Source organism: Sphingobium sp. LSP13-1-1.1 (assembly GCF_040676415.1).
Classification (GTDB): domain Bacteria; phylum Pseudomonadota; class Alphaproteobacteria; order Sphingomonadales; family Sphingomonadaceae; genus Sphingobium.
Window position 1 is genome coordinate 1 of sequence record NZ_JBEGHU010000023.1, and the last position, 112973, is coordinate 112973.

Sequence of the window (112973 nt, forward strand, 5' to 3'; positions counted from 1 at the left end):
AAGGGCTGGAAACCAGAAAGGTCGAATATATCCATTGGTTTAAGGGTTGTTTTCGGTGAACCGACCAAAAGTATAACCGAAAACAAGACGAAAAAGCCCGTCGATCACCCGGCGGGCTTCCCCATGAACAGCTGAACGCAACAGCCTTGCCGAATCGTTCCCCATTTGTTCTAATGCCCACATGACCCAGCCTGATTCTCTTTGGCTCGCCCAGAACCTCCTCAATGCGCCCGGATGGGCGAGAGTAGCCCTTACAGCGCCTAACGAACGCCTACGCGAGCAAGCAGCCGTAGAACTGGCGCAGAGCCTTATCACAGCCATGGAACGCCCACCGACGATCCACGACTCCCGGCAAATGGCCCTGCCCTTGTGACGTGGGACATAACCTCAGATGGGACACGTTAGACGACTTCACGAAGCGTGACGCGAACCTCTACGCGCATTGCTTCATGTGCAATCACACTGCTGTTTTCTCCAGCCACAACCTAGCTGCGTTTTTCAGGGAGCGAGGCTGGAACACAGGAGTGTCGGGGCTTTACGGGAAGCTGGTCTGTCGTAAGTGCGGAACACCAGCGGGCAAGATCGGCCCATCACGCAGATTGCCTACCGTGCAGCCGAGTAGCCGCAAAAAGAGCCCGCTTCGCTATGGGGCAAAGCGGGCTTAGTTCAGGGCCGCTAAAAGAAGGGCTTCCGGGTCGCACGGACTTGTTATGTTCTCCTGAATCCTGCCTATTGTATAAATCCGACATCGCGCGGATTTTTGTTTCGGAAGCGCAAGAAATGACGAACGCGATCAAGGGCCGGGGCGCTACGCTCAACGCAGCAAGCAAACGCTTTAAGCTGCCTGAGCGCGTTGCTGATGGGGATTGGTTGGACGCTGTTGAGCAGATCGACGGGGACATTCCGCGCCCAAAAACAACGGTTCAGATCATCCATCCCAAGACAATTATTTCCAAAAATCAAAGCCCTGACCTTGGATTCACGCAGTCCATCAATACCGTGCAGGGATGCGAACATGGTTGCATCTACTGCTTTGCCCGTCCGACCCATGCCTATCACGACCTGTCCCCGGGCCTCGATTTCGAAACCCGCCTGTTTGCCAAACCCGATGCTGCGGCACTTCTCCGCAAGGAGCTTTCCAGAAAGTCTCATCTGGTCAGCCCGATCGCGATGGGCACCAACACAGATCCTTATCAGCCGATCGAACGAGATTGGAAGATTACCAGGCAATGCCTTGAAATATTATGGGAATGTCGACACCCAGTCTATATCACTACCAAATCCGACCGCATAGTGCGCGATCTGGATCTGTTGACCCGGTTGGCGCAGGAGCGGCTGGTCGCGGTGATGATTTCGGTGACCTCGCTGAACCCGCTCACGGCCCGAACATTGGAGCCGCGAGCGCCGCATCCGCTCCGGCGCGTGGAGGCTATCCGGACGCTGGCGCAGTCGGGCGTTCCGGTCGTGGCCAGCATATCCCCGATCATCCCTGCGATCACCGATCATGAAATAGAGGATATTATCGAGCGCGTCGCCTCAGCCGGTGCACTGGACGCCACCTATATTCCCGTCCGTCTGCCGCATGAAGTCGCACCTCTATTCCGCGCCTGGCTGGAGGAACATTATCCCGATCGCGCCGCCAAGGTGATGGCGATCATTCGCGACATAAGGGGCGGCCGGGACAATGACCCGAACTTTGGCAGCCGAATGCGCGGACGCGGTGTGTGGGCCGACCTGATCCGCGCCCGTTTCCAGAAAGCGCGCCGAAGAGCGGGCTTTACCGGCGAGCGGGTGACGTTGCGTACCGACCTGTTCCGACGACCGGAGGGCGATCAGATGAGCCTCTTTTGACAACCGCCAGATTTCACTGCGGGACGCCGCGGCGGACGGGCACCTATCCAGCGACCAGTCGCAAACCCGAACGGCGGTTGCGGGCGCGATAACCATCGGCCTTGGGCTCCATGCGTTCGAACGATCCGATGCGCAAACCTGCTATTGTCGCGATGCTGTCGACCTGATCGGCGCCGATCAGATAATCGTCGCCCAGGAACAGTCGCACCGCTCTGCCCCCGCCCACGGGCGCTCGCAGAAAGACTTCGCTCCGCCCTCCCTTGGTCCGTCCGAGCAGCTGGGCGAGCGTGTCGATCGCCGCTGCATCGCTCACGTCGACCACCAGTTCCATCCGCGAACTGTTGGCCAGTTGGCGGAAGGGCTCGACCCCCCGGATCGTAACGCGCGGCGTTTCTTCGCCCGGCATACGGTCCAATTCCACCATCAACAGCGCGCAATCGCCTTCGCGCGCCATATCCTCGATCGCCCTGCACGCATCTTCATCGAAGCAGCTTGCCTGAAACTGACCGCTGCTGTCGGAAAATGTGGCGGAAGCATAGCGTGCGCCCCGCTTGGTTTCGCGCCAGCGGACATCCTCGACCATCGCCGCCATCACGCCATTGGCGCGCCCGCCCTCCGCCACAGGTTCGGTGCATATGGCGCCATAGCTTTTCGCGCCACGGGCTTCCGCCAGATGCCGGTAGCGGTCGACCGGATGCGCGGAGAAATAAAAGCCGAATGCCTCCTTTTCCTGCGCCATGCGATCCGCCGTTGACCAGGTCTGATGCGGCGGAATGCGGACGTCGGCATGCGGCGTTTCGACATCTCCAAACAGGCCGCCCTGCCCGCTTTCCCTCGCCTCTGCAGCGCTGGAGGCAACACTGAGGATAGTCTCCGCCGCTGCATGGACACCCGCCCTGTCGGCATGCACGCCATCAAATGCGCCCGCGGCCGCCAGACTTTCCAACTGTCGTCGATTGAGCAGCCGCGGTTCGATCCGATCGGCAAAATCGTCCAGGGACTTGAACGGTCCGCCAGCGTCCCGCTCCGCCACGAGTTGCTCCATCGCCTTCTCACCTACGCCTTTCAGGCCGCCGAGCGCATAACGCACGGCAAAGCCCAGGCGCGGATCGTCGCCGTCATATTCCACCGCTTCGACCGAGAAATCCGCAAGGCTGCGGTTGATGTCCGGCGCAAGACAGTTCAGCCTCATGCGCCGCATGTCATCGACGAAAACGGTCAGCTTATCCGTCAGATGGATGTCGAAGGCCATGGAGGCGGCGTAGAATTCCGCCGGAAAATGCGCCTTCAGCCAGGCCGTCTGATAGGCGAGCAGCGCATAGGCGGCCGCATGCGACTTGTTGAAACCATAGCCCGCAAACTTGTCGATCAGGTCGAAAAGCTCATTTGCCTTCGCGGCCGCGATGTCGCTCTGTGCGCATCCTTCGACGAAGCGCGCGCGCTGCGCGTCCATCTCCGCCTTGATCTTCTTGCCCATGGCGCGGCGGAGAAGGTCGGCGTCGCCCAGCGAATAGCCTGCCAGGATCTGCGCGGCCTGCATCACCTGCTCCTGATAGACGAAGATGCCATAGGTTTCTTCGAGAATCGGTTTCAGCAGGATGTGGGGATATTCAATCTGTTCCTGCCCGTTCTTGCGACGGCCGAACATAGGGATATTGTCCATCGGCCCAGGGCGGTAGAGCGAAACAAGCGCGATGATGTCACCGAAATTGGTCGGGCGCACAGCGGCCAGCGTCTTGCGCATGCCCTCTGATTCCAACTGGAACACGCCGACCGTGTCGCCCCGCTGAAGCAGTTCATAGACGGCGGGATCATCCCAGCCGAGCGCATCAAGGTCGATCGCCACACCTCGGCCCGCGAGCAGTTGTACCGCCTTCTGCAGTACGGACAGCGTCTTGAGGCCCAGAAAGTCGAATTTCACCAGCCCCGCGCCCTCGACATATTTCATGTCGAACTGCGTCACCGGCATGTCCGATCGGGGATCTCGGTAAAGCGGCACAAGCTGGGACAATGGCCTGTCGCCGATCACCACACCGGCCGCATGGGTCGAACTGTGGCGGGGGAACCCCTCCAGCTTCATTGCGTAATCGATCAGCCGTTTGACCTGTGCGTCATTGTCATATTCCGCCCTGAACTCCGCAACGCCGTTCAGGGAGCGCTCCAGCGTCCAGGGGTCGGTCGGATGGTTGGGCACCAGCTTGGCCAGACGGTCGACCTGGCCGTAGCTCATCTGCAGGACGCGCCCGGTATCCTTCAGAACGGCGCGCGCCTTCAGCTTTCCGAAGGTGATGATCTGTGCGACATGGTCCGCGCCATATTTCTGCTGGACGTAGCGGATTACCTCGCCCCGCCGCGTTTCGCAGAAGTCGATGTCGAAGTCCGGCATGGAAACGCGTTCGGGGTTCAGGAAGCGTTCGAACAGCAACCCCAGTTGCAGCGGATCGAGATCCGTGATCGTCAGCGCCCAGGCGACGACCGATCCCGCACCCGAACCACGTCCCGGCCCCACCGGAATGTCATGATCTTTCGCCCATTTGATGAAGTCGGCCACGATCAGGAAATAGCCGGGGAAGCCCATCTGGATGATGATGTCGGTTTCGAACTGAAGCCGGTCGAAATAGGGCTTTCGCGCTTCCTCCCCGATGATGCCGGCCTTGGCAAGCCGCGCCTCCAGCCCCGCCGTCGCCTGCTCGCGCAGCATCTTCGCTTCGCCTTCTATGTCTCCGGCCAGGCTGGGCAATATGGGCTTGCGCTTGGGTGCCGCGACGGCGCAGCGCTGTGCGACCACCAGGGTGTTGGCGAGTGCTTCGGGCAGGTCCTCGAACAGCCGCTTCATTTCCGCCGCCGGCTTCATCCAGGCGTCGGGCGAACTGGTCCGTCGGTCGGACGTCTCGACATAGGCGCTGTCGGCGATGCAAAGCATCACATCATGCGCTTCATGGAAGTGCGGCTCGGCAAAGCAGGTCGGGTTGGTCGCGACCAGCGGCAGGTTGCGGGCATAGGCAAGGTCGAGCAGTTCATGTTCCGCCTTTCCCTCGACCGGGTCGAAGCGGCGACATATCTCGATATAGAGCCGGTCCGGGAACAGCGCTTCCAACCGCTTGGCATAGGCGAGCGCCGCAACCGGTTGATCCTCGGCAAAGAGCTGCGCCAGCGCGCCTTCCGCTCCAGCCGTCAGGGCGATCAGGCCGTCGGTACGCCCCGCCAGCATGTCGAGGCTGATATGCGGCACTTCCTCAACCGGACGGTCAAGATGCGCCATCGACACAAGCGCGCAGAGATTGTCATAGCCGGCCGTATCCTGCGCATAAAGCGCGATCCAGTCGTGAACCGGCGCCGCATTGGCCGGTCGATCGGGCCGCGAAATGCCGACCATGGCGCCGATGATCGGTTGCACCCCTTCGTCCTTGCAGGCGTCGGAAAAGGCCATGGAGCCATAAAGGCCGTTGCGGTCCGTGATCGCGGCGGCCGGAAAGCCCAGTGCCTTTGCCTGTTTGGCGATCTTCTTGGGATCGATCGCCCCTTCCAGCATGGTGAAAGATGAAAAGACGCGAAGGGGAACGAAACCGGCATGAGGCATGCGCTCATTTAGGCATTGCCGTCGATTCGGCACCAGCCCCCAGATGCAGAAAGTCGTGGGTAAATCACGCCGCCCTGGCCCGATGGTTAACATATCTCCAACTTTTGAGTCGCAAGATCGTCCGAGCCGGCCGGTGATCTCATCCGCCCGGCAAACGCTATCGCTCGGGATGATCATGCGCCTGTCTACCATCACCAATTATGCTTATGGCGCCACCGTGGCCCTCACCCTGGCTTCGGGTGCGGTCATGCTGATGGCGTCCAGCGCGGAGGAGAAGGAACGGGCTGCCGTCGAACAGCGCGCTATTTTCGACCAGTTGACCGCCACGCTGGCGGAAGACGCCTACAGGCAAACCGAACAGGCCCGTGCCTATGTGATTACGGGCGATCCGTCGCATATCATCGCCTATCAACGGGAGAAGGCGATGCTCCGTTCTGTCGAGCAACGAATCGCCCATCTGCGCGATCGCGGGGCCAGCGTCAGCGAACTCGCAGCATTGCAGCAGGGACTGCATTGGGCCGATGCGCTGACGGCTGAGCAGGAAGCGGCGATCAGCGCTGCCCAGAGGGGCGACGGGGAAACCGCGCGCACCATCCTCTTCGGTGACGAATATGGCCGCGAGCTGGATCGGATTGCCGCCCAGATTGGCAAGTTCCAGTATATGCTGGACCAGCGGACAGAGAATATCGTCAGTCAGGCTACCGAAGCGGCCCGCCGATGGCGGTTCGTGTCGGAAATCATGATGGGTGCAACAGCCCTGCTGTTCCTGTGCGTGCTCTACTTCATCCTGAAACAGCGCATATTGCGGCCGGTGGTGCGGTTGAGCGATGTCGTCACGCGCCTCGCCGCGCAGGATTATGCCGCCGTTCCGCCGGACTTTCCTCAGGTGGACGAGATCGGCGACATGGCCCAGGCCATCCGCATCTTTCGCGAAAACGGCCTGGAAAGGCAAAGACTGGAGCAGGAACGGGATGCCGACCGGATCACGCGCGACCAGCTCTCACGCATGACCCAACGCCTCCAGGGCTGTGACTGCACCGGCGACCTGGTCGAGGTTGTCCGGCGTTTCGCCCCGGAGATCGCCCCCGGTTTCGCCGGACGGCTCTACATTCACGACGCGCGACGCAACATGATGGTGCAGGCGTGCGACTGGTTGACGCCCCGTGAGTCGGGCCAGGAATTCGCGCCGACGACCTGCTGGGCGCTGCGGCGCGGGCAGATACACAAACCGACCGGCGAGCTGATCGACATTCCCTGCGAACATTTCGACGCGGCTCCGCAGATACGCACAATCTGCATCCCGCTGTCGGCGCAGGGTGAAAGCATCGGGCTACTCTATGTCGAGGAACCCGAGGATCGGACAGCCGAACAGATCGGGCGCACCGAAAAATATCTGGAAATGCTGGCGGAAAATATCGGCCTGGCACTCGCCAATCTGCGGCTTCGCGATGCATTGCGGCAGATGGCGATGGCGGATCCGTTGACCGGCCTTGCGAACCGCCGCCGGTTCGATGCGGTGTTCAAGGAGCAGGTGGCCCACGCCGAAAATTCCCTGTCACCGCTGGCCTGCCTGATGGTGGACATAGACCATTTCAAGCGGTTCAACGATGCGCATGGCCATGATGCGGGCGACGCTGTACTTCGCGCCGTGGGCGGCGTGCTGAACGACGCCTTGCGGGAGAAGGATTGCGCCTTCCGCCTGGGTGGAGAGGAGTTTGTGCTGCTGATGCCCGGCTTCGCGCAGGATCAGGCCATCGACCGCGCCCTGCAGGTGCAGCAGAAATTGCAGGCGCTGCGCGTCCATCATGAGGGCGAAGAACTGGGGCCGGTCACCGCCTCCTTCGGCCTTGCGGTCTTCCCCGAACATGGCCGTGCGGAAACGCTGGTCCGGACGGCGGATGCAGCATTGCTTCGCGCCAAGAACCAGGGACGCGATCAGATCGTCATCGCGACGATCCGCGATGCGGCGTCACATCACGCCTGAGCTTTCCTCCAGCTGCCCTTCGTGAAGACGCACGACCCGGTCCATTTTCTCCGCCAGTCTTTCATTATGCGTTGCCACCAGCGCTGCGGAGCCTTCCTCGCGCACCAGCCGCAGGAATTCGGCAAGCACGACATCGGCGGTCCGCTCGTCCAGGTTGCCGGTGGGCTCATCCGCCAGGACCAGTGCCGGCCGATTTGCCAGCGCCCGCGCCACGGCCACTCGCTGCTGCTCCCCGCCCGAAAGTTGGCTCGGGCGATGCTCCAGCCGATGGCCCAGCCCCAATGAGCCGAGCAGCGATTCTGCGCGGACGCGGGCTACCGCCATCTCCGCATCGCGGATCACCTGCGGCAATATGACATTCTCCACTGCGTTGAAGTCCGGCAGCAGATGGTGGAACTGGTAAACGAAACCAAGCGCATCCCTCCGCAGCCGCGTCCGCCCGTCATTGTCCAGCTTCGCCGCTTCCTCACCCGCAATGCGGATCGACCCGTCAAATCCGCCCTCCAACAGTCCGACCGCCTGGAGCAGCGTCGACTTTCCCGATCCCGACGGGCCGAGCAGCGCGACGATCTCACCCTGCCCTACAGACAGGTTGACGCCCCGCAGCACTTCAATCGTAACGCCGCCCTGGGTGAAGCTGCGCTTCAGGCCGGCGACCTGCAATATTTCATTCATAACGCAGTACCTGCACAGGATCGGTGTTGGCCGCCTTGAACGCTGGATAAAGCGTTGCCAGGAAGCTGAAGATCAGCGCCATTAGACAGATGGTGGCAATCTCCACAGGATCGGGCTTGGCAGGCAATTCGGTGAGAAAGCGGATCGAGGGATCCCAGAGATTCTGTCCCGTAAGGAACTGGATGGCGTTCACCACGCTCTGACGGAAGAACAGGAAAGTGAATCCCAGCACCATCCCGGCCGCCATGCCCAGCGCGCCGATCGTCACGCCGACGGTCATGAAGATCTTCACCAGGCCTCCGCGGCTGGCACCCATCGTACGCAGGATCGCGATATCGCGCGTCTTGGCGCGCACCAGCATGATCAAGGAGGAGAGGATGTTGAACACGGCCACCAGCACGATGATGGAAAGCACGACGAACATCGCGACGCGCTCCACCGCAAGCGCTTCGAACAGGGACGCATTCATCTGCCGCCAGTCGGTGATGATTGCGCGACCGGCGACCTTTCCTGCCAGCGGCTCCAATATGGCGGCCACCTGATCGGCGTTCACCGTCTCGACCTCGATCATGCTGACAACGTCACCCAGCAGCAGCAATGTCTGCGCATCCTCCACCGGCATGACGACGAAGGCCTTGTCATAATCGTAGATGCCGACCTCGAAAATGGCGGCCACCTGATAGGAAACCTGTCGCGGTACGGTGCCGAAGGGCGTCGAACGGCCAGCCGGATTGATGATGGTGATATTGTCGCCCAACTGGATGCCAAGATTTTCGGCTAGGCGCGATCCAATCGCCACCTTGCCGCTATTGGGCGTGAGCGCGCTCAGGCTGCCCGCGACGACCTTTGCCTTGAGTGTTGCATTATTGCGGATGTCGTTCACGGTCATGCCCCGCACCAGCACCGCTTCGACCCGCCCCTGAAAGCTGCCGAGCAGCGGCTGCTCGATCAGGGGCGTGGCGCTGGTGACGCCGGGCGTCGCCTTCGCTTCCTTCAATATGGCCTTCCAGTCAGGCAACCGCCCGCCATAGCCCTGGACGACGGCATGGCCGTTGAGGCCGACAATCTTGTCGAAAAGTTCCGCGCGAAAACCGTTCATCACGCTCATCACAATGATCAGCGCCGCAACGCCCAGCATCACCGCGACCAGGCTGATGCCGGCGACGAGGAAGATGAAACCCTCCCCCTTTCCGGGCAGCAGATATCGCTTTGCAATCATGCGTTCGTATCGGGTCAGAATCATGATGGCGCGAATGGCCTCTCGATAGGGACAGGCAGCCCGTCTAGCATGCTCTCGACCGACGGCAAGCATTGCCGAATTGTTGCAATGGGGCCACAGCCTCTCAGGGAAAATATCGGCGCCCGGAAATAGCCCGTGACAGCGGCCTGCTCTATCCATAGCACATGCTGCGAAGCACAGGTAAATGGCCGTGGTTCAGGGATACTGCATCCCGCTTCAAGCTTAGGGGGCTGAGAAGTGGTTGAGGCAGGCCAAGGGGGAGACGAGAAATCGTCCATCAGTACCCGGGTCGTGGCAGCGCGGCCCGGGTACTTTTATTTTCAAACCTGAACAGCCCGCCATCCGGACGCTTTCTGACGCAGGCATAACGAGTATTGCGTCCTGACATGACCTTCGTCCTGCCATCGAAAATCCCGTTATCCGACCACTTGAAACCCTTTTCTCCCAAACCATATCCCATCCGTCCGGCCGCCACATGGGGTTGGACATGGTACCGCCGGATGCCTTGTTCTGGGTCCGGCATGTTCATTTTGCTCTTTGGGAGATTATGACAATGCGTGGTTTTGACCTTACCCCCTATCGTCGCTCGACCGTCGGCTTCGACCGTCTTTTCGACCTTATCGAAAACAACGCCAGGTTGAGCCAGGGCGACAATTATCCCCCGTTCAACATCGAACGGATTTCCGAAGATCGCTATCGCGTTACGCTGGCCGTCGCAGGCTTCCGTACGGACGAGATCGACATCACTGCCCAGCAGAACCTGCTTCAGGTCACCGGGCGCAAGGAAGATTCGCAGGGCGGCGACCGCTCGCGTTTCCTACATGTCGGCATCGCCAATCGCAGCTTCGAGCGCCGCTTTGAACTCGCTGATTTCGTGCGGGTCGAAAAGGCCGATCTGGCTGATGGTCTGCTGACGATCGAACTCGTCCGCGAAGTGCCAGAGGCCATGAAGCCGAAGAAGATTGCGATCAACGGCGGTCAGCTAGTTGAAATCAATGCCGACCGCGACGCGGCCTGATACGCCGCTTTGAACGATGGGGCGCGGCAGCTCTTGCCGCGCCTTTTCTCAGATTTCGACCTGACTACCCAATTCGACCACGCGATTGGTCGGCAGGCGGAAAAATTCCATCGCACTTTCCGCATTGCGCAGCATCCACGCGAAAATCTTCTCACGCCATAGCGGCATGCCGGGCTTGGCGGACGGCAGCAGAGTCTGGCGGGCCAGGAAGAAGCTGGTGTCCATCATCCTGAACGCCTGACCGCAGCCCGTGACATTCTTGAGCGCGGCGGGAACGTCGGGTTCCTGCATGAAGCCATATTGCAGGACCAGCCGGAAGAATCCGCGACCCAGATCCTCCAGCTTGCAGCGTCCGTCATCCTCGACGGCCGGCACGTCCCTGATCTTGACGGTCAGAAGGATGACGCGCTCATGCAGCACCTTGTTGTGCTTGAGATTATGCAACAGGGCGTGGGGCACGCCATCGGGCGTGGAGGTCATGAACACCGCCGTCCCGGGCACGCGAACCGCGCTGTTCGCAGCGGAAGCGACGAAGACCGGGATAGGCATGGCGGCTTCGCGCAAACGATCCTGCACCAGCCGGCGCCCGCGCGACCAGGTGGTGAGCAGGGTGAAGATCACGAAACCAATTAACAACGGGAACCAGCCGCCGGCCGGCACCTTCGTGAAATTGGCCGCAAGATAGGCGCCGTCCACCAGGAACAGCACGGTCAACAGCGGCGCAGAATAATACCACGGCCATTTCCACAGGCGATAGAGCAGCACCGTCAGCAGAACATTGTCGATGAACATCGCACCCGTCACCGCGATGCCATAGGCTGCGGTGAGATTGGACGAGGTCTGGAACACCAGTACCAGCAGGATCACCATGACCATCAGCCCCCAATTGATCAGGGGTATGTAGATCTGCCCGGCGGTCGAGGCATTGGTGTGCGCGATCCGCAGACGCGGCATGAAACCAAGCTGGATCGCCTGCTGCGTGACTGAAAAAGCGCCGGAGATCACCGCCTGGCTGGCGATGATCGCCGCAAGCGTCGCCAGACCGACCAGCGGCAATTGCGCCCATTGCGGCGCCAGATAATAGAAGGGGCTATGAAGAGCTGCCGTACCCTCGCGGAACAACAGCGCGCCCTGCCCCATATAGTTCATCATCAGCGCCGGGAGCACGAAGGCCAGCCACGACACGCGGATCGGGCTGCGCCCGAAATGGCCCATATCTGCGTAAAGTGCTTCGGCGCCCGTAACCGCCAGCACGACAGCACCCAATGCCAGGAATGCGGGCAGCGGGTCGGTGACGAAGAACATGACCGCCCAATAGGGATTGAAGGCATAAAGAATGCCCGGTGTCCTGACGATGCTGATGATGCCCAAGACCGCGATGGTGACGAAATAGAACATCATGATCGGCCCGAACAGCGATGCCACGCGGTTGGTCCCCAATCCCTGTATCCAGAACAGGCCGAGAAGGATGATGATCGCGGCCGGCAGAATGAGGGGTGCAAGGTTGCTGTTGTAAACCGCCAGCCCTTCGACCGCGGACAGCACCGACACCGCCGGTGTTATCATCGAATCGCCGTAGAACAGTGACGTCGCAAAGACGCCCAGCAGGACGATACCGCGGGACCATCGCTGAGTCCTGGTTTGACCGTTGATGAGGGCAAGCAGGGCCAGACTGCCCCCTTCCCCCTTGTTGTCGGCACGCATGATGACGGTCACATATTTGAGCGTCACAACCAGCATCATCGACCAGAACATGAGGCTGATGACGCCCAATATATGGTCTGGATCGAGATCCAGATGATGATGCCCGGCAAAGGTTTCCCGGAATGCGTAGAGCGGACTGGTGCCGATGTCGCCGAACACGATGCCGATCGCGCCGACGACCAGCTTCATTGTCGCTTTTTGCCCGGCATGGCCGTGATCCTGGGCGCTTTCGTCATCGGCGCGCGCGGCGCCCGCGATCTCGTCAGCCATGAAGAAAATGCCGAATTGTCATGATCTTTGGATACCCGAACGGGGAAGCGGCCCGTCTTGTCATTCCATAAGCCCCCGCAAACCGCCGCGCCCTATCACGGCTGCGGGATGGTGGCAATGATGCCGCAGACGCCGCAACCGGCTACTGGCTTCCAGACGCCAGCATGGCATCGATACGCGCAATATTGGCTTCGAGTTCCTTCTTGACCTCGCTGTCTTCAGGCGCGCTGGCGGCAAGTGGCGCCCAAAGCGCCCGGGCTTCCTTGAGCTGGCCCGCGCGGGCCAGCGCCAATCCGTAGAAATAACGCGGCGCTGGCCCTTCAGGATCAATCGCCATCGACCGGCGATAGGCAAAATCGGCAGCGGGAGAGAGCACGCCGCCCGCATGCGCGACCAGCGCATTACCAAATCCCAGCCAAAGATTGGGGTCGTCTGGCGCCTCGCGCAGGCCGGACAGCAACACATTGGCCGCTTCCTTCGTTTTCCCCTGCCGCCCGAGACCGTCCGAGACCATGAGCCACGGGCCTGCCTTGCCATAGCGCTCGGCAAGGCCGCGGCGCTGCTCGGCGAGTCTTTCGTCGAAGGCGACAGCGCCCTCTGCTGCCGGCTGCCGGGGCGAACCCGCCAGCCCCGGACGCCCCTGCCAGGCATAGCCGGCCAGTCCCAACAACAGCGCAGCGGCCGTAATTTCCCAAGCTGTCCGCGGTATGCGGCCGATTGCGACCAGCGCGATGCTGACCAGGGCCAACAACCCAATGGCGATGATCCAGCCGATCATGACCGGCGTCTCCGCCTGATCCGCCCGCGCAGCAGCAGCAGCCCCAATCCCAGGAGAATCAGCGGCGCGGCCCAGAGCGGCCAGAGGATCGGATCGGCCGTCGGCTCATAGCTCACCCAGTCGCCATAGCGTTCGATCAGCCAGGCGCGGATATGTTCCGGCGCCTCGCCGGCCATGATGCGTTCGCGAATCTGGGAACGCATGTCACCGGCCATGCTGGCGTTACTGTCGGCTATGGACTGGCTCTGACAGGTAAGGCAGCGAATCGTTTCCATCAGCGTCCGCGCCTTTCTTTCCAGCGCCGGATCCTCGATCTGCCGGTCGGCATAGGGCGCGGGCGGCAGCGCCGACTGCGCAAGCGCAGGCGCATTCAGCAGCAGCGCCAGGAGGACGATCAGCATCCTCATTGGGCATTCCTCAGTCGGTCGAGGATCATCGGAACGTCATCCTCGCGAATGTCGCCGACATGCTGATATGCGATGCGCCCTTTGCCATCGATGATGAAGCTTTCGGGAACGCCGGACGATCCCATGGCGATCTGCACCTCGCTGCGTGCATCCAGCCCAATGCGGGAATAGGGATTGCCGTAACGGTTGAGGAAGGCATCGACATCAGGCCGGGCGTCGCGGATGGCGATGGCGTCTATTTCCACACCAGCCCGCTTGAGCGCCAGCAACTGCGGCGCTTCGGCGGCGCAAGGCACGCACCAGCTCGCGAAGATGTTGAGCAGGCGCGGTTTACCGGTCGCAAATTCCCCGCTTTGCAGCGGTGGGCGGTCGCTCGCGGCGGCAGGCAGGACGAAGGCCGGCAATGGCTTGCCCACCAGTTTCGAGCTGATGATCCGATCGTCCGGGCGCAGCAGCCCGCTTGCAAACAGCCCGAAAAATCCAAGAAACAGCGCCAGCGGCAGCCAGATCAGCAGCTTTTTCATGCGGCATTCTCCGCAGCCTTGCGCGCGCGCCATTTGAGCAGCCATCCGCGTCGTTCGCGTCCGACCAGCGCCAGCGCTCCGCCAAGGGCGATCAGGAAGCCACCGAACCAGATCAGCGTCACGAACGGCTTCCACCAGACGCGAAGCTGCCAGCGGCCTTCGTCCGCCTCCTGCCCCAATACGACATAAAGCTGCCCGTCCCAGCGCGTGAGCAGAGCCGCCTCCGTCGTGGTGGTCGGTGGCGAAGCAAAGAAGCGCGACTGCGGATGGATAAGGACCGGCTCCCCACCGCCTCGACTGGCTTCCATATCCGCCTGGAGCGCGGTCCAGTTATCGCCCGCGATCGGCAGGATCTGCCTGAAGCGAAGCGTCCAGCCCGCGATCTCCACCCGATCGCCCGGCCGGGCAGCGACCAGCTTTTCCAAGGTGAACGCCGAATCGCAAGCCATGCCGGCAAGGCTGACCGCGCAGCCCAGATGCGCGATCACCATGCCCCAGGTGAAAAGTGGCGTCCGCCACAGATTGCGCTTCCAAAGCGGTGCGACGCTGCCCACCGCGACGGCCAGAGCGATCACCAGACCAAGAAAGGGCAATATGCCGATCCGGCCCCAGGCAAATACCGCCAGGGCGAGGAACACCAGCCCGGCCGCCACCATTGGAACGGTAATGCGGCGGGTCACCTCCCGCATCCGGTCACGCCGCCAGCGAGTCAGCGGCCCCAGCACCATGGCGATCATCAGCACCAACGCCACGGGTCCGGCGATACGGTCGAAATAGGGTGCGCCCACCGACACCTTGTGCCCAAAGGCCTCAGTCAGCAGCGGATAGAGCGTGCCGACCAGCACCAGCCCTAAAATCACGGACAGCAGCAGGTTGTTGACGACCAGCATGGTTTCCCGGCTGACCAGTTCGAACGGCGCACCCTCGCGGACTGCGCCCACGCGCCAGCCGAACAGCGCCAGCGCACCACCAATGTAGATGCCCAAAAGCGCCAGGATGAAGGTTCCGCGCTCCGGATCGACGGCAAAGGCATGAACGCTGGTCAAAATGCCCGACCGGACGAGGAACGTGCCCACCATCGACATGGAGAAGGCGATCACCGCCAGCATCACTGTCCAGGCCCGTAGCGCGTCCCGAGTTGCCAGCACCGTTACGCTATGCAGTAGCGCTGTCGCCGCCAGCCACGGCATGAGCGAGGCGTTTTCCACGGGATCCCAGAACCACCAGCCACCCCAACCCAGCTCATAATAGGCCCAATAGCTGCCTGCCGTGATACCAAGCGTCAGCAATATCCATGCGCCCAGCACCCAAGGCCGCATTGCGCGCGCAAAGGCCGCGTCGACCTGCCGGGTCAACAAGGCGCCGACCGCAAAGGAGAAGGCGACGGACAAGCCGACATAGCCGAGATAAAGCGTCGGTGGGTGAAACGCCAGGCCGGGGTCCTGCAACAGCGGGTTCAACCCCTGCCCATCCGGGGCAGGCGGATCGATCCGCGCAAAGGGATTGGAGGCGAAAAGCAGAAATGCATAGAAGCCGAGGCTGATCGCAGCCTGCCCGCCCAACGTCGCCATATGCGTGTCGCGTCGCAAGGCGCGCTCAAACAGGGCGACGGCCGAACCAGCGACGCCCATCACCGTGACCCACAGCAGCATCGACCCTTCATGATTGCCCCAGGTCCCGGCGAATTTGTACAGCCATGGTTTCATGGAATGACTGTTGCTGGCGACCAGCAGGACCGACATGTCGGACCGCAGGAACAGGGTTATCAGCAGGGCGAACGCCAGTGCCGTCAGCACGCCCTGCGCCACCGCCACGGGACGGACCGCGCCGAGCAGATCGCTCTTGCCCCCTGCCAGGCCGATCGCCGCGAGAGCCAGTTGCAGCAGCGCCAACGATGCGGCCAACCATAATGCGGCCAGGCCGGATTCAGCGATCATGTGCGCCTCGCTTCACCGATCCACCTTCATCTTGTGGGTCTTCTCATCATAGCTCATGCCTTCCAGCTCACGAGGCATGTAACGTTCGTCATGCTTGGCCAGCAGGTTTGTCGCCTGGAAAGTGCCGGCGGCATCGAACGCTCCTTCAGCGACGACGCCGGATCCTTCGCGGAAAAGGTCGGGGGTGATTCCCTTGAAGCTCGCGGGAACGGTGGACTTGCCATCGGTGACGTTGAAACGGATGGTGACGCCGTCGCTGGCGCGCTTCAGGCTCCCCTTCACCACCATTCCGCCCAGCCTGATCGCCTTGCCCGGCTCGACACCCTTCGTCTTCACGTCGTAGGGCGCGTAGAAATAGGCCGCCTCATCCTTCAGCGCGGAAGCGGCGAGCAGACCCGCACCAATGAGCGCGACGAGCGCCACCACGGCAAGGACCAGCCTTTGATGCTTTGCCTTCATGGCCTGTCCGCCGATGCCCTGCTTTCAGCGCCCTGCATCGCCCGCCAGCTGAGCAGGCTGATTAAGCCCGTACCCAGAAAGGTGAGCGCATAGGCGCCGATCACGAAAGCCCACTGGTTCATATCCTCACCCCCGCGCCAGCCTTTGCATGCGCGCTTCGATCTTGTTCTGCGCCAATATGGCGCGCATGCGCATCAACACGATCGCGGCGAAAAGCAAGGTGAATCCGATCAAGGTAAAGCCGAGCGGCCAGAGAAGCGCTCCATCGATGCTTGATCCCCGCAACGTGATGCTGGGCCCCTGATGCAGGCTGTTCCACCACACGACCGAGCGGTTGATGATCGGGATATTGATCGCGCCGACGAGCCCGAAAATGGCGGTCACCGGGCTCACTCCGCCGTTGCCCTGTCGCGCGCTGGCGTTGGCGAGCGCGATATAGCCCAGATAAAGGAACAACAGCACGAGCATGGATGTCATCCGCCCGTCCCATTCCCACCAGGTTCCCCAGGTCGGCCGCCCCCAGATCGATCCGGTGATGAGACAGATCGCCGTGAAGAATGCGCCGGGCATGGCGATGGCGCGGCCCGCGATCGACGCCAGAGGATGACGCCAGACGAGTTGCATGAGGGCCGCGATGGCGATCCCGGTCCATCCACCCATCCCCAGCCATGCTGCAGGCACATGAATATAGAGAATGCGCACCGTATCGCCCTGCAGATAGTCCGCGGGCGTCACGAACAGGCCGCATGCCGCGCCTGTCAGCAACAGGATAAGCCCCGGCCAGAACAGCCAGGCGGTCAACGGCCGGGCAATTTTGAGGAAGCGTGCAGGATTGGCGAAACGATGCATGAGACGAGGCTATTAGCTTCCCCGTGGGCTCAAGGCCAGTAGGCCTTTTTCCCAATTTCATCGCCCGAAAACGGCGGCCGGCCGGAACCACCTCCCCCCTTTTTTGTGACAGGCAGGCGACAAACTGTCCCTGACGCACTATATGCGCGCGAAAGCCGCCCGACAGGTGCGGACAGGATCGGCAGTGGACCATCAAGAACCCATGTTTACGACCAACCCGTTCGACGACGACAAACTGCGTGAGGAATGCGGCATTTTCGGCGTCTTCAACGCTGAAACCGCTTCTGCCATGGTCGCCCTTGGCCTTCATGCCCTCCAGCATCGTGGTCAGGAAGCCGCAGGCATAACCAGCTGGGACGGCCATGATTTCCATACCCATCGGGCAATGGGACATGTGGCCGGCAATTTCGATCGGGACGAAGTGATTCGGGCCCTTCCCGGTACCGCCGCCTGCGGCCATGTCCGCTATTCCACTACAGGCGAGACATCGCTCCGCAATGTCCAGCCGCTTTACGCGGAATTGAGTTCAGGGGGTTTCGCCGTCGCGCACAACGGCAATATCTCCAATGCCATGAAACTGCGTCGCGAATTGATCCGCCGAGGTTCCATCTTTCAGTCCACCTCCGATACGGAGGTCATCATCCATCTGGTGGCGACGTCCACTTACCGGACGCTGCTCGACAAGTTCATCGACGCGCTGAAGCAGGTCGAGGGCGCCTATTCGCTGATCGTGATGACGCCCGAAGGCATGGTCGCCTGCCGTGACCCGCTGGGCATCCGTCCGCTGGTCATGGGCAAGCTGGGCGAGTCGATCATCTTCGCTTCGGAAACCGTGGCGTTCGACGTCGTGGGCGCGGAACATGTCCGTTCGATCGACCCAGGCGAACTCGTCATCGTCACCCATGACGGCGAAGTACGCAGTCATCGTCCCTTTGGCGACACGCATGCACGCCCCTGCATATTCGAACATGTCTATTTCAGCCGCCCCGATTCCGTCGTCGACGGGTCCAGCGTCTATTCAGTCCGCAAGGCCATCGGCGCGCAGCTCGCCATCGAAAACCCGGTCGAGGCGGACTTCGTCATTCCCGTGCCCGACAGCGGTGTGCCGGCGGCGATCGGCTATGCCCAGCAATCGAGCATTCCTTTCGAGCTGGGCATCATCCGTTCACATTATATCGGCCGCACCTTCATCCAGCCGGGCGACAAGGTCCGGCACCTTGGCGTAAAGCTGAAGCATAATGCCAATCGCGCGCTGATCGAGGGCAAGCGCATCGTCCTGATCGATGATTCCATCGTGCGCGGAACTACCTCGCTGAAAATCGTTCAAATGATGCGTGAAGCAGGCGCCAAGGAAGTGCACATGCGCATCGCCAGCCCGCCGACGAAGCATAGCTGCTTCTATGGCGTCGATACGCCAGAGCGCACCAAGTTGCTGGCGCATCGCCTGGATATCGGCGGGATGCAGGACTTCATCCATGCCGACAGCCTGTCGTTCATATCCATCGATGGTTTGTACAAGGCGCTGGGTGAAGCGAAGCGCGCCGACATCCGGCCGCAATATTGCGATGCCTGCTTCACCGGCGACTATCCCACGACGCTGACCGACCAGGATGAAGCTGTGGTGCAGAACCAGCTCGAACTGCTGGCCGAGCGCGTGGTCTGATCGTCTTTCCCACCTCGATACCGATGACCCGGCGCTTTACCACTCCGGGGCTCGCTTCTTCCTGATTCCAAGAGGGATATTCATGTCCTCCCAGTCCCTTTCCGGTAAGCTCGCCCTCATCACGGGCGCAAGCCGCGGCATCGGCGCCGCCACTGCGGAGGCGCTTGCCGCCGCGGGCGCCCATGTCATCCTGACCGCGCGCACCACGGGCGGACTGGAAGAGGTGGAGGAGCGCATTCATCGGGCGGGGGGCAGCGCGACGATCGCGCCCCTCGACCTGATCGACGGCGAAAGCATCGGGCGGCTGGCGCAAGCGATTTCCGGCCGGTGGCAGGCGCTCGACATATTGGTGCTGAATGCCGCGACGCTGGGCAGCCTGGCTTCGGTCCCGGCCATCGACGCCAAGGAATTTGCCCGGTTGCTCACCCTCAACGTCGCGGCGCCTCAGGCCTTGATCGCTGCTTTCGACGGCATGCTGAGGGCGAGCGGCGATGCACGCGTGGTGGCGATCACCTCTTCGGTAGGGGCACAACCGCGGGCTTATTGGGGCGCCTATGGTGCTTCGAAGGCGGCGCTCGAAACGCTGGTGGGAGCCTATGGCGAGGAGGTGAAGAACATCTCTGCCATTCGCACCCATATCGTGGATCCTGGCGCCACCCGCACCGCCATGCGGGCACGTGCGTTCCCCGGCGAAGATCCGTCGGCGCTCAAGGCGCCTGAACTGGTGGGACAGGCTATCGTCGATCTGGTGATTGCCGATACACCGGGCGGTTTTCGGACCCGCATGGATTGAGGGCGGGCCGGCAGGATTGGGCCATGGTTCTGCCGTAACGCGCCATGTCCGGCGGACAGCACCGGCTATCCGCCAATCCTCACCTCATCCGGTTTCACCATCCGGTTTCACCAGCGTAACCTGCGCCACGTCGATAGTTCCACCGCGAAAGCCGCCCTCGCAATACATCAGATAATAGCGCCAGAGGTCGACGAAATGCTGGTCGAAACCGGGCGGCAACCAGCCTTTGTCCACAGCTCGATCAAAGCGTTCGCGCCAGCGCCGCAGCGTTTCAGCATAATGCAGGCCAAAACGGCGTACATCGCGCCACACCAGGCCTTTCGCTTCGGCCAGCGCCCGAAACCGGCTTTCCGACATGAGCATGCCGCCGGGGAAAATATAGGTCTGGATGAAATCCGCGCCTCTGGCATAGCCTTCGAATATCGCATCATCGATCAATATATACTGGATCGCCGCCCGGCCGCCCGGTTTGAGCAGCCGCTCGATCGCCTCAACATAGGCAGGCCAGTAGCGTTGCCCTACCGCCTCCACCATTTCCACGCTGGCGATGGCGTCATATTGGCCCTGGGCATCGCGATAGTCGCGCAATATGATATTCGCGCCCGACCCCAGGCGGTCACGCGCGAAATCGGCCTGCTCAACCGAAAGGGTGAGGCCATCATAGCGGATCGGACAACGCGCCATCACCTGTTCGGCCAAGCCACCCCAGCCACAGCCGATTTCCAGCAGCGCATCACCTTCACGAAGGTCGAGCCTGTCGAGAATGGCATCAACCTTTCGATGTTGCGCACGTTCCAGGCTTTCGATCCGATCATCAGGGTCGCGAAAAAGGGCGCTGGAATAATGCATGCCCTTGTCCAGCCATAGCTGGTAAAAGTCATTCCCCAGATCATAATGATAGGCGATGTTGCGCCGCGATCCCTTGCGGCTGTTGCGCCTTGCCCAATGGAGCGATCGGCCGATCCAGCGCGCTGGTCCATGCGGCCGGGCGACATTGCCCAGACTGGCGGCGTTGGCCATGAACAGGGCGAACAGCGGAACCGGGTCGGGGCTGGTCCACTCCCCTCGCGCCCAGGCACGGTACCAGCCCGCCGATCCTCCCGCGGCCAGACGAAGCAACGCACGCCAGAGCCGAAGATGGACCTCGCATTCCGGTCCCGGCGCACGACCACCCAGCAGGCGCTGGCTGCCGTCGGGCAGAATGGCATGCAGAGCCCCCTGCTCCAGCCCCAAATCAATGCGGTCGAGCAGTTTGTGAAACTGCCGCGCGACGAGATGATCCGGCCAGCCGTGAGCACGGCGCTCCAGCGGCCGCTTGATCGGCACTGCCGCCCGGCCGCGGCGGGGTTCCATGACGTTCATGCCTTCACTCTGCCCAATGGTCTACTGCGTCGCAATCATGGCTTGATCCCGCGCCAGGCGGCGAGCGCCCTTTCGCGCCCCTCCCGATGACCGATGCACTTGGCCGGATAATCGGGCGGTCTGGCATCATGGGCGTCGGGATCGTGAATGATGTCATCTTCCAGATGCGCCAGTTCCGGCACCCAGGTCCTGATATAGGCCGCGGCATCGAACTTCTCCGACTGGGTCAAGGGCGCCATGATCCGGGAAAATATATTGGCATCCACGCCGCTGCCTGCAACCCACTGCCAATTGACGCTGTTGTTGGCGTAGCTCGCATCGACCAGCGTGTCCCAGAACCAGCGCGCGCCATGCCGCCAGTCGATCAACAGATGCTTGATCAGAAAGCTGGCCGTGATCATGCGGACGCGATTATGCATCCAGCCGGTGGCCCAAAGCTGCCGCATGCCCGCATCGACGATGGGATAGCCGGTGCGCCCGGTCTTCCAGGCGCTGAAGTCGCCTCCCGCCTCGCGGAGATCGCGCCAGGGCAGGTGATTGAAAGCTGGCCTCGCATTTTCCGAACCATAGGTGGGCATGGCCCAGATCTGGTTATGGGCATAGTCGCGCCAGATCAGTTCCTTGAGGAAAGTCGTCGCATCGCCGGGCGCTTCGGCAACCCGGTGCCAGACATGGGCGGGTGAGACTTCCCCGAAATGAAGATGAGGCGACAGGCGCGAGCTTCCCTCCCGCGACGGCAGGTTTCTGGCATGGTCATATTGGGCCACCTCATCAAGGAATGCGGCGACATTGGCCCGCGCGCCAGCCTCCCCCGGCGTCCAATCCTGCGAAAAGGCGGCAGCCCAGTCAGGCTTCGTGGGTAGAAGCGCCCACTGCTCCAGCGACTCACCCTGGGGCCAATGTCGTGGCCCATCAATCCGCGAAGGTGCCCGAACCGGCCCGGCCGGCGGCATATGCTCCATCACGGCGCGGGCAAACGGCGTGTAGATGCGGTAACTGGTCCCCGTGCCGGTCCGCACAGCGCCGGGCGGAAGCAGCAATGCGCCGTCATGCAGGCAGAGGTCCAGCTTTTTGGCGATCGCCTTCTCCGCATTGCGCCACCAAGGCTCATAATGATGCAGTGCGTGGACACGGCGGGCGCCCGTTTCTTCTGCGATCTGGATAATCTGATCGATGCTTCTGCCCTGCCTCAGGATCAGGCGCGATCCCTTTTCCCGAAGATCATTGTCCAGGCTTTCCAGGCTGTGATGCAGCCACCAGCGCGATGCGCCGCCCATCTTCCAATGGTGCGGCGCGTGATCGTCCAGCACATAGACGGGAATCACCGGCCCATCGCGCACGGCGGCCGCCAGTGCGGCCTGATCGGCAAGACGCAGGTCCTGGCGAAACCAGAGGATGACGGGATCCGACATGCACGCGGCCATGCCATGACCCGCCTGCTGTTCCAAGCCCCCGCCCATTTGAAGCGAAGCAAAGCACAAATCGCCGCGTCGGGTTTTTTCCGGCATGGACGTGCGGCCGCTTGCCGCCTATTCTTGCACTGCACAATCAACGAGCCGGATCCGGCTTTTCGGGATTAACGACCAGGGACTATGATGGCGTCGATGCCAAATGAATCAGAACTCGCCTATCGGCCATGTGTGGGTATCATGCTCGTCAACATGGAGGGCAAGGTGTTCGTCGGCCAGCGAATCGACAATGCGGTGGAGGCCTGGCAGATGCCGCAGGGTGGCATCGATGACGGTGAAGACATGAAGACCGCTGCCCTTCGCGAACTGAACGAAGAAACCGGCATCGTCCGCGATCATGTCGAGATCATAGCCAAGGCGCGCGAAGAGCATTTTTATGACCTTCCGCCCGAATTGGTCGGCAAGCTGTGGGGCGGCAAATATCGTGGCCAGCGGCAATATTGGTTTCTCGCCCGCTTCCTGGGTTCGGACGAGGATATCGATATCCAGACGGCGCATCCGGAATTTCGCGAATGGAAATGGACCGAGCCGGACAGCCTGCCGGACCTGATCGTGCCCTTCAAGCGCAAGCTGTATCGGGATATTCTTCAGGAATTCAGGGATCTGATCTGAAAACAGGGATTAAAATCCTCTGCCGTCTCGGTATGAAGGGGCGCATGCGTTATTGGCTGGCCCCTCTCCCTCTCCTTCTCTCCACCCCGGCGCTGGCCGATTATCCCGTGCTGCTGCCTCCGTCGGTCCGGGAAATGATGGAAGCGGCGATTGCCAATGGCAATGAGACCGAAATCGCAACCGTCGCCAAGATCGCCAAGCAAACCAATCCCGGCTCCGCCGACGAAATCCAGCGAATGGTCAACAGTTGGAAGGCGCGGACCAAGGCCACGCACGAAGCCGTGATCCGAGAAGCGCGCTTTACCGATTTGTGGACCGGCAAGTTCGAAGCGGGCGGATTCCGTTCCACCGGCTCCACAAGAGAGATCGGCATCAGCGCCAGTGCCGCAGTCAAACGCAACGGAATCCAGTGGTCGCACAAGCTGGCCGCCAGCGTCGATTACCGTCGCGCCAACGGGATTACGTCGCGCGAACGCTACACCGCCAGCTATGAGCCGCGTTATGAGTTCGATCCCAGAGGCTTTGCCTATGGCTTGACTCAATTCGAACGGGACACGTCGATCGGCTATGACGCGCGATACACCGCGTCGGCGGGTATCGGTTACAAGCTGATTGTCAGCGATCCGGTCGATCTGGCGCTGGATGCCGGCCCGTCGATTCGGCATGCGCGATATGTGGCAGGTGAACAGGAAACCAAGTTGGGCGCCCGTGCATCGATGGATGTCGCCTGGCGACTGACGCCGGTGCTGACATTCAAGCAGACAGCGTCCGGCTATGCGGAAAGTGACGTCTACACGCTCAATTCGCTGACTTCGCTGGTGACGAAGGTCGGAACACGCTGGTCGGCCGCCTTTTCCTACAATGTGCAATATGAATCGGAAACGCTGCTGTCGGCTCGGGATTCCGACACGATGAGCCGCCTGACCCTTACCTACGACTTTTAGAAGCGGGGTGGAGGGGCGCCCTCCGCTCTGATAGGGTTCGCAGGATGAGAGGTCTTTCGTCGTTCGAACAGAGCGTCATGGAAAGCGCGGCAGATGCGCCCATGCTCGCCCAGACTGAAAAATGGGCGGCGGTAAACAGCGGGTCGCGCAATCTTCCCGGGCTTGCCGCCATGGCAACCATGCTCGCCGACGCCTTTGCCAGCCTTCCTGGCTCCATTTCCCTTGTCGATCCAGCGCCGGTGGAGACAGTCCGGCCCGACGGCGCTCTGGCCATGGTCGCGCATGGCAGCCACCTGCGCCTGGCGGTGAGGCCTGAAGCCCCGGTGCAGATCCTGCTCACCGGCCATATGGATACGGTGTTTCCCGCCGACCACAGCTTTCAGGCGTTGCGATGGATCGATCCGGTCACGCTGAATGGACCGGGCGTGGCGGATATGAAGGGCGGGCTGGCCGTCATGCTGGCAGCCTTGCGTGCCGTGGAAACCGCACCGGATGCAATGCAGTTGGGCTATGACGTCATCATCAACAGCGATGAGGAGGTCGGCAGCCCTTCATCGGCGGCGTTGTTGCAGCAGGTTGCAACGGGCAAGCTCGCCGCCCTCACCTATGAACCGGCATTGCCTGACGGCACGCTGGCGGGGGCACGCGCCGGTAGCGGCAATTTTGCCATTGTCATCACCGGGCGCAGCGCGCACGCTGGCCGCAATCCACAGGAGGGCCGCAACGCCATCGTCGCCGCGGCCGACCTGGCGCTGCGGCTGAAGGCGGCGAGCGGTGCCGGCTTTTCCTGCAATCCCGCACGGATCGAGGGTGGCAGTCCCAATAATGTCGTGCCCGATCATGCGGTTCTGCACGTCAATTTCCGGCCAAAGACCTTCGCGGACCAACAGGCTGCCGACCTGCTGCTGAAAGACGTCATGGCGATGATCGCGCGGGAGCACGAAGTCATGCTCCACCTGCATGGCGGCTTCGGCCGGCCGCCCAAGCCGATGGATGCGCAGGCGGAAGCCCTTTTCGGACTGGTCCGGCAATGCGGTGCCGATCTGGGTATTTCCATTGCCTGGCGCGATACCGGCGGGGTGTGCGATGGGAATAATATTGCGGCCTGCGGCGTGCCCGTGGTCGACACCATGGGTGTACGCGGCGGCGATATTCACAGCGATAAGGAATATCTGATCGTCGACAGCCTGGCCGAACGGGCGCAATTATCGGCGCTGACGTTGCTGCGTATTGCACAAGGGCATTTCAGGACGGGGGTGAAGGCGTGAGTTTTTTCATGCGTACGGCGCGCGCCGACGATCTGCAGACCCTCTATGAAATGGCGAAGCTGACCGGCGGCGGCTTCACCAATCTGCCGCCCGACCGAAAGTCGCTGGTCGCGAAGCTGGAGCGTACGGAACAGGCGCTGGCCCGGCAAAGCGAGGGGGTTGAGGACGAACTGATCGTCATGGTGCTGGAAAACGGCCAGACGGGGCAGGTCCGCGGCACTTGCCAGATTTTCAGCAAGGTAGGGCAAAGCTGGCCCTTCTATTCCTATCGGCTGGGCGTTTTGACCCAACATAGCCGGGAACTGTCGCGCACCTTCAGGGCGGAAATGCTCTCGCTCGTCACCGATCTGGAAGGGTCGACGGAGGTTGGCGGCCTCTTCCTGCACCCCCGCGAGCGCGCCGAGGGCCTTGGCCTGCTGCTGGCGCGCAGCCGCTATCTCTACATCCGCAACCATCGGGCGCGCTTTGGGGAACGGATCATCGCGGAACTGCGGGGGGTCATCGACGAGGCGGGCGGTTCCCCCTTCTGGGATGGTCTCGCGGGTCGCTTTTTCGGCATGAGCTTTCAGGAAGCGGACGAGTTCAATGCAGTGAACGGTAACCAGTTCATTGCCGACCTGATGCCCAAGACGCCGATCTACACCGCCATGCTGACCGACAGTGCCCGCGGCGTCATCGGTATGCCCCATCCCAATGGCCGCGCGGCCATGCGCATGCTGGAGACGGAAGGTTTCACCAATCCCGGTTATGTCGACATATTCGATGGCGGCCCGACGATGGTGGGGCAGATCAACGCGCTGCGCACCATAGCCCACGCCTCTGATGCGCGATTGGGGGCCGTGCATGAGAAGGGCGGAGAAAAGATGCTAGTGACCACCGGACGGCTCGCGGATTTCCGCTGCACCTACGCCTTCGTGATGGAGTGCGACGATGGCGGCATCTCGCTCGACCGGGCGTCTGCGGAACTGCTGGGGCTGGAGCCGGGCCAGTCATTCACCATGGCGGAACGGGCATGAGGGCAAGAGAGATCAATTTCGACGGCATGGTCGGTCCCAGCCACAATTATGCCGGCCTCAGCCCAGGCAATCTGGCGTCGGCGCGCAATGCGGGAGCGATCTCCTATCCCAGGGCGGCGGCGTTGCAGGGCATAGAAAAGATGCGGTCCAACCTGCAGCTTGGACTGACGCAGGGCCTATTCCTGCCCCAATGGCGCCCGGATGGCGCCTGGCTGTCGGCGCTGGGAACTGATGTCGGCAATGCGGAGGCGCATATCCGGGCGGCCGCGATGTCGGCATCCTCCATGTGGGCGGCCAATGCCGCGACCGTCTCACCCGCTCCCGATACGGCGGATGGGCGCACGCATCTGACCGTCGCCAATCTCGTCACCATGCCACATCGCAGCCATGAATGGCCGCAAACGCTCGCTCAGTTGCGACTCGTCTTTTCCGACCGCCGGGCCTTTGCCGTCCATGGCCCCGTCCCCGCCCCCTTTGGCGACGAGGGCGCGGCCAATCATATGCGCCTGTGTAACAGCCATGGCGAAGCGGGAGTGGAAATATTCGTCTATGGCCAATCGGGCGGCCCCTTTCCCGCTCGCCAGCATATAGAGGCAAGCAAGGCTGTCGCCCGGCTGCATCGGCTGGATCCGGATCGCACCCTGTTCGTCATGCAGTCGGAAGAAGCGATCGCGGCGGGCGCGTTCCACAATGATGTCGTCGCAGTCGCCAACGAGCGCGTGCTTTTCACCCATGAGCACGCCTTTACCGACAAGGAGCGTTTCTATGCAGATCTCCGCACCCGGCTGCCCTCGGTCGAAATAGTCGAGGTTCCAGCCAGTGCCATAAGCCTCTCCGACGCAATCCGCAGCTATATCTTCAATGCGCAGCTCGTGACCCTGCCCGATGACGGCGGCTCGTCTTCGCCCGGGGCAGGCATGGCGCTGATCCTGCCGACCGAGGCGCGAGACATGCCGGCCATCTGGGCATGGCTGGAACAGATGGTGGCGGGCAACGGTCCGATCCGCAGGCTCGTACCCGTCGACGTGCGGCAGTCCATGGCCAATGGCGGCGGTCCCGCCTGCCTTCGCCTGCGCGTGGTGGCCGATCCGGCGAATATCGATCCCCGCTTCCTGGTCGATGAGGCAAAGCTGGACGGCATTGCCGACATCGTCCGAAATTACTGGCCCGAAGCCATTGCGCCCGACGATCTGGTCGATACCCGTTTGATCGCCCGCATCGAACAATCATGGTTAACCCTTGTTGACCATTTGCAACTTTCGGGCGATCTAGTTCCCTGACGGCAAGCAGGCCGGGTGGGACCAAATGGAACGGATCAAGCGCCTCTTCACGATCAAGACGAAGTTCGAGGCGTTTCTGGTGATCTACGCCCTGGCTCTGGGCGCGACCGAACGCGGATTCGTCTATATGCAGCAATATCCGGGCACGGGTGGACATCTGCTTGCCCTGGCCTGCACCGGCAGCGTGTTCATGGCCGGCGGCATGATATTGGATGCGGTAGAACTGCGACGCAGCGCCCTTTAACTCTCTGCAGACTTGTATCTGCTGCCTGCTCCATGCAGGAGCGGCTCCATGGCTGCAATCATGCTTCAGGGAACAGGCTCGGACGTCGGCAAATCCTTGCTGGTGGCCGGCCTTTGCCGGGCACTGGTTCGGCGTGGATATAGCGTCCGGCCTTTCAAGCCGCAAAACATGTCCAACAATGCTGCCGTCACCAGTGATGGCGGAGAGATCGGGCGCGCGCAGGCGCTTCAGGCCATGGCCGCGGGCGTCGAGCCGCATACGGACATGAACCCGGTACTGTTGAAGCCTCAGGCCGACCGGACGTCGCAGCTTGTCGTCCACGGCCAGGTTCGCGGCAAGCTCGGCAGCAGGAATTTCCGGTCGGCGCGCGGAGAATTGCTGGAGGCCGTGCTCGCCAGCTATCATCGGTTGCAGGCGCAATGCGACGTCGTCGTCGTGGAGGGCGCCGGATCACCGGCTGAAGTGAACCTGCGGGCGGGCGACATCGCCAATATGGGCTTCGCCCGGGCAGCCGATGTGCCGGTGATCCTGGTCGGGGACATCGACCGCGGCGGCGTGATCGCCGCCATCGCCGGAACCAAGGCCGTGATCGATCCCGCCGATGCGGCTATGATCCGAGGTTTTCTGATAAACAAGTTCCGGGGCGATCCGGCGCTGTTCGAGGATGGCTATCGCCATATCGAGCATTTGACCGGCTGGCAGGGCTTTGGCGTCATTCCCTGGCTTGGCGAGGCCAGCCGCCTGCCCAGCGAGGATGCGGTGGTGCTCGAACGCCGGCGGGGGGGACTGGACGAAAAGCTGCTGATCGCTTGCCCCATCCTGCCGCGGATCGCCAACTTCGACGATCTGGATCCCCTGAAACTGGAGCCGGGGGTGGAGGTCATGATGGTGCCGCCGGGACAGCCCATTCCGGCTGAGGCCACGCTCATCATCCTGCCGGGTTCCAAGGCGACGATCGCCGATCTGCAGGCGGTTCGCGATCAGGGATGGGACATCGACATTCGCGCCCATCATCGGCGCGGGCGACCGATATTGGGGATTTGCGGGGGTTACCAGATGCTGGGCCGCAGGATTGAAGACCCGGACGGGATCGAGGGATCGCCCGGCAGCGTCGAAGGGCTTGGCCTGCTGAACGTGGAAACCCGGCTCACAGCGATCAAGATATTGGAAAGAACGAACGGAGTTGCGCTGGGGCAGGCCTTTTCTGGCTATGAGATGCATGTCGGACGCACCGACGGCCCCGATTGCTTGCGCCCGTTCGCGCTGCTGGAGGGCGATCGTCCGGACGGCGCATCAAACGACGATGGCACGGTGATGGGGAGCTATATCCACGGCCTGTTCGCCAGCACCGCGCTGCGCTCCGCCTTTCTCGCGCGATTGGGTCACAAGGCTGCGTCCGGCGATTATCAGGCATCTGTAAATGATGCCCTGGACCAGATTGCAATGCAGCTGGAAGATCATGCCGACTTGGAAGGCATGATCCGGATCGCAAACACCTGACGGGAATGCGCCTGCTTTAACGTTTCAAGGGAAATGGCGCACCCGGAACGATTCGAACGTCCGACCCTCAGATTCGTAGTCTGATGCTCTATCCAGCTGAGCTACGGGTGCGTTGTGGATGGGCAGATAGAAGGGGCCGGACAGTCTGGCAACCCCAAAACGCGCCCGTCCCCAATTAAAAAAATGATGCCGCAACAGAGCACGCATAGCGCCGGCGAACTCATGCCGGACGCTGGCGATAATGATGATTTCAAGGGAAATGGCGCACCCGGAACGATTCGAACGTCCGACCCTCAGATTCGTAGTCTGATGCTCTATCCAGCTGAGCTACGGGTGCGTTGGAGTGGCGCAGATAGAAGCGACCAGACATTTGGGCAAGCTCTTTTTGCACTTTTTTGACAGGCTGCCCGATTGGAGATGTCCAACCGCAACCTTGTTCGGCGCCGGTCGTTCGACGGGCAGGAAAGGATGCTGAAATGACCTTTACCCCCAACGAAATCGCGCTGCTGGCGATTGCGCTGCTGATCGGCCTCCTGCTGGGCCTTATCATGAGCGGGCGTGGCAAGTACAAGCGCTGGTGGCGCGATGAACAGCTTGCCCATGCCCAGACGACCAAGGACCGGGATGTACGGCTGACCGCTGCGCAGGAGAGGATTGCGGAACTGGAACGGCAATCCGTTCCCGTTCTTGGCAGCGCTGCCGTCGGTACCATTGAGCGCGCACATGACCGGGACGATTTCAGCCGCATAAGCGGCATTACGCCACAGGACGAAATCGCGCTCAATAAAGCCGGCTACCACCGCTATGACCAGATCGCGGCAATCAGCGCAGAGCAAGAAGCCGCGCTGGAAACACGCCTCGGCCTCAAACCCGGCGTTATTTCCCGTGAGGAATGGCGGGAACAGGCCCGATTATTAGATGGACGCACCGAACATAGCCGTGCACGGGACCATGATCATCGCGCCACGCCAGTTTAAAAGGAAAGGGGGCGGAAAATCGCCCCCTTTCCTGTCACTTCCGATTCGCCAGCGCTGCCTGAGCGGCAGCAAGGCGGGCAATCGGCACACGATAAGGCGAGGCCGATACGTAATCGAGACCCGTCTTTTCGCAAAAGGCGATAGACGCCGGATCGCCGCCATGTTCGCCGCAGATGCCGAGCTTGATGCCGTCGCGGGTGGCGCGGCCGCGCTCGGCGGCAAGCTCGATCAATTCGCCCACGCCCTCCACGTCGATGCTGACGAAGGGGTCGCGGGCGAATATGCCCTTGTCGACATATTGCGTCAGGAAACGCCCGGCGTCATCGCGGCTGATGCCGATCGTGGTCTGCGTCAGGTCGTTGGTGCCGAAGGAGAAGAATTCGCCGACTTCAGCGATCTCGCCGGCCTTGAGTGCAGCGCGGGGCAGCTCGATCATGGTGCCGACCAGATATTCGACGCTGGCGCCCTGTTCCTCGAAAACCTGCTTGGCGACGCTGTCGACGATCGCCTTCATCAATTCCAGTTCCTTCTTCGTGGCCACGAGCGGGATCATGATCTCCGGGATCGGGGCGTCGCCGCTACGCTGCTTGATGATCAGCGCGGCTTCGAAGATGGCGCGGGCCTGCATCTCATAAATTTCGGGATAAGTGACGCCCAGACGGCAACCACGATGGCCCAGCATCGGGTTGAATTCATGCAATTCTGCGGCACGGCGTTTCAGCGCTTCCACACCCACGCCAGCCGCCTTCGCCACTTCCTCGAACTCAGCTTCGCCATGCGGCAGGAATTCATGCAACGGCGGGTCGAGCAGGCGGATGGTAACGGGCAGACCGGCCATCACCATGAAAATCTGCGCGAAATCGTCGCGCTGTTCCGGCAACAGCTTTTCCAGCGCAATCCGGCGTCCCTTTTCCGTGTCGGCGAGGATCATCTCGCGGACCGCGGTGATGCGGGCGGCGTCGAAGAACATATGCTCGGTGCGGCAGAGACCGACGCCTTCCGCGCCAAAATCCCGGGCTGTCTGACAATCCAGCGGAGTTTCGGCATTGGCGCGGACCTTGAGGCGACGAACCTTGTCGGCCCAGCCCATCAGCGTGCCGAAATCACCTGCCAGTTCGGGCTGCACGGTCGGGACCTCACCGGCCATCACTTCGCCTGTCGAACCATCGATGGTGAGGATGTCGCCTTCCTTCAGCGTCCGGCCATCGATGCGCAAAGTCCTGGCGGCATTGTCGATCGACAGGCTGCCCGCCCCGGAGACGCAGGGACGGCCCATGCCGCGCGCGACCACGGCGGCGTGGCTGGTCATGCCGCCTCGCGCGGTCAGGATGCCCTTGGCCGCATGCATGCCATGAATGTCCTCAGGGCTGGTTTCGACGCGGACGAGGATGACGGAATCACCCAGTTCATTCCGGCGCTCGGCGGTATCGGCGTCAAACACGATCGCGCCCGAAGCCGCGCCCGGAGAAGCAGGCAGGCCCTTGGTCAGCACATCGCGAGGCGCCTTGGGGTCGAGCGTCGGGTGCAGGAGCTGGTCGAGCGCGGCGGGATCAACGCGGGCCACGGCTTCTTCCTCCGTGATCAAGCCCTCACTCGCCATGTCCACCGCGATCTTGAGCGCAGCCTTGGCAGTGCGCTTGCCCGACCGGGTCTGGAGCATCCAGAGCTTGCCCTGCTGCACCGTGAATTCGATGTCCTGCATGTCGCGATAATGGGTTTCGAGGATATGGAACACCCGCGCCAGCTCGACATAGGTTTCCGGCATCGCCTCTTCCATCGACAGCGGCTTGGCCCCTGCCCGTTCGCGCGCCTGCTTGGTGAGATATTGCGGCGTGCGGATGCCCGCCACCACGTCCTCGCCCTGGGCGTTGATCAGATATTCGCCATAATAGGCATTCTCACCAGTGGCCGGGTCGCGGGTGAAGGCCACGCCGGTGGCCGAGCTATCGCCCATATTGCCGAACACCATCGCCTGCACATTGACGGCGGTGCCCCAATCATGCGGGATCGAGTTCAGGCGGCGATAGACCTTGGCGCGATCAGCCTGCCACGATCCGAACACGGCGCTGATCGCGCCCCATAGCTGGTCATTGACATCCTGCGGGAAAGGCTTGTTCCAAAGCTTTGAAACAAGCCCCTTATATTCCGCAACGAGCGCCTTCCAATCGACGGCGGTCATTTCGGTGTCGAGCGTGTATCCCTGGTCTTCCTTGGCGATCTCCAGCGCCTCTTCGAAGGCGCCATGGTCGAGTTCCAGGACCACGTCGGAATACATCTGGATGAACCGTCGGTAGCTGTCCCAGGCGAACCGCTCGTCGCCCGAGGTAGCAGCCAGACCAAGCACAGTTTCATCATTGAGACCAAGGTTCAGCACCGTGTCCATCATGCCGGGCATCGAAATGCGCGCGCCGGAGCGGACGGACACGAGCAGCGGGTCGGCCTTGTCGCCAAATTTCTTGCCGGTGATGCCCTCGATATGCACAATTCCGTTGGCGACTTCGGCCTTCAGGCTTTCAGGATAGACGCCGCCGTCCTGATAATAGCGGGTGCACATTTCGGTCGTGATGGTGAAGCCTGGAGGCACCGGCAGGCCAATGGCGGCCATGCCGTCCAGATTTGCGCCCTTGCCACCAAGAAGGTTCTTGTCACCTTTGCCGCCGTCATCGACGCCACCGCCGAAACGATAAACATAACGGGTAGCGGTCGTGCTCATGCTGGCCTCTTCCATTGTCAACATAATCGCGGCTCTCCTGCACTGATTGCCGTGTATTTGTGCGATGCAACAAAATTTAAACAACAAGCAGGCGACAAACGCACCTGCTTTTACGATAATTGCTCTCTTACTTCACTGATTTTCCCGGTTGTCCGGGTATCTTTCGGTTTCAGCCCGTAATTTTCGAAAAGTCCGCGACCGCATGAACCGCCTCGCGCACTCTTGCAAGCAGCGCCAGGCGCGCAGAGCGCTTGGCCGGATCGGCGTCATTGACCGTAACGGCCTCGAAAAATGCGTCGATTGGCGCTCGCAATGTTGCAAGTGCGGCCATGGCCCCTTCGAAATCCTCAGCCCTGACCGCGGCCGTGGCACGCGGTTCGGCGATATCAAGCGCGGCGATCAGGCCCGCCTCCGCCTGCTCGGGGACATAGGTGAGTTCGACCTTAGCGGCGGTTTTGACGCCTTCCTTTTTCAGGATATTCGCGGCGCGCTTATATCCCGCGAGCAAATTGATGCCGTCATCAGTGGCAACCAACGATTGGAGAGCGGTAACGCGGGCCAGCAGGCGGACAAGATCATCCTCGCCGCCCAAGGCAAACACCGCATCGATCAGATCATGACGGACGCCGGCCTCGCGCTGCTGCACCTTGAGCCGATCGGCGAAAAAGTCGAGCAGTTCGCCGACAAGTGCCGTCGCCGCGTCACGTTCCATATCCGTCCAGGCCCGATCTGGATTGAAGCCGGCCATGATGCTGACCATCAGGCGGTCCAGATGCTCCTGATTCCCCGCAATATCCTTGCCCCGAAGCTTGGAAAGTTCGGTCATCAACTGCGTGTTCAGAAAGGAGCGGCGAATGAGATCGAAGCTGTAGGAGATGGCCGACGCCAGCGGCATGCGCAGGCCGTTTTCCGTCAGCAGGCTGAGGATCGCGAGCGCCGAGCGGCGCAGGGCGAAAGGATCCTTCGACCCTGTCGGGAACATGCCGGCCGCGAAGAAGGCGACCAGCGTATCCAGCTTGTCGGCAAGGGAAACCGCGACCGTCGTAGCCGCACAGGGGATTTCATCGCCCTGCCCGATCGGCTTGTAATGATCGCGGATGGCATCCGCCACCGCATCAGGCAACCCTTCGGCCCGCGCGTAATAGCCGCCCATCACGCCCTGCAGTTCAGGGAATTCGCCCACCATCTCGGTGACAAGGTCTGCTTTTGCAAGGCGCGCCGCCTGCTCGGCCAGATCGGCGTCCGCGCCCTTGACGATCCCCTCTTCCACCAGCCAGCGGGCAAGCTTTGCGACCCGTTCCACCTTGTCGGCCACAGTGCCGAGCTTTTCGTGAAAGGTGATGCGTTCCAGCTTCCTGGCGTGATCCTCCAGCTTCGTCTTGCGATCCTGGTCCCAGAAGAAGCGGGCGTCTGACAGACGCGCGGCAAGGACCTTGCGATTACCCGCGATGATCGCCGCGCCGCCATCCTTCGCCTCGATATTGGCGGTGCAGATGAAGGCAGGTGCGAGCTGACCCGACGCATCACGCAGGACAAAATATTTCTGGTTGATACGAAGGGTTAGCTGAATGACTTCAGGTGGAACCTCAAGGAAAGCCGGGTCGAAATCGCCCAGCAGCGGCACCGGCCATTCGGTGAGCCCTGCATTTTCGGCAACGAGGCCTTTGTCCTCGATCACGCTATAGCCATGGGCGGCAGCGGCGTCGGCGGCCTTCGCCTCGATGATCAACTGGCGTTCCTGGTGGCTGACGATCACATGGCAGGCGCGCAGCTTTTCGACATAGTCATGCGCGCTGCCTATGGTGATCTCACCAGGATGATGGAAGCGATGGCCGAGCGTGGCGTAGCCGCTGCGGACGCCTTCTATCTCCATATTCACAAGATCCTCGCCAAGGATCGCGACGATGCCTTGCAGCGGGCGGACCCAGCGCAGGCTTTCGGTGGTCTGCGAGGCGGTGCCCCAGCGCATGGACTTGGGCCAGGGAAAGGCGCGGATGATGGTGGGAATCGCTTCGGCCAGCACCTCTGCTGTTGCGCGGCCGGCTTTGTTGACGGTTGCGAACCACACGCCGTCGCGGTCCTCAAGCTGGTCCTGGGTCAGGCCGGTCTTGCGGAGGAAACCTTCCAGCGCCTGTGCCGGAGCAGCGGTGCGCGGCCCTTTGAACTCCTCGCTGACAGCCGCCGTTTCCAGCGGCAGGTTGCGAGCGATCAGTGCAAGGCGGCGCGGCGTGACGAAGCTGTCGATACTTTCGGGCTTCAACCCGGCCTTCGCCAGTTCCTCGGTGAAGAGGCGGGCGAGGTCGTCCGACGCCTTCAACTGCATCCGCGCCGGAATTTCCTCGCAACGCAGTTCGAGCAGGAAATCGGTCATCACGCGGCCCACCCGTTCACTTCCATCCACTTTTCGCAGGCGCCCTTCGCAAGATCGCGCACGCGGCCGATATAGCTGGCGCGTTCCTGCACCGAGATGACGCCGCGCGCCTGAAGCAGGTTGAAGACGTGGCTCGCCTTGATCGCCTGGTCATAGGCGGCGAGCGGAACGCCAGCCTCCAGCGACGCCTTGCACTCGGCCTCTGCATCCTTGAACCAGCGGAACAGCTTTTCCGTATCGGCGATCTCGAAATTCCATTTCGACATCTGCTGCTCATTGGCGAGGAACACGTCGCCATAGGTGACGCCCGCGTCGTTGAAGCGCAGGTCGTACACACTGTCGACGCCCTGAATGTACATGGCCAGACGTTCAAGACCATAGGTCAGCTCGCCCGCCACCGGCTTGCAGTCGAAACCGCCCATCTGCTGGAAATAGGTAAACTGGGTGACTTCCATGCCGTCGCACCACACCTCCCAGCCAAGACCCCAGGCGCCCAAGGTGGGGCTTTCCCAATCATCCTCGACAAAGCGGATGTCGTGGACCAGCGGATCGATGCCGATTTCCGCCAGCGATCCCAGATAGAGTTCCTGAAGGTTGGCCGGGCTCGGCTTCATGATCACCTGATACTGGTAATAATGCTGGAGCCGGTTGGGGTTCTCGCCATAGCGGCCGTCGGTCGGGCGCCGACTGGGCTGGACATAGGCGGCGTTCCATGCATCGGGGCCAAGGCTGCGCAGCGTGGTCGCCGGGTGAAAAGTCCCCGCGCCTACTTCCATGTCATAGGGTTGCAGGATCACGCAGCCCTGCCGTCCCCAATAGGCGTGCAGGGTCAGGATCAGGTCCTGAAAGGAAAGCGCTTTGCTTGTCGCCACCGGCGGTCCCCAGAAATCATGGCTATAAAAATGACGGTTTGATGCGGCGCGCCTTGGCGCAGCAAGGACGCAGGGTCAAGGAAAAGAGGGCGGCCTTAACCGTAAATCCGCTTGCCCTGGCGGGCGGCGGCACGCATGGAAGTAAAAACCCTTCAGGAAACGGACCCGCAACTCCGATGAAATGGCTCTCTTTCCGTTGGCTGGCGCCCGCCATGATGCTGCTTGGCGGATGCGCGCTCGAACAGCCCGTCTCGGCCCGCGATGCCACGGCGCGCTCCACTTATGTGACGCCGGCCTTGTGGGAGGTGAAGGATGCCGACACAACCATCTATCTGTTCGGTACCGTTCATGTAATGAAGCCGGGCATCGACTGGTTCAAAGGCGGCGTCAAATCCGCCTTCGATCGATCGGACGAACTGGTCCTGGAGATCGTCGAGCCGGAAGATCCCAATGGGCTGGCGTCCACCATGGCCGGTGCTGCGCTGGCGCGGGATGGCGTGAAGCTGTCGGATCGACTGGGCACCGCGGATCGCGCCAGCTATCAGGCCGCAATGAGCACGAACGGGCTTCCCTGGCAGGCGTTCGAGATGTTCAATCCCTGGATGGCCGGCATGGCCCTTTCGGTCAAACCGCTGGAAACGCTGGGCTATAAATCTGATCTCGGCGCGGAAAAGGTGCTGACGGCGGCGGCCAATGCGTCCGGCAAGAAGGTCGGCGCGCTGGAAACGGTGGAGCAGCAACTGGGCTATTTCGCCGGCCTGCCGATGGAACAACAGGTCAAGTTCCTGACAGCCACCGTCGAGGGCCTGCCGGACATGGACCGGGAATTCGCCAGCCTTGTCACGCACTGGCAGGGCGGGGAGCCGGACAAGCTGGCGGCAGAAATGAACGAATCGCTGGAGGCGACGCCGGAACTGGCCCGCGTGCTGTTGATCCAGCGCAATGCCAATTGGGTCAGGTGGATCAGGCAGCGGCTCGATCAGCCCGGCACGGTCTTCATTGCCGTGGGCGCCGGACATCTAGCGGGCAAGGGCAGCGTGCAGGAGCAGTTGAAAGCGCTGGGAGTCGCTTCGGCGCGGGTGACGCAATAGGATGATCCGCGTTCTGGCGTGCTGGCTGGGGCTGGCCGCCCTGTGCCTGTTGTCGGCATGTGGGGAAAATCCCCCTGCCCCGCCGCCGGGCGGAGGGCCTGCGCTTTGGCGGGTGGAGGGCAAAGGCATCGACGGCTGGCTGTTCGGCACCATCCATGTGCTCCCCGCGGGTGTCGAATGGCAGACGCAGCGGATCCGGGACGCCATCGGACAGGCCGACAGGCTGGTGCTGGAATCAGCCGAGATACGCGATCGGGCGCGAACCCTGGCGCAGTTCGAGAAGATGGGACGGAGCCAGGGACTGCCACTGTTGGAGAGCCGCGTTCCAGAACAGGACCGGGCCACGCTGGAGACAATCGTCAAAGATGGCGGCACCAGCACCCAGACCCTCTCGGCCTATGAAAATTGGGCGGCGGCTATGCTCCTGTCGGCAGCGGCGCAGCAGTCCCTGCATGTCAGCCAGGATCATGGCGTGGAACCGGTGCTGATTGCGGCGTTCGAAGGAGCGGGCAAGCCGATAAGCGGGCTGGAGACGGTCGAGCGGCAATTCCGGGCCTTCGACACGCTCCCTGCTGACGCGCAGCAGCGACTGCTGGTCGACACGGTTCGGGAGGCGAAGGAGATGCGGCCGCTCTTCGACCGCATCCTCCATGCCTGGATCATGGGTGATGTGCCGGCGCTGGCGAAGGTCGACAGGCTGAGCGAGGAAGCCGATCCGGTGGTCGAACAAGCCGTGCTCGTCGATCGCAACCGCAGCTGGGTGAAGTCGGTAGCCACATTAAAGGGCTGCCCCTTCATCGCCGTGGGTGCGGGGCATCTAGCAGGCAAGGACAATCTGGTCGACCTGTTGCAGGCCGATGGCTACAGGGTGACGCGGGTGCAGTAGCGCTGGCCCTTGCTTTCCCGCATGTTTCTGCTATTGGGCCGCGGTCCCGGCATGGTCATCCCTGGAGGCGTGGCGGGCACCTACATCAATTTGCTTTTGGAGACACGCAATGAGCGAGCAGCTTACGCTGTCGGCAGAGGCACGCGATCGGGCAGGCAAGGGAGCCTCCCGCGCTCTCCGCCGTGAGGGCCGCGTACCCGCCGTCATCTATGGTAACAATGAAGAACCGCAGTCGATTCATGTCGAGGAAAAACTCCTCAACAAGCTGCTGGGCACCGGCCACTTCTTCAATTCGGTCGTCATGGTCGAGGTCGGCGGCAAGTCCGTCCGCACCCTGCCGAAGGACGTTGCGTTCCATCCCGTGACCGACCGTCCGCTGCACGCCGACTTCCTGCGCGTTTCGGAACATGCCACCGTTCACGTCAATGTGCCGGTCATCTTCAAGAATGAAGAGGCTTCGCCGGGCCTGAAGCGGGGCGGCGTGCTCAACATCGTCGCGCATGAGATCGAACTGATCGTCGATGCGGCCGAAATTCCCGATGATGTCGTTGTCGACCTGACCGGTCTCGACGTGGGCGAATCGATCCACATCAGCGCCGTGAAGCTGCCCAAGGGCGCCAAGGCCGCGCATGACGAAACCGACTTCACCGTCGCGACCATCGTTGCGCCATCGGCTCTCAAGAGCGCCGAAGGCGACAACGAAACCCCCGCCGAAGGCGCCTGATCGCTTTACGGTCAAGCCTTTCCGGGCTGGAAATCACGGTCCCGCTCGCCTAACCGGCGGGCGGGATTTTTCTTGGGAGAAGACAGGCGATGCAGATCTGGGTGGGCCTCGGCAATCCTGGCACCCAATATGCGATGAACCGGCACAATGTCGGTTTCATGGCGATCGACCTGATCGCGGACATGCATCGGTTTTCGCCGCCGAAGAAGCAGTTCCAGGGCTGGGTGCAGGAAGGACGCATCGGATCGGAGAAGATCATCCTGCTGAAACCCGCGACCTTCATGAACGAGAGCGGGCGATCGGTGGGCGAGGCGATGCGCTTCTACAAGCTGGCGCCGCAGGATGTGACCGTCTTTCACGACGAACTCGATCTGGCGCCGATGAAGGTCAAGGTGAAGCGCGGCGGCGGCAATGCGGGACACAATGGCCTGCGCTCGACCGACGCGCATATCGGGGCGGAGTTTCGGCGCGTGCGGATCGGCATTGGCCATCCGGGTCACAAGGACCGGGTGCACGGCTATGTGCTGGGCAACTATCACAAGAGCGAAATGGATGCGCTGGCCGACATGCTCGGCGCGATCGGGGCCGAGGCGGCGTGGCTGGCGCAGGGAGACGATGCGCGGTTCATGAATGAAGTCGCGCTGCGATTGGCGGATTAGGCGCCGCCCTGCCCTTCCGCAGTCCCAAACCAGAGCGGCGAATGGCAGCGATGCGCGCCCGCCCGCCCCGCCCTCGCGGTAAAATGGCCGGAGTGGATTGCGGAATGTCGCACTCCCGCGCCATAGAGTAAGCCTGACTTTCCACTCTCCAAGGGGATCCGGGTGATACAGACCATCGCGACGAAGCCTTTCAGCGATCAGAAGCCGGGCACATCCGGCCTGCGCAAGAAAGTGCGGATTTTCCAGCAGCCTCATTATGCGGAAAATTTCGTCCAGTCGGTGTTCGATAGCCTGGAAGGTTTCGAAGGCCACGCCCTGATCGTCGGCGGCGATGGCCGCTACCTCAATCGGGAAGTCATCCAGATCGTCCTGAAGATGGCTGCGGCCAACGGGTTCGGCCGGGTGCTGGTGGGACGCGGCGGCATCCTTTCGACCCCGGCGGCGTCGCATCTGATCCGCTCGTCGGGCGCTTTTGGCGGATTGGTGCTGTCGGCCAGCCATAATCCCGGCGGGCCGGACGAGGATTTCGGGATCAAATATAATGTCTCGAACGGCGGCCCGGCACCCGAAAAGGTGACCGACGCCGTTCATGCCCGAACGCTTGCCATAGACAGCTATCGGATATGGGAGGCGGACGATGTCGACATCGATACGTTGGGCATCGCCACCCTGGGCGGCATGACGGTCGAGGTGGTCGATCCGGTCGCCAGCTATGCCGATCTGATGGAAAAGCTGTTCGACTTTGGCGCGATCCGGGCAATGATTGCGGAAGGCTTCACCCTCTCTTTCGACTCGATGAGCGCGGTGACGGGCCCCTATGCGGTGGAGATTTTCGAGAAGCGGCTCGGCGCGCCAGCGGGCACGGTGCGCAACGCAACCCCCCTTCCCGACTTCGGCCATCATCATCCCGATCCCAATCTGGTTCACGCCAGGGAATTGTACGACCGGATGATGGCGCCGGACGCACCGGATTTCGGCGCAGCTTCGGATGGCGACGGCGACCGCAACCTGATCATCGGGCGACATTGTTACGTCACGCCTTCGGATTCGCTCGCCGTGCTGGCGGCCAATGCGCATCTGGCACCCGGCTATGCGACGGGCCTCAAGGGCATTGCACGGTCCATGCCGACCAGTGGCGCGGCCGATCGCGTCGCGGAAAAGCTGGGTATCCCGCTCTATGAGACGCCGACGGGGTGGAAATTTTTCGGCAATCTGCTGGATGCCGGCATGGCCACCATCTGCGGCGAGGAAAGCGCCGGCACCGGCTCCGACCATGTGCGCGAAAAGGATGGCATCTGGGCGGTGCTGCTGTGGCTCAACATCCTGGCCGTCCGGCGACAGAGCGTCGCCCAGATCATGGCAGAGCATTGGGCCGCCTTTGGCCGCAACTATTATGCGCGGCATGATTATGAAGCGATCGCGAAGGACAATGCCGACGCCCTGATGGTGGCGCTGCGGGACGGGCTGGGAACGCTGCCGGGTACGACGAACAGCGGCGGCACGGTGATGAGCGCCGACGACTTTGCCTATAGTGATCCTACCGACCAGTCCGTCAGCCGCAACCAGGGCGTGCGCGTCCTGTTCGAGGATGGCTCGCGGGTGGTGTTCCGGCTGTCCGGAACGGGGACCGAGGGCGCCACCCTGCGCGTCTATATCGAACGCTTTGTGGGCAAGGACGGCGATCTGGCGCTGGAGACGGGCGAAGCGCTCGCGCCGCTGGTGAAGGCAGCACAGGAGGTTGCCGATATATCGGGCTTCACCGGCATGGAGCGGCCGAGCGTCATTACCTGAGGCCAGCCGCCAAAGCTTACCTTCTGGAAATCACGGAGAAATAATGGGCCATTAGAGCGCGGGCAATGACCGGCGCTCTTCGTGTCCCTGCCTTTGCGGGAATATCCACCAGGAGCGGCATGTTTCCTTTTTTCGAGGATTTGATGCGGCGCCTGCTCCCTTCTCTCTTCTCGGCCCTGTTCGCCACCGCCATGCCCGCCAACGCCCGGACCGTTCAGGATGAGCAGTTCTGGCTGAACCTCACCGCCATGGGGCCGATATCCGGGAAACTCGTCTATTTTGCGGAGATTCAGCCGCGCATCGGGGACGGCATATCGCGGGCCGATCAGACCCTCCTGCGCGGCGCCCTGGGCTGGAAGCTCTCGTCCAGCGTCACCGTTTATCAGGGCTATGCCCATGTCGTGCTGCCGGTAAGGGACGGTCGTGACGTGAATGAGGAGCGCAGCTTCCAGCAGGCCAATTGGGCGATCGGCAAGCCCTGGGGCGGGGAACTTTCATCACGCACGCGGCTGGAACAGCGCTGGCGCTCCGACGGCGGAGACATGGGGTGGCGCCTGCGGGAGATGCTGCGTTACGAAAAGCCGCTGGGCAGGACGGCTGTCAACGCGCTCATCTATGGCGAGGGCTTTGTGGCGCTCAACAGCACGGACTGGGGCGCTAAGGGCGGGTTCGACCAGTTGCGCAGCTTTGCCGGGGCCGAGATTGGACTGGGCGGCGCATCGACGGCGGAGATCGGCTATCTCAACCAGTTGATCGACCAGCGAGGCGGCAACCGGCGCATCAATCACGTCGCGTCCGTCACGCTGTTCTTCCGCCGCTGACATCGTCACAGGCTCTGCACGCGCTCTGGCCAAGCCGCGGCGAAAGCGCTATCGGCGCCGCCATAGGTTTTGACGTGAAGGCATTATCATGGGTTTTCGTTGCGGTATCGTCGGGCTTCCCAATGTGGGCAAGTCCACCCTCTTCAATGCGCTGACGGAGACGCAGGCTGCGCAGGCCGCGAACTATCCCTTCTGCACGATCGAGCCCAATGTCGGTCAGGTCGCGGTACCCGACCAGCGCCTGCAGACCATCGCGAAGATTGGCGGTTCGGCCAAGATCATCGAGACGCAGCTCGCCTTCGTCGATATTGCCGGGCTGGTGCGCGGCGCGTCCAAGGGCGAAGGGCTGGGCAACCAGTTCCTGGCCAATATCCGCGAGGTGGACGCCATCGTCCATGTGCTGCGCTGCTTCGAGGATGACGACATCACCCATGTCGAGGGGAAGGTCGATCCCATCGCCGATGCCGATACGGTCGAGACCGAGTTGATGCTGTCTGATCTGGAGAGCCTGGAGAAGCGCGTCCCCAATTTCGCCAAGAAGGCTGCGCAGGGCGACAAGGAGGCAAAGGCGGCGGCTTCCGTGCTGGGCAAGGCGCTGGACCTGCTGCGGGACGGCAAGCCGGCGCGGCTGACCCAGCCGGCCGACGATGAGGAGGAGCGCATCTTTCGCCAGGCGCAACTGCTGACCGCCAAGCCCGTCCTCTATGTCTGCAATGTCGAGGAGGAGAGCGCGGCCGCAGGCAATGCCCATTCGGCGCGGGTGTTCGAGAAGGCTGCCGCCGAAGGCGCGAAGGCGGTGATCGTATCGGCCGCGATCGAAGCGGAACTCATCACCATGCCGGTGGAGGAGCGCGCTGAATATCTGGAGGCCCTGGGGCTGGAGGAAGCGGGCCTGGCGCGCATCATCCGCGCGGGTTACGAACTGCTGGGCCTCATCACCTTCTTCACCGTGGGCCCCAAGGAGGCACGCGCCTGGACTGTGGCCAAGGGATCGAAAGCGCCCCAGGCGGCCGGCGCGATCCATACCGATTTCGAAAAGGGATTCATCCGCGCCGAAACCATGGCCTATGCGGACTATGTCCAGTTCAACGGGGAGGCCGGGGCAAAGGAAGCGGGCAAGTGGCGCTCCGAAGGCAAGGAATATGTGACGCAGGATGGCGACATCATGCTGTTCCGCTTCAATGTCTGACGACTGATGCTGCGGCCGGGACAAATGCCCGCCAGGCGCAAGGCGGCCTTTCCGCCCAGCGTCGATGAAAGCACGCGGCTGCTGATACTGGGAAGCCTGCCGGGCGATGCGTCGATCAGGCAGGGCGAATATTATGCTCATCGTGGCAATGCCTTCTGGGCGCTGATGGGCGACGTATTGGGCGAGGATCTGCGCGGCCAGCCCTACGCCATGCGGCTGAAACGATTGAAGGCCCGGCGCGTGGGCCTGTGGGACGTGATCGAGAGCGCCGACCGGGAGGGAAGCCTGGACAGCGCGATCCGGGGCGCGGAACTGCGTGACCTGGCGGCTTTCATCGACAGGCTTCCAGCGCTGGAGGTGGTGGCGTTCAACGGCAGGACGGCGGCGCTGCACGGGCGACGGCAGATCGGGCTGCGGCCGGGGCTGGTGCTGATCGACCTTCCCTCCTCCAGCGGCGCCTTTGCCAGCATGTCGCGGGAAGCGAAGCGGAGCGCATGGATGGCGATGGTGCCGCATATTGGGGACGCATAGGGCGCTCGTCACTTTACCGTCATGGTCCGTCTGGTAAGGCGGGACATGTTTTCACGCCGTTCTTCGCTCGCCAGCCTCCTCATCCTCTCAACGCTGGCCGGCTGCACGCCGGCTCGCGAACGGCCGGTATCCGCCGCCGCGCAGGTCGAGCAACGGGAGCCAGTGACGATATTGGTGTCCATTGACGGCTTCAGGCCCGATTATCTGAAGCGGAGCGTGACGCCGCATCTGTCGGCTCTCGCAGCCGCCGGGGTCTCGGCAGCCATGCGGCCTTCCTTTCCGACCAAGACCTTTCCGAACCATTGGGCCATCGTGACCGGGGACCGGCCCGACCGCAGCGGCATCGTCGCCAACAAGATGGAGGATGCCTCGCGTCCCGGTGAAACCTTCACGATGGCTACGGACGATCCCTTCTGGTGGAACGAAGCCGAACCGATCTGGGTCACGGCCGAAAAGGCCGGCGTTCGGACAGGGACACTGTTCTGGCCTGGTTCCAATGTAGCGTGGGGCGGGACCGAAGCGACGGAATGGCCGCACAAGATCAGCGGCGGCACACGGCCCAGCGATTGGGCACAATTCAACCAGGCCATTTCCGGGACGCAGCGGGTGAATGGCGTTCTGGACCTGTTGCGGCGTCCCGCTGCGATCCGGCCACGCTTCCTCACGCTCTATTTCGACGCGGTAGATACTGCCGGGCATGCGGCTGGGCCAGATGCGGCGGAGACGACGCAGGCGGTGGCAGAGGTCGATGGCGAGATCGGCCAATTGGTGAACGGGTTGAGGACGCTGGGACAATCAGCCAATCTTCTCATCCTTTCCGATCATGGCATGGCGCAGAAATCGAGCGAAAGGGTCGTCGCGTTGGACAAGATTGCGAACCCGGCGGACTATCGCATCGTGGAAAGCGGACCTTATGCCAGCCTCAGCGCGCAACCGGGTCATGAAGCAGCGCTGGAAGCTGCACTGCTGAAGCCACAGCCGCATATGCAATGCTGGCGCAAGGGCGCGATGCCGACGCGCTTCCACTATGGAACGCATCGGCGCATTCCGCCCTATTTCTGCCTCGCCGAAACCGGTTGGACCATACAGCAAACTGCGCCGGCCAAGCCTTTCACCGGCGGGGATCATGGTTGGGACGACCGGGCGCCGGAGATGCAAGCGCTGTTCATCGCCAGCGGGCCCGCCTTCGACACGGCGTTCAGGATGCCCGCCGACTTCACCAATGTCGATGTCTATCCGGTTCTGGCGCGCCTGCTGGACATCTCAGTGCGTCCGAGTGACGGGGATCCGGCGGTTCTGGCCGGGCTCGTCAAGAATTGACGTTTTCGTAAACGGAAACTATCTGTACACCCGTTGCGGAAGGAAACGGGTATGAGTGAGATCGTCTATTTCGAAGATGTGAAGCTGGGCGACCGAAACGAGTTCGGGCCGGTCACCATCAGCCGGGAGGAGATCATTGCCTTCGCGCGCGAATTCGATCCCCAGCCCTTTCACCTGTCCGATGAAGCTGCGGCAGCAACCCACTTCGGCAGCCTCGCCTCCAGCGGCTGGCATACGACGGCCCTGTCGATGAAGATGATGGTGGCGATGTGGCAGCGCAATCCCGGCGTTCAGGCGGCCAGTCTGGGCGCGCTGGGCGTGGACGAGTTGCGCTGGTTACAGCCGGTTCGGCCAGGCGATACGCTGCGCGGCGTTTCGGAGGTGATCGATCTCAAGGCTTCGCGCAGCAGGCCGGAAATGGGAATAGTGAAGACCCACATCACCCTGTTCAACCAGCGCGACGAACCGGTTCTGTCGATGAAGCCCATTGCCATGTTCCGGACGCGATCGGGCTGATTCCGAATGATTGCCGCCGGGTCTGGATTGCCCGGCTCTCCCCACTCGCAGGTTTCGGATCGGCAGGAAACATCTTTTACCTAGCGCGGTTGGTTGGCGCGGGAGTCGGCGGCCATGATGCGGATAGAGGATGCCATCGCGCCGCTTAGCTGGATGATATGCAGGCCAGGCGGAAGGTCGAACCATACGATCTTGCGGATACCGGAACAGTCCGGACCATGGCCGTGGCCGACGGATGCGCGCACGGTCGTTCCGGTTGCGACATCCACCCATCCGGCGGCAGACAGGGCCACACCGATACGCGCGGCGTCCTTGACCGCCAGTGTAAACAGGCCGCCATAGCTTTTCGCAGCGGACTTGCCGGATCGAACGGCGAACTGAACCTGCGCGCCGGGGCGGAGCGTTGCAGTCACCGGCTTGCCGAGGATGATGCGCGGCGCTGTGGAAACCGTGGCTCCGGCCATGACGTCGCCGCTTTGCGGCCAGCTTGTCCATGGCTCGGCCAGGGGCAGCGGGTTGGCGCAGGTGTCTGGGGCAGCCTGCGCACTCAGAGGCAGGACCGTCAGGAGTAGGAGGAGTCGCTTCATTTCCGTTGTCCCTGGCCAAGCAATGCTTGAAACTTGCCTCAACCGGCGGCGGGCGCAAGGGGCGAGTGCCAGGGCAAGTCCTTCTGGAAGAATATCGGCACTATTTCCTGCCGAAGAGCTTTTCTATGTCGCCATGGCCGAGTTTCACCCAGGTCGGGCGGCCGTGATTGCATTGGCCGCTGCGTGGGGTGATCTCCATCTCGCGCAGCAGAGCGTTCATTTCGGTCACGCTCAGCATGCGGCCGGCGCGCACGGAGCCGTGACAGGCCATGGTCGCAGCGACCAGATCCAGCCTTTCCTTCAGGGCAAGGGCGCTGTCATACGCAGCCAGATCATCAGCGAGGTCGGACACCAGACCCTGCACATCCCCCTGCCCCAACATGGCAGGCGTGGCGCGGACCAGAATGGCCGCGGGACCGAACCGCTCCAACTCCAGCCCGAATTCCTTGAGCTCCTCGATCCGCGCCTCCAGCCGGTCGCATGCCGGCTCGTCCAGTTCGACCACTTCGGGCAGCAGCAGCGCCTGCGCGGCGACGCCCTGCCCCTCCATGGCGCGGCGCATCCGCTCCAGCGTGAGCCTTTCGTGCGCGGCATGCTGGTCAACGATGACGAGGCCATCTTCCGCCTCCGCGACGATATAGGTGCGGGCAACCTGTCCACGAGCGACGCCGAGAGGGAAACTCGCGCTTTCCGGCGCTGGCGCGGCGGCGGGTTCCGCACGTGCCTGGGGCGGCGGCGTCAGGAAAGTGGGGCGACGTTCCGCCACCGAATAGGTCGGCGTGGTCGTGCCGACCGCCTCGAAGATCGGCATCGCGCCGATGGGTGTGGGCGAGATCGGCTCCGGCTTCCACGCGGAGAGGGCGGCGGGGTCGGCATGCTGGACGGCGCGAAAGCCCTCCGCATCCAGTGCCCTGCGCAATCCGGACACGATCATACCCCGGATCAGCGCCGGGTCGCGAAAGCGCACTTCGGTTTTGGCGGGATGAACGTTGACGTCCACTTCCAGCGGCGGGACATCCAGGAAAAGCGCGACGACAGGATGCCGGTCCCGCGCCAGCATGTCGGCATAGGCACCCCTGACCGCCCCGACGAGCAGCCGGTCGCGCACCGGACGGCCATTCACGAACAGGAACTGATGATCGCCCACCCCGCGATTATAGGTCGGCAGCGAGGCCACGCCGGACAGGCGCACCCCCTCCCTTTCCAGCGAGACGATGACATGATTGTCGGCCAGCGCCCGGTCGGTGAGTGCGGCAACGCGATCCTCCCGCGCCTCGCCCCCCTGCACGCCCAGCACGCGCCGTCCGTCATGCTCCATGCTGAAGGCGACGGACGGATGCGCCATGGCAAGGCGGCGAACGACGTCGAGGCATGCGGCATATTCCGCCTTGGCCGAACGCAGGAACTTGCGGCGGGCGGGAACGCGGGCGAAAAGCTGCTCGACCGTGACGCGCGTGCCTGGAGGCAGCGCGGCAGGCCCTTCGTTCACAACAGCGCCATTGTCGACGGTGCGGTTCCAACCGTCCTGCCCCTGCGGACGGCTGTCGATGGAGAGACGGGCGACACTGGCGATGGAAGGCAAGGCTTCGCCCCGGAAACCGAGCGTCGCGACATTCTCGATCGCGTCGTCGGGCAATTTCGACGTCGCATGGCGCTCCAGCGCCAGCGCGATTTCGTCGGGAGCCATGCCGCAGCCGTCATCGCTTACCTCTATCCGGTCGAGCCCGCCGCTGGAGATGCGAATGGCGATCCGGCGCGATCCCGCATCCAACGCATTTTCCACGATTTCCTTGAGCGCGCTGGCAGGCCTTTCGACCACTTCGCCCGCGGCGATGCGATTGACCAGATGTTCGGGCAGACGGCGTATTGACATTGATTAGTGACTAGCCCAAGCGAGCGCTTTCCGCGAGACGCAAGCCCCATAAATTTTGGTCAACCAAAATCGACTGCGGGGCATGTGAATTGCGGGGCGAACTTTCCGACTGTCCCGGTTCGCTTCGCCGGGGCATGCGGGCTGCACAGGAACAGGCATGTCGATCTTCTCGCGTCTCTTCAAACTTTCCTCTCAGGACATGGCCATCGATCTCGGCACGGCGAACACCGTGGTCTATGTGCGGGGGCGCGGCATCGTGCTCAATGAACCCTCCGTCGTGGCGGTAGAGACGCTGAACGGCGTGAAGCGGGTCAAGGCCGTCGGTGACGACGCCAAGCTGATGATGGGCAAGACACCCGATTCGATCGAGGCGATCCGCCCCCTGCGCGACGGCGTGATTGCGGACATTGACGTGGCCGAGCAGATGATCAAGCATTTCATCACCAAGGTGCATGGCGGCAAGTCGCGGCCGTGGCGCTTCCCCGAGATCGTGATCTGCGTGCCGTCGGGATCGACCAGCGTCGAGCGCCGCGCGATTCGCGACGCGGCGAGCAATGCCGGCGCCAGCCAGGTGTTCCTGATCGAGGAACCTATGGCCGCCGCCATCGGTGCCGACATGCCCGTGACGGAACCCATTGGTTCGATGGTGGTCGACATTGGCGGCGGCACGACGGAAGTCGCCGTACTTTCTCTGCGCGGCCTGGCCTATACCACCTCCGTTCGCGTGGGCGGCGACAAGATGGACGAAGCGATCGTTTCCTTCGTTCGCCGCCACCATAATCTGCTCATCGGCGAGGCGACAGCCGAGCGGATCAAGAAGCAGTTCGGCGTCGCGCAACCACCCGAAGACGGTGTTGGCGAGACGATCCATATCAAGGGCCGTGACCTGGTGAACGGCGTGCCCAAGGAAATCTCGATCAATCAGGGACAGATCGCGGACGCGCTGGCCGAACCGATCAGCACCATCGTCGAAGGCGTCCGCATTGCGCTGGAAAATACCGCGCCGGAACTGGCTGCGGATATCGTCGACCAGGGCATCGTCCTGACCGGCGGGGGCGCGCTGCTCAAGGGGCTCGACGATGAACTGCGTGACGAAACCGGCCTGCCGGTCACTATCGCTGAAGATCCGCTGACCTGCGTCGCCATCGGCACTGGCCGGGCGATGGAGGACCCGATCTTCCGGGGCGTTCTCCAGACCGCTTGAAGGGGGCAGCATGGCGCGGCCACCCAGCCGACGCCCCGGGCATAACCGGAAGGCGCAATATAGCCTCTTCGCCTCCTATGTCGTGGCGATGACGGGCGCCGCCGTCGGCCTGCTTCTGGTGGTTGTCGCCATTTTCGATCCGACGGGCTTCGCCGCGATCCGCATCGCGACGGCGGAGGTCACTCGTCCGGCGTCGGTCACGCTCAAGAATATGGTGAGCGGCGTTTCATCAGTCGACGAGGTGCTGGCCAGCTACTGGCACGCGGGTTCCCAGAATGTGGCGCTGCGCCGGCAGGTCGAGAACGATCGCAACCGCATCATAGAAGCAAAGGCGGTGGCGCAGGAAAATCTGCGCCTGAAAAAGCTGCTGAAGCTGGTCGAGGATGATGGCAGCGAATTGCTGACGGCGCGGCTGATCGCCTCTTCCTCCACCAGCACGCGGCGGCTGGCGCGGCTCAACGCCGGACGCTGGCAGGGCGTTCGACCGGGAATGCCGGTGCGCGCGCCGGAGGGGCTGATCGGACGCATCCACACCACCACGCCCAATACGGCCGAAGTGCTGCTGCTGACGGATACAAGCAACATCGTGCCGGTGCGGCGGGCCAATGACAGCGTGCCCGCCATCTCGACGGGACTGGGCGACGGCACTTTGGAGATTCGCGCGCTGGCTGCGGGGCGTAACCCATTCAAGCCAGGTGACCTGCTCGTGACATCCGGGGTGGGCGGAGTTTATCAGCCCAACATTCCCGTGGCGGTAATCGTCCGCATCGCGGGGGAGATCGCTTATGGCGTGCCGCTCGCCAACCCGTCCAAGGTCGACGCGGTGGTGGTGGAGCGCTCCTTCGAGGAAGCCGTCACCCGGCCGGAGGGCGGGGAGCCATCTGCTCCGGTCGTGCCGGAGGCCACGCAGAACGCAGCCGCCCCATGATCGATCCCCATTTGCAGCATGTGCCGCGCCTTGGCCGTCATCCTTCGCGTTTTCGGCTGGCGGGTACCCCGGTGATCACGGTCATGCTGGGATCGCTGGCGACGGCTTTGCCGGTGATCGCGCAATCGCCCGTCATGCCTCCTTTCGGTCTGCTGCTGCTGCTTTCCTGGCGGTTGTTGCGCCCCGAATTGTGGCGCACCTGGATCGGCGTCCCGCTCGGCCTGTTCGACGATATCGCCAGCGGCCAACCCATCGGTTCGGCCATGTGCCTGTGGACCATAATGCTGATCGGCATCGACGCCATCGAACATCGCATGGTCTGGCGCAGCTATCGGCAGGACTGGTTAATCGCGGCCATCGCCATTATCTTCTGCATCGCCGGCGGCGTCTTCTTCGCGCGGATCACCGGCGGAGGAGACATCAAACTGCTGCTGGTCGCACCGCAAATGGTCTGGACTGTCCTGCTCTTTCCCTTCGTCGTTCGGCAATGCGCCCGGATCGACCGCTGGCGCGTGATGGCATGAAGCTGCCTTTTCTCAAGAAGAAGACCGTTACCGAAGCCTCCCTGTCCTTCACCTTCACGCGCCGGGCGATGGTGGTGGGCGGTTTGCAGGGGGCGATCGGCGCGCTGCTTGTGGGACGGATGGGCTGGATAAGCGTTGCGGAGAATGAGAAATACAACCTCCTGTCGGAAAGCAATCGCGTCAACCTGACGCTGATCCCTCCCCGGCGCGGGTGGATCATCGATCGCAATGGACGCCCCCTCGCCAATAACCGCACCGACTTTCGCGTCGACCTGATCCCGGAACGGGTGACAGATGCGGAGAATACGATCCGCAGCCTGGCCCATCTGCTGGCGCTGGGCGATGATGAGGTTGAGCGGATCAAGGAGGAACTCGACAAATCGGCGGGGTTTCGCCCGGTCCAGGTGGCGGAAAAGCTGAGCTACGACCAATTCGCGGCGGTCAGCGTTCGGCTGCCCGACCTGCCCGGCGTGTCGCCAAGCCAGGGCTTTTCCCGCAATTATCCGGCGGGCGCGACCGTGGGGCATCTGCTCGGCTATGTCGGCGCGGCGTCGGCCAAGGAATATGAAGAGCGCAAGAACCCGCTGTTGATCACGCCGGGTTTCAAGGTCGGCAAGGACGGGCTAGAGCGCGCATTCGACAGCGAATTGACGGGCAAGCCGGGCGCCAAGCGCGTGGAGGTAACGGCGCGGGGCAAGATCGTGCGGGAACTGACCACCCGGCCCGACACGCCCGGCAATGCGATCAAGCTCACCATCGATGCGGGCCTTCAGGAATATGCCGGGCGCCGGCTGGCGACGCAAAGCGGTTCCGTGGTGGTGATCGACTGCCATAATGGCGACGTGCTGGCGATGGCGTCGATGCCGAGTTTCGATCCGAACAGCTTTTCGGACGGCATCAGCCATCTGGAATGGGACATGCTGTCAAAGGATGACCATGTCCCGCTCCGCAACAAGACGCTGCAGGGGCTTTACCCGCCAGGATCGACGGTCAAGCCGATGGTGGCGCTCGCGTTGCTGGAGGCGGGGATTTCACCCATGGACACAGTGAACTGCCCCGGTGCGATCCGGGTCGGCAACACGCTGTTCCACTGCCATAAGCGTCGCGGGCACGGTTCGCTCAACATGCGCGGGGCGATCGCGCAAAGCTGCGATATCTATTTCTACCAGATGGCGCAGCGGATCGGCATGGACCGGATCGCTAGCATGGCGCGGCGCGTCGGCATGGGGCAGAAGTTCGACCTTCCCTTCCCCAGCCAGAGTTTCGGCACGGTCCCCGATCCTGCGTGGAAGCTCAAAAAATATAATCAGAAATGGCAGGTGTACGACACGGTCAACGCCACCATCGGTCAGGGCTACATGCTCATCAATCCGTTGCAGATGGCGGTGATGGCCGCGCGATTGGCGACGGGCCGGCAATTGATGCCCAACTTCATCTTCGGCGCGCACCGACCCGCGCCAGCCCCTGTGGGCGTGAATGAGGAACATCTGGTGACCATCCGCGACGCGATGAGCGCGGTGGTGAACGGCGGCGGAACGGGCGGCGCGGCCCGCATCCCCCTGCCCGGCGTGATGATGGCAGGCAAGACCGGAACGGCGCAGGTCCGCCGCATCACCATGGCTGAACGCGGCGGCGGCGTGCGCAGCAACGCCTCGCTGCCCTTCAAGCTGCGCGACCACGCGCTGTTCCAGGGCTTCGCTCCGTTCGACAATCCACGCTATGCCATCGCCTGCATCATCGAGCATGGCGGACACATCAACCGGATCGAGGACGCGCCCATGATCGCGGCGGACACCATGACCTTCCTCTTTGACCCCGCAAAGGCGATGGAGAAGCTGGAAACCATAGAGAAGGATTGGGGCGGTCCGCCGGCCGAACGGATGGCCCGGCAGATGGCGGCCTACAAGCTGGCGAAAGCGATCGAGAAGGGGCAGCCCCCCCCCGCCGAAGCAGCCAATGCAATGAACGCAGCCGAGGGCAACGGCGCGGCAACTGCGTCTCCCCGCCCCCCGGCTTCAACGGCGGCGCCGGCAGCCGACGCGGATGACGTTCCTCCTCCGGCAGACAGCGCGCCATGAGCATCGTACCTGAGCCCCTGACCCAATTCCCGTGGCGAGTGCTGGGCATATTGCTCGCGATCGCCGGCTTTGGGACATTGGTGCTCTACAGCGCCGCCGGCGGCAGCATCACCCCTTGGGCGATCAATCAGGGTGTTCGTTTCGTCATCTTTTCAGGCATGGCGCTGGTGTTGAGCCGGATATCCATGGAAACCTTCGCCCGCCTTGCCTTTCCCGCCTATGGCACCGTTCTGGTCTTCCTGTTCCTCGTCGAACTGATCGGAGGAGTCGCGGGGGGAAGCCAGAGATGGATCAACCTGGGCTTCATGCAACTCCAGCCCTCCGAATTCATGAAGCCGATCATCGTGCTGGCGGTCGCGCGTTTCTATGCGCTGCTTCCAGTGGGCGAGATAAGGCGCTGGAATGCCATCTGGCCCGCGCTGGTGTTGATCGGCCTGCCCTGGTCGCTGGTGCTGATTCAACCCGACCTCGGCACCGCGACCATGATCGCCGCGGGCGGGGTCACCGTGATGTTCCTTGCAGGATTGCCTCTGCGCCTTTTCGTGGGATCGGGACTGACGCTGGCGGCCGTCGTGCCCATAGCCTTCAGTTTCCTGCACGATTACCAGAAGAACCGCGTCCTCATCTTTCTTGACCCCGAAAGCGATCCGCTGGGTGCAGGCTATCATATCAGCCAGTCGAAGATCGCCATCGGGTCGGGCGGGATATTCGGCAAGGGCTTCCTGAAAGGTACGCAAAGCCATCTGGACTATCTGCCCGAAGGGCACACCGATTTCGTCTTCGCCACCATGGCGGAGGAATGGGGAATGCTGGGCGGGGTGCTGCTCATAGGCGCGTTCATGCTGCTGTTCCGCTGGGGCATAGGCGTGTCGCTGCGCGCGCAGGACCGATATGCGCGGCTGGTGGCGGCCGGGCTGACCACGACGATCTTCTTCTACGTTGCGATCAACCTGATGATGGTGATGGGCCTCGCGCCGGTGGTGGGCATTCCCCTGCCGTTCATGTCCTATGGCGGGTCATCGATGCTGACAGTCATGCTGTGCGTCGGCATCATCATGGCGATCGACCGGTCGGGTAAGCGCCCTCATCGTCCGGGAAGCTGGAGCTGAAAGCCAGCCCTCCCGCAAAAATATGCCGAAGGACACGATTTCCTGTTTGCAAAGTCCCATGCGGCTGCTACCAGCCCGGCCACGCCAAAGCGACGGCCCGTCCGGGACTAGCTGAAAGCGGATGTGGACGCATAGCTCAGTTGGTAGAGCAGCTGACTCTTAATCAGCGGGTCCTAGGTTCGAGCCCTAGTGCGTCCACCAAATTCCCGACGATCAAGGCTTAGGCCGAACGCGGGCATGGACGCATAGCTCAGTTGGTAGAGCAGCTGACTCTTAATCAGCGGGTCCTAGGTTCGAGCCCTAGTGCGTCCACCAGACCTCCTTGCCACAACTTGATTTCCACGCCCTACCACGGCCCGATTTGGCGCGCCGCGTTAAATCGCGGCGCAGGTTGCTCGCTCCAGTCAAGTATTCACGATAAAGCAAAGCAACCGATTGATCGATCCCGTTCAATCTGACTGAAAACCGCTTCAGACTGGCAATGCTGTGGTGAACTTGGTCATGGACAGCGCGAAATGGGAAGCTGCGCCCGCGACCGATGGATGTCCCAACAGGGTCATCATCAGGAAGCGATTATAGTCCGCGACGTCCGCCACGACGACGCGTATCAAATAATCCCATTCGCCAGACATCGAAAAACATTCGACGATTTCCGGCCGGCTCTCAACGAACTGCTCGAACGCGCGGCGCGCATCCTGCGCGTGGCTGCGCATGCGGATGTGGCAAAGGACATTAACGCCACGGCCGATCTTTTCAGGATCCACAAGCCTGACGGTAGCGGCGAAGACACCCGCAATCTCCAGCGCCTTGATCCGGCGCCAGCAGGAAGCGCTGGAGGCCCCAACCCGTTCCGCCAGGTCGGAATGGCTAAGGGTGGCGTCCTCCTGCAGCGCCGCGATAATCTTGCGGTCGATCGCATCGATTTGTCGGTCCTGTTTCATGAGAGGGAGGATAATCACCGCAGCGGTTTCATCCAAGAGCGTAGATGCGTCGCAGATGATCTTGCGAGTTGCCCAGAATGCGAATCTGCTTTCTTTTTCGGCCAACCGGGCTATTCTGTCGGCAGGCCGCATCATGCACGGTTGGACAGCGACATGATCGACCTTTCATCGAAATCACACGAACAGGGCCAGGACGGAAAGAAGGCCTCCGTCGCGCCTCAGCATGATCCTGTGCACGGGGAAAGCATCAACGGCGAGGCAAGGCCCTCCCGCTGGCATTTTCCGCACGAGCGGATGGAAGCCGGGATCCAGCGCATTTCGCGATGGGCCGGCCCTTTGGCACTGCTTGCTACTCTGCTTCTGCTGGGGTGGTGGACAATAGCTTGAAACTGCCGCTGATTCGGGTTTGGCGATGCGCTGAGCGCCTCCGGCTGCAAGGCACGGCATCGCCCTGCATTTCGGGTCGTCGCAAATCTGGGGCAGAGCATCCTTCAGGACCAACGGATCATCGGAAAAGCGGGTCCGCGCACCTAAAGCCCGATTGTCAGCCCAAAACATTTATGCCCTGCTGCTGCGCAACATAAATCAAAACACTGCGGATGTCTGATGGTTAACACGCTGCCGCACGGCGGTGCACGGTTTGACGTCAGGACATAAAAAAGGGTTGCAGATGTCGAAAATTGATCTGGCGATCAAAGGTATCCCCAGTCGCCAGCCCGCCACGGCCGCAGGTCAGCGGAATGCGCGGCTCTGGCTTTGTTTGTTGCTGCTGGTTGCCGACATGGCTGCGCTTGCAACGGGCTTCGCCCTTGGCCTGCGCGCGGCAGGGCTGCAATGGCTGGCCAACGGGCAGTGGCAACCGCTGGCGGGCGGCATGATCGTTTATGCCGTCCTGGCTTTTCACAACCAAGCATATAACCCCCATTGCCTGATGCGCATGACCCAATCATGCCGCAGCGCAACAATGGCCTTGGCTGGCACTTTGCTGATCTTCCTGCTCGTCGTGTTCTCGCTCAAGGCGACCGGCCATCTGTCGCGGCTTGGCGTTTCGGCAGGGATATTGTGCAGCGGAAGCCTGCTGGTGCTGCAACGGTTCATGATCGTGCAAATGGTCCGCCGCAATTTTGCGGACGGACTGTTCGCCCAACTTCTGATCATCGACGACGGCACCATTCCGGACGACGTCAGCGGCATGGTGATCGTCGATGCATCAGCCGTCGGACTGAAGGCCGATCTGGACGATCCATATATGCTGCACCGCCTGGGCACCCTGCTCCGCGATTATGATCGCGCGGTGATATCCTGCCCCGCCGACCGCAAGGCGGATTGGGCGCAGATGCTGAAGGGCGGCAACATATTGGGCGAGATCATCGTGCCGGAACTGGACCCGATGGCTCCGCTTGCCGTTCAATCCTATGGCGGCAGCCCGACGCTCGTTGTGTCGCGCGGTCCGCTGAACCTTGCCAACCGCGCGAAGAAGCGTCTGCTGGACATCGCATTGACGGTCCCGGTGCTCATCCTGATCGCGCCGCTGATGGCGGTGGTCGCGATCCTTATCAAACTGGATTCGCCTGGCCCCATTTTCTTCAAGCAGGAACGGATCGGGCGCGGCAACATGCTGTTCCACATACTCAAGTTCCGGAGCATGAAGGTGGAGCAGTGCGACGGCGCTGGCGCAACCTCCACGCAGCGGGATGATAATCGCATCACGCGTGTAGGGGCATTCATCCGCAAGACCAGCATCGATGAACTGCCGCAGCTCATCAACGTCCTGCTGGGCGAGATGAGCCTGGTGGGGCCACGCCCCCACGCCTTGGGATCAACGGCAGAGGAGCAACTGTTCTGGCAGGTAGACCGGCAATATTGGCACCGCCATGCGCTGAAGCCGGGAATTACCGGGCTGGCGCAGATCCGCGGCTTTCGCGGCGCTACTGAAACGCGCCGCGACATATTGAACAGGGTCGAGGCCGACCTGGAATATCTGCACGGCTGGAGCCTGATGCGCGATATTGCGATCCTGTTCGGTACGCTCAACGTGCTGGTTCACAAAAACGCCTATTAGGATGTGATACAGTTCAGCACCCTGACATCGATGGCGAATCGAGGAAGCGCCAACACGCAGATCGGCGGAAAAGGTTCCTCTGAAAAATCGAGATTTGCGACGAACTGCTCATAAAATCGGTTCGTCGCAAATTATCTTATCCCAGATCAGGATTTCGAACCTGATTCGCCTCCATATGCGACGAACTGATGGCCAAGCCGCCCTCGTCCGAACTATTTGTTAACCGCAAAATCGGATATTAACGTCATCACCAATGGGCGGCGGAATATCGACGTGGCGGAAGAATTTGCAGCAGTTGCAGCGGCACCCTCTTTGATCGAAACGGCGGAGGTACGCCGCGAGATTCCGGTGCATGCCGGCAGCACGACTTTCGTCGATCGCGCCGAGAGCGGCGTGCAACTGCTATCGCGCTGGGCCGGCATACTGACCTTTGTCGGTGCTTTATCGGCAATTGCCTGGCTGATCTTCTGACCGGATTCATCCGGCTCAAGCTTTCTCCCAGATTAACAGCAGCAGGGCGCGCCGGGACTGGTCCCGACGCGCCTTCTTTGCGATGAACCGAGCCGTTGTTTTGACGCGACAAGCTGTTTTTCCGGCAGTGGTTTTACGCAAAAATACTTCTAGCATGCCCTGATTGCTGCAATGCAATAAGGGTCGATTGGTTTTGGACAAATATAATAATCCGCGATTGCGGGGCCGGAATTTTGCGCCCAGCGATCGACAGAATTCATGGTCGCGCACCTGTTTTGCGGCAGCCATAAGTGGTGCCGCAATGCTCACGGCCTCGCCTGCAGTTTCGCGTGCACAGGAAAATGACAACACAACCGAGCCAAAGCGCATTGAAAATGCAGCGGAGGAAAAAAGAATAAGTGATTACGGCCTACACCTTACGGCTGGCCTGGATCTACTTTATGACGACAATATCTATCGCGTGAACGATAACATCGGAAAGCCCACCGCCGATCTGATCGTCACGCCCTCTCTGGAGGCGGCCTATGGCATGCCGATCGGACGACACGACATCCTCCTGCGCGGCAAGATCGGATATGACCGTTTCATTTCCGAAGAGCAGCGGAGCAAGCTGCGTCTGGATACGGAGGCAAAGGCCAATATCCGCTTCGGCGCTACCTGCCTGATCACCCCAAGGGCCGCCTATCGCCAGCAGCGCGCCGATTATGGCGACATCAATGCGGTGACGGAAAATCTTCAGAAATTCTCCACGATCGGTGCGGATTTCACGTGCGAGCGGCCAGGACTTTTCCCGGTGGCAAGCTATGAGCATGACACGACCCGCAACGCCGCAGAGTTCGACTATGCCGACCAGACCAGCGATACGTTCCGGGGCGGTGTCGGCTATGCCATGCCCAGTTTTGGTACGCTGACCGCCTATTATGAGCGAGTGAACAGCAAGCGCAACGCGCTGGGCATCGAAAATCGCATCAACAGCTATGGCTTGAGATTCCAGCGCGCGGTGACGCCGATCACGCAGATCGACGCGGATGTCCGCTGGCTCGACGTCAGCAGCGATAGCGCGGCCGTGGGCAGCTATGACGGTCTGGGGTGGAAAGTCAGCCTTTCTACACAGGCCATTCCCCGCCTGAAGCTGACGGCGACGACGGAGCGTGCAATCATAAACGACAGCCTGATCGCCGCCGGCTTCACCATTGACAGCAGTTATCGCATCCAGGGCGAATTTTCGATCTCCGAACTGACGTCGGGCGGTCTGTACGCGGAATGGGACCGCAGAAAGTTCCGGCAGGATGCTGCACTTCGTCCCTATTCAATCACGGCCGATCGTAATCGTCGTTTTGGCGGCCTGTTGAGGAGGAAACTTTCCGATCGCTTCGATCTTACGCTGGATGCCCAGCATTATACTCGCAGAACAGACACCAGTGTCTCGAACTATAGCGGCACGCAAATAACATTGAGCGCTGCTCTGCATTTCTAGAACACCAATATATTGGGAGCATGAGCTGTGAAAGCCGATACTCTCGTTAAATCCATACTAATCCCGCTGATCATTGCGGGTCCGATGACGGCGATTGCCCAGACCGCTGCCGAAAACACGGCGGCGTCTGCGGTTGGCTCGGGCTATCAACTCGGTCCGAACGACGAACTGAAGATTTCCGTCTTCGGCCAGCCGGATCTGTCGACGACCACCCGGATCAAGGAGGATGGCACCGTCCTTCTCGCGCTCATCGGCCCGGTGCCGGCAAGGGGCAAGACTACCTCGCAACTGGCGCAGGATATTGCGGCCGGCTATGCCAGCGGCGGCTATCTGACCAAGCCGTCCGTCAGCGTCGATGTCAGCACTTATGTGAGCCGGTTCGTCACGGTGCTCGGCAATGTGCCGCAGGCGGGCAATTACCCGCTTGACCGGGATTACACGGTAGCATCGATGCTCGCCAAGGCGGGAGGATCGACCAAGGACGGCGCCAATGCCGTGATCCTGACGCCCGCCGACGGCAGCGGGCCAGTGCGCATTTCGCTGGCCGACATGGGCGCAGGCGCGATGCGGCCGCTGAAGGCCGGCGACACGCTCTTCGTGCCGCCTGCGGAAAAAATCTATGTCTATGGCCAGGTCCAGCAGCCCGGAGCCTTTTCCTACGTGCCGGGGCAAAGTTTCCGGCAGGCATTGGCGCTCGCCGGCGGACCGACACTGGCAGGTTCCACGAAAAGGATAAAAGTCCGGCGGGAGGGGAAGGAAATACAGGCCAAGCTGGATGATCCGGTGAAGCCTGAGGACGTCCTCATCATCCGGGAGAAGCTGTTTTGACGACCCTCGATCAAGGCTTCGCACAAACACGGCCTGGCCAGAAATCCGGCATTTTCGATCGTTTCCTGTCGCTCGCCCGAAGTGGGGAAAGGCGCAACGAACGCACCATCCCCGACGACGTGCCGCTGCACCTGGACGTACCGGCATTGCCAGGCTTCCGACATGACACGCTGGAAGCGCAATTGGAGGAACCGACCCACAGGCCTCTTTCCATGAGCGCGATGGCTGCGCCCATCAAACCCATCAGTCTGCGCCGCGACAGCATCTATGCCGCGTTCAACACCGCCATGCCCGTGACGGACCGCCATGGGCTGGCGGGGCGCAACAGCGAACTGGAAAAGCTGGTCGAGGCGATCGTCGTGCAACGCAAGCATGCCGTGATCTTCGGCACGCGCGGTTCGGGCAAGACCTCGCTCGCCCGCGTGTTCGGCGATCTGGCGGATGAAGCCGGATGCGTCGCGCTTTACGCCTCAGCCAATGGAGAAGCGGATTTCGACTCTCTCTTCCGTCCCTTCCTGACCGAATTGCCGATGAGCGGCGCGGGACAGGAACGGGCACGCAGGATGATGGGCGAGCCGCTGGACGTGTCGCGCCTTTCCGCCCTGTTGGTGGAGGAAGTGCGCGAACGTTCCATCCTTATCATCGACGAATATGACCGGGTGCAGTCCGAAACGGCCAAGCAGGATGTCGCGACGCTGCTGAAGCTGCTGACCGACATCCATTCTCCCGTCCAGGTCGTGCTGGTCGGCATCGCCAGCGACATAGAGGGGCTGATCGCTGCCCATCCCTCGCTCCGCCGCCACCTGGTGCCGCAGCGGGTTGCGCCAATCCCCAAGCCGGAGCTGGAACGGCTGCTGCTGTCCTGCGCAGGCAATGCCCGGCTTTCCATCGACGAGGATGCACTCGACGCTCTGGCGAGCGCCGCGATGGGGTCACCCTATCATGCACGGCTCTTCGGAATGTCCGCAGCCCTGGTGACGGAGGCAGCGGGGCGCGAGCGGATGCTGCTTTCCGACGTCGAACAGGGGCTGGTTTCCGCCCTGGAAGATTGGGAGGAAATGAGCAGACAGACCCACGCGCTATTCCGGCGCATCCTGTGGGAAGCCGGTTCGGCCCGCCGGATGATCGCTCTTGCGGCGGTGGTCGCATCGCAAATGTCCGCCATCAGCTATGAGCGGCTCGTGAAGCTCGGCCATGAGGTGCTGGGCGGCGGGCCGGTCAATGAAAGCCAGGCCCGCGATGCCATGATCCGGCTCCAACCCGCCCTGGTGGCGACGCCCAATGGCGAGCTTTGGATGTTCGAAGACACGCTGGCGCCGCAATTCCTGCTGCTGATGGCGAAACAGCCGGTGCAGAGCGCACCGCCCGTGCAATCGCCCGCGGAGGAAATGCGCGCACTGCTCAAGGGAGTGGATGGGCTATGACCATGAACCCGATGGACTTGCTGGCGGCGCTTCAGGCGCGCTGGCGCACGGCGGCGATGATCGGGGGCATATTGTTCCTGCTCGTCGCGATCGCCGCCTTTCTGCAACCGCGCCAATATATGGGAACAGCGTCGCTGTTGCTGGACCTTTCGCAAACCGATCCGACCGACACCAATACGGTGCAGGGTCCAAAGCCGGATACGGATGCCATCCTGGGTACGCAGACGGACATCATCCGCAGCGGCAAGGTGATGAATGCCGTGGCGCGCGAAGCGGGCTTCGTCGATGCGATGCCGACTGACATGCCCGCAGATGCACGGGTGCAGGCGGCGGCCGACCTGGTCGCGAAGAAAATGACCATCACCACCGGCCGGCAGAGCAACGTGCTCCAGATCCAGTATCTGGACGCCGATCCGCAGGTCGCCGCCAAGGTCGCGAACCTGATCGCCAAGATATACATGCGCGAACAGGTGGAACTGCGCGCCTCTCCCGCACGCGGATCGGCCCGATGGTTCGACGAGCAAACGGAAGAAGTGCGCCGTCGCTATGAAATCGCGCAAAAGAAGCTGTCCGATTTCCAGCGGGCGCACGACATCATCGGCATCAACCGCATGGACCTTGAGGCCGAGAAGCTCAAGAACATGTCCTACCAGCTTACCCAGGCGCAGGCGGAAGCGGCCGCAGCCCGGTCCAAGGCTGGCGCGGGCAGCGTATCGGACATCGAAGGATCGCTGATCGTCCAGAATTTGCAGGAGCAGGTCGCGGAGCAATCCGCCAAGGTGTCCGAGCTGCAAAAAACGCTGGGGCCCAACCACCCGACCATGGCGGCGGCGGCGGCACAATTGTCCGAGCTTCAGTCAAAGCTGGCCGCAGCCCGCGCCAGCCAGGCTGGCGCGGTCAACGCCAACAGCGTGGCAGCCAGTCGGCGGGAGGGCGACCTCAAGTCCAACATGGCTGGCCAGGAGGACCGCATGATCCGCATGTCGGACGTGCAGGACCAGCTCATGGTGCTCCAGCGGGACGTCGACGCGGCCCGGCAGACTTATGATACGGTGCGCCAGCGCTTCAATGAAGCGGTGCTCAAGAGCCAGATCTCGCAGCCCAATGCCAGTCCGCTGGACGAGGCGACAGTGCCGCTGCTGCCTGCCAAGCCTAATGTCATCCTGTGGCTGATCGGCGGGATCGCGCTTGGCCTCATCGGCGGCGTGGCTGCCGTGATCATGATGGAAATCATTCATCCCCGCGTTCGCTCTGCCGGCGGCGTGACCCGCGCGACCGAGGTCGAAGTCATCACCGAATTGGTGCCAGTCACTGCGCGCCAGGCCAAATTCTTCAAGCAACAGGAGGCCGCATGAGACTGCGTTCCACGGCGGGCGCCCCGCATCAACTGGCGTCGGGCGGTCCGGCAGGCAGCGGTTCCACGCTCCGTCCCCGTGCCCGGGACAGCCATAATTTCGCCCGGCTGGCGGTAGAGCATGGGTTCCTCGCAGAGACCGAGGTACATCAGGTTGAGGCCCATGCCCGGTCGCAGGGCTTGGCGTTGCATGACGCGGCGGTGGACCTGGGGCTGCTTAATCCGGACGACGCCGGCATGCTCGCGGCCTTGCAGGGCGGCTTCGCCCTGCTGTCGGAGAACGACCAGCGGGTCGATCCGCTGGTCGTCGCGGCCTTCGATCCCGCCGATCCCTATGCCGCCAAGGTACGGACGGTCCGCGCAAAGATCCGCGCCGTCGCCAAGGAAGGTGATCCCGCCGCGCTCCGGCTGGCCGTGCTGGCCATAGATGCCGGCGACGAAGCGGCCATCATGGCGGCGAACCTTGCCGTCGTGCTGGCCCAGATGGACGGGCAGACGATGTTGATCGACGTCGACATGGGTCGGCCTTCGCTCGACCGGCTGTTCCGCATCGCCAACAAGGCCGGATTGGCCGAACAGTTGATGGGCAGCGCCGCATTGCTGCCGGCGGCCAAAACAGCGGTAGAGGGCCTCTGGCTGATGACTGCGGGCCGCGCGTCGGGCAGCGCGGCGAGCCTGGTGACGCGCGGCCCCCTGGCGGAAACGGCCAATGGCTGGGGCCTGCGCGATACGTCGATGCTGTTCTACCTTGCCGAGCGCAAGGGCGATCAGACCCCCTATGGCAGCATCTTGGCGGGATTTGACGCTGTCGTCATCGTTGCGCGGCGGGGCGATACCGCCATCGCCGACATGCGCCGGGTCATCGACGATCTTGACCGTCATAGCGTACCGATCGCCGGAACGGTGATCGCATGAGTGCCGACCAGGCGCTGGCGCATCGCCAGTCCCTTCCCTCCCCCGGCATTGGTCCCGGCATAGGAGCTGGGGCCCCCGTCGCCCATGTCGGCGGATTGCCCGTGTCCACCCTGTCGCTGGATGCGCTGATCGCCAAGATGCTGGTGGAAGCGCCCTTGCGCAAAGGTCTGGAGCAATCGCCCCTTCTGGTGTTCGACGCCAATGGTCAGGGCCTGTCGATGAACGCCACCGATCCCGATTTTCGGGCGAACTTGGCGCAGGCGGACCTGATCCACGCTGACGGACAGATCGTCGTTGCGGCTTCCCGCTGGTTCGGCGGGCCGCCTATCGCGGATCGTTCGAGCACGACGGACATGTTCATCGACAGCCTGAAACCGGCGGCGGAGGCCCAGGTCAGCTATTACCTCCTGGGCGGCGAAGAGACGGTGAACGCAGCCTGCGCGAAGGAAATCCTCAGACTGGCGCCGAGCCTTCGCCTCGCCGGGCGACGCAATGGCTTCTGGAAAGCCGAAGAGGAAGATGCGGTAATCGACGCGATCAACGCGGTTGCGCCCGACGTCCTTTGGGTCGGCACCGGCAAGCCGCGCGAGCAGGCATTTTGCGTGCGCAATCGCGAGCGGATCAAGGCGGGCTGGATCATCACTTGCGGGGGCCTGTTCAACTACATCACCGGCGACTATCCGCGCGCGCCGATCTGGATGCAGAAGGCCGGTTTCGAATGGCTGCACCGCATGGCAACGCGGCCAAGGGAACTGGCCTGGCGCTATATCACGACGAATCCGCACGCTCTCTGGTTGATCTGGAAACATCGCCATGGCTGAAGCCCGGGCGGCTGAAAATATTGCGACAGGGCGCGTCCAGCGCCTGGGCAGCCTGTTCGGCCGCTTCGGTCTGGCCAGCCTGTCGTCCGCGATCGTCTCGGTCAGTCACCTGCTGATCCAGCTCTTTTCCATCCATCATCTTGAGACGGCGGCCATCGGCACGCTGGCCTTCCTGCTGGTGATCATCCAGTTCGGCTATGGCTTGTCCAATGCACTGGTGTCGACGCCCTACACCATCGTGGTGAACCAGGGAGACGATGTCGATGCGCGGAGCTTCGACTTTTTCTTCCCGGTCAACCTGATGCTGGCGGCCAGCCAGGGGCTGATCTGCGCAGCGATCGCATGGGCGACAGCCTCCCCGTCGGCAGCCCTGCTGTTCGGCCTTGCGGGCATGCTTTCGCTGATCCGCTGGTTCGGGCGTTCCAATGCCTATGCGCATCACACGCCCGCACGGGCCGCGCGATCGGATCTCGCCTATGCGGGGACGATCCTCGCCGGACTGCTGATTGCGATGCGAACCGGCGCGGACATGTCGGCCATTGGCGGCATGCTGGTGGCGGCCAGCCTCATCGGCCTTCTCCCCTTCGGCCTTGCCTATCTGCGGCGACATTTCGCCATGGCGCCCGGCCACGCTCTGGGCGCCTATCGCCCGGTATGGAAGGAGCAGTCGGCCTGGACGCTGGTCGGGGTGCTCTCGACGGAGGCGACCTCCAATTCGCACAGCTATATCGTGACGCTGCTTGCCGGGCCGACGGCCTTTGCGCCGATCGCCGTGGGCATGCTGTTCTTCCGGCCTGTCAACGTCTGCATCACCGCCCTCACCCAATTGGAGCGTCCCCGCCTGACCCGCGCCGTGGCGCGCGGCGATCACGGCGCGGCGATCAGGTCGGAACGGGTCTTCATGGCGGCATTGGTCCTGCTGTGGCTGGCGACCTGCGCGGTGGCGGCCATCGCCCTCTATGCCTTTCCCGGCCTGATCCTGAAACCGACGCTGGATCACCGGCTCGTGATGATCGCCGTGGGCCTGTGCGCGCTCCTGTCCCTCGTTCAATGCGTGCAGACGCCGATGAGCGTGATGACCCAGGCACGCAAGGCGTTCCGCCCGCTCGCCGCGCAAAGCATGCGCAGTTGCGGTGTCGGGCTGATCGCCGTGACGCTGATCGTGCTGGGCACCGCACCGGTCTTCTCGATCGGCGGCGTCGTGCTGTCGCAGCTTGTGATGATGCTCGGCATCTGGCGGCTCGACCGAAAATGGCGGCGTGATCAGCAGGGAGCTGGCTGATCATGGCAACAAGCTGGCATCGCAGCGGCATAGCCGCCCCGCCCGTGCAGACCGGCGGGGGTCAGAGTATACGCATGATCTGGATCACCCAGATCTTCTATTTCGTCTTCCTCATGATGGTCTTCATCGGGCAACAGCCCTTCGCCTCCCGCACCCAGGACGAACTCGTGGCGATGGCGCAGGAGAATGACGGGTCGGACCTGTTCAAGCAGTTGTTGTTCATCGGCTTCGCCTTGCTGCTGACTGGCGTGCAGATCATCCGCAAGCATCCTCTTCAATATAGGTTCACCTTCTGGCCGCTGGCGATCATGCTGGCCTGGTTCTTCATTTCCTGCACCTGGGGCGTGGACCCGTTCGTATCCTTCAAGCGGGCGATGCAGCAGCTCATCGTGATATATATCACCTTCTGCGCGCTGTCCCTGATCGGGCCGGAGCGGCTTTTCGACGCTCTCCGGGCCGCGCTGATCGTTTCGCTTCTCATCTGCTGGATATCTCTGCCGCTGACACCCGCAGCCGTCCATCCTCCGACCGAAAGTGACAAGGCGCTGATCGGTGCATGGCGCGGTTTCTTCTTCCACAAGAATATCGCCGGCGCCGTCATGGCTCTGACCTTCATAGTCTGCGGCAATGCATGGATCGACCGGCGCAAATGGTATTATGCACTGTTCGCGGTCATGGCCTTCGTTTTCGTGATCGGGACCAAGAGCAAGACCTCGCTGGCGCTGTGCGTCGGCATGCTGGCCATCAGCAATATCTATCGGGCGCTGAGCGACAATACGCAAAAGCGCGCGATATTGCTGTTGATGCTGGGCTTCGGCATGGTGGGGTTTCTTGGCCTCTACATCGCCTATCAGCCGACTATCGAACGGCTGTTCGCGGACCCCACCAGCTTTACCGGCCGGGTTTCGATCTGGCGGGTGGTCTTCGATTATCTGGCCGACCACCCCTATCTGGGCGCTGGTTTCGGCGGCTTCTGGCAGGTCGGCACCAACAGCCCGGCGCATGATTATTTGAATCAGCAATTCCAGATGCTGACCGCCCATTCGCATGATGGCTATCTGGAAATCTGGGTGACCACCGGACCGTTGGGCCTCGCCATGCTGCTGGTCAGCTTTCTTGCTTTGCCGGTCTACTGGTTTCTCACCGGCTCGACCAAGGAGAATCAGGCGCTGATGGTGCCAGCCTTCGCCATCTGGGTTTTCGTCATGTACCAGAATCTTCTGGAAACCAGCTTTTTCGACAAGGATCGCCAAGTCTGGGTGATCTTCCTTGCGGCCATCGCGGCCGCGCACGCCACCTTCAAGGCCAAACCGCGTCCGCAATGGACGCGGCGGTATCATCTCCCGCAGGAGCGCGTTCATGGCTGACATCATCCTGTGCATCGCCACCTGCAACCGACCCCAGGGATTGCAGCGAACCCTGGAATCCCTGGCTGCCCAACAAACCCGGCACAAGCTGGAAGTGCTTGTGGCGGATAATGACGCCATTCGACAGGAAGGGCTGGCCATGGTCGAGAAGCTTGCCTCCAAGGGCTATCGCTGGCCGATCAAGGCCCTGCTGGTTACCGAACGCGGCATTCCACTCGTGCGCAACGCGCTCGTCGCCGCAGCGCTGGCCCGGCCAGGCGCGACCCATATCGCCATGCTGGACGATGATGAGGCCGCCTCCCCTGGCTGGATCGACGCCATGGCGGAAACCGCGCAGCGCTGGGAGGCGGACGTAGTGGGCGGCGCGGTGCTGCGCGAGATGGACAGCGCCATCGCGCCCTGGGCCGCCCACCATCCCCTGCTTGCACCCAAACAGCGCGGGCAGTCCGGGCCGGTCGCATTGGTGGACAGCACCGCCAATGTGCTGATCGCCGTCACGGCCCTGCGCGCCATGGGGAAGCGTCCCTTTGACGAGCGCATGGCGCTCACCGGGGGATCGGACAAGCAGCTGTTTACCCGCATGCAGCGCGCCGGCTTCCGTTTCGCCTGGTCGGAGGAGGCGGTCGTCACCGAACTCATCCCCGCCAGCCGCGTCACCGCCAAATGGCTGCTGATGCGCGGCTATCGGGTCGGCATGACCGACATGATGGTGGAGCGGTTCCACAAGGGGCGGCTGCGCACGCTGCTGAACGAAGCGCCACGCATTGTTGCAGGTTTCATTGTCGGGTCGCTGGGCGCCATTGCCACGCTTGACCGGGGCAAGCGGGTCGAACGGCTGGGCAAGCTCTATCGCGCGGCGGGCAAGATCGCTGGGCTCGCCGGAATCCATTATGAAGAATATCGAAAGGTGCATGGCGCATGACCAAGGCCGCGCTGGGCAAGCAACCCTTTTTCTCCGTCGTGATCCCGCTCTACAATCGTGCGGAGATCGTCGGTGACACCATCCGGTCGGTGCTGACGCAGGATTGGCAGGATTTCGAGATCGTCGTGATCGACGACGGTTCAAGAGACAATCCCCGTCCCGTGATCGATGCCATAGGCGATCCCCGCATCCGCTATATCCGGCAGGACAATGCGGGTGGCGGCGCGGCCCGCAACGCGGGGATCATGGCATCGGACGGACGCTATATCGCGTTTCTGGATTCCGACGACCTGTTCCTTCCCGGCAAGCTTTCCATCATGGCGAAGGCGCTGGCGGGAGATGACGGGCGAACGGTGCTCTATTCCCGGATGAAGGTGGACCGGGGGGTCGACCGCTACTGGATCAGGCCCGATCGCGGCATTCGGGAAGGCGAGGATGTCGGGGAATATCTGTTCTGCGCCAACCAGTTCATGCAGACCAGCACCATGGTCGTGCCAACCGGCATGGCGCAGCAGGTCCTGTTCGACCCTGCGCTGAAAAAGGGTCAGGATCTTGATTTCTGCGTTCGCCTCCAGGGCGCCGGCGCGCGCTTCCGGATGATCGACCAGCCGCTGACGATCTGGCTCGACGCCACGGAGGCGGGGCGGACATCCTATGTGAAGGGCTATGAAACCTCGCTCGACTGGCTCGATCGCTGCGGCCACATGCTCACCACCCGCGCGCGACGCGGCTATCGCGCAACGGTGCTCGCCTATCATATGGCGCCAGTCAGGCCGGTGGTGGCAATCAAGGATCTGGCCGTCGGCATGGTGGCCGGCGGCGTCCCTCCCCGCGTGATCGCCCGGCAGGTGCTGCGATCCTATCTGCCCAAGCCCTTTTATCGTTCGCTGGTCAACGGCTTCGTCCTGCGCTTTGGCAAGGCTGAGACCGTCGCAAGTGGAGCCAGTTCGTGATGACCGCCTGGCAACCTCCATCCAGGCTGAAGGCGGCCATCGCTGCACCGCTGTTTTCCGTGGTGATCCCCACTTATCAGCGGCGCGATTCCGCTGTCGCCGCCGTCATGTCCGCTTTGGAACAGACCATCGCGATCATCGAGGTAATCGTGGTGGTGGACGGTTCCACCGACGGGACAGAGGTTGCCCTGGGCGCGATCAACGATCCGCGCCTCAAGGTCATCGTGCAGGAAAATCGCGGCGCGGCGGCGGCACGCAACAAGGGCATCGACCATGCCCGCGGGCGCTACATCGCGTTTCTGGATTGCGACGATCGTTTCCTGCCCCACCATCTGGCCGACCTCCTGCCGCTGCTGCAGGAAAGCGGGGATGTCGTCGCCTATGGTCAGGTGCTCGCCGATCGCGGCCAGGGACGCAATTTCCTGAAGCCGCCGCGCGCCATCGCCCATGACGAGACCATGGATCGCTATCTGATGTGCGATCGCGGCTTCATCCAGACCAGCAGCATGGCGCTCAGCCGAACGCTCGCGGAGAAGGTCCGCTATCGCGAAGATGTGAAATTCGGCGACGATACAGATTTTGCCTTGCGCCTGTCGCTGGCGGGGGCACGTTTTCTGATGACGGAACGACCCGGCACCATATGGGCGGATCGCCATGCGGACGACCGGCTTTCCCACGTCCGCGGCAGTATCGGCAGCCTGACCTGGCTGAGGGACCTTCGCCCTCATATCAGCCCTCGCGCCTTTTCCGCCTATATGGGCTGGCATGCAGCGAAGAGCATCTGGCCGACCAGCAGGCGGCAGGCGATGCGCTATTATCTAGGTGCTGTATGCCGCGGCGCATTCGGGCCTCGGCTGGCCGCGACGGTGCTGTTGCAGATCGTGATGCCGGACCCGGTCTATCGCCGCATTTCCGATCGTTGGATCGACCTTTCCCACATATTGGCCGGCAAGGGACAAAGGTTATGAGAAGGCGTGAATTCCTCGCTGGCGCAGCAATGCTCTCCGCCTGTTCTCCGATTCCACCGAGCGCCGCGCAAGTCGGCGGCACGGCCGGGCTTGCCGCCCATGCCCGCAGGTCTGGCCGCTATTTCGGCGCCGCGATCAAGTCACGCCAGTTGCGGGAAGACCCGGACTTCACCGCCGCCGTCGCCCGCGAATGCGACATGGTGGTGGAGGAATATGAACTGAAGCGCGGCACGACCGAGCCCAAGCCCGGCCAATATGATTTCAGCGGCGCTGACCAGATCATCGCATTCGCCCAGCAGCATGGCATGCTGGCCAGGGGCCACGCACTGGTATGGTACGCGGCGCAGCCGCCTTGGCTGGAGCCTGCTCTGCAAGCCGCCGACCAGGCCGAGCGACAGACCCTGATGACCAGCTATATCGACACGGCCATGCGCCGCTACGCTGGCAAGATCGACGAATGGGACGTCGTCAATGAAGCCATTGAGCCCAATGATGGCCGCGCTGATGGCATCCGCGCAAAAAGCATGTGGATGCAGGCATTGGGCGAAGAGTATATCGACATTGCCTTCCACCGCGCGCGGGAGATCGATCCCCGGCCCCTGCGGTTCCTGACGGATTTCGGACTAGAGCAGGACTCTCCACGCTGCGAGAGGCGCCGAACCGCCATGCTGAAGCTGCTCGACCGACTGATGGCGCGCAAAGTGCCCGTGGATGCAATCGGCATTCAGGGGCATCTCAAGCCATATAAGGAAGGCTTCAGCCAGACGGTATTCGCGCGCTTTCTGGATCAGCTTCGCGGCTATGGACTGGTCCTCTCCATCACGGAATTCGACGTGGCGGACAAGGGCGGCCCGCCCAATCCGGACAAGCGGGACAAGGAAGTCGCCTCGTTCGCCAAAGCTTTTCTGGATGTGGCATTGGACAATCCAGCGATGCGCTCGGTGCTCTGCTGGGGGTTGTCGGACCGCTATAGCTGGCTGTCGAATTTCAAGGACTATAAATGGCCCGACGGCCAATTGTCGCGCGGCTTGCCCCTCGATTCAGGGATGCATCGCAAGCCGATGTGGGATGCCATTGCCGCCGCTTTCGACGCGGCCCCCGTCCTGAGGAGCGCGGGAGCATGAGGATTTCCTCGCTGACCGGCCTTCGCGGCGTGGCGGCCGTATCCGTTTTGCTTTACCATATTCCGCACAATCCGGCGTTCGAGGCCTTTCGCCTGCCGCTATTCTCGCGCGCCTATCTGGCGGTCGATCTCTTTTTCATCCTCAGCGGCTTCGTCATTTCCTTCGGCTATCACGACCGGGTGGTGAATCATCCTGGATGGTCGAGCTATATCGACTTCCTCGTCAATCGCATGGCGCGGGTCTGGCCGCTGCACCTGATCGTGACGCTGGTGTTCATGGCGCGGATCGTCCTGAACATCTCCGGCAACCAAGCGATCGCGCTCGACGCACCGAACATTCTTTCCAACCTGCTGATGGTGCAGAGCTGGGGTTGGGGAACAGAACCGATCGCGGGCAACAGTTGGTCCGTCAGCACGGAGGTCGCGGCATACCTCATCTATCCGCTGATCGCGATCATCGCCTTTTCGCGGGCGGCGTGGATCCAGGCATTGCTGTGCGTCGGGATATTGGGCCTGGTGGCACTGTCCGGCAGAGGTTCCAGCGGTCCGCTGGACGTCAATGACAGCGACACGGTGCTGACGCTCCTGCGCTGTCTGGCCGGCTTCTCGCTGGGCGTGCTGAGTTATCGCTGTGCGGAGAAGGGCTGGTGCAGGCGGTTGATCGACCGAACCGGCGCCTTCGCCATGATCTGCGGCCTGATCGCGCTGGCGCTGCTGCTGCCGGGGAAAGTCGATCTGCTGGTGGTATGCCTGATGCCGGCCCTGGTGCTGAGTTGCTATTATAACGGCACGGCGGCGCGGGCGGTGATGGCCAATCCGGTGAGCTTCCATCTGGGCCTCATCAGCTATTCCATCTACCTCTGGCATCCGCTGGTGCGTGACGTTTTCGCCCGCGGCATGGGGATCGCACACAGGCATGGCATCACTGAATTCGACGGGCTGATCATCATCGCCATGCTGGTGGCGACCTGGCTGCTCTGCTGGGCGAGCTATGCGCTTGTGGAGGTGCGCGGGCATCAACTCATCAAATGGCTCCAGCGTGGCGGGCGCAGCCGCAAGCCCACGGTCGAGGCAGCCGCCTGATGGCGTCGATCTGGATCGCCATTCCCACCTTCCGTCGACCGGACCAACTCCGCCACCTGCTGGAGACCCTGCCGGGCGTGGCCGATCGCCACGACGTGATGGTGCTGGTGGCCGAAAATGATCCGGTTCGGCAGGAAGGGTCCGCCGTCGTCCGCGCCCTGCTGGCCGATGGATATGGCCTGCCCGTGACGCTCCTGACGGTCGCGCAGCCGGGGCTTTGCGCGGTCCGCAACGCCATCGCCGACGCCGCCCTGGAGGATCCGGCGATGCGCTTCCTGGCGATGATCGACGATGACGAGTGGCCCCAGCCGGGCTGGCTTGATGCACTCCTCATCTGTCAGGCGCAGGTGGGCGCCGACGTGGTCGCCGGACCGGTGGATAGCTGCTTCGTTGGGACAGCGCCGCGCTGGGCCAGGGAAACACTGGTTTTCCGTGCCGAGCAACGCCCATGGGGCGCGACCGGCATGCTGTGGGCAAGCAACAACCTGCTGGTAACCCGCCGGGCTTTCGAGATGATCGCACGCCCCTTCTTCGATGCGCGCTTCAACCGCAGCGGCGGAGAGGATCTGGATTTCCTGACGCGACTGCATGAGGCTGGAGCGCGCTTCGGCTGGTCGCCCGACGCCCGGGTCAGCGAATGGGTGCCGGTTGAGCGGGCACGGCTATCCTGGGTGCTGAAACGGATGTGGCGCATCGGCTGCACGGAAACGCTGGCTCGGCAAAAGGCCCTGCCCGGCTGGACCGGCACCGCCAGATTGCTGGTCCGATCCATCGCGATATTGGGATTGCGAACCGCTGGTCTGGCCACCCTGCTGCTGCCCGGCGCGCGTCGGGTGGACATCGCCGGGCAGTGGGTCAAGAGCTGGGGGCGCCTCTATGCCCTCGCGGGCCGCGGGCGCTCCCGTCGCGGGGCGGGCCATTATGGCGCGCTGTAGATCCTGAAGCTCTTGATGACCATGTCGCCCGATCCGTCATCATAGGCGCCGCTGGTCTTCACCGCGACATCCATGATCGGATAAAAGCGGAAACCCTGGAAGGGATTGACCGACTGATAGGTTTCGACGCCATCCACGAACCAGGTGATGTAGTCGCGCTGGATGTCCACGGCGAAACGATGGAAGCCCTGCGAATAGCCGCTGAGGCCATAGGCCTGCTGCGTCTGGATCGTGATGCCCCTCTGGTCATATCGGGTACTGTTGGTGCCGACATGAAGGGTGTGGGCTACATGGCGATCGAAATCCCAGTAGCTCTGATAGCCGAACCCCTCGTAAATATCGATCTCGGGCGGCCAGCCGCTGGTGGATACGAGCCAGAATGCCGGCCATGATCCGCGCCGGTTGGGCATCTTCGCTTCCCATTCATATTGCCCGTAGCCGATCTGAGTCGCCAGGAAGTTGCGGCCATCGAGCACCGACGATCCATAATACCAGTTCTGCCCGCCATAGCTGATCGGCGTCTTCAGCTTCTGCGTGTGGAGGACGAGGCCATAGGCGCTCCAATAGACTGGCCCCTCGATACCAGGGAAAATACTGGAATCGAGATAGAGACCGGTTTCCCCGTTGGCGACCTGGGTCCGGCCATTGGCAAGGGAGGTCGCCCAGCGATCCCAACCGCCATCGGGCGATCGTTTGTGCGTGCCCTTGAGCAATTCGAACTGAAGCGTGCCGGTCGCCGCGAAGGTGCGCGGTGCCCGGAAGGTTCCCGCCGCCTTGGCCGTTACCGTCGCCGTGCTGCTGGCCGTGACCGTCGCGGTCGATTGCCCCTGAAGCCCGCCCCAGGGCGCCTCCCGCAATTTTACCTGGAACTGCTGGCCTTCCGTGGCGCCGATGATGGGAACCGCGACCGTCTGCACCAACGGATCGCCCGGACGGAAGATCACCACAGTGTCGACCGTCTGGTAATTATAGCCCGACAGTGCGCGATAGGTACCCGAGCCGTTGACGGTGGTGATCCGCGCAATCACCGTATTGGGTGTTGGCCGGTCGAGCGACACTGGAACATAGGCTACGCTGCTGCCCGGACGAAAACTGGCATCGCCCAGGGAAAGCGTCGCCTTTTCCGGCATCCTCGTCCCATTGGCGAAATCAAAGGTGGAAAAATCCGAAACAGTGTTCGTCGTCGTGGAACCACTGTTCGTCGTCGACGTTGTGGTCGTCGAACTCGTGGCTGCAAGAAGCTGCGAGCTGGTGGTTGTGGTCGACGTCATGGTTGATGTCGACGTTGTTGTCATGATCGTAGCGGCTCCCGCTGCGAAAATACAAAGCATTCCGGCTCCGATAACGGAGCCAGTCATTTTGACAGGCATGGTTTGCGACCCCCAAAGTTACCCCTATAGGGTCTCCCAAGAAGGTTAACAAAAACCTCGGGTCAACGACGACTCGTCGTATCCTTTGGAAATTTGCGACGAGTTGTTGAACAACATGCCTGAAGATCGCCCAAATCGGCGATATTTTCAGAATCGATATGATATCTTTTTGCGCGGAGACTTCGCGAAAACGAATAACGCCCCCGGCGCAAAGCCGGGAGCGCTTCTTCTCCATGCTTCCCTGGAATGGAATGTGCGCCGCAGCCTATTCTGCTGCCTGCACCAGTTCCTCTATTTCGGGAGTGGCACCGCGACCAACGCTGACATAGACAAAGCCGGCTGCCTCCGCATCGGCGGGACGATAGATATTCCGCAGGTCGACCAGACCGTCGCCGCTCATGACGCCCTTGAGACGCGGCAGATCCAGCGCCCGCAGCGCATCCCACTCGGTAACGATCACGACAGCGGCGGCCCCTTGCGCGGCGACATAGGGATTATCGCAGAAGTCGACATCCGTTATCATCATGCGGGCTGCATCCATCCCCTCAGGATCATAGGCCCGCACCTGCGCGCCGCCGTCCTGCAGGGCCTGGATGATCGCGATCGACGGCGCGTCGCGCATGTCATCCGTATTGGGCTTGAAGGTCAGTCCCAGTACCGCGATCGTCTTGCCGCGCACCGATCCGTTGCAAACGGCTACGACCTTGCGCGCCATGGCCCGCTTGCGACTTTCGTTGATTGCCACGGTCGTCTCGATCAACCGGATCGGCGCGCCGGCATCCTCCGCCGTCTTGACCAACGCCAGCGTATCCTTCGGGAAGCAGGAGCCGCCATAGCCGGGGCCTGCATGAAGGAATTTCGAACCAATCCGGTTATCCAGACCGATGCCGCGTGCCACCTGCTGAACGTCCGCGCCGACATTTTCGCATAGTTCGGCGATTTCGTTGATATAGGTGATCTTCATCGCCAGGAAGGCGTTGGCGGCATATTTGATGAGTTCGCTCGTTCGACGGCCGGTGAACTGGATCGGCGCCTGATTGAGATAGAGGGGGCGATAGACCTCCTCCATAACCGGACGGGCACGTTCGTCCTCTATGCCGACGACAATGCGGTCGGGGCGCTTGAAATCCTGGATCGCAGCGCCTTCGCGCAAGAATTCGGGATTGGAGGCGACGGCGAACTGCGCATCGGGATTGGTTTCGCGGACGATGCGGTCAACCTCATCGCCCGTACCAACCGGAACCGTGGACTTGGTAACGATTACGGTAAAGCCGCTCAGATTGGACGCGATTTCCTGCGCAGCGGCGTAAACATAGCTGAGGTCGGCATGACCATCACCCCGCCGGGCGGGCGTGCCCACGGCGATGAACACCACGTCGGCCTGGCTGACCGATCCGGCAAGATCAGTCGTGAAAGTCAGGCGACCCGCCTTCACATTGCGCGCGATCAGATCGGCAAGGCCTGGCTCATAAATCGGCACGCCACCACCCTGCAATAACTCGATCTTGCGCACATCCTTGTCCACACAGATGACATCATGGCCGAAGTCCGCGAGACAGGCGCCGGATACCAGGCCGACATAGCCCGAGCCGGTCATAACGATCCGCATCACTATTCTCCTTCTTCAAACGGCTTTCGAACAACCGCCAACCGATCATGAAAGGACGCACGAGGCCATTACGGGAAACCCCGACGTGGCGATCTTCATCCCTCATCATAGGCTGAGCGTCAGGCGACCTAGCCTGTTGCCCAATGGCCGGATCCAGCCGGCAATTGACGCAGCGCAGCATAACGCTGCGCAGCATGGATGCAACGCGACTTGCCGCTCTTCGCACACATATGGACGCGGATCTGGAAGCGGATCGTTCAGGAATTCGGGCTGAGCCGAGGCGCAAGCGAAACATGAAAACGCGCCGCTCAAAATATCATACATCTGAAACTGCCCGGGATATGGCGGACCGCAACGTGCAAATGGGCGGTTCCCTCAAGTCGATGACGGCGGGCGATCTGGGTGCCATCATCAAGGCGCTGGTGGAACGAACGAAGATCGACCCTGAACGAATCGACGATGTCGTGTTCGGCCAGGACTATGGCAATGGCGAGGCGCCCTGCATCAGCCGCTGGTCAGCTCTGGCGGCGGGACTGCCGGAATCCATCCCCGGCGTTCAGCTCGACCGCCGCTGCGGTTCCGGCCTCCAGGCGGTGATCGACGCTGCCATGCGTATCCGGACCGGCGCGGCCGACATGGTGATCGCAGGCGGCGTCGAAAGCATGTCCAATGTGGAATATTATTCGATCGATCACCGCTGGGGCGGGCGCCTGACCCGCCCAGACCAGGAATGCTCCCCTTCGGAAAGCAACCGAAGGGACGCTTAAATACCCCCGGCGACTACAGGCCAGCCGCCGCGTTCCAGCCCGGCAACCAGATCCGCCACGCACTGGCCCAGATCCTCCGCATTGACAGATCGGATCACGAAATTCGCGCCTGTCCGTCCTTCGCGGAAAAAGGGATAGCTGCCGATCTGGCACCCTTCATGCGCCCGCTCTGTAGCGCCGAGGAGGTCTGCGATCTCGCTTTCCGCCACCCAGCAGCCTATGGTGGTGGACAGCACAGGCAAACCACCTTCCAGCGTTCCCGTCAGGCTGTCCAGCATCCCCGCCGTGATATGCGGAACGCCGGCCATGATGAAGATGTTGCCATGCCGGATGCCCGGAGCGCCGGACATGCGGTTTTCGATCAGGCTCGATCCGGCCGGCGCGCGGGCCATGCGCAGACGCGCCTCGGTCAGGCCGCCGCGCGTTTCATAGTAGTTTGAGAGCATTGCTCGCGCCTCGGGATGGATTTCCACAGGCACCCCGAGTGCCGCGGCGATGGCATCCACGGTGATATCGTCGTGGGTCGGCCCGATGCCGCCGGTCGTGAACAGATAATCGTTCCGCGCCCGAAGCGTGTTCACAGCCTCGACGATCGCGTCGCTCTCGTCCGCGACGACGCGGACTTCGCGCAGGCGAATGCCCTGCACATTGAGCCATGTCGCAATCTGCGACACATTCTTGTCCTGCGTCCTTCCCGAGAGAATCTCGTCGCCGATCACGATCAGTGCGGCGGTCCATATGCGGGTTGGGTCGGCCATGGGCAGGCCATAGCCTCTGCCGTGCGCCATGCCTAGCCGCCCCCTCGCATTATGCGGCTTCACCGCCTATAATCACCCCATGACCGAATATATGACGATGACGGCGGACGCGCCGATTTCCCGCTCGACCGCGATCAAGCTCTACGACGCGGCCGGTTTCGATGGCATGCGCAAGGCGGGGCGATTGGCGGCGGAAATATTGGACGCGCTGGCCCCCCATGTCGTGCCGGGCGTCACCACCGGCGAACTGGACGATATTGTTCGCCGCATGACACTGGATGGCGGCGGCGTGCCCGCGACCCTGGGCTATCGCGGATATACCCACAGTTGCTGCATCTCGCTCAACAATGTCATCTGTCACGGCATTCCGGGCGAGCAGAAGCTCAAGGAAGGCGATATCCTGAACATAGACGTGACACCGCTGGTCGACGGCTGGCACGGCGACAGCAGCCGCATGTACATTTGCGGTGAAGCCCCCATCAAGGCGCGGCGGTTGGTCGAAGTTACCTATGAATGCCTGATGCTGGGGATCGAACAGGCGCGACCCGGCAACACTCTGGGCGACATCGGTCATGCCATCCAGCGCCACGCGGAAAAGCACCGCTATGGCGTCGTGCGCGATTTCTGCGGCCATGGTCTGGGCCGCGTGTTTCATGACAGTCCGGAGGTGGTCCATGTCGGCCGCCCGGGCACCGGGCCGGAGCTCAAGCCTGGCATGTTCTTCACCATCGAACCGATGATCAACATCGGCAAGCCGGGCGTGAAGATGCTGGAGGACGGGTGGACGGCCGTGACACGCGATCGCACGCTTTCCGCGCAGTTCGAGCATAGCATCGGCATTACCGAAACCGGCTGCGAGATCTTTACCAAGAGCCCTGCGGGTCTCGACGCGCCGCCCTATCGGCTCTGACTCCAGGATATGCCTAAAAAATGGGCATGACGTCATGATATTGCCCGTATTTCGGGCAATATGGACAAAAGTTGCTGCATCGCGGAAAGCAGTTTCCGGCGATTCGCTAATTGGCACGGTAGTTGATTAGGAAGAGAGGCGGCGCGTGCCTTAGGGGGGCATGAAGACCGTCGCTCGATCAGGACGAAGGGCGGGATGAAACCCGTCATCTGGCGCGCGTTTGAGTTGGGATACCTAGAGATGAAGAAGATCGAAGCGATCATCAAACCGTTCAAGCTCGACGAAGTGAAGGAAGCTCTTCACGAAGTGGGCGTTTCGGGCATCACCGTTACCGAAGCCAAAGGGTTTGGCCGCCAGAAAGGCCATACGGAACTGTATCGCGGCGCCGAATATGTGGTCGATTTCCTGCCCAAGGTGAAGTTGGAGGTCGTCGTCGACGACTCGCTGGCCGAACGGGTGGTGGAAGCGATCTCGGCTGCCGCACAGACCGGGCGCATCGGCGATGGCAAGATCTTCATTTCCAACATCGAAGGCGCGGTCCGCATCCGCACCGGTGAGCGCGACAGCGACGCCATCTGATTTTACCGACTTCTCGCCGGCTTACAGGGGCCTGGCGGCTGACCACATCAACCTACCCCTTCGGGGGGGTATCATGAAAGAAGGGCAAGGTTCACATGGCTAACACGCCTAAAGACATCCTGAAAATGATCGAGGAAAAGGAGATCGAATGGGTCGATGTCCGCTTCACCGATCCCAAGGGCAAGTGGCAGCACCTGACCATGGTGTCTTCGGTGCTGGGCGAGGATGAACTGACCCAGGGCCTGATGTTCGACGGTTCGTCGATCGAAGGCTGGAAGGCGATCAACGAGTCGGACATGATCCTGAAGCCCGACCTGGACGCCGTCTATGTCGATCCGTTCAGCGCCACGCCGATGCTGATCCTGTTCTGCGACATCGTCGAACCCGACACCGGCGAACTGTACAGCCGCGACCCGCGTTCGACCGCGAAGCGCGCGGAAGCCTTCGTCAAGTCGGCCGGCTTCGGCGACACCGTCTATGTCGGTCCGGAAGCCGAATTCTTCATGTTCGACGACGTCCGCTTCAACTCGGACTATAGCGAATCCTTCTTCAAGATCGACGATATCGAACTGCCGACCAACACTGGCAAGGAATATGAGGGCGGCAACCTCGCCCACCGTCCGCGCGCCAAGGGCGGCTATTTCCCTGTCGCGCCGGTCGATCCCTGCACCGACATTCGCGCCGAAATGGTTTCGACCATGCTCGAAATGGGCCTGCCCTGCGACAAGCACCACCACGAGGTGGCCGCTGCCCAGCACGAACTCGGCCTGACCTTCGGTACGCTGGTCCAGACCGCCGACCGCATGCAGATCTACAAATATGTCGTGCAGATGGTCGCCCAGGCCTATGGCAAGACCGCGACCTTCATGCCGAAGCCGATCGCCCAGGACAACGGATCGGGCATGCACACCCACATGTCGATCTGGGAAGGCGGCAAGCCCCTCTTCGCAGGCGAAGGCTATGCGGGCCTGTCAGACACCTGCCTCTATTTCATTGGCGGCGTCATCAAGCACGCCAAGGCGCTGAATGCCTTCACCAACCCGACCACCAACAGCTACAAGCGTCTGGTGCCGGGCTTCGAAGCGCCGGTTCTGCTGGCCTATTCGGCTCGTAACCGTTCGGCCTCCTGCCGCATTCCCTACGGCGCGGGCGCCAAGGCGAAGCGCGTGGAATTCCGCTTCCCCGACGCGATGGCCAACCCCTATCTGTGCTATTCGGCGCTGCTGATGGCTGGCCTCGACGGCATCGAGAACAAGATCCATCCGGGCGCCGCGATGGACAAGAACCTGTACGATCTGCCGCCGGAAGAACTGAGCCAGGTGCCGACCGTTTGCGGTTCGCTGCGTGAAGCGCTGAACTCGCTGGCTGCCGACCACGACTTCCTGCTGAAGGGCGACGTGTTCACCAAGGACCAGATAGAGGCCTATCTCGAACTCAAGTGGCCCGAAGTGTACCGCTGGGAAATGGCTCCCTCGCCGGTCGAATTCGACATGTATTACAGCGCCTGATCAGTTCAGGCCTGAGCAATTCAGGCCTGATCCGTTCGGAACTGTCGAGGAAAGGGGCTCGGTCGCGCAAGCGGCCGGGCCCCTTCCGATTGGGCGGGGATAATTACGCCGATATCCGCTGTGGATAAGCCGTGCTCAGGCGAAGGCAGGAGCCCAGTTCACAGGTTGCGATTATTGCGCAGCCGGGACGGACTCTCATAGGCCGCCCATCTCATCAGACGCCTTGGCAGAGGCGCAGCGCGCCTGATGAGCCTATCGGCAAATTCAGCTTGAGCCCGAATCTACCCTCGAATCCGCCCATTGCCTGCCTCCAGTAGAAATCCGACAATCGGTCCATGTCGCTCATCGAGTCGCTAGGCCTGTCCCATCCGATTATCCAGGCACCCATGGCCGGTGTGTCGACGCCTGCCATGGCGGCGGCTGTCTCCAACGCCGGCGCGCTTGGTTCCATCGCCGTGGGTGCGGCCGACGCCGAAGGCGGCCGTTCGATGATAGAGGCTGTCCGCGCGCAGACCGGTCGCCCGTTCAACGTCAACCTCTTCGCACATGCGCCTGCCCGCAATGACCCCGTCAGGGAAGCGGCCTGGCTCACTGCCCTGACGCCGATGTTCCGGGCCTATGACGCCCGCCCTCCAGCGGCGCTGCGCGAAATCTACCGCAGCTTCGTCGAAGATGATGCGATGCTTGCGCTGTTGATCGACCTCGCCCCGCCGGTTGTCAGCTTCCATTTCGGATTGCCCGATCCGGTCGCCATCGCCGCGCTCAAACAGGCAGGATGTCTGCTGCTCGCCACAGCGACCAATGAGGTGGAAGCGCGTGCGGCAGAGCAAGCAGGCATCGACGCCATAGTCGCCCAGGGCTATGAAGCTGGCGGCCATAGGGGTGCCTTTGATCCGGAAGCCCTTGACGACCAGCTCGGCACCTTCGCCCTCACCCGTCTGCTCGCCACTCGATGCAGCCTGCCCGTGATCGCGGCGGGCGGCATCATGGACGGACAGAGCATCCGCGCCGCACTCGCGCTTGGCGCAGTCGCAGCGCAACTTGGCACTGCCTTCATCGCCTGCCCCGAAAGCAGCGCCGACGAAGCCTATCGCGCCGCACTCGCCAGTGCAGCTGCCCATCATACTGTGATGACCCGCGTCATTTCGGGTCGCCCGGCCCGCTGTCTCGCCAATCGCTTCACCGCCTGGGGCGCCGAGGCTGCAGCGCAGCCCCCCGCATATCCCATTGCCTATGATGCCGGCAAAGCGCTCAATGCTGCCGCGAGGGCCAGGGGCGAAGGCGGCTTCGGCGCGCAATGGGCAGGCCAGGGTGCGCCACTGGCTCGCGCCATGCCAGCCGCCGATCTTATCGACCTTCTGGCCAGGGAAATGCGGGAAAGCGCTTAACGGACTTCAGGAATGGATGCGCCGAACAGCAATATCGGCTCGCCGGCGGGCGACAATGCGATCTCGCCACCGACGCTCGTCACCAAAGTTCGCACCATCCAAGCCGCAGATGTGCGCGACGCAAGCCCCTCCGGGGGCAAAGTGCCCGCCAGAGCGGCGCGCAGGTCGGGATCAAGCACCAGCTTCGGTCCTTCCGCCCGCACGACGATCTCTGTCACGCCTGGCCTCTTTTCCGCCCCGATGTCGAGCTGACCGCCGCGCACCAGCGCATCGCCCGCGATCAGCGCCAGGTTCAGCAGCACCTTCACGGGCAGCTTTTCCAGCATGTCATCCTCGACCAGCCAGCCGATCTTCACCCGTCCCGAAGCCGCGAACATGCCCTCTATGGCCACCCGCGCCTCATGCGTCGGCACGGCATCGCCAAAGCCGCCCGCAGAACCGAATGCCAGGCGGAAGAATTTCAGCTTGTTCGCAGAGGTTTTGGCGCTGTCAGCCAGCAGGTCCAGGCAACGCTGGCGCATTTCCGGATCCGTCTCATCCGCCATCAGTTCAAGCCCGTTGTTGAGCGCACCGACCGGACTCAGCAGATCATGGCACAGGCGCGAGCAGAGCAGGCTGGCAAAATCGATGCTGTCGATCGGATTGGTCATGAAGGTTCGCTGCCGCCGGAAAAATGAACAGGAAGGAATGAACGGCTAATGCGCTGCCCCGCCGCGCGATGCAACCCTCCCTCACATGATGTCGAGCAAAGCCTCGACAAATTGCACCCGTCCGTCTTGCCCCGCGCCGGCAACCCACAGGCGGGCCATCCCCTCTCCCACGATCAACCAGAGGCTGTCGTCGGGCGCCGCGCAGGCTGCATCTGTCCGGGAGGGCGCGGCCTGACCGGCTGGATGCGAATGGTAATGCCCCAGAATCCGCGCCCCGCCGGCACGCGCCGCACGATGAGCCGCGATCAGCACCACGGGATCGAGTTCGAAATGGCGTTCCGGGTCGGCCGCGACATTGGCCGCGGGCCGAACTGCCTCGATCCGCGCCCGCGTCCCCAGCAGCAAGCCGCAGACCTCCCGCCTGTCCGCCGCCGCTTCGGACATGATTTGTTCCAGCAGACCCCTTGAAATCGCAACCTTCATTCCTACGTTTCTACCCAATGGGTTCGGGGGTTTCCATCATTGAAGCGACCATAAGCGAGGCGCAGGATGGCATGCGGCTCGACAAGGCCCTTGCTGAACTGGTTCCCGACCTTTCGCGCGAGCGCTTGAAGGCGCTGATCCTGGAGGGCCATGTGACGGAAGGTCGGCATGCGAACGCAGGCCGGTTCCCAAACCCATCAATGCCAAACCCATCAATGCCAAACCCATCAATGAAGGTCACAACCGGACAGGCCTTCGCCATCGTCCTGCCCCCGCCGATCGCGGCTGAGGCCGCTGCACAGGACATACCGCTCGACATCATCCATGAAGATGCCGATCTGATCGTCATCGACAAGCCTGCCGGCCTGGTGGTCCATCCGGCTGCGGGCAACCTGGACGGAACCCTGGTCAATGCGCTGCTTCATCATTGTCAGGGTCGGCTGTCCGGGATCGGCGGGGTGGCGCGCCCAGGCATCGTCCACCGCATCGACAAGGATACGTCGGGCCTGCTGGTCGTAGCCAAATCCGATCGCGCTCATGAGGGGCTGGCGCAGCAGTTCAAGGCGCATTCGATCGACCGGCTATACGCTGCGATCGTCTATGGCGTACCTCAACCATTGTCGGGCACGATCGACACATGGATCGGCCGTTCCGACGCCGATCGAAAGAAGATGGCGGTTCATCGGGAAGGACGCGGCAAACATGCCGTGACCCATTACCGGACATTGCAGAAGCTGCGCGCCGCCGCCCTGGTGGAATGCAGGCTGGAGACCGGGAGAACGCATCAGGTGCGCGTTCATATGGCGCATATCGGCAACCCCTTGATCGGTGACCCGGTTTACGGTAGAGAAAGAAAAGGTTTCAAATCGATACTGGAAACGCTGGGTTTCAAAAGGCAGGCATTGCACGCAAAAAGGCTGGGGTTCATACATCCATTAACGGGTGAGGCACTCAGCTTCGACAGCAAACTCCCTGTCGATATGCAGGAACTGTTAAGCGAGCTTCACGTATAGATTTGAACAAGTTTGCGACGGCGCCTTGGACGCCTCTTCTGGGTCCCGCCGCGCATGAAAGGGAAAGGTGACGACATGGCCGGAAAGACCAATGTCCCCGCGGTTCCTGCGCTGGGCGGTGAAGCCAGCCTCAACCGCTATCTGTCGGAGATCCGCAAATTTCCGATCCTGACGCCCGAGCAGGAATATATGCTCGCAAAACGCTATGCCGAACATGCTGATTCGGAAGCGGCGGCGCAACTGGTGACCTCGCATCTGCGCCTCGTGGCGAAGATCGCCATGGGTTATCGCGGCTATGGCCTGCCCGTCAGCGAACTGATCAGCGAGGGCAATATCGGCCTGATGCAGGGCGTGAAGAAATTCGAGCCGGATCGCGGCTTCCGTCTGGCGACCTACGCCATGTGGTGGATTCGCGCTTCGATCCAGGAATTCATCCTGCGGTCGTGGAGCCTGGTGAAGATGGGCACCACCGCCGCGCAGAAGAAGCTGTTCTTCAACCTGCGCCGGATGAAGAACAATATCGAAGCCTTCGAGGATGGCGACCTGCATCCCGACGACGTCAAGAAGATCGCCACCGATCTGGGCGTGACGGAGGAGGATGTCATCTCCATGAATCGTCGCATGGCGATGGGCGGCGACACGTCGCTCAACGTCCCGATGCGCGAAGATGGCGAGGGCCAGTGGCAGGATTGGCTGGCCGACACCGATCCGCTTCAGGACGAACGGGTCGCCGACCAGCAGGAAAGCGAACTGCGCCACGACATGCTGGTCGAAGCGATGGATGACCTGAACGACCGGGAGAAGCATATTCTGGCCGAGCGCCGCCTGGCGGAGGAACCCAAGACGCTGGAGGAACTTTCGCAGGTCTATGGCGTCAGCCGCGAGCGTGTTCGCCAGATTGAGGTGCGCGCGTTCGAGAAACTGCAAAAGGCCATGATGCGGATTGCAGGCGACAAGCTGGGCAAGATTTCCCGCCTCGCCACCATCTGACCGGATTGGGTAAAGGACAAAGCCCCGGATGAACATCCGGGGCTTTTTCGTGCCTGCTCGCTGCGCGCCGTCCCCCCGGCAAAAACAGTCCGGTGGAGGGCGCGCTCACGTCCGAAATTTTTCCTCATGGTGCAATTGCGAGCCATCCCGCTCCATCTTGCACCGCCGCGCAACGGCGTTACCACGGCAATATGAACTCCAAATCCGCTTCCCCTCGTCGCCGCTCCCGCTGGATCCGGATCATCCTCAAGATCATCGGTGGTTTCGTCGCACTCTCCCTGCTGATGGTGGTGGTCTATCGCTTCATCCCTCCGCCCGTGACCTGGACAATGCTGCTGGACCCCAACGGCATCACCAAGGACTGGATGAGCCTGGACAAGATGGATCCGAACATGGCGCGCGCCGCAATCGCCGCAGAGGATAGCCGCTTTTGCAGCCATCACGGCTTCGACGCGGTCGCCATCGCCCAGGCGATGCGCCACAATGCCAGCGGCGGGCGCATCCGCGGCGGCTCGACCATCAGCCAACAGACGGCAAAGAATGTGTTTCTTTTCCAGGGCGGCGGTTTCATCCGCAAGGGGCTGGAAGCCTGGTTCACCCTCCTCATCGAAGCGATCTGGGGCAAGCGGCGGATCATGGAAGTCTATCTCAACGTCGCGGAAACCGGCATCGGCACATATGGCGCGCAGGCGGGTGCCATCCGCTATTTCCACCATGGCGCCCAGCATCTGACCCGCCCCGAAGCCGCCCGCCTGGCCGCCGTCCTGCCGCTTCCCAAGAAGCGCGAAGCCATCGACCCGCACGGCTTCACCCGCCGCTACGGCAACAGCATTTCCGCCCGCATCGGCATCGTGCAGCGTGACGGGCTGGATAGCTGCCTGAAATGAAGAGGGCGCGGATCACTCCGCGCCCTCCCATATCCCTACTGTGACGCTGGTTTAAAAACCGACGACCACAGACCCAATGAAGGTGCGCGGCGCACCGATCTGCGCGAAGGTGATGCTAGTGTTGGACAGGGTGCCATCAAAACCACCGACATAGAATTTGTCGAACAGGTTGGTGATGTTCAGCTGGATCGCCACACCCGGTGCCCCGAATTTTTCCAGCGAATAGCGTGCGTCCAGATCGACCACCGTATAGGCCGGGGCCTTAGCGCCATAGACCTGGGTCAAGGCCCCGTTGATCGTCTGATATACCGGCAGATTCTGGTCGTTCACATAACGCGGACCGGTGCGCTTCGCCTGGACGCCCAGCCGGAAGCCCTCGACCTCACCCTGCACACGGCCGCCCAATGTATAGACCGGCGCACCCGATTCCCGCTTGCCCGCGGTCTGGCCGACCGTAGTGGCATTCAGCTGGACATCGTCCTTGATCTCGGACTTGAGGTAAGAGCCGAAGGCGTAGAACATCAGTTCCGGAATCGGCTGATAGGTCACGCTCCCATCAACGCCATATTTGTCGACCCGGCCCAGATTGCGGTAGATGGTGACGTTGAGATCACGATCATAGGCCTGCGCCAGACGGTTATGGTAGATGGTGTACCAACCCGACAGTTGCGCCTGCAATTTGCTGGTGCGGTAACGGACACCCAGATCGAAATTGTCGGTGGTTTCCGGGCTGGGATTAGCCCCTTCGGTATCGAGAGCATAGAAGAAGCTGTTGTACAGATTGTCCGTACCCGGCACCTGCAAACCCTTCGAATAGTTGGCGAACAGGCTGGCAGCCCCGCTCAGATCGAACACGATGCCTGCGTTCGGCAACAGCTTGTCATATTTGAAGACGCGCCGCTGCGGCCCCTGAATGGTCGGATTGGCCGCCGCATAGGCAACCGACGCTGCATCGTCGCCAAAGCACCGCAGATTGCCGCCCGCCGTCGCGGTAAAGCAATAATTGTTGAGGTCGCGCTTGAAGAAAGGTGCACGCAGACCAAGATTCACGGTCAGCGCATCGAATTCGCCGCGATATTCGCCCGAAACCTGATGCAGGATTGCATAAGAGAGGCGATTGCGCTTCTCGACCAGATTGCCGTTCACGTCCGCGATCGGATCGTCGATCGCGAAATATTCCGATCCGAAGCCATCGGTGCGCAGATAAGCCGCTTCGCCGGTCTGGCGATGACGGCCGCGATCATAGCTGTAGGCCACGCGGATCGTGTGATGATCGTTGATGTCGTAACGTAGCGATGCGATCAGGCCATAGCGATGCGTCTGGGTCTGGCTCGGCGTCACAAGGCGGATGGTGTCCAGCATGTCGCCGTCGCCGTTGAGATCGCGCCCGAAATAATATTGGGTGGCGCTCGAAGAGCCCTGAATGAAGCCGACCTGCCCTGCCAGCCCCGAACTGGCCGGAGTGCGGCCTTCCGAAGCGATGCTCGTACCGCCGCCATTGGCCTTGGTATATTGATAGCTCGGATCCACCGTCAGGATCAGGCCATCAGCCAAGGTGAAGCGCGAGTTGATACGGATATTGCCCGTGTCGGACGGATTGTAGCGATATTCATAGTCGGAACCGCAGGCGCTCGCGACATCTGCCACGCCCGCGACCGGGTTCGGAATGGTGCAACGCGCGGTTTCGTAGAAGCGCTCGTCCTTGCTGGTCGGGAAGCGGTTGGCGCTGGAGCTGCCCACGACGCGACCATCATCGACACGCAGCGGCACCGAGCCAAAGAAATTGTTGCGGTTCTTATTAAAATGACCGGCGAGCGATATGAAGTCACCGTTGCTACCGATCGGCTGATAGATCTTGGCGTTATATTGCTGCTTGTTGATCTCGCCGATGCCACCATAGATGGCGTCGTTGCTTGCCCGGCTGGCCGAAAAGAAGGCCCGCGTGCCCCATGGGGTGAAATTGCCGGTCTGAACCATGCCAAACAGACGGAAAAAGCTGAAATCGCCGACCGAAGCGACCATCTTTGCGCCGAATTCCTCGCTCGGGTTAATCGAACGATAATTGACGGTCGAACCTGTCGCTGCGGCAGTCGGGCTGTCGACGTCCGTGGTCCCCAGATTGACGTTCACCTGATCGATGATTTCCGGGTCGAGCTGCTGGTTCGAATAAAGCGCATAGCCACCGGTGTCGTTCAGCGGCAGGCCGTCGAAGGTCTGCGAGATGCGGCTGTCGTCGAAACCGCGAATGGTGAGCGTACCGCCAGCCGAACCGAAAGGATCGTTGTTCTGGAAGCTGACGCCCGGCAGCTGGTTGATGACTTCGTTGATGCTCTGGCCCGGCGTCTGCGCCTGGATGAACTCCGCGCCCAGCACGACCTTGGCCTTGCTGGTGTCGGGCAGCAGCACGCCAGCGACGCCCTTGTCGACGGTCGCGCCCGTGACGACGATCTCATTTTCGAAGTCGATGGATCCGGTCGACTGAGCGAGTGCAGCGACAGGCGCAGCCACGGCAAAGACGGCAGCGACAGGCGCTGCGCTAAACATAAGAAGCTGTTTCATATGATTTTTGTCCCTTTGGAAGTTGGCGTATCGTGCCAGCTCTTATTTTGCTCTGTGGAGCTGGCGCCGCCTGTGGCAGCCGATAGCAACGGCCCTGTGATGCTCTGATTACAGTTTTACGACAATATAATAGCATCAGGATGACCGCAGCCGCGTATCGCCAGAAAGCGGGTTCAAGGGACTTTCCGCCTTTTACATAACTCATTGTTTTCAAATGATTATAATTGCGGCCAATTTCGCTGTTTAACAGTGGTGCAGTTTTGCAACGCAGCAGGATTTTTTGTGCGACCGCGTCGAAGTTTATGAAAAAGGGGCCGGCGAAACATCGCCGACCCCCAAATTTCAATTCCTGAAGGTTGGATTCAGGCCGCGTCTTCGGCCCTTTTGTCCTTCTCGCTGAATACGCGAATCGGTTCCTTGTTGCCGGCGACCACATCCTTGTCGACCACCACTTCGCCCACGCCTTCCATCGAGGGCAGGTCGAACATCGTGTCGAGCAGGATCGCCTCAAGAATGGACCGCAGTCCGCGCGCACCGGTCTTCCGCTCGATCGCCTTTCTGGCGATCGCGGTCAAAGCATCGTCGGTGAAGCTGAGCTCGACATTCTCCATGTCGAAAAGCTTGGCATATTGCTTCACCAAAGCATTTTTCGGCTCGACCAGGATCTTGACCAGCGCGGCCACATCCAGATCCTCCAGCGTCGCGATCACAGGCAGACGGCCGACAAACTCCGGGATGAGGCCGAATTTCAGCAGATCCTCCGGTTCGCTCTGACGCAGCAATTCCCCGGTCTTGCGTTCTTCGGGAGCAGCGACATGGGCACCGAAGCCGATCGACTTGGCTTCCAGACGGTCGCCGATGATCTTTTCCAGGCCTGCGAACGCCCCGCCGCAGATGAACAGGATGTTCGTCGTGTCGACCTGCAGGAATTCCTGCTGCGGATGCTTGCGGCCGCCCTGCGGCGGAACCGAGGCAGTCGTGCCTTCCATCAGCTTCAACAGCGCCTGCTGCACACCTTCGCCCGACACGTCGCGCGTGATCGAGGGGTTCTCCGCCTTCCGGCTGATCTTATCGATCTCGTCGATATAGACGATGCCCCGCTGCGCCTTCTCGACATTATAGTCGGATGCCTGGAGCAGCTTGAGGATGATGTTCTCCACATCCTCGCCCACATAGCCGGCTTCGGTCAGCGTGGTGGCGTCAGCCATGGTGAAGGGCACGTCAAATGTCTTGGCCAGGGTCTGGGCCAGCAGCGTCTTGCCGCAGCCGGTAGGGCCGACAAGCAGGATATTCGACTTGGCCAGTTCCACCTCACCCGGCTTCGTGCCGTGGTTGAGGCGCTTGTAATGATTGTGAACAGCGACGGAGAGGACGCGTTTCGCCCGGTTCTGGCCGATCACATAATCGTCCAGCACATCGCAGATTTCCTGCGGGGTCGGCACGCCGCCATCCTTCTTGCCGACGAGACCGCCCTTGGTTTCCTCGCGGATGATGTCGTTGCACAGTTCCACGCACTCATCGCAGATGAACACGGTCGGCCCCGCAATCAGCTTACGCACCTCATGCTGCGACTTGCCGCAGAAGGAGCAGTAAAGCGTGCTTTTAGAATCGGAGCCCGTAAGCTTAGTCATTCGCCATTCTCTCTTCCCTCTGCCAGGCGAACTGCCGCCTGTGGTGAGGGATATGGTGGTCCTAGGATCATCCTAGACCGCGACGCGCCCGTTTCACAAGGGGAGAAAAGGGCGCGTGCGGCAAATATGGGTTTAGCCCTCGGCAGTTTCCGCCAACGCCGGGCGGCGGTCGAACACCTCGTCCACGAGCCCGAACGCCTTGGCCTCTTCTGCCTCCAGGAAGGTGTCACGGTCCATGGCGCGCTCCACTTCCTCTAGCGAACGCCCCGTATATTGGACGTAGAGGTTGTTGAGACGGCTGCGGATGCGCAGGATTTCCTTTGCCTGAATCTCGATGTCGGACGCCATGCCCTGGGCGCCGCCCGATGGCTGGTGCACCATGATGCGGGCGTTGCTAAGCGCGATGCGCTTGCCCGGCTCGCCAGCGGCAAGCAGGAAACTGCCCATGGAGGCCGCCTGGCCGATGCAGACGGTACCGACCTGGGGACGGATATATTTCATCGTGTCGTGGATCGCCATGCCGGACGTCACCACGCCGCCGGGCGAGTTGATGTACATCCAGATGTCCTTCTTCGGATTTTCCGACTCAAGGAACAGCAACTGAGCGACGATCAGCGAGGCCATATGATCCTCGACCTGCCCGGTCACGAAGATGATCCGCTCGCGGAGGAGGCGCGAATAGATGTCGAAGCTGCGCTCGCCCCGGTTCGACTGTTCGATGACGATGGGGACCAGAGCGGCCATGGGATCGGACATGATATCGGTCATTTTGCTCTTTCAGGGTGTGTTGCTTTTGCCCGTGCTCTACATCGGCACAAAAGACGGACTGTTCAAGGGGTCGCGTGAAACGCGGTCGGATTGCTTGGCTGAACGGGGCGCAATCAGTCGCGCCGGGCGAAGTCGGAAGGCGCCTTGAAGGCGAGATAGGCAAGCCGGCGAATCTCTCGACGGCCGCGCACCACCGTATCCAATATGAGGCCGCACATGCCCGAAAGCGTGGCGAGGATCATGAGGCCCGTCACCAATATGGCGGTCGGGAAGCGCGGCACAAGCCCCGTCTTCATATAGGTGACGATCAGCGGGGCCGCGAGGACCAGCCCTGTCAATGCCAGCAGCGCGGCGATGATGCCAAAGAAGAGGATTGGCCGTTCGATGCGATAGAGCGTGATGATCGTCCGCAAAATGCGCCAGCCGTCCCGATATGTACTGAGCTTGCTCACCGATCCTTCCGGCCGCGCGCCATAGGCCGTGACCACCTCCGACACCGGCATGGCGAGTTCCAGCGCGTGCACGCTGATCTCCGTCTCGATCTCGAAACCGGCGGAAAGGACAGGAAAGCTTTTGACGAACCGCCGGGAAAAGACGCGATATCCGGACAATATGTCGGTAAAACTCCGCCCGAACAGCCGCTTGAGCAGGCTGGTGAGCGCCCAGTTGCCGAAGCGGTGCCCGCGCCGATAGGCCTCCTCAATCTCGCTGCGCCTTGCTCCCACGACCATGTCGAGATTGTCTTCGAGCATTGCCGCCACCATCTTCGGCGCGGCAGCCGCTTCATAGGTCGCGTCGCCATCAGCCATGATGTAGATGTCGGCGTCCACATCCGCGAACATGCGCCGGACCACATGGCCCTTGCCCTGCTGCGCCACGCGCCGGACGATCGCCCCTGCCCCGGCCGCCAGTTCGCGACTGCTGTCCGTGCTGTTGTTGTCGAAGACATAAACCTCGGCAGAAGGGAGCGCCTGGCGGAAATCCTCCACCGTCCGAACAATGGCGCCGGCCTCGTTATAACAGGGCAGGATGACCGCGACCCGCGGCATGGCTACGCCCGCTTCGCTTCCTGCTGCCGGAAATTCCTTCATCGCCCCACAAACCTTCTTGCCCCGCACATTGCCCAGAGACGATCCATGCTCTCGCAAAGGCGACTTGCCCCATCTTCGCGGAGATGGCGGAACCGCTTGGGATTTCCTCTGCCATGCCGCGTCCGAAATGAAAAGCGCCCGGGCTTCCTTGCGAAGCCGGGCGCTTGTCCATCCATATCGGCAGAGCTCACTCAGCCTTGGCGGCGGCCTTCTTGGCCGGAGCCTTCTTGGCCTTGGGCTTTTCCTCGGCTGCGGCCTCTTCAGCGACGGCCTCATCCTTCTTGGCAGCGGCCTTCTTCGCCGGCGCCTTCTTGGCGGGAGCCTCTTCGGCAGCAGCCTCTACGGGCGCCGCGGCCTCGGCATCGGCAGCCTTCTTCTTCGGCGCAGCCTTCTTCGCCTTGGGCTTCTCGTCATGATCGTGATCATGGCCGCAGTCCGGACCATGGACATGCGGCTTCAGATCGCCATCCTCCGCCTCGATCGCTGCTTCCAGTTCCTCGCGGCTGACGGCACGATCAGTGATTTCAGCCTTTTCGAAGAGGAAATCGACGACCTTGTCCTCATAGAGCGGCGCGCGAAGCTGCGCGGCGGCCATGGGGTCCTGACGGACATATTGGACAAAACGCTCGCGATCCTGTGGGCCGTACTGCTGCGCGGCCTGCATGATCAGGCGATTCATTTCCTGCTCGCTGACGACCACGCCGTTCGCCTGGCCGATTTCCGAAAGAAGCAGGCCGAGGCGGACGCGACGCACCGCGATGGCGCGATAGTCTTCCTTCTCCGCTTCCATTTCCTTGAGGGCCGCTTCGGGATCTTCCTCATGGCTCGCTTCATGCTGAAGCTGGGCCCAGATCTGGTTGAATTCGGCCTCGACCATGCTGGGCGGCACGTCGAAATCATGCGAAGCGGCCAACTGGTCGAGCAACTTGCGCTTCATATAGGTACGGGTCAGGCCGTTATGTTCCTGCTCGATCTGGCCCTTCAGCAGCTCCTTGAGCTTGTCCAGACCTTCCAGTCCCAGCGACTTGGCGAAATCATCGTCCAGCTTGGGCTTGTCAGCGTTCAGGATCGCCTTGACGGTGATGTCGAAGGTCGCTTCCTTGCCCGCAAGGTGCGCAGCGCCATAATCTTCGGGGAAGGTGACGGTGATCGTCTTCTCGTCGCCCTTCTTGACGCCGGTCAGCTGCTCCTCGAAGCCCGGGATGAACTGGCCCGAACCGATCTTCAGCTTCACATCCTCGGCCGAACCGCCTTCAAAGGCTTCGTCGCCGATCTTGCCGACGAAATCGATGGTCAGCGTGTCGCCGTCCTTGGCCTTGTGGCTGGCGGAATGCTCTTCCAGAGCGCCCTGCTGGGTCGCGATGCGGCCGGCGGCCTCATCGACCTGCGCGTCGGCGACTTCGGCGGTCAGACGCTCCAGCTTCAGACCTTCGATGCTCGGCGCGGTAATTTCAGGCAGCACTTCCAGAGCGACCTTGACCTCGGCGTCCTTGCCGAACTCGAAATTCTCGTCCAGCTCGACCGAAGGCTGCATCGCGGGGCGCAGCTTCTGGTCAGCGATCAGCTTCTGGATGCTGTCCTGGATGGAGCTGTTGAGCGCGTCACGCTGCAACGACTCGCCGTGCATCTTCTTGACGAGATTGGCGGGCACCTTGCCGGGGCGGAAGCCGGGCATGCGCACCTGCGGCGCGATGGCGGCCACTTCCTTTTCCACGCGGGCGTCGATATCCTTCGACGTGATGGTCACGGTGTAGGCGCGCTTCAGGCCCTCGTTCAACGTCTCGACAGTCTGCATCTCTTCTCTCAAACGCTTTCTTCAGCTGAATTTCGTTGGCGCCTGCGCATCCATGAGTCTGGCGCACTGGTGCGGGCGAAGGGACTCGAACCCCCACATCTTGCGATACCAGAACCTAAATCTGGCGCGTCTACCAATTTCGCCACGCCCGCATCGGTCGCCGGTCGGCGCGGCATAGAGAAAAGCTGCCCATGAAGCAAGGGCAAGCGGTCCAGCCTGTGGATAACCGGTGGATAAGTCCAAACGGAACCCATTTGCACGCCCGCGCGTAGCCATGCCAAGGAGAAAAACGATGGCCACCAGACCCGATACTGCGCCGGACATATTGCCGCCCCCCGACCGGATCAACCCCCAATCGCCGCCCGAAGCCCCCGCCCCCGACGCGCCGCAAGAGACGCCGGCCGGCCAGCCGCCCGAAATCCTGCCCGATAGTCCCGATTTCGACCAGCCTGACCGGACGCCCCCCGAACTTCCTCCCGGCTGACCGATATTTTGGCCACAGCGGGCGGGTTTTCCACAGACAAGGGAAATAATGGTTGCGCAGGCGCTGGACAGGCCCCTGCATCCATGATTGAACTATGACAAACAGATGAATGCGGGAGAGGCGCGGCTGACAACAAGGGGGTCATCGTGCAAGGGGTTCGCGCTAAGCTGGAATGGTTCAAGGCAGTGATCCTGCCACAGGAAGCTGCTCTCAGGGGGCGTCTCAGGAGGATCCTGCCCGCCAATCAGGAACTGGAGGACATGGTCGCGGAGGTTCTTGCCCGCGCCTACGCTACCGACAACTGGGAAAATGTGACCACGGGTCGCGCCTATCTTTTCACCATTGCCCGAAATCTGGTGATCGATACGGCCCGGCGGAACAAGGTGGTGAGTTTCGAAACCATCGCCGATCTGGAGCTGCTGCAGGGCCAAAATGATGTGGAAGCGCAACTCCACGCCCGTGAAGCCCTGCGCCAGGTCGAGGCGATGGTCGACGCGCTTCCCCCGCAATGCCGCCGGGTCTTCATTCTCCGCCGCATCCACGAAAAATCGATGCTGGAAATAGCGGGCGAAATGTCCCTGTCCGTTTCTACTGTTGAAAAACATCTGGCCAAAGCGATCACAATAGTTATGCGGGCCTGGGCGGAACGTGAGGAAACGGATTTCGAACGTGCGGGCGTCGGGACCAGAATCGGGCTGCGAAAGCAGGGACGAGATCGAGGCGGAAGCCGCGCGCCTGCTGGCAAGGCTTAACAGCGCCCACGGAACCGAAACCGAAATTGAAGTCTGCCGCTGGATCGCAGCCGATGCCCGCCACGCCGTGGCATTCGCCCGCGCCGAAGCCGCCTGGGAGGCGGCCGAGCGACTGAAGAGCGCCGCCGCCGAAGTCAACCTGCCCCCGCTGGAGGCCATTGTCAGCGAGGAGCAGCAGCGCCGCCTCTCGCGCAACATCATGGTCGCCGCCGCCATTGCGGTGATGCTGTTCATCATTGCCGCCATCGTCACTATTCGCACATTCAGCGGCGTGGACCATTATGAAACAAGGATAGGGCAGATCAGCGACATCGCGCTCAACGATGGCTCTACCCTGCACCTCAACAGCGACAGCGCCGCCGAAGTGCGTTTCACCGACCGTGGTCGCAAGGTCCGCATATTGAAAGGCGAAGCTTCTTTCGACGTCTCACACGACCGTTCCCGTCCCTTCGACGTGGAGGTCCGTTCCGCCGTCATCAGAGCCGTGGGCACGGCCTTCAACGTGCGGCTTCGTCCGGCGGTGGTGGAACTGACAGTCACGCAAGGCACTGTCACGGCCTATACGGGCAACACGCCGGGCCAGCAGATCAGCGCCGGAAGCGGTGCCGTGATCCAGCCGCGCAGCGTATCGCTCACCCATCTGCATCCGCGTCTGATCGATCAGCGCACTGCCTGGCGCGAGCATATGGTGGAACTGGACGGAGAGACGATCGAACAGGCGGCCAACGAATTCAACCGCTACCGCGTGGCGCCGATCCTGATAGGCGACACGCGGGTTTCCTCTCTCCGCGTCGGCGGACGCTTCCGCATCACCGACAGCAAGGCATTCCTCTCGGCACTCCGATCGAGCCTGCCGATCCGCGTGGTCGACGGTCAGGACGGCTCCGTCATGCTGCTGTATCAGGACGAGGAAGACATTGCGGCGGATGGTGCCAACAAATAAGGGCGCGAATCTTCGGACCATGCGCGGCGGCCCAATCGCTCCGGATCAAGCCAGCAGTTCGCGCACCAGCGCAGGCACCAGGACGCTCGCAGCGCCCATCCGGCTTTCCTCGAAATAAAAGCTGCCGGCCGACGGCTCCAGGTTCAACTCGAGCGTCCGGGCGCCCACATGGCGCGCGGTCTGCACGAATCCGGCAGCCGGATAGACCGCTCCGGAAGTGCCGACCGAAACGAACAGGTCGGCTTGTCGCAGTGCGTCGTCGATCAGATCCATTTGGTACGGCATTTCTCCGAAGAACACGATATCGGGCCGCAACGCTCGACTACCGCACCCATCACAAATCGATCCCGGCGGCAAGGAATGCGTCCATCGCATGGCCTTGCCACAAGCCGCGCAAAGGGCGGACAGCAACTCCCCATGCATGTGGACCAGCCGCTGCGCCCCTGCCCGCTCGTGCAGATCGTCGACATTCTGGGTAACGATCAGCAACTCGCCAGGCCATTCCGCATCAAGCGCCGCCAGCGCCTCATGCGCGGCGTTGGGCTCCACCTCGGCCAGCCTGGCTCGCCGCTCATCATAGAAGCGATGCACCAGGGCGGCGTTCCGCTCGAGGGCTTCAGGGGTGCAGACGTCCTCGACCCGATGCCCTTCCCACAATCCGTCGGGTCCGCGAAAGGTGGCAAGGCCGCTTTCGGCCGAAATCCCCGCTCCAGTCAGGATCACGATGTTGCGAATGTCGTCCATGTCATGGTCCCGTGCGATGGCGGCGTGAAGGGCCTATGCCTCATGGAGCGCTGTTCCGGCAATATTTCGCGAGCCCAGTCTGTCCGCCACTACAACGCATTCGCCGATTTCCATGGAGCCGCTTTTGCGGCACGGGGATGACAAGGCCACCCCGTTCTGGCATCGGCCGTGCGACCAGATTGGGGATGAGACTGATGACACGGATCGGCATTTACGGAGCGGCAGGGCGCATGGGCCGCGCCATCGCGCAGATCGCGCTGGAGTCCGGCCTGGAAGTTGCAGGAGGCACGGACCGCGACGGCGAAGGTGAACTGGCTCCCGGTATCCCCATCGGCACCGATCCGATCGCGCTGGCTGAAAAAAGCGACGTGCTGATCGACTTTTCGGTGCCCGCCGCGCTTTCGGCCCATCTGAATGCCTGCATCGCGGCGAAGAAGCCGATCCTAATCGGTACCACCGGGCTGGAACCTGCGCATCATGCGCTGATCGACGACGCATCGGCACAGATTCCGATCCTCCAGACCGGCAATACCTCGCTGGGCGTCAATCTGCTGGCGGCGCTGGTGGAACAGGCGGCGGCGCGCCTGGGCGACGATTGGGACATAGAAATTGTGGAAATGCATCACCGCCACAAGGTCGACGCACCGTCCGGCACTGCCCTGCTTCTGGGCGAGGCTGCGGCGCGAGGGCGCGGCATTGCTCTGGCGGATCATAGCGAGCGCGGTCGTGACGGCATCACGGGAGCACGGGCAAAGGGTGCGATCGGCTTTGCCGCGTTACGCGGCGGTTCGGTGGCGGGTGATCATCAGGTCATCCTGGCGACAGAGGGCGAGCGGATCGAAATCGGTCATCGCGCCGAAAGCCGCACCATCTTCGCCAGGGGCGCGGTGAAGGGCGCGCAATGGCTGATCGGCCGGCCCACGGGACGCTATGGCATGAAGGGCGTGCTGGGTTTGTAAGCGCTGATGAAGAAGGAGCAGATCTTCGATTTTTTCAGCCGCCTCGCTGAAGCCAATCCAGCGCCCAGAACGGAGCTGGAATATGGCAATGACTATCAATTGCTGGTCGCTGTCGTCCTTTCCGCGCAGGCGACGGACGTGGGCGTCAACAAGGCGACGCGGGCACTCTTCCGCCAGGTCCACACACCGCAGGAGATGGTGGACCTGGGCGAGAAGGGCCTGAAGCAGCATATCAAGACGATCGGCCTGTTCAACGCCAAGGCGAAGAACGTCATCGCCCTGTCCGAAATCCTGGTGCGCGATTTCGGGGGAGAGGTGCCGCACGACCGCGACGTCCTGACCACCCTGCCCGGCGTCGGGCGCAAGACCGCCAATGTCGTGGTCAACACCGCCTTCGGGCAGGAGGCATTCGCGGTCGACACCCATATCTTCCGCGTCGGCAACCGCACTGGTCTGGCACCGGGCAAGACGCCGCTCGCCGTCGAGCTGAAGCTCGACAAGCGGGTTCCCGGCCCCTTCCGCCGCGATGCCCACCACTGGTTGATCCTGCACGGCCGCTATGTCTGCAAGGCTCGGAAACCCGAATGCTGGCGCTGCATCGTGGCCGATCTCTGCCGTTTCAAGCCCAAGACGCCCGCGCCCGACGCCAATCCTTGATTATTGTGCGGTTCAGGCGCCGCGCGGTAGAAGGAGCCACAGGACGGATGATGCGTTTCCGCGACGTCATCCAGACAGTCAACAGGAGAGACGATATGTCTGCCCCCCTCATCCGCAAACTCGCCCTGGCGGCGGCGCTCGTCTGCGTCGCAGGCCCTGCACTCGCCCGCAAAGCTCCCGACAACCTGGTTCCTGCAGGAAAGGCGGTCGACTGCGTCCAACTGACCGCGATCCGCTCCACCGAGGTTCGCGACGACCGGACCATCGACTTCATCATGAACGGCAACAAGGTCTATCGAAACACCCTGCCCATGAGCTGCCCAAGCCTGGGTTCCGAGAAACGGTTCATGTACAAGACCAGCCTGTCCCAGCTCTGCTCGGTGGACATCATCACCGTGCTCTATCAGACTGGCGGCCTTCAGCGGGGACCAAGCTGCGGCCTGGGAAAATTCCAGCCAATGGAGAAAATGACGAAATAACTTTGGCCTGAGGCGATTTAGATGCTGGCGTGAGCGATTGGGCTTTGCTAAGCGCCCCTTCGTACCAGCAATACGCACCCATAGCTCAGCTGGATAGAGCGTTGCCCTCCGAAGGCAAAGGCCAGAGGTTCGAATCCTCTTGGGTGCGCCATTTGCGAATGGAAATCAGATAAATTTCCGTTCCAAGCCAAGCAGATGGCTCTTAGTCTTCAAACCACCTGCAAAGCCTGTCAAAGCGCCGTTGGCACCCACCACCCTATGGCACGGGACAATGATGGAAAGCGGGTTACGGCCATTGGCGGCACCCACGGCCCGGCAGGCGGACGGTTTCCCGATCTGGCGGGCAATGTCGGCATAGCTTCGCGTCTCCCCGAAAGGGATTGTCAGCAGCGCAGTCCAAACGCTCTTCTGAAAATCCGTTCCGACGAAATGAAGCGGCAGATCGAACGCTTCCCGCTGCCCGGCGAAATATTCCGCCAGTTGGAGCGCGGCTTCGTCCAACACCGGATGGTCGCGATGCTCAACCCGCTGGCTCAAGCGGACCCTGCGGGGATCATCGTCCTGCCACAGCACCGCCATCAGGCCCGCTTCGTTCGCCACCAGCGTCAATTCGCCGACCGGAGAGGTCATCATGCGACAGGCGTAGGTCATGCCTTCCCTTCCAAATCCTTGCCCGAACCTGCATGGGGCATGACCTGCCGGACTGCCTTCCCGCTGCTTGCGGCCAAAGATTATTTCAGGCCGCCGCCCATGGCGCGATAAAGTTCGATCATGTTCACAGCGCGGGTCAGGCGGGTCGCGAGCAGGCTCTGTTCGGCATTATAGAGTGTGCGCTGTGCGTCCAATGTGGTCAGGAACGGGTCGACGCCCGCCCGAAAGCGCGCTTCGGACAGGCGATAGCCGACCCGCGCCGCGTCCCGCAACGAACTCTGCGCCTCCAGCTGCTCGGTCATCGTGCCGCGGCGCGCCAGCGCATCGGCCACTTCCCGAAAACCGGTCTGCACGCTCTTCTCATAGGTCGCGACCATGGCGTCATAGGTTGCTCGCGCATAGCGCAGATTGCCCCGGTTACGGCCGAAATCGAAGATCGGCAGGCTGGCGGAAGGGACCACCGACCAGGTCTCGCTGCCCGACTTGAACAGGTTGGACAGACCAAGGCTCAACGTGCCGAAGGCGGCGGTGAGCGAGATGTTCGGGAAGAAGGCCGCGCGTGCCGCGCCGATATTGGCGTTCGCCGCCAACAATTGATGCTCCGCCGCCATGATATCCGGACGGCGCAACAAGGCTGCGGAAGGCAGGTCGGCCGGCAGGTTGGAAAGAGTGACGTCGCCTTCAGGCATCGCCGCCGGCAGATCCCCTTCTGCGACCGTCGTACCGGCCAGCAGGTTCAGCGCGTTCTGATCCTGGGCGACCAATGTGGTCGCCTGGGCGATGTCGGATCGCGCCTGATCATGGCTGGTCTGTGCCTGCCGCACCTCCAGTTCGGACGCTATGCCCTTGGCAAAGCGCGCCCGGGTCAGGTCCAGCGTTTGACCGAACGCCTTCTCCAGATCGCGCGCGATCCTCAACCGCTCCTGATCAGCCGCCATGGTAAGCCAAGCATTCGCAACCTCCGCGATCAGCGCCGTCTGCGCGGCATTGCGGTTTTCCACCGACGCGAAATATTGCTCCTGCGCCGCCTTGCTGAGATTGCGCAGTCGTCCGAACAGATCGATTTCCCATGCCGAAACACCGACGGACGCCGAATAAATGTCCATTCGGCCCGTCCCGACCTGAGAGAAAGGCGTGTCCTGATAGGTCGCGCTGCCGTTGGCGGTCACCCTGGGGAATATATTTCCGCGCTGTACCCGATATTGCGCCCGCGCCTGCTCGACATTGGCCAGGGCAATGCGCAGGTCGCGATTATTGGCCAGCGACGTCTCGATGACCCGTGTCAGCCGCGGATCGACGAAGAAATCCTTCCAGGCCGTATCCGCCGGGACGATCGCCTGCCCCGGCCCGGCCGGATAGGCCGACCCCTGCGGGCTTTCCTGCGGCACAGGCAAGGCGGGACGCACATATTTGGGCGCCATGTCGCAGGCCGCCAGCGTCAGCACCAGCGCAGCCGCCGAGAACGGCTTGATCTTGTTCATCGTCATGGTGTCTCCTGAGGGCCGGGCAGAGCGTTGCCCGCTTGCCCTTCCCCGTCCTTGCCATGATGTTCGCGGAACAGCCGCTTCACGACCGTGAAGAAGACCGGCACGAAGAATATCGCCAATATCGTGGCGGCCAGCATGCCCCCGACCACCGCCCAGCCGATGGCGTTCTGACCACCGGCGCCCGCGCCCTTCGCCACCGCCAGCGGCAGCACGCCGAAGACGAAGGCAAAGCTGGTCATCAGGATCGGCCGCAGGCGCAGCTTGCCGGCTTCCAGCGCCGCCTGCGCGGGTGATAGCCCCTCACGCATCTTTTCCTCGGCAAACTCGACGATCAAGATGGCATTCTTGGCCGACACGCCAATGGTCGTGATCAGACCCACCTGCAGATAGATGTCGTTGTTGAGGCCCACCAGGGTCGCCGCGACAACCGCCCCGAACACGCCAAGCGGCACCACCAGCATTACTGCGATCGGCACCGACCAGCTTTCATAGAGAGCGGCGAGGCACAGGAAGACGATCAGCATGGATAGCGCATAGAGCGCCGGCGCCTGCCCGCCCGATGTCTTTTCCTCATAGGAAATCCCGTTCCATTCATAGCCCACGCCAGCCGGCAGCTTTGCTGCCATCTCCTCCATCGCCCTCATGGCCTCGCCGGTGGAAACGCCGGGTGCCGGCGCGCCCATGATCTGCATCGACGGCACGCCGTTGTAACGTTCCAGCTTGGCGGGACCATGGGTCCATTCGGTGGTCGCGAAGGCAGAAATCGGCGCCATCACGCCGCTGCTGCCGCGCACGTGCAGCACGCCGATCGCATCCGGCGTGGTCCGGAAGGGTGCGTCAGCCTGCACATAAACGCGTTTCACCCGGTTGCGGTCGATGAAGTCGTTGACGTAGCTGCTGCCCATCGCCGTGCTGATGGTGTCGTTGACGTCGGACTGCGCAATGCCCAACGCGCCGGCCGCCGCCTGATCGACATTCAGCTTGAGCTGCGGTGTATCCTCCAGTCCATTTGGCCGGACCTGCGCCAGCCGCTTGTCCGCCATCGCCATGCCCAACAGCTGGTTGCGTGCCTCCAGCATCTTCTCATGGCCGAGTTCGGCCCGATCGACGAGCTGGAAGTCGAAGCCGGTGGCATTGCCCAGTTCCTGAACGGCGGGCGGTACGAAGGCGATCACCATGCCGGCGGTCAACTTGCGGAAGGCGGCGTTGGCGCGCAGAGCGATGGCGGACACCTTGTTATCGGCGCCCTTCCGCTTCGACCAATCCTTCATCCGGACGAAGGCGAGCCCGACATTCTGTCCCTGCCCCACGAAGCCAAAGCCGGAAATGGTGAACACGGCCGCGACATTATTCCCCTCGGCTTTCACGAAATGATCGCGCACCTTCAGCAGGGTTCTTTCGGTTTCCCCCAGCGTGGACCCGGCCGGCAGCGATACCTGGGTAATGATGATCCCCTGATCCTCGTCCGGCAGAAAGCCGCCGGGCAGACGCAGGAAGATGATCCCCATGCCGACGACGATCAACGCATAGACCAACATCGTCCGGCCCCAGCGCCGTTCGACCTTTTGCACGGCGGCGCCATAGCGCACGACATTGCGGTCGAAGCTACCGTTGAACCAGTCGAAAAACCGGCCGAACCGCGATCCCAAAGGGCCCGTCCAGATATGGCTGTGTCCCTTGGGCCGCAGAATCGTCGCGCAAAGCGCAGGCGTCAGTATCAGCGCGACCAACACCGACAATACCATCGCCGACACGATGGTGATGGAGAACTGGCGGAAGATCACCCCCGTCGAGCCGCCAAAAAACGCCATGGGGAGGAATACCGCCGACAGAACCAGGCCAATGCCGATCAGCGCGCCGCTGATCTCATCCATGGATTTCTTGGCGGCTTCCCTTGGGCTCAGCCCCTCCTCCTGGATGATGCGCTCCACATTCTCGACCACGACGATCGCATCATCCACCAGCAGCCCGATCGCCAGTACCATGCCGAACAGCGTCAGGGTGTTGATGGTGAAGCCTGCCGCATAGAGGACCGCCAGCGATCCCAGCAGCACGACCGGGACGGCGATGGTGGGGATCAGCGTGGCACGCCAGTTCTGCAGGAACAGGAACATCACCACGAAGACAAGCAGCGTGGCTTCAAACAGCGTATGGATGACCTGCTCCACCGACAGCTTCACAAAGGTGGAATTGTCGACCGGGAAGTCATATTTGACCCAGCTTGGGAAGGTCTTGGACAATTCCTTGACCCGGCTCTTCACGCCTTCGACGGTATCGAGCGCATTGGCACCCGGCGCCAATCTCACGCCAAAGCCGGCGGCGGGATGCCCGTTGAATTTCGCGCTGAAGCTGTAGCTTTCCGCACCCAGTTCGACCCTGGCGACGTCCGCCAGATAGACGACCGATCCGTTGCTGTTGCTGCGCAGCCGGATCTGCCGAAATTCTTCAGGCGTTCTGAGCCGCGACTGCGCGGTGACGGTCGCGTTCAGCGCCTGCCCCCTGGGCGATGGCGTGCCGCCGATCTGACCAGCCGAAACCTGGGCGTTCTGGGCCCTGATGGCCGATTTGACGTCGCCGGTGGTGACGCCCAGATTGGCCATCTTATAAGGGTCCAGCCAGATACGCATGGCATATTGCGCACCGATCAACTGGGTATCGCCCACGCCGGGAACGCGGCTGATGGGGTCCTGCAACGTGGAGGCGATGAAGTCGCCAGCATCCTGCTGATCGTGAATGCCGTCATCGGAATAGACGGCCATGATCGTCAGGAAGGTCGAAGCGGACTTGGTCACGCGCAATCCCTGCTGCTGCACTTCCTGGGGCAGCAGGGGCGTGGCCTGGGCCAATTTGTTCTGCACCTGGACCTGCGCGATGTCGGCATCGGTCCCCTGCTCGAAGGTCAGGGTGATGTTCAGATTGCCTGCGGAATCGCTGCTCGACGAAAAATAGCGAAGGTTATCGATGCCCTTCAGCTGCTGCTCGATGATCTGGGTGGTCGTGCTTTCCAGCGTTTCGGCATTCGCGCCCGGATAGCTGGTGGCGATCGTCACCGCGGGCGGCGCGATCTGCGGAAATTGCGCCACGGCCAGCGAGCGTATGGCCAGCATGCCGGCCAGCATGATGACGATGGCGATGACCCAGGCGAAAATGGGCCTGTCGATGAAATAGCGGGACATGGGTCAGTTCGCCCCGCCAGCATTTGCCTGCTTCTGGGCGACGGTGACCTGCTGAGCCGGGCCCGGTTTCACGACCGTTCCGGGCCGCAGGTTGACCAGGCCTTCCACGATCAGCCTGTCTCCAGCCTTCAGGCCTTTGGTGACGATCCATTTGTCGCCCACGGCCCGGTCGGTTTCGACCTGACGCAGTTCAGCCTTGTTGTTCGTGCCCACGACCATGGCGGTCGCCCGGCCCCGCGCGTCGCGGGAAATGCCCTGCTGCGGCGCCAGGACCACTTGGCTCCGCTCTCCTTCGACCAGCCGGGCGCGGACATACATGCCCGGCAACAACAGCCCGTCCGGATTGGCGAAGGTCGCACGCAACGTCACGGCGCCCGAGCTGGGATCGACCGTCACCTCGGAAAATTGCAGACGCCCCTCGATCGGATAAGTGCTGCCATTGGGCAGCAGCAATTGCACGCGCGCGCCAGCGGCAACGCCGACTCCACCGGCCTTCATCGCCTGCTTGAGGTCGATGATCTGCGCGGCCGATTGCGTGACGTCGACATAGACGATGTCGGTGCGCTGAATCGTGGCCAGGGGATCGGCCTGCCCCGCCTGCACCAGGGCGCCAGGCGTGAAAAGGGAGCGCCCGATACGTCCCGATATCGGAGCCCTGATGCGCGTGAAATCCTGGTTCACCCGCGCTGCCTGGACAGCCGCCTGCTGCGCCGCAACATCCGCGCGGGCCTGCTGAGCGGATGCCGCGGCATTGTCGGCCTCCTGCCTGCTGACCGCGTTGATGCCGACAAGATCCCGGTAGCGCTGCGCCTGAAGGGCGGTTGCGCGAATGGATGCCTGCGCCCGCGCCAGCGCGCCCTGAGCCTGACCCAGAGCGGCTCGATAGGGCGCATCCTCGATCTCGTAAAGCATCTGGCCGGCGCGCACCTGCGCGCCCTCCGCGAACAACCGACGGCGGATTATCCCATTGATTTGCGGGCGAACTTCGGCCGTCTCCAGCGCGGCGATACGGCCAGGAAGTTCGGTCATCAGGGGCGCGTTCTGCACCGTGAGTTCCACAATGCCCACGGAGGGAGGCGGCGGCGCAGGCGGTGACTGTTCCCCGCAACCACCCAGAGCCAGAGCGGATGCACAGGCCAGCAATCCGACGAATATCCCCTTTTGCATCGGCCGTGCTCCGTCTTCAACAATGGCATTCTACCGGAATGAACGTTCATTCCGGTTGCGGCGCAGGTAGGAACATGCCACAATTTGTTCAAGAGTAAAAAAGCCTGGGGGAAAGTTTTTGGTTGCGCCGCAACATGAACAGAATGCGAGAAACCGCATATTGGGCGCGGCTCGAAACCTGTTCGCCGCCAATGGTTTTCACCAAACCGCCATGGCCGAACTGGCCGCCGCGGCCCAAGTGTCGGTCGGCCAGATCTACCGCCTGTTCAAAGGCAAGGAAGATATAATCGAGGCGATCGTCCAAGCTGACGCGCAAGAGCGGGAAAGGACGATCCAACACCTGCAGGATCGGCTTGATGCAGGTGATATCAGCGTGGAGCAGACATTCGAACTGCTGATGCTGGATGTCATGGACAACCCGCACGAAGCTCTGTCCTTCGACATTCTGGCTGAAGGTTTTCGCAACGGGCGGGTCGCAGACATGATAGCCGACATGTGCAACGGCTTGCGCAAATCACTCAGCGATTTTGCCTGCCTGGCCAACCCCGGCCTGTCAGGGGAAGCGTTGAAGAGCGCCGAGGAAATGATCCTTGCCTGTCTTTTCGGCCTTGGTCATCGCAGCCTGTCGAGACCCTCGATCAACGACGAACGCACGGCGCGATGCGCGGCATTCATGATCGTCGCTGCCCTGCGAGCCATGAAGTAGAAGGATTTCCAAACGACCGGACCGATCGCTGGTCGAGAAATCGCGGGCTATAGGATTTCAGGAAAGCCATCTGGCTCAACCAAGTTGATGTCCGCGCCAGCACCGACGACCAATCGACCCGCCCTCGGTTCCCCTCCTTCTACCGCATTGCAGCAGATAGCTGCACGCGAAGCGGCAACTTTGTCAGCCCATGAACATTCTCGCCTCGAAATCGTTCCGGGAGGCATGAGATGAACATGGATATGACGTTCAACCGCAGCTATTTCGAAGCGCGGCTGGATCGCAACCGACGGCTGGCCGCCGGCTCGCGCAATCCGGAAATTCGCGCGATCCACATGGAATATGTCCGGCTCTACAGCCAGTTGCTGGAACAGGGTCGCCCGCCGGCCTGATCCATCATCTGGCGGCAACACCTTCGGGCAACACGACCGCAGACCAGCTTCTGGCGGGTACCAGATATTTGGCAGCAAGGGCCCGAATATCGGCCGGAGTGACCGTCAGCATGTCCTGCGCCATGGTCTGCATGGCCTGGACATAACGCGGATCATGGGTCGCCCCCTCCATCTGGTTCATCCAGAAGGCATTGCCCGTCCCGGCCCGCATCAGCAGTTGCCGCATCGGCGCGACCGCCCGTTGCAATTCGTCATCGCTTACCGGATTCTTGGCCAGATCCGCCGCCGTATCCTTCACCACGCCGTAGAAATAATTGACCCGATCCGGGCGGACCTGGCTCGTCACCAGAATATAGCCGCCGCTTTCATAGGAAAATGGCCAGTTGTTCTGGACACTGGGTGAATAGGCCGCCCCTTCGGTAGAGCGCAGCTTGTCGAACAGCCGATCATTGAAAATCTGGGTCAGGATTTCCAGCTGCCGCGCTTCCTTGGTCAGCGCGAAACCGCCTGCGGTCGGCCAGGCCATGACAGCCGCCGCCTGCTCCTTGTCACCCTTGTGGCGCAGGACCACCGGCGCCTCGACATGCGCGGGAAAGCGCATGACCTTGTTCGCGGCGGGAACAGGAACATCGGTCCGCTGCGGCAAGGCACCAAAGGTCGCGGCCACGGCCGCAATGGCGTCATCGGCCTTCACCTGTCCGAATATCTGAATCTCGATGGGCCCGGAAGCCAGCAGCGGCTCCCAGGTAGCACGAAAGGCCTGTGGCGTCAGTGCATCGATCTCATTGCGTGATGGCGTGCGGAACCGCACATCCTTGTCGTGCAGCAACCAGTTGAGGTCACGCGCCAAAACCGAATCCGGTGCCCGTTCCATCGCATCATAGGCAACCCCGGCCCCCGTCTTCACACGCGCGATGGGCGCCGGATCCCATCCCGGCGCGAACAATTTGGTCGCGAACAGCAGCAACTGGTCCTTATAATCCGCCGGCCGCGTCACCGCCTGCATTTCAAAGGCGTCGTCGTCGATGGAGAAGTCCATGCCCATGCGACGCCCGTTGGTCAGATCGTCCAGTTCCCGTTGACCAAGCTTTCCGATCCCGCTCGCCACCAGCGCATAGTCGGCTGCCCAGCCCGGCACTGGCCTGGTAGGAGAAAAGGCCTGCTGGCCATGGCCGAAGCGGACGTTGATCCGCACCTTCTCCGTCTCCGCATCATTGGCGAACAGGGTCAGCTTGACGCCGTTGGAAAAGGTGATGCTCTCCATTCCCGGCAGACCGATGGGCGTGCGAGAGACGACTCTGCCCGGCGCGCCAAGCTTGGGCAGGTCCGCCATGGTCACGACCTTGTCCGCCAGTCTGGCGTTGGTCGCAGCCTTGACCGGCGCGGCGACGGCGGCCGCCAGGCGGGCGTCGACCCCCGGCTGCACCTTGCCGGTGATCAACTGCGCGCGAAAAACGCCTGCGGAAAACAGCCGCCGGGTGGAATCCAATATCTTCTGCGGCGTCATGCCCGCTTTGCCGGAACGGAAGATTTCCAGTGCCGCCTGCGGGCTGACGGTGGTTTCGCGGATGTCGACCGCGCTTACCAGGTCGCTCGCCTGCTTGGCACCGGCCTCCGTATCCGCATTTTCGACCTGAATGGCGAGCGCGGTGTCCATCTGGGCATATTCACGGTCGATTTCGATCTGGCTCGGCGGGGTGTCCTTCGCATCCTCTATGATCGCGCGGACATCGCCCAGCGCCTTTTCCCAATTCTCTCCCGCCGGCACGATGGTGACGAAGGTGCCGTCGGCGGAACGGCTGATATCCTGCTGATCCACACTCGCCTGAAGAAAGCTGCCACCACTGCGCGCAGCCTGTTCCAGACGGCGGCTGATGATCTGCAGCGCCAGCATGTCGGTCAGCTTGTCCTGATTGTAGACGATGGTGTCGGCATGCGGCTTCCAGGGACGCAGCCAGGCCATGGTCAGGCCCGTCGGCGCGCCCGGCTCCACCGTCACCCGGGTCGCAGGCGCCTTGGGATCGGGTTCGCCGAAATCGGGTAGCGGTGCCCCCTTGCCCGGGACGGTCCAGGGACCGAAATTATCCTTGATCAATTGCTCCGCCACGGCCGGATCAATATCGCCGGCAATCGAGATCACGGCATTTTCCGGTCGGTACCAACGCTGGTGGAAAGCCTCCATCTTCGCGGCCGTGACAGCATTCAGCGTCGCGACCGTGCCGATCGGGCTATGATCGGCCAGCGGCTGGCCAGCGAAGAAATGCCGCCGGGTGGCGTCGGAAATCCGCATCTGCGGCCCGTCGCTTTCCCGCTTTTCCGCCAGCACGACGGCCCGTTCTGCATCAACGGCGCTGTCGACGATATTGGGATCGGTCATCATGCCGGCCAGGATCTTCATGCTTTCGCCGAGGCTGGCCGGGGTCGTCTGCGGCAGGTCGAGCGCATAGGTCGTTCCCGTGGCGGTCGTCTGCGCATTGCTGTCGCTGCCGAAGGTGACGCCCAGCCGCTGCCAGATGCGCTTGGATTCGCCGTCCGGCACATGGCGGGAACCGCGGAAGGTCAGATGCTCCATGAAATGGGCGTATCCCAGTTCATCGGGATGCTCCATCAGAGAGCCGGCGTCGATCCGCAGCCTGACCGACACCTGCCCCGGCGGCACGCCGTTGCGGCGGACAGCGTAGCGCAAGCCGTTGGACAATGTGCCAAAGCGCCAGGCCGGATCGATGGGCACGTCGCTGTTCTCATAGAGCCATGGCCTGACCTGTGCATGGCTGGAACCCGGCGCGACCGGCGTGGCGGCTGGATCGCTTTTCGCCGAGAGAGGCGCGGTAATGCCCGAAAGCAGAAGGGCAAGGACGGACAGCGAAGCGGCAGAACGCCGGAAAGGAAAGCTCATGGCCGCGCAGCCTAAAGAGATTTTCCTGAATGGCCACTGACAAAGCACGAAGCGCGCCGACTGCTGCGCAAAATCCCTCCGGATTGGGCATCCGGAGGTTCTGCGGCGGCGAGCACCTGGTCCCCCGCCGCCGATCTGCAATCCTATCGCGCGAACCGGGCTCCTACCTGGGCAGGAGCACATCGGATATCATTAAACCCGCAGTCGGGCCGCCATTCACCGCCCGCCGGTCTTCTGAACCGCACCCTTATGGGTGCCGACACCGCCGCCCCCGCGACGCCGCCGGAAATTCTTCTTTGCCGGGTTCGCGGCTTCGCCGTCCGGCCGATGCGCCCGCTCGGCATTGCCGCGCTGCTGCTTCTGCTGGTCCTGATAACGGCGCTGGCCGTCGGCGCGGCGCACTTTCTGCTCCGGCGTCTGCTCGCGCCCCTTGCGCTGCGGCGCGGCCTTGGGAAGATTGCGCACCGCCTCGACGAAATTCTCCGGCAGCGGCACAACGTCCAGCTTCACCTTGGTCGTGCGCTCGATGGCCTTCAGATAAGGCCGCTCGTCGTCCGCCACGAAGCTGATTGCGACGCCATCCGCGCCCGCCCGCGCCGTGCGGCCGATACGGTGGACATATTGCTCCGGCACATTGGGCAGCTCGAAATTGATGACATGGCTGACGCCCGACACGTCGATGCCGCGCGCCGCGATATCGGTCGCTACCAACAGCTTCACATGGCCATGGCGGAAGGCCTGGAGCGCGGTGGTGCGCTGCGCCTGGCTCTTGTTGCCATGGATCGCGACCGCCTGAATGCCTGCGCCTTCCAGAAAGCGCACGACCCGGTCGGCGCCATGCTTGGTCCGGGTGAAGATGAGCGCGCGATCAATATCCTCATTCTGGATCGTCAGGTTGAGCAGCGCCTGCTTCTCCACCTGATTGACAAAGGTCGCCTGCTGCCGGACCCGCTCGGCCGTCGTTGATTGCGGGGCAACGCTGACCTTCACCGGATCGTGCAGGAACTGACTGGCCAGCGCCTCGATCTCACCCGGCATGGTGGCGGAGAAGAACAGGTTCTGCCGCTCCTTCGGCAGCAGTTTGGCGATGCGCTTCAACGGGTGGATGAAGCCCATGTCCATCATCTGGTCGGCTTCATCGAGGACGAAAATCTCGGTATCCTTGATCGTGAAGGCGCGCTGGTCGATCAGATCGAGCAAACGGCCCGGCGTCGCGACGACGATATCGACGCCCCGTCCCAACGCCCGGATCTGCCGGTTGATCGGCACGCCGCCAAACACGACCTCCACGGACAGCTTCAGGAAGCGGCCATAGTCACGGAAACTCTGCGCGATCTGCGCCGCCAGTTCACGCGTCGGCGACAATACGAGCATGCGGCAACCCTGCAGCGGTGTCGGCTTGGGATTGCGGGCGAAGTGATCAAGGCTGGGCAGCGCGAAGGCGGCGGTCTTGCCGGTGCCGGTCTGCGCGATGCCGCACAGATCCTTGCCCTTGAGCAACACGGGAATGGCTTGCGCCTGGATGGGCGTTGGCGAACCATATTTCTTGGCGGCGAGCGCCTTCAGGATCGGCTCGGCAAGGCCAAGGTCGGTAAATTGCATGAATGATAACTCACAAATGAGCCCCGGCGCCTGCCGGCAGGGCCGGGACGCAAGGCGGGTTACGAAACGACCCGCGTGAAAAGGGAAGCCTCAAAGCTTGGCGCAGACTTTCATTGGCCGGCCCCGATACCCGTCCGGGCCGAAGCGATCACGCTGCCAATCGCTGATGGGGGCATGAAGCCCGCTGCTGCGTTGCAGCGCATATGGCGGGAATGTCGGGAAAAAGCAAGCGGCGCCTTTCGCCTCCCCTAAAGCGTCACCTCGACATGCTTGCTTCGCATCTCCTCGCGCACGTCTCCGCCGAACATCTGCCGGAACATGCCGCCCAACGACATGTCCGCTCGCCAGATTTCCGCGCGGCCAAGATCGAAGCGCAGCATCATCAGATGCGGGTCCTGCCTCCCGCCGGGATACCAGCTCGCGACATCATTGGTCCAATAGCGATCTATTACCGCCGGGTCCGCCTCCTCAACCAGGGTGCCGTCGACGCAGGCGAACAGGAAATGCCCCTTGCCCGCGAACTGCGCCATGGCCGGCCCGCCCTTGGCCAACCGATTCTCCCGCGTCGTATAGAACCAGAAGCAATGATTTGCGCCGGGATCGAGCTGCGCCGTCATGGGCATGCTGTGATCCGGTGATCCTCTCAGGCCAACCATCAGGAACGGGCTTTGCGACAATTCCGTCCAGAAGCGGTGGCGGATATCGGTCTCGTTGCTCATCTTCTCTCTCCCTTCGACATCAGGCGGGGCTCAATCGACGGCGCCAAGCGTTTTGCGAGACGCAATTTAGCACGAAAGCTTGATCTTGCGCAGTCTTCTCTCCACATAGCGGGCATGTTGATCGAGACAGAAGCGACGCCCAATCCGGCCACCGTCAAGTTCATTCCCGGCCGCGTGGTCATGGGCATGGGCACCCGTGATTTCGCCACACCGGAAGAGGCGGAGGCATCGCCGCTGGCCGACGCGCTGTTCGGGCTGGGCGACGTGACAGGCGTCTTCTTCGGGGGAGACTTCATTTCCGTCACCATCGCGCCCGGCGCGCAGTGGAGCGACGTGAAACCCGACATTCTTTCCGTCCTGCTCGAACATTTCACTGCCAACATGCCGCTGTTCGCGCCCGGCTCCGCCGGCGAGATTTTCGTGCCGGAAGAAGAAGAATTCGCCGACGATCCGGAAGATGAGGAGATCATCGCGCAGATTCGCGAGTTGATCGACACGCGCGTTCGTCCAGCAGTGGCCAATGACGGCGGTGACATCATCTATCGCGGGTTCGACAAGGGCACCGTCTATCTGCGCATGCAGGGTGCCTGTTCGGGCTGCCCTTCCTCCACAGCGACGTTGAAGAACGGCATCGAACAGCTACTCAAGCATTATGTGCCCGAAGTGACGGAAGTTCGCGCTGTCTGAGCGAAAAAACAGTTTGCCGGGAATGATTGGCAAAGCCGCGCCGATCGATTAACCGCATAGCCGGGCATCGCATCAGGCGAGCGGTCTACAGGGGTTTTCTTTGCGCATATTGGTCATCGACACCGCGACACAGGCGCTGTCCGTGGCGTTGCTCGATGATGATGTGCCCCTCGGTCATTTTCATGAGATCGTCGGACGCGGGCACGCGGAGGCCCTGCTGCCCGCCATTGCCGCCTTGCCAGACGGCGGCCGTGCCGATGCGATCGCCGTCGATGTCGGCCCCGGCAGCTTTACGGGTGTGCGGATCGGCGTTGCCGCGGCGCGAGCGCTGGCGCTGGCCTGGGGCATTCCGCTGCATGGGTACAGCGCTCTCGGGATCATCGCTGCGAAGGCCGCCGCGGCATATCATCAAAGCGGACCTGTGGCCGTCACCATCACGGGCGGCCATGGCGAATTGTTCTGGCAGACCTTTTCCGCAGATGGACTTGAACCGCTCGGCAAGGCGGCTTCCACGCCCATTGCCGAACTGGCGCACCAACTGGAGCATTCCACCGTCTACGGCACCGGCGCCGAAACATTGGTGACCGCGCGCGGCCATG

The 112973-nt window shown here is 62.2% G+C and carries 103 protein-coding genes and 6 tRNA genes (1 of these 109 running past the window's edge); 66 read left to right on the forward strand and 43 right to left on the reverse strand.

The features are described 5' to 3' along the window. The first annotated feature begins 181 nt into the window (after window positions 1-181). Window positions 182-373 (forward strand): DUF6771 family protein, encoded by a 192-nt coding sequence (locus tag MRBLSP13_RS11990; protein WP_363754675.1) that lies wholly within the window; start codon window positions 182-184, stop codon window positions 371-373. Window positions 374-780: 407 nt separating this feature from the next. After that, a complete protein-coding gene (locus MRBLSP13_RS11995; RefSeq protein ID WP_363755238.1) occupies window positions 781-1851 on the forward strand; it encodes a PA0069 family radical SAM protein in 1071 nt (356 codons plus the stop codon). Window positions 1852-1894: 43 nt separating this feature from the next. On the opposite strand, the gene dnaE is transcribed toward MRBLSP13_RS11995, so the two are convergent. After that, the gene (gene dnaE, locus MRBLSP13_RS12000) at window positions 1895-5431 is read right to left on the reverse strand and encodes a DNA polymerase III subunit alpha (RefSeq protein WP_363754678.1); all 3537 of its coding nucleotides are present in this window, start codon (window positions 5429-5431) and stop codon (window positions 1895-1897) included. Window positions 5432-5606: 175 nt separating this feature from the next. On the opposite strand from dnaE, the gene MRBLSP13_RS12005 reads away from it, so the two are divergent. Next, window positions 5607-7415 (forward strand): diguanylate cyclase, encoded by a 1809-nt coding sequence (locus MRBLSP13_RS12005; protein ID WP_363734758.1) that lies wholly within the window; start codon window positions 5607-5609, stop codon window positions 7413-7415. On the opposite strand, the gene MRBLSP13_RS12010 is transcribed toward MRBLSP13_RS12005, so the two are convergent. Both MRBLSP13_RS12010 and MRBLSP13_RS12015 read right to left on the reverse strand, forming a co-directional pair. Then, the gene (locus MRBLSP13_RS12010) at window positions 7401-8090 is read right to left on the reverse strand and encodes an ABC transporter ATP-binding protein (RefSeq protein ID WP_133652068.1); all 690 of its coding nucleotides are present in this window, start codon (window positions 8088-8090) and stop codon (window positions 7401-7403) included. The two genes, MRBLSP13_RS12005 and MRBLSP13_RS12010, sit on opposite strands and share 15 nt — an antisense overlap. Next, the gene (locus tag MRBLSP13_RS12015) at window positions 8083-9333 is read right to left on the reverse strand and encodes a lipoprotein-releasing ABC transporter permease subunit (protein ID WP_363754682.1); all 1251 of its coding nucleotides are present in this window, start codon (window positions 9331-9333) and stop codon (window positions 8083-8085) included. Before MRBLSP13_RS12015 ends, MRBLSP13_RS12010 begins: the two co-directional genes overlap by 8 nt. A gap of 550 nt (window positions 9334-9883) precedes the next feature. On the opposite strand from MRBLSP13_RS12015, the gene MRBLSP13_RS12020 reads away from it, so the two are divergent. Continuing rightward, window positions 9884-10348 carry an Hsp20 family protein gene (locus tag MRBLSP13_RS12020; protein WP_363734755.1) on the forward strand — a complete coding sequence of 155 codons (465 nt, stop codon included), beginning with the start codon at window positions 9884-9886 and terminating at the stop codon, window positions 10346-10348. 48 nt (window positions 10349-10396) lie between these two features. Here MRBLSP13_RS12020 and MRBLSP13_RS12025 read toward each other — a convergent pair whose 3' ends face one another. The 8 genes from MRBLSP13_RS12025 to ccmC form a co-directional block, all read right to left on the reverse strand. Then, complete coding sequence (locus MRBLSP13_RS12025) at window positions 10397-12322, reverse strand: potassium transporter Kup (RefSeq protein WP_363734754.1); 1926 nt, start codon at window positions 12320-12322, stop codon at window positions 10397-10399. A gap of 142 nt (window positions 12323-12464) precedes the next feature. Continuing rightward, window positions 12465-13100, reverse strand: coding sequence for a tetratricopeptide repeat protein (locus tag MRBLSP13_RS12030; protein WP_363734753.1), 636 nt, complete (start codon window positions 13098-13100; stop codon window positions 12465-12467). Further along, window positions 13097-13507: a cytochrome c-type biogenesis protein gene (locus tag MRBLSP13_RS12035; RefSeq protein ID WP_363734751.1), complete on the reverse strand. Its 411-nt coding sequence runs from the start codon at window positions 13505-13507 to the stop codon at window positions 13097-13099. Before MRBLSP13_RS12035 ends, MRBLSP13_RS12030 begins: the two co-directional genes overlap by 4 nt. Next, window positions 13504-14031 carry a redoxin family protein gene (locus MRBLSP13_RS12040; protein ID WP_363734749.1) on the reverse strand — a complete coding sequence of 176 codons (528 nt, stop codon included), beginning with the start codon at window positions 14029-14031 and terminating at the stop codon, window positions 13504-13506. Before MRBLSP13_RS12040 ends, MRBLSP13_RS12035 begins: the two co-directional genes overlap by 4 nt. Then, the gene (locus tag MRBLSP13_RS12045; RefSeq protein WP_363734748.1) at window positions 14028-15968 is read right to left on the reverse strand and encodes a heme lyase CcmF/NrfE family subunit; all 1941 of its coding nucleotides are present in this window, start codon (window positions 15966-15968) and stop codon (window positions 14028-14030) included. The genes MRBLSP13_RS12040 and MRBLSP13_RS12045 overlap by 4 nt, the downstream gene beginning before the upstream one ends. Window positions 15969-15980: 12 nt before the next feature. Continuing rightward, a complete protein-coding gene (gene ccmE, locus MRBLSP13_RS12050) occupies window positions 15981-16427 on the reverse strand; it encodes a cytochrome c maturation protein CcmE (protein ID WP_363734747.1) in 447 nt (148 codons plus the stop codon). After that, window positions 16424-16549 (reverse strand): hypothetical protein, encoded by a 126-nt coding sequence (locus tag MRBLSP13_RS12055; RefSeq protein WP_363734745.1) that lies wholly within the window; start codon window positions 16547-16549, stop codon window positions 16424-16426. The genes ccmE and MRBLSP13_RS12055 overlap by 4 nt, the downstream gene beginning before the upstream one ends. Before the next feature lie 4 nt (window positions 16550-16553). Continuing rightward, window positions 16554-17276 carry a heme ABC transporter permease CcmC gene (gene ccmC / locus MRBLSP13_RS12060; RefSeq protein WP_363754685.1) on the reverse strand — a complete coding sequence of 241 codons (723 nt, stop codon included), beginning with the start codon at window positions 17274-17276 and terminating at the stop codon, window positions 16554-16556. A 202-nt stretch (window positions 17277-17478) separates the two neighbouring features. Here ccmC and purF point away from each other — a divergent pair, with 202 nt between their 5' ends. Both purF and MRBLSP13_RS12070 read left to right on the forward strand, forming a co-directional pair. Then, window positions 17479-18939, forward strand: a complete 1461-nt coding sequence (gene purF / locus MRBLSP13_RS12065) for an amidophosphoribosyltransferase (RefSeq protein WP_363735376.1) — start codon at window positions 17479-17481, stop codon at window positions 18937-18939. Window positions 18940-19021: 82 nt separating this feature from the next. Continuing rightward, the gene (locus MRBLSP13_RS12070) at window positions 19022-19732 is read left to right on the forward strand and encodes an SDR family NAD(P)-dependent oxidoreductase (protein ID WP_363734742.1); all 711 of its coding nucleotides are present in this window, start codon (window positions 19022-19024) and stop codon (window positions 19730-19732) included. A gap of 84 nt (window positions 19733-19816) precedes the next feature. Here MRBLSP13_RS12070 and MRBLSP13_RS12075 read toward each other — a convergent pair whose 3' ends face one another. Together MRBLSP13_RS12075 and MRBLSP13_RS12080 are read right to left on the reverse strand one after the other, a co-directional pair. Next, entirely contained in the window at window positions 19817-21094 is a 1278-nt protein-coding gene (locus tag MRBLSP13_RS12075; protein WP_363754688.1) for a cyclopropane-fatty-acyl-phospholipid synthase family protein, read from the reverse strand. Between the two features lie 35 nt (window positions 21095-21129). Beyond that, complete coding sequence (locus MRBLSP13_RS12080) at window positions 21130-22506, reverse strand: cryptochrome/photolyase family protein (protein ID WP_363754690.1); 1377 nt, start codon at window positions 22504-22506, stop codon at window positions 21130-21132. A gap of 183 nt (window positions 22507-22689) precedes the next feature. Between MRBLSP13_RS12080 and MRBLSP13_RS12085 the strand changes: the two genes are divergently transcribed. Genes MRBLSP13_RS12085 through MRBLSP13_RS12115 form a run of 7 tightly spaced genes read left to right on the forward strand, consistent with a single transcriptional unit; the run spans window position 22690 to window position 29427 of the window. Then, window positions 22690-23175, forward strand: a complete 486-nt coding sequence (locus tag MRBLSP13_RS12085; RefSeq protein ID WP_363734736.1) for an RNA pyrophosphohydrolase — start codon at window positions 22690-22692, stop codon at window positions 23173-23175. 44 nt (window positions 23176-23219) lie between these two features. Beyond that, window positions 23220-24119: a DUF481 domain-containing protein gene (locus MRBLSP13_RS12090; protein WP_363734734.1), complete on the forward strand. Its 900-nt coding sequence runs from the start codon at window positions 23220-23222 to the stop codon at window positions 24117-24119. A 44-nt stretch (window positions 24120-24163) separates the two neighbouring features. Beyond that, window positions 24164-25387, forward strand: a complete 1224-nt coding sequence (locus tag MRBLSP13_RS12095; protein ID WP_363754693.1) for a hydrolase — start codon at window positions 24164-24166, stop codon at window positions 25385-25387. Next, window positions 25384-26403: an arginine N-succinyltransferase gene (locus MRBLSP13_RS12100; protein ID WP_363754695.1), complete on the forward strand. Its 1020-nt coding sequence runs from the start codon at window positions 25384-25386 to the stop codon at window positions 26401-26403. The genes MRBLSP13_RS12095 and MRBLSP13_RS12100 overlap by 4 nt, the downstream gene beginning before the upstream one ends. Beyond that, the gene (locus MRBLSP13_RS12105) at window positions 26400-27683 is read left to right on the forward strand and encodes an N-succinylarginine dihydrolase (protein ID WP_363754697.1); all 1284 of its coding nucleotides are present in this window, start codon (window positions 26400-26402) and stop codon (window positions 27681-27683) included. The genes MRBLSP13_RS12100 and MRBLSP13_RS12105 overlap by 4 nt, the downstream gene beginning before the upstream one ends. A gap of 25 nt (window positions 27684-27708) precedes the next feature. Further along, window positions 27709-27927 (forward strand): hypothetical protein, encoded by a 219-nt coding sequence (locus tag MRBLSP13_RS12110; RefSeq protein ID WP_133652086.1) that lies wholly within the window; start codon window positions 27709-27711, stop codon window positions 27925-27927. 48 nt (window positions 27928-27975) lie between these two features. Beyond that, on the forward strand, window positions 27976-29427 hold the full coding sequence (locus MRBLSP13_RS12115) for a cobyric acid synthase (protein ID WP_363754699.1): 1452 nt from the start codon (window positions 27976-27978) through the stop codon (window positions 29425-29427). Between the two features lie 34 nt (window positions 29428-29461). On the opposite strand, the gene MRBLSP13_RS12120 is transcribed toward MRBLSP13_RS12115, so the two are convergent. Continuing rightward, window positions 29462-29538: transfer RNA gene (locus tag MRBLSP13_RS12120), tRNA-Arg, on the reverse strand. A gap of 149 nt (window positions 29539-29687) precedes the next feature. After that, window positions 29688-29764: transfer RNA gene (locus tag MRBLSP13_RS12125), tRNA-Arg, on the reverse strand. 139 nt (window positions 29765-29903) lie between these two features. On the opposite strand from MRBLSP13_RS12125, the gene MRBLSP13_RS12130 reads away from it, so the two are divergent. Next, window positions 29904-30404, forward strand: coding sequence for a hypothetical protein (locus MRBLSP13_RS12130; RefSeq protein WP_363754701.1), 501 nt, complete (start codon window positions 29904-29906; stop codon window positions 30402-30404). Between the two features lie 34 nt (window positions 30405-30438). Here MRBLSP13_RS12130 and ppdK read toward each other — a convergent pair whose 3' ends face one another. From ppdK to MRBLSP13_RS12145, 3 genes are all read right to left on the reverse strand, one after another. Then, on the reverse strand, window positions 30439-33141 hold the full coding sequence (ppdK, locus tag MRBLSP13_RS12135; RefSeq protein ID WP_363754703.1) for a pyruvate, phosphate dikinase: 2703 nt from the start codon (window positions 33139-33141) through the stop codon (window positions 30439-30441). Window positions 33142-33286: 145 nt separating this feature from the next. Further along, window positions 33287-35488, reverse strand: a complete 2202-nt coding sequence (glyS, locus tag MRBLSP13_RS12140) for a glycine--tRNA ligase subunit beta (protein ID WP_363735374.1) — start codon at window positions 35486-35488, stop codon at window positions 33287-33289. Then, the gene (locus tag MRBLSP13_RS12145) at window positions 35488-36360 is read right to left on the reverse strand and encodes a glycine--tRNA ligase subunit alpha (protein ID WP_133652090.1); all 873 of its coding nucleotides are present in this window, start codon (window positions 36358-36360) and stop codon (window positions 35488-35490) included. Before MRBLSP13_RS12145 ends, glyS begins: the two co-directional genes overlap by 1 nt. 176 nt (window positions 36361-36536) lie before the next feature. Here MRBLSP13_RS12145 and MRBLSP13_RS12150 point away from each other — a divergent pair, with 176 nt between their 5' ends. From MRBLSP13_RS12150 to MRBLSP13_RS12195, 10 genes are all read left to right on the forward strand, one after another. Beyond that, complete coding sequence (locus MRBLSP13_RS12150) at window positions 36537-37451, forward strand: TraB/GumN family protein (RefSeq protein WP_363754705.1); 915 nt, start codon at window positions 36537-36539, stop codon at window positions 37449-37451. A gap of 1 nt (window position 37452) precedes the next feature. Next, complete coding sequence (locus MRBLSP13_RS12155) at window positions 37453-38337, forward strand: TraB/GumN family protein (protein WP_363754707.1); 885 nt, start codon at window positions 37453-37455, stop codon at window positions 38335-38337. A 109-nt stretch (window positions 38338-38446) separates the two neighbouring features. After that, window positions 38447-39061, forward strand: a complete 615-nt coding sequence (locus MRBLSP13_RS12160; protein ID WP_133652093.1) for a 50S ribosomal protein L25/general stress protein Ctc — start codon at window positions 38447-38449, stop codon at window positions 39059-39061. 89 nt (window positions 39062-39150) lie between these two features. Then, the gene (gene pth / locus MRBLSP13_RS12165) at window positions 39151-39720 is read left to right on the forward strand and encodes an aminoacyl-tRNA hydrolase (protein ID WP_363754709.1); all 570 of its coding nucleotides are present in this window, start codon (window positions 39151-39153) and stop codon (window positions 39718-39720) included. Between the two features lie 162 nt (window positions 39721-39882). Then, window positions 39883-41511 carry an alpha-D-glucose phosphate-specific phosphoglucomutase gene (locus tag MRBLSP13_RS12170; protein ID WP_363734716.1) on the forward strand — a complete coding sequence of 543 codons (1629 nt, stop codon included), beginning with the start codon at window positions 39883-39885 and terminating at the stop codon, window positions 41509-41511. A 143-nt stretch (window positions 41512-41654) separates the two neighbouring features. Next, window positions 41655-42332 (forward strand): DUF2490 domain-containing protein, encoded by a 678-nt coding sequence (locus MRBLSP13_RS12175; RefSeq protein ID WP_363735372.1) that lies wholly within the window; start codon window positions 41655-41657, stop codon window positions 42330-42332. A gap of 88 nt (window positions 42333-42420) precedes the next feature. Next, window positions 42421-43521, forward strand: coding sequence for a redox-regulated ATPase YchF (ychF, locus tag MRBLSP13_RS12180; protein WP_363734714.1), 1101 nt, complete (start codon window positions 42421-42423; stop codon window positions 43519-43521). Between the two features lie 6 nt (window positions 43522-43527). Then, window positions 43528-44052: a DNA-deoxyinosine glycosylase gene (locus MRBLSP13_RS12185; RefSeq protein WP_363754711.1), complete on the forward strand. Its 525-nt coding sequence runs from the start codon at window positions 43528-43530 to the stop codon at window positions 44050-44052. Between the two features lie 45 nt (window positions 44053-44097). Then, window positions 44098-45372, forward strand: coding sequence for an ectonucleotide pyrophosphatase/phosphodiesterase (locus MRBLSP13_RS12190; RefSeq protein WP_363734710.1), 1275 nt, complete (start codon window positions 44098-44100; stop codon window positions 45370-45372). A 51-nt stretch (window positions 45373-45423) separates the two neighbouring features. Continuing rightward, entirely contained in the window at window positions 45424-45888 is a 465-nt protein-coding gene (locus tag MRBLSP13_RS12195; RefSeq protein WP_363734708.1) for a MaoC family dehydratase, read from the forward strand. Between the two features lie 80 nt (window positions 45889-45968). On the opposite strand, the gene MRBLSP13_RS12200 is transcribed toward MRBLSP13_RS12195, so the two are convergent. Both MRBLSP13_RS12200 and mutL read right to left on the reverse strand, forming a co-directional pair. Then, the gene (locus tag MRBLSP13_RS12200) at window positions 45969-46475 is read right to left on the reverse strand and encodes a hypothetical protein (protein ID WP_363734706.1); all 507 of its coding nucleotides are present in this window, start codon (window positions 46473-46475) and stop codon (window positions 45969-45971) included. Window positions 46476-46575: 100 nt separating this feature from the next. After that, window positions 46576-48348 (reverse strand): DNA mismatch repair endonuclease MutL, encoded by a 1773-nt coding sequence (gene mutL, locus MRBLSP13_RS12205; protein ID WP_363734704.1) that lies wholly within the window; start codon window positions 48346-48348, stop codon window positions 46576-46578. 157 nt (window positions 48349-48505) lie between these two features. Here mutL and MRBLSP13_RS12210 point away from each other — a divergent pair, with 157 nt between their 5' ends. From MRBLSP13_RS12210 to MRBLSP13_RS12240, 7 genes are all read left to right on the forward strand, one after another. Beyond that, the gene (locus MRBLSP13_RS12210) at window positions 48506-49552 is read left to right on the forward strand and encodes a rod shape-determining protein (RefSeq protein WP_007685698.1); all 1047 of its coding nucleotides are present in this window, start codon (window positions 48506-48508) and stop codon (window positions 49550-49552) included. Window positions 49553-49562: 10 nt separating this feature from the next. Continuing rightward, window positions 49563-50480 carry a rod shape-determining protein MreC gene (gene mreC / locus MRBLSP13_RS12215; RefSeq protein WP_363734700.1) on the forward strand — a complete coding sequence of 306 codons (918 nt, stop codon included), beginning with the start codon at window positions 49563-49565 and terminating at the stop codon, window positions 50478-50480. Then, window positions 50477-51004 (forward strand): rod shape-determining protein MreD, encoded by a 528-nt coding sequence (mreD, locus tag MRBLSP13_RS12220; RefSeq protein ID WP_133652103.1) that lies wholly within the window; start codon window positions 50477-50479, stop codon window positions 51002-51004. Before mreC ends, mreD begins: the two co-directional genes overlap by 4 nt. Continuing rightward, entirely contained in the window at window positions 51001-53082 is a 2082-nt protein-coding gene (mrdA, locus tag MRBLSP13_RS12225; RefSeq protein WP_363754713.1) for a penicillin-binding protein 2, read from the forward strand. Before mreD ends, mrdA begins: the two co-directional genes overlap by 4 nt. Continuing rightward, complete coding sequence (rodA, locus tag MRBLSP13_RS12230; RefSeq protein ID WP_363734697.1) at window positions 53079-54191, forward strand: rod shape-determining protein RodA; 1113 nt, start codon at window positions 53079-53081, stop codon at window positions 54189-54191. Before mrdA ends, rodA begins: the two co-directional genes overlap by 4 nt. A 125-nt stretch (window positions 54192-54316) precedes the next feature. Then, window positions 54317-54392 (forward strand) — tRNA-Lys (locus MRBLSP13_RS12235). Between the two features lie 38 nt (window positions 54393-54430). Continuing rightward, window positions 54431-54506 (forward strand) — tRNA-Lys (locus MRBLSP13_RS12240). 155 nt (window positions 54507-54661) lie between these two features. Here the strand turns inward: MRBLSP13_RS12240 and MRBLSP13_RS12245 are convergent. Then, on the reverse strand, window positions 54662-55132 hold the full coding sequence (locus MRBLSP13_RS12245) for an Lrp/AsnC family transcriptional regulator (RefSeq protein ID WP_133652386.1): 471 nt from the start codon (window positions 55130-55132) through the stop codon (window positions 54662-54664). Between the two features lie 670 nt (window positions 55133-55802). On the opposite strand from MRBLSP13_RS12245, the gene MRBLSP13_RS12250 reads away from it, so the two are divergent. Next, window positions 55803-57194, forward strand: a complete 1392-nt coding sequence (locus tag MRBLSP13_RS12250; protein WP_363734696.1) for a sugar transferase — start codon at window positions 55803-55805, stop codon at window positions 57192-57194. A gap of 216 nt (window positions 57195-57410) precedes the next feature. After that, window positions 57411-57665 (forward strand): hypothetical protein, encoded by a 255-nt coding sequence (locus MRBLSP13_RS12255; protein ID WP_363754715.1) that lies wholly within the window; start codon window positions 57411-57413, stop codon window positions 57663-57665. Window positions 57666-57680: 15 nt separating this feature from the next. Here MRBLSP13_RS12255 and MRBLSP13_RS12260 read toward each other — a convergent pair whose 3' ends face one another. Further along, on the reverse strand, window positions 57681-57974 hold the full coding sequence (locus MRBLSP13_RS12260; protein ID WP_363734693.1) for a hypothetical protein: 294 nt from the start codon (window positions 57972-57974) through the stop codon (window positions 57681-57683). On the opposite strand from MRBLSP13_RS12260, the gene MRBLSP13_RS12265 reads away from it, so the two are divergent. The 14 genes from MRBLSP13_RS12265 to MRBLSP13_RS12330 are packed head-to-tail and all read left to right on the forward strand — an operon-like array spanning window position 57967 to window position 73117. Next, window positions 57967-59142 carry a hypothetical protein gene (locus MRBLSP13_RS12265; RefSeq protein WP_414714710.1) on the forward strand — a complete coding sequence of 392 codons (1176 nt, stop codon included), beginning with the start codon at window positions 57967-57969 and terminating at the stop codon, window positions 59140-59142. The genes MRBLSP13_RS12260 and MRBLSP13_RS12265 overlap by 8 nt on opposite strands. Before the next feature lie 27 nt (window positions 59143-59169). Further along, complete coding sequence (locus MRBLSP13_RS12270; protein WP_363734690.1) at window positions 59170-59970, forward strand: polysaccharide biosynthesis/export family protein; 801 nt, start codon at window positions 59170-59172, stop codon at window positions 59968-59970. Then, window positions 59967-61394 carry an ATP-binding protein gene (locus MRBLSP13_RS12275; protein ID WP_363734688.1) on the forward strand — a complete coding sequence of 476 codons (1428 nt, stop codon included), beginning with the start codon at window positions 59967-59969 and terminating at the stop codon, window positions 61392-61394. Before MRBLSP13_RS12270 ends, MRBLSP13_RS12275 begins: the two co-directional genes overlap by 4 nt. 2 nt (window positions 61395-61396) lie before the next feature. Next, complete coding sequence (locus MRBLSP13_RS12280; protein WP_363734686.1) at window positions 61397-62749, forward strand: GNVR domain-containing protein; 1353 nt, start codon at window positions 61397-61399, stop codon at window positions 62747-62749. Further along, window positions 62746-63663: a capsular biosynthesis protein gene (locus tag MRBLSP13_RS12285; RefSeq protein ID WP_363734684.1), complete on the forward strand. Its 918-nt coding sequence runs from the start codon at window positions 62746-62748 to the stop codon at window positions 63661-63663. The genes MRBLSP13_RS12280 and MRBLSP13_RS12285 overlap by 4 nt, the downstream gene beginning before the upstream one ends. Next, window positions 63660-64484 (forward strand): WecB/TagA/CpsF family glycosyltransferase, encoded by an 825-nt coding sequence (locus MRBLSP13_RS12290; protein ID WP_363754717.1) that lies wholly within the window; start codon window positions 63660-63662, stop codon window positions 64482-64484. The genes MRBLSP13_RS12285 and MRBLSP13_RS12290 overlap by 4 nt, the downstream gene beginning before the upstream one ends. Then, window positions 64477-65766: a polysaccharide biosynthesis protein gene (locus MRBLSP13_RS12295; RefSeq protein WP_363734681.1), complete on the forward strand. Its 1290-nt coding sequence runs from the start codon at window positions 64477-64479 to the stop codon at window positions 65764-65766. The genes MRBLSP13_RS12290 and MRBLSP13_RS12295 overlap by 8 nt, the downstream gene beginning before the upstream one ends. A gap of 2 nt (window positions 65767-65768) precedes the next feature. Further along, entirely contained in the window at window positions 65769-67133 is a 1365-nt protein-coding gene (locus tag MRBLSP13_RS12300; protein ID WP_363734680.1) for an O-antigen ligase family protein, read from the forward strand. Continuing rightward, a complete protein-coding gene (locus tag MRBLSP13_RS12305) occupies window positions 67126-68055 on the forward strand; it encodes a glycosyltransferase family 2 protein (RefSeq protein ID WP_363734679.1) in 930 nt (309 codons plus the stop codon). The genes MRBLSP13_RS12300 and MRBLSP13_RS12305 overlap by 8 nt, the downstream gene beginning before the upstream one ends. Then, the gene (locus tag MRBLSP13_RS12310) at window positions 68052-69008 is read left to right on the forward strand and encodes a glycosyltransferase family 2 protein (protein WP_363734678.1); all 957 of its coding nucleotides are present in this window, start codon (window positions 68052-68054) and stop codon (window positions 69006-69008) included. The genes MRBLSP13_RS12305 and MRBLSP13_RS12310 overlap by 4 nt, the downstream gene beginning before the upstream one ends. After that, complete coding sequence (locus MRBLSP13_RS12315) at window positions 69008-69976, forward strand: glycosyltransferase family 2 protein (protein ID WP_363734677.1); 969 nt, start codon at window positions 69008-69010, stop codon at window positions 69974-69976. The genes MRBLSP13_RS12310 and MRBLSP13_RS12315 overlap by 1 nt, the downstream gene beginning before the upstream one ends. Next, a complete protein-coding gene (locus MRBLSP13_RS12320) occupies window positions 69973-71100 on the forward strand; it encodes an endo-1,4-beta-xylanase (RefSeq protein WP_133652120.1) in 1128 nt (375 codons plus the stop codon). Before MRBLSP13_RS12315 ends, MRBLSP13_RS12320 begins: the two co-directional genes overlap by 4 nt. Beyond that, the gene (locus MRBLSP13_RS12325; protein WP_363734676.1) at window positions 71097-72182 is read left to right on the forward strand and encodes an acyltransferase family protein; all 1086 of its coding nucleotides are present in this window, start codon (window positions 71097-71099) and stop codon (window positions 72180-72182) included. Before MRBLSP13_RS12320 ends, MRBLSP13_RS12325 begins: the two co-directional genes overlap by 4 nt. Then, on the forward strand, window positions 72182-73117 hold the full coding sequence (locus tag MRBLSP13_RS12330; RefSeq protein WP_363754719.1) for a glycosyltransferase family 2 protein: 936 nt from the start codon (window positions 72182-72184) through the stop codon (window positions 73115-73117). The genes MRBLSP13_RS12325 and MRBLSP13_RS12330 overlap by 1 nt, the downstream gene beginning before the upstream one ends. Here MRBLSP13_RS12330 and MRBLSP13_RS12335 read toward each other — a convergent pair. From MRBLSP13_RS12335 to MRBLSP13_RS12345, 3 genes are read right to left on the reverse strand one after another with little or no spacing between them, the layout of a single operon-like run. After that, window positions 73102-74247 (reverse strand): glycoside hydrolase family 16 protein, encoded by a 1146-nt coding sequence (locus MRBLSP13_RS12335; protein ID WP_363734674.1) that lies wholly within the window; start codon window positions 74245-74247, stop codon window positions 73102-73104. The genes MRBLSP13_RS12330 and MRBLSP13_RS12335 overlap by 16 nt on opposite strands. Before the next feature lie 19 nt (window positions 74248-74266). Beyond that, a complete protein-coding gene (locus tag MRBLSP13_RS12340; RefSeq protein WP_363754721.1) occupies window positions 74267-74722 on the reverse strand; it encodes a hypothetical protein in 456 nt (151 codons plus the stop codon). Between the two features lie 30 nt (window positions 74723-74752). Continuing rightward, the gene (locus MRBLSP13_RS12345; RefSeq protein ID WP_363734672.1) at window positions 74753-76096 is read right to left on the reverse strand and encodes a UDP-glucose dehydrogenase family protein; all 1344 of its coding nucleotides are present in this window, start codon (window positions 76094-76096) and stop codon (window positions 74753-74755) included. Window positions 76097-76437: 341 nt separating this feature from the next. On the opposite strand from MRBLSP13_RS12345, the gene MRBLSP13_RS12350 reads away from it, so the two are divergent. Beyond that, window positions 76438-76863 carry a beta-ketoacyl synthase N-terminal-like domain-containing protein gene (locus MRBLSP13_RS12350; protein WP_363734671.1) on the forward strand — a complete coding sequence of 142 codons (426 nt, stop codon included), beginning with the start codon at window positions 76438-76440 and terminating at the stop codon, window positions 76861-76863. On the opposite strand, the gene MRBLSP13_RS12355 is transcribed toward MRBLSP13_RS12350, so the two are convergent. Then, complete coding sequence (locus tag MRBLSP13_RS12355) at window positions 76860-77621, reverse strand: competence/damage-inducible protein A (protein WP_363735371.1); 762 nt, start codon at window positions 77619-77621, stop codon at window positions 76860-76862. The genes MRBLSP13_RS12350 and MRBLSP13_RS12355 overlap by 4 nt on opposite strands. 79 nt (window positions 77622-77700) lie before the next feature. Here MRBLSP13_RS12355 and map point away from each other — a divergent pair, with 79 nt between their 5' ends. The 4 genes from map (at window position 77701) to MRBLSP13_RS12375 (ending at window position 82006) form a co-directional block, all read left to right on the forward strand. After that, on the forward strand, window positions 77701-78531 hold the full coding sequence (map, locus tag MRBLSP13_RS12360) for a type I methionyl aminopeptidase (protein WP_363755240.1): 831 nt from the start codon (window positions 77701-77703) through the stop codon (window positions 78529-78531). Window positions 78532-78771: 240 nt separating this feature from the next. Further along, complete coding sequence (locus tag MRBLSP13_RS12365; protein ID WP_007685085.1) at window positions 78772-79110, forward strand: P-II family nitrogen regulator; 339 nt, start codon at window positions 78772-78774, stop codon at window positions 79108-79110. Between the two features lie 95 nt (window positions 79111-79205). Further along, window positions 79206-80618, forward strand: a complete 1413-nt coding sequence (gene glnA, locus MRBLSP13_RS12370) for a type I glutamate--ammonia ligase (protein WP_363734670.1) — start codon at window positions 79206-79208, stop codon at window positions 80616-80618. 335 nt (window positions 80619-80953) lie between these two features. Further along, window positions 80954-82006, forward strand: coding sequence for an NAD(P)H-dependent flavin oxidoreductase (locus tag MRBLSP13_RS12375; protein WP_363754723.1), 1053 nt, complete (start codon window positions 80954-80956; stop codon window positions 82004-82006). On the opposite strand, the gene MRBLSP13_RS12380 is transcribed toward MRBLSP13_RS12375, so the two are convergent. The 3 genes from MRBLSP13_RS12380 to MRBLSP13_RS12390 all read right to left on the reverse strand — a co-directional run bounded on the left by MRBLSP13_RS12380 (window position 82003) and on the right by MRBLSP13_RS12390 (window position 83309). Then, window positions 82003-82656 carry a histidine phosphotransferase family protein gene (locus MRBLSP13_RS12380; RefSeq protein WP_363754725.1) on the reverse strand — a complete coding sequence of 218 codons (654 nt, stop codon included), beginning with the start codon at window positions 82654-82656 and terminating at the stop codon, window positions 82003-82005. The two genes, MRBLSP13_RS12375 and MRBLSP13_RS12380, sit on opposite strands and share 4 nt — an antisense overlap. 81 nt (window positions 82657-82737) lie before the next feature. After that, a complete protein-coding gene (locus MRBLSP13_RS12385; protein WP_363754727.1) occupies window positions 82738-83139 on the reverse strand; it encodes a M67 family metallopeptidase in 402 nt (133 codons plus the stop codon). Window positions 83140-83141: 2 nt separating this feature from the next. Next, window positions 83142-83309, reverse strand: coding sequence for a hypothetical protein (locus tag MRBLSP13_RS12390; protein WP_363755276.1), 168 nt, complete (start codon window positions 83307-83309; stop codon window positions 83142-83144). Here MRBLSP13_RS12390 and MRBLSP13_RS12395 point away from each other — a divergent pair. From MRBLSP13_RS12395 to mtgA, 3 genes are all read left to right on the forward strand, one after another. Continuing rightward, entirely contained in the window at window positions 83238-84152 is a 915-nt protein-coding gene (locus MRBLSP13_RS12395) for an RluA family pseudouridine synthase (protein WP_363755242.1), read from the forward strand. The two genes, MRBLSP13_RS12390 and MRBLSP13_RS12395, sit on opposite strands and share 72 nt — an antisense overlap. A 75-nt stretch (window positions 84153-84227) precedes the next feature. After that, entirely contained in the window at window positions 84228-85142 is a 915-nt protein-coding gene (rpoH, locus tag MRBLSP13_RS12400) for an RNA polymerase sigma factor RpoH (protein WP_133652132.1), read from the forward strand. 191 nt (window positions 85143-85333) lie between these two features. After that, window positions 85334-86029 carry a monofunctional biosynthetic peptidoglycan transglycosylase gene (gene mtgA, locus MRBLSP13_RS12405; protein WP_363734666.1) on the forward strand — a complete coding sequence of 232 codons (696 nt, stop codon included), beginning with the start codon at window positions 85334-85336 and terminating at the stop codon, window positions 86027-86029. Window positions 86030-86080: 51 nt separating this feature from the next. On the opposite strand, the gene MRBLSP13_RS12410 is transcribed toward mtgA, so the two are convergent. From MRBLSP13_RS12410 to MRBLSP13_RS12435, 6 genes are all read right to left on the reverse strand, one after another. Beyond that, window positions 86081-88588, reverse strand: coding sequence for a TonB-dependent receptor (locus MRBLSP13_RS12410; RefSeq protein ID WP_363734665.1), 2508 nt, complete (start codon window positions 88586-88588; stop codon window positions 86081-86083). A 362-nt stretch (window positions 88589-88950) separates the two neighbouring features. After that, the gene (gene clpX / locus MRBLSP13_RS12415; protein WP_176590957.1) at window positions 88951-90219 is read right to left on the reverse strand and encodes an ATP-dependent Clp protease ATP-binding subunit ClpX; all 1269 of its coding nucleotides are present in this window, start codon (window positions 90217-90219) and stop codon (window positions 88951-88953) included. A 132-nt stretch (window positions 90220-90351) separates the two neighbouring features. Further along, window positions 90352-90987 carry an ATP-dependent Clp endopeptidase proteolytic subunit ClpP gene (clpP, locus tag MRBLSP13_RS12420; protein ID WP_363734664.1) on the reverse strand — a complete coding sequence of 212 codons (636 nt, stop codon included), beginning with the start codon at window positions 90985-90987 and terminating at the stop codon, window positions 90352-90354. 113 nt (window positions 90988-91100) lie between these two features. Further along, a complete protein-coding gene (locus MRBLSP13_RS12425) occupies window positions 91101-92078 on the reverse strand; it encodes a glycosyltransferase family 2 protein (protein WP_133652137.1) in 978 nt (325 codons plus the stop codon). 187 nt (window positions 92079-92265) lie between these two features. Continuing rightward, window positions 92266-93873: a trigger factor gene (gene tig, locus MRBLSP13_RS12430; protein ID WP_363734663.1), complete on the reverse strand. Its 1608-nt coding sequence runs from the start codon at window positions 93871-93873 to the stop codon at window positions 92266-92268. 67 nt (window positions 93874-93940) lie between these two features. Beyond that, window positions 93941-94025 (reverse strand) — tRNA-Leu (locus MRBLSP13_RS12435). A 140-nt stretch (window positions 94026-94165) separates the two neighbouring features. On the opposite strand from MRBLSP13_RS12435, the gene MRBLSP13_RS12440 reads away from it, so the two are divergent. The 3 genes from MRBLSP13_RS12440 (at window position 94166) to MRBLSP13_RS12450 (ending at window position 96052) form a co-directional block, all read left to right on the forward strand. Beyond that, window positions 94166-94357 (forward strand): hypothetical protein, encoded by a 192-nt coding sequence (locus MRBLSP13_RS12440; protein WP_363734662.1) that lies wholly within the window; start codon window positions 94166-94168, stop codon window positions 94355-94357. A gap of 146 nt (window positions 94358-94503) precedes the next feature. After that, window positions 94504-95109 (forward strand): RNA polymerase sigma factor, encoded by a 606-nt coding sequence (locus tag MRBLSP13_RS12445; protein ID WP_133652140.1) that lies wholly within the window; start codon window positions 94504-94506, stop codon window positions 95107-95109. After that, window positions 95027-96052 (forward strand): FecR family protein, encoded by a 1026-nt coding sequence (locus tag MRBLSP13_RS12450; RefSeq protein WP_363734661.1) that lies wholly within the window; start codon window positions 95027-95029, stop codon window positions 96050-96052. Before MRBLSP13_RS12445 ends, MRBLSP13_RS12450 begins: the two co-directional genes overlap by 83 nt. Before the next feature lie 45 nt (window positions 96053-96097). Here MRBLSP13_RS12450 and MRBLSP13_RS12455 read toward each other — a convergent pair whose 3' ends face one another. Next, window positions 96098-96796, reverse strand: a complete 699-nt coding sequence (locus MRBLSP13_RS12455) for an NAD-dependent deacylase (protein WP_363734660.1) — start codon at window positions 96794-96796, stop codon at window positions 96098-96100. A gap of 194 nt (window positions 96797-96990) precedes the next feature. Here MRBLSP13_RS12455 and dapB point away from each other — a divergent pair, with 194 nt between their 5' ends. From dapB to MRBLSP13_RS12475, 4 genes are all read left to right on the forward strand, one after another. Beyond that, window positions 96991-97755 carry a 4-hydroxy-tetrahydrodipicolinate reductase gene (dapB, locus tag MRBLSP13_RS12460; protein WP_363734659.1) on the forward strand — a complete coding sequence of 255 codons (765 nt, stop codon included), beginning with the start codon at window positions 96991-96993 and terminating at the stop codon, window positions 97753-97755. A 6-nt stretch (window positions 97756-97761) separates the two neighbouring features. Beyond that, the gene (nth, locus tag MRBLSP13_RS12465; protein WP_363734658.1) at window positions 97762-98412 is read left to right on the forward strand and encodes an endonuclease III; all 651 of its coding nucleotides are present in this window, start codon (window positions 97762-97764) and stop codon (window positions 98410-98412) included. A 95-nt stretch (window positions 98413-98507) separates the two neighbouring features. Beyond that, window positions 98508-98891: a hypothetical protein gene (locus MRBLSP13_RS12470; protein WP_414714711.1), complete on the forward strand. Its 384-nt coding sequence runs from the start codon at window positions 98508-98510 to the stop codon at window positions 98889-98891. 74 nt (window positions 98892-98965) lie between these two features. Further along, window positions 98966-99042 (forward strand) — tRNA-Arg (locus tag MRBLSP13_RS12475). A 14-nt stretch (window positions 99043-99056) separates the two neighbouring features. On the opposite strand, the gene MRBLSP13_RS12480 is transcribed toward MRBLSP13_RS12475, so the two are convergent. From MRBLSP13_RS12480 to MRBLSP13_RS12495, 4 genes are all read right to left on the reverse strand, one after another. Continuing rightward, a complete protein-coding gene (locus MRBLSP13_RS12480) occupies window positions 99057-99542 on the reverse strand; it encodes a methylated-DNA--[protein]-cysteine S-methyltransferase (protein WP_363734656.1) in 486 nt (161 codons plus the stop codon). A gap of 80 nt (window positions 99543-99622) precedes the next feature. Further along, window positions 99623-101023: an efflux transporter outer membrane subunit gene (locus tag MRBLSP13_RS12485; RefSeq protein ID WP_363755244.1), complete on the reverse strand. Its 1401-nt coding sequence runs from the start codon at window positions 101021-101023 to the stop codon at window positions 99623-99625. Between the two features lie 2 nt (window positions 101024-101025). Beyond that, entirely contained in the window at window positions 101026-104205 is a 3180-nt protein-coding gene (locus tag MRBLSP13_RS12490) for an efflux RND transporter permease subunit (RefSeq protein ID WP_363754729.1), read from the reverse strand. A 3-nt stretch (window positions 104206-104208) separates the two neighbouring features. Beyond that, entirely contained in the window at window positions 104209-105372 is a 1164-nt protein-coding gene (locus tag MRBLSP13_RS12495; protein WP_363754731.1) for an efflux RND transporter periplasmic adaptor subunit, read from the reverse strand. A gap of 118 nt (window positions 105373-105490) precedes the next feature. Here MRBLSP13_RS12495 and MRBLSP13_RS12500 point away from each other — a divergent pair, with 118 nt between their 5' ends. Both MRBLSP13_RS12500 and MRBLSP13_RS12505 read left to right on the forward strand, forming a co-directional pair. Beyond that, window positions 105491-106078 carry a TetR/AcrR family transcriptional regulator gene (locus MRBLSP13_RS12500; RefSeq protein ID WP_363754733.1) on the forward strand — a complete coding sequence of 196 codons (588 nt, stop codon included), beginning with the start codon at window positions 105491-105493 and terminating at the stop codon, window positions 106076-106078. Between the two features lie 230 nt (window positions 106079-106308). Continuing rightward, window positions 106309-106470, forward strand: coding sequence for a hypothetical protein (locus MRBLSP13_RS12505; protein ID WP_363754735.1), 162 nt, complete (start codon window positions 106309-106311; stop codon window positions 106468-106470). Window positions 106471-106474: 4 nt separating this feature from the next. On the opposite strand, the gene MRBLSP13_RS12510 is transcribed toward MRBLSP13_RS12505, so the two are convergent. The 3 genes from MRBLSP13_RS12510 to MRBLSP13_RS12520 all read right to left on the reverse strand — a co-directional run bounded on the left by MRBLSP13_RS12510 (window position 106475) and on the right by MRBLSP13_RS12520 (window position 111687). Next, entirely contained in the window at window positions 106475-109366 is a 2892-nt protein-coding gene (locus tag MRBLSP13_RS12510; protein ID WP_363754737.1) for a M16 family metallopeptidase, read from the reverse strand. A 216-nt stretch (window positions 109367-109582) separates the two neighbouring features. Next, a complete protein-coding gene (locus MRBLSP13_RS12515) occupies window positions 109583-110968 on the reverse strand; it encodes a DEAD/DEAH box helicase (RefSeq protein WP_363734652.1) in 1386 nt (461 codons plus the stop codon). Window positions 110969-111216: 248 nt separating this feature from the next. Beyond that, entirely contained in the window at window positions 111217-111687 is a 471-nt protein-coding gene (locus MRBLSP13_RS12520) for a pyridoxamine 5'-phosphate oxidase family protein (protein ID WP_363734651.1), read from the reverse strand. A gap of 114 nt (window positions 111688-111801) precedes the next feature. Between MRBLSP13_RS12520 and MRBLSP13_RS12525 the strand changes: the two genes are divergently transcribed. Together MRBLSP13_RS12525 and tsaB are read left to right on the forward strand one after the other, a co-directional pair. Then, window positions 111802-112374: a NifU family protein gene (locus tag MRBLSP13_RS12525; protein WP_133652153.1), complete on the forward strand. Its 573-nt coding sequence runs from the start codon at window positions 111802-111804 to the stop codon at window positions 112372-112374. A gap of 100 nt (window positions 112375-112474) precedes the next feature. Then, window positions 112475-112973: the 5' portion of a tRNA (adenosine(37)-N6)-threonylcarbamoyltransferase complex dimerization subunit type 1 TsaB gene (gene tsaB, locus MRBLSP13_RS12530; RefSeq protein WP_363734650.1), read on the forward strand. 131 nt of this gene lie beyond the right edge of the window; the window shows 499 of its 630 coding nt (coding positions 1-499); it begins with the start codon at window positions 112475-112477; its stop codon lies off the right edge, out of view.

Excerpts from the sequence above, each read along its gene's own strand:
- ccmC (WP_363754685.1), bottom strand. The coding sequence starts at position 17,276 with ATGCATCGTTTCGCCAATCCTGCACGCTTCCTCAAAATTGCCCGGCCG.
- MRBLSP13_RS12495 (WP_363754731.1), bottom strand. The coding sequence starts at position 105,372 with ATGCAAAAGGGGATATTCGTCGGATTGCTGGCCTGTGCATCCGCTCTG.
- MRBLSP13_RS12195 (WP_363734708.1), top strand. The coding sequence starts at position 45,424 with ATGAGTGAGATCGTCTATTTCGAAGATGTGAAGCTGGGCGACCGAAAC.
- map (WP_363755240.1), top strand. The coding sequence starts at position 77,701 with ATGACCGAATATATGACGATGACGGCGGACGCGCCGATTTCCCGCTCG.
- MRBLSP13_RS12320 (WP_133652120.1), top strand. The coding sequence starts at position 69,973 with ATGAGAAGGCGTGAATTCCTCGCTGGCGCAGCAATGCTCTCCGCCTGT.
- ychF (WP_363734714.1), top strand. The coding sequence starts at position 42,421 with ATGGGTTTTCGTTGCGGTATCGTCGGGCTTCCCAATGTGGGCAAGTCC.
- MRBLSP13_RS12025 (WP_363734754.1), bottom strand. The coding sequence starts at position 12,322 with ATGGCTGACGAGATCGCGGGCGCCGCGCGCGCCGATGACGAAAGCGCC.
- MRBLSP13_RS12110 (WP_133652086.1), top strand. The coding sequence starts at position 27,709 with ATGGAACGGATCAAGCGCCTCTTCACGATCAAGACGAAGTTCGAGGCG.
- MRBLSP13_RS12080 (WP_363754690.1), bottom strand. The coding sequence starts at position 22,506 with ATGTCGGATCCCGTCATCCTCTGGTTTCGCCAGGACCTGCGTCTTGCC.
- MRBLSP13_RS12455 (WP_363734660.1), bottom strand. The coding sequence starts at position 96,796 with ATGGACGACATTCGCAACATCGTGATCCTGACTGGAGCGGGGATTTCG.
- MRBLSP13_RS12030 (WP_363734753.1), bottom strand. The coding sequence starts at position 13,100 with ATGATCGGCTGGATCATCGCCATTGGGTTGTTGGCCCTGGTCAGCATC.
- MRBLSP13_RS12090 (WP_363734734.1), top strand. The coding sequence starts at position 23,220 with ATGCGTTATTGGCTGGCCCCTCTCCCTCTCCTTCTCTCCACCCCGGCG.
- MRBLSP13_RS12105 (WP_363754697.1), top strand. The coding sequence starts at position 26,400 with ATGAGGGCAAGAGAGATCAATTTCGACGGCATGGTCGGTCCCAGCCAC.
- MRBLSP13_RS12380 (WP_363754725.1), bottom strand. The coding sequence starts at position 82,656 with ATGACCAATCCGATCGACAGCATCGATTTTGCCAGCCTGCTCTGCTCG.
- rpoH (WP_133652132.1), top strand. The coding sequence starts at position 84,228 with ATGGCCGGAAAGACCAATGTCCCCGCGGTTCCTGCGCTGGGCGGTGAA.
- MRBLSP13_RS12375 (WP_363754723.1), top strand. The coding sequence starts at position 80,954 with ATGTCGCTCATCGAGTCGCTAGGCCTGTCCCATCCGATTATCCAGGCA.
- dapB (WP_363734659.1), top strand. The coding sequence starts at position 96,991 with ATGACACGGATCGGCATTTACGGAGCGGCAGGGCGCATGGGCCGCGCC.
- glnA (WP_363734670.1), top strand. The coding sequence starts at position 79,206 with ATGGCTAACACGCCTAAAGACATCCTGAAAATGATCGAGGAAAAGGAG.
- MRBLSP13_RS12365 (WP_007685085.1), top strand. The coding sequence starts at position 78,772 with ATGAAGAAGATCGAAGCGATCATCAAACCGTTCAAGCTCGACGAAGTG.
- clpP (WP_363734664.1), bottom strand. The coding sequence starts at position 90,987 with ATGACCGATATCATGTCCGATCCCATGGCCGCTCTGGTCCCCATCGTC.
- dnaE (WP_363754678.1), bottom strand. The coding sequence starts at position 5,431 with ATGCCTCATGCCGGTTTCGTTCCCCTTCGCGTCTTTTCATCTTTCACC.
- rodA (WP_363734697.1), top strand. The coding sequence starts at position 53,079 with ATGAGCATCGTACCTGAGCCCCTGACCCAATTCCCGTGGCGAGTGCTG.
- MRBLSP13_RS12045 (WP_363734748.1), bottom strand. The coding sequence starts at position 15,968 with ATGATCGCTGAATCCGGCCTGGCCGCATTATGGTTGGCCGCATCGTTG.
- mreD (WP_133652103.1), top strand. The coding sequence starts at position 50,477 with ATGATCGATCCCCATTTGCAGCATGTGCCGCGCCTTGGCCGTCATCCT.
- MRBLSP13_RS12290 (WP_363754717.1), top strand. The coding sequence starts at position 63,660 with ATGAGTGCCGACCAGGCGCTGGCGCATCGCCAGTCCCTTCCCTCCCCC.
- MRBLSP13_RS12150 (WP_363754705.1), top strand. The coding sequence starts at position 36,537 with ATGAAATGGCTCTCTTTCCGTTGGCTGGCGCCCGCCATGATGCTGCTT.
- MRBLSP13_RS12265 (WP_414714710.1), top strand. The coding sequence starts at position 57,967 with ATGCTCACGGCCTCGCCTGCAGTTTCGCGTGCACAGGAAAATGACAAC.
- MRBLSP13_RS12505 (WP_363754735.1), top strand. The coding sequence starts at position 106,309 with ATGAACATGGATATGACGTTCAACCGCAGCTATTTCGAAGCGCGGCTG.
- mutL (WP_363734704.1), bottom strand. The coding sequence starts at position 48,348 with ATGTCAATACGCCGTCTGCCCGAACATCTGGTCAATCGCATCGCCGCG.
- MRBLSP13_RS12280 (WP_363734686.1), top strand. The coding sequence starts at position 61,397 with ATGAACCCGATGGACTTGCTGGCGGCGCTTCAGGCGCGCTGGCGCACG.
- MRBLSP13_RS12525 (WP_133652153.1), top strand. The coding sequence starts at position 111,802 with ATGTTGATCGAGACAGAAGCGACGCCCAATCCGGCCACCGTCAAGTTC.
- MRBLSP13_RS12305 (WP_363734679.1), top strand. The coding sequence starts at position 67,126 with ATGGCTGACATCATCCTGTGCATCGCCACCTGCAACCGACCCCAGGGA.
- MRBLSP13_RS12285 (WP_363734684.1), top strand. The coding sequence starts at position 62,746 with ATGAGACTGCGTTCCACGGCGGGCGCCCCGCATCAACTGGCGTCGGGC.
- glyS (WP_363735374.1), bottom strand. The coding sequence starts at position 35,488 with ATGACCGATTTCCTGCTCGAACTGCGTTGCGAGGAAATTCCGGCGCGG.
- MRBLSP13_RS12040 (WP_363734749.1), bottom strand. The coding sequence starts at position 14,031 with ATGAAAAAGCTGCTGATCTGGCTGCCGCTGGCGCTGTTTCTTGGATTT.
- MRBLSP13_RS12190 (WP_363734710.1), top strand. The coding sequence starts at position 44,098 with ATGTTTTCACGCCGTTCTTCGCTCGCCAGCCTCCTCATCCTCTCAACG.
- tig (WP_363734663.1), bottom strand. The coding sequence starts at position 93,873 with ATGCAGACTGTCGAGACGTTGAACGAGGGCCTGAAGCGCGCCTACACC.
- MRBLSP13_RS12055 (WP_363734745.1), bottom strand. The coding sequence starts at position 16,549 with ATGAACCAGTGGGCTTTCGTGATCGGCGCCTATGCGCTCACCTTTCTG.
- MRBLSP13_RS12390 (WP_363755276.1), bottom strand. The coding sequence starts at position 83,309 with ATGCCGACCTTCCGTCACATGGCCCTCCAGGATCAGCGCCTTCAAGCG.
- MRBLSP13_RS12300 (WP_363734680.1), top strand. The coding sequence starts at position 65,769 with ATGGCAACAAGCTGGCATCGCAGCGGCATAGCCGCCCCGCCCGTGCAG.
- MRBLSP13_RS12515 (WP_363734652.1), bottom strand. The coding sequence starts at position 110,968 with ATGCAATTTACCGACCTTGGCCTTGCCGAGCCGATCCTGAAGGCGCTC.
- clpX (WP_176590957.1), bottom strand. The coding sequence starts at position 90,219 with ATGACTAAGCTTACGGGCTCCGATTCTAAAAGCACGCTTTACTGCTCC.
- pth (WP_363754709.1), top strand. The coding sequence starts at position 39,151 with ATGCAGATCTGGGTGGGCCTCGGCAATCCTGGCACCCAATATGCGATG.
- MRBLSP13_RS12010 (WP_133652068.1), bottom strand. The coding sequence starts at position 8,090 with ATGAATGAAATATTGCAGGTCGCCGGCCTGAAGCGCAGCTTCACCCAG.
- MRBLSP13_RS12385 (WP_363754727.1), bottom strand. The coding sequence starts at position 83,139 with ATGAAGGTTGCGATTTCAAGGGGTCTGCTGGAACAAATCATGTCCGAA.
- mtgA (WP_363734666.1), top strand. The coding sequence starts at position 85,334 with ATGAACTCCAAATCCGCTTCCCCTCGTCGCCGCTCCCGCTGGATCCGG.
- MRBLSP13_RS12070 (WP_363734742.1), top strand. The coding sequence starts at position 19,022 with ATGTCCTCCCAGTCCCTTTCCGGTAAGCTCGCCCTCATCACGGGCGCA.
- MRBLSP13_RS12160 (WP_133652093.1), top strand. The coding sequence starts at position 38,447 with ATGAGCGAGCAGCTTACGCTGTCGGCAGAGGCACGCGATCGGGCAGGC.
- purF (WP_363735376.1), top strand. The coding sequence starts at position 17,479 with ATGTTTACGACCAACCCGTTCGACGACGACAAACTGCGTGAGGAATGC.
- MRBLSP13_RS12210 (WP_007685698.1), top strand. The coding sequence starts at position 48,506 with ATGTCGATCTTCTCGCGTCTCTTCAAACTTTCCTCTCAGGACATGGCC.
- ccmE (WP_363734747.1), bottom strand. The coding sequence starts at position 16,427 with ATGAAGGCAAAGCATCAAAGGCTGGTCCTTGCCGTGGTGGCGCTCGTC.
- MRBLSP13_RS12330 (WP_363754719.1), top strand. The coding sequence starts at position 72,182 with ATGGCGTCGATCTGGATCGCCATTCCCACCTTCCGTCGACCGGACCAA.
- mrdA (WP_363754713.1), top strand. The coding sequence starts at position 51,001 with ATGAAGCTGCCTTTTCTCAAGAAGAAGACCGTTACCGAAGCCTCCCTG.
- MRBLSP13_RS12340 (WP_363754721.1), bottom strand. The coding sequence starts at position 74,722 with ATGGAGAAGAAGCGCTCCCGGCTTTGCGCCGGGGGCGTTATTCGTTTT.
- MRBLSP13_RS11995 (WP_363755238.1), top strand. The coding sequence starts at position 781 with ATGACGAACGCGATCAAGGGCCGGGGCGCTACGCTCAACGCAGCAAGC.
- MRBLSP13_RS12310 (WP_363734678.1), top strand. The coding sequence starts at position 68,052 with ATGACCAAGGCCGCGCTGGGCAAGCAACCCTTTTTCTCCGTCGTGATC.
- MRBLSP13_RS12355 (WP_363735371.1), bottom strand. The coding sequence starts at position 77,621 with ATGGCCGACCCAACCCGCATATGGACCGCCGCACTGATCGTGATCGGC.
- MRBLSP13_RS12075 (WP_363754688.1), bottom strand. The coding sequence starts at position 21,094 with ATGAACGTCATGGAACCCCGCCGCGGCCGGGCGGCAGTGCCGATCAAG.
- MRBLSP13_RS12325 (WP_363734676.1), top strand. The coding sequence starts at position 71,097 with ATGAGGATTTCCTCGCTGACCGGCCTTCGCGGCGTGGCGGCCGTATCC.
- MRBLSP13_RS12490 (WP_363754729.1), bottom strand. The coding sequence starts at position 104,205 with ATGTCCCGCTATTTCATCGACAGGCCCATTTTCGCCTGGGTCATCGCC.
- MRBLSP13_RS12095 (WP_363754693.1), top strand. The coding sequence starts at position 24,164 with ATGAGAGGTCTTTCGTCGTTCGAACAGAGCGTCATGGAAAGCGCGGCA.
- MRBLSP13_RS12115 (WP_363754699.1), top strand. The coding sequence starts at position 27,976 with ATGGCTGCAATCATGCTTCAGGGAACAGGCTCGGACGTCGGCAAATCC.
- MRBLSP13_RS12250 (WP_363734696.1), top strand. The coding sequence starts at position 55,803 with ATGTCGAAAATTGATCTGGCGATCAAAGGTATCCCCAGTCGCCAGCCC.
- MRBLSP13_RS12485 (WP_363755244.1), bottom strand. The coding sequence starts at position 101,023 with ATGAACAAGATCAAGCCGTTCTCGGCGGCTGCGCTGGTGCTGACGCTG.
- MRBLSP13_RS12425 (WP_133652137.1), bottom strand. The coding sequence starts at position 92,078 with ATGAAGGAATTTCCGGCAGCAGGAAGCGAAGCGGGCGTAGCCATGCCG.
- MRBLSP13_RS12520 (WP_363734651.1), bottom strand. The coding sequence starts at position 111,687 with ATGAGCAACGAGACCGATATCCGCCACCGCTTCTGGACGGAATTGTCG.
- MRBLSP13_RS12480 (WP_363734656.1), bottom strand. The coding sequence starts at position 99,542 with ATGACCTACGCCTGTCGCATGATGACCTCTCCGGTCGGCGAATTGACG.
- MRBLSP13_RS12020 (WP_363734755.1), top strand. The coding sequence starts at position 9,884 with ATGCGTGGTTTTGACCTTACCCCCTATCGTCGCTCGACCGTCGGCTTC.
- MRBLSP13_RS12335 (WP_363734674.1), bottom strand. The coding sequence starts at position 74,247 with ATGCCGGAAAAGGCGACGCTTTCCCTGGGCGATGCCAGTTTTCGTCCG.
- MRBLSP13_RS12185 (WP_363754711.1), top strand. The coding sequence starts at position 43,528 with ATGCTGCGGCCGGGACAAATGCCCGCCAGGCGCAAGGCGGCCTTTCCG.
- MRBLSP13_RS12130 (WP_363754701.1), top strand. The coding sequence starts at position 29,904 with ATGACCTTTACCCCCAACGAAATCGCGCTGCTGGCGATTGCGCTGCTG.
- nth (WP_363734658.1), top strand. The coding sequence starts at position 97,762 with ATGAAGAAGGAGCAGATCTTCGATTTTTTCAGCCGCCTCGCTGAAGCC.
- MRBLSP13_RS12085 (WP_363734736.1), top strand. The coding sequence starts at position 22,690 with ATGGCGTCGATGCCAAATGAATCAGAACTCGCCTATCGGCCATGTGTG.
- MRBLSP13_RS12015 (WP_363754682.1), bottom strand. The coding sequence starts at position 9,333 with ATGATTCTGACCCGATACGAACGCATGATTGCAAAGCGATATCTGCTG.
- MRBLSP13_RS12005 (WP_363734758.1), top strand. The coding sequence starts at position 5,607 with ATGCGCCTGTCTACCATCACCAATTATGCTTATGGCGCCACCGTGGCC.
- MRBLSP13_RS12175 (WP_363735372.1), top strand. The coding sequence starts at position 41,655 with ATGCGGCGCCTGCTCCCTTCTCTCTTCTCGGCCCTGTTCGCCACCGCC.
- MRBLSP13_RS12035 (WP_363734751.1), bottom strand. The coding sequence starts at position 13,507 with ATGAGGATGCTGATCGTCCTCCTGGCGCTGCTGCTGAATGCGCCTGCG.
- MRBLSP13_RS12345 (WP_363734672.1), bottom strand. The coding sequence starts at position 76,096 with ATGCGGATCGTTATGACCGGCTCGGGCTATGTCGGCCTGGTATCCGGC.
- MRBLSP13_RS12245 (WP_133652386.1), bottom strand. The coding sequence starts at position 55,132 with ATGAAACAGGACCGACAAATCGATGCGATCGACCGCAAGATTATCGCG.
- MRBLSP13_RS12510 (WP_363754737.1), bottom strand. The coding sequence starts at position 109,366 with ATGAGCTTTCCTTTCCGGCGTTCTGCCGCTTCGCTGTCCGTCCTTGCC.
- MRBLSP13_RS12295 (WP_363734681.1), top strand. The coding sequence starts at position 64,477 with ATGGCTGAAGCCCGGGCGGCTGAAAATATTGCGACAGGGCGCGTCCAG.
- MRBLSP13_RS12470 (WP_414714711.1), top strand. The coding sequence starts at position 98,508 with ATGTCTGCCCCCCTCATCCGCAAACTCGCCCTGGCGGCGGCGCTCGTC.
- MRBLSP13_RS11990 (WP_363754675.1), top strand. The coding sequence starts at position 182 with ATGACCCAGCCTGATTCTCTTTGGCTCGCCCAGAACCTCCTCAATGCG.
- MRBLSP13_RS12350 (WP_363734671.1), top strand. The coding sequence starts at position 76,438 with ATGGCGGACCGCAACGTGCAAATGGGCGGTTCCCTCAAGTCGATGACG.
- MRBLSP13_RS12315 (WP_363734677.1), top strand. The coding sequence starts at position 69,008 with ATGACCGCCTGGCAACCTCCATCCAGGCTGAAGGCGGCCATCGCTGCA.
- MRBLSP13_RS12200 (WP_363734706.1), bottom strand. The coding sequence starts at position 46,475 with ATGAAGCGACTCCTCCTACTCCTGACGGTCCTGCCTCTGAGTGCGCAG.
- ppdK (WP_363754703.1), bottom strand. The coding sequence starts at position 33,141 with ATGTTGACAATGGAAGAGGCCAGCATGAGCACGACCGCTACCCGTTAT.
- MRBLSP13_RS12440 (WP_363734662.1), top strand. The coding sequence starts at position 94,166 with ATGGCCACCAGACCCGATACTGCGCCGGACATATTGCCGCCCCCCGAC.
- mreC (WP_363734700.1), top strand. The coding sequence starts at position 49,563 with ATGGCGCGGCCACCCAGCCGACGCCCCGGGCATAACCGGAAGGCGCAA.
- MRBLSP13_RS12410 (WP_363734665.1), bottom strand. The coding sequence starts at position 88,588 with ATGAAACAGCTTCTTATGTTTAGCGCAGCGCCTGTCGCTGCCGTCTTT.
- MRBLSP13_RS12155 (WP_363754707.1), top strand. The coding sequence starts at position 37,453 with ATGATCCGCGTTCTGGCGTGCTGGCTGGGGCTGGCCGCCCTGTGCCTG.